General features: G+C 72.3%; 112 protein-coding genes and 5 tRNA genes (1 of these 117 only partly in view). 64 read left to right on the top strand and 53 right to left on the bottom strand.

The annotated features are described in order from the left end of the window. On the bottom strand, positions 1-934 hold the 5' portion of the coding sequence (locus BCL65_RS15520; protein WP_106269418.1) for a chorismate-binding protein. Its footprint begins 212 nt before the window's first position; 934 of the gene's 1,146 nt are visible here — the first part of the coding sequence; its start codon is at positions 932-934; its stop codon lies off the left edge, out of view. A gap of 115 nt (positions 935-1,049) precedes the next feature. Here BCL65_RS15520 and BCL65_RS15515 point away from each other — a divergent pair. The 6 genes from BCL65_RS15515 (at position 1,050) to BCL65_RS15490 (ending at position 1,945) form a co-directional block, all read left to right on the top strand. Beyond that, positions 1,050-1,122: transfer RNA gene (locus BCL65_RS15515), tRNA-Gly, on the top strand. Between the two features lie 58 nt (positions 1,123-1,180). Continuing rightward, positions 1,181-1,251: transfer RNA gene (locus BCL65_RS15510), tRNA-Cys, on the top strand. Position 1,252: 1 nt separating this feature from the next. Then, positions 1,253-1,327: transfer RNA gene (locus BCL65_RS15505), tRNA-Val, on the top strand. Between the two features lie 71 nt (positions 1,328-1,398). Further along, positions 1,399-1,677 carry a DUF2277 domain-containing protein gene (locus tag BCL65_RS15500; protein WP_106269417.1) on the top strand — a complete coding sequence of 93 codons (279 nt, stop codon included), beginning with the start codon at positions 1,399-1,401 and terminating at the stop codon, positions 1,675-1,677. 116 nt (positions 1,678-1,793) lie between these two features. Next, positions 1,794-1,869, top strand: a tRNA-Gly gene (locus BCL65_RS15495). A gap of 1 nt (position 1,870) precedes the next feature. Further along, positions 1,871-1,945 (top strand) — tRNA-Val (locus BCL65_RS15490). Positions 1,946-1,952: 7 nt separating this feature from the next. Here BCL65_RS15490 and BCL65_RS15485 read toward each other — a convergent pair. Continuing rightward, the gene (locus BCL65_RS15485; protein ID WP_106269416.1) at positions 1,953-2,462 is read right to left on the bottom strand and encodes a DUF421 domain-containing protein; all 510 of its coding nucleotides are present in this window, start codon (positions 2,460-2,462) and stop codon (positions 1,953-1,955) included. A gap of 89 nt (positions 2,463-2,551) precedes the next feature. Between BCL65_RS15485 and BCL65_RS15480 the strand changes: the two genes are divergently transcribed. Both BCL65_RS15480 and BCL65_RS15475 read left to right on the top strand, forming a co-directional pair. Next, a complete protein-coding gene (locus BCL65_RS15480; protein ID WP_243401100.1) occupies positions 2,552-3,307 on the top strand; it encodes an HNH endonuclease family protein in 756 nt (251 codons plus the stop codon). A gap of 10 nt (positions 3,308-3,317) precedes the next feature. Beyond that, on the top strand, positions 3,318-3,611 hold the full coding sequence (locus tag BCL65_RS15475) for a hypothetical protein (RefSeq protein WP_308701017.1): 294 nt from the start codon (positions 3,318-3,320) through the stop codon (positions 3,609-3,611). A 7-nt stretch (positions 3,612-3,618) separates the two neighbouring features. Here the strand turns inward: BCL65_RS15475 and BCL65_RS15470 are convergent, their stop codons facing one another. Continuing rightward, positions 3,619-3,852 carry a hypothetical protein gene (locus BCL65_RS15470; RefSeq protein WP_106269414.1) on the bottom strand — a complete coding sequence of 78 codons (234 nt, stop codon included), beginning with the start codon at positions 3,850-3,852 and terminating at the stop codon, positions 3,619-3,621. Between the two features lie 141 nt (positions 3,853-3,993). Here BCL65_RS15470 and BCL65_RS18055 point away from each other — a divergent pair, with 141 nt between their 5' ends. Then, the gene (locus BCL65_RS18055; protein WP_165800044.1) at positions 3,994-5,682 is read left to right on the top strand and encodes a hypothetical protein; all 1,689 of its coding nucleotides are present in this window, start codon (positions 3,994-3,996) and stop codon (positions 5,680-5,682) included. Positions 5,683-5,707: 25 nt separating this feature from the next. Here the strand turns inward: BCL65_RS18055 and zapE are convergent, their stop codons facing one another. Beyond that, positions 5,708-6,817, bottom strand: a complete 1,110-nt coding sequence (gene zapE, locus BCL65_RS15460) for a cell division protein ZapE (protein ID WP_374956686.1) — start codon at positions 6,815-6,817, stop codon at positions 5,708-5,710. Between the two features lie 35 nt (positions 6,818-6,852). Here zapE and BCL65_RS15455 point away from each other — a divergent pair, with 35 nt between their 5' ends. Then, the gene (locus tag BCL65_RS15455) at positions 6,853-7,629 is read left to right on the top strand and encodes a dihydrofolate reductase family protein (RefSeq protein WP_106269412.1); all 777 of its coding nucleotides are present in this window, start codon (positions 6,853-6,855) and stop codon (positions 7,627-7,629) included. Between the two features lie 9 nt (positions 7,630-7,638). Then, entirely contained in the window at positions 7,639-8,130 is a 492-nt protein-coding gene (locus BCL65_RS15450; RefSeq protein WP_106269411.1) for a hypothetical protein, read from the top strand. Between the two features lie 29 nt (positions 8,131-8,159). On the opposite strand, the gene BCL65_RS15445 is transcribed toward BCL65_RS15450, so the two are convergent. The 4 genes from BCL65_RS15445 to gndA are packed head-to-tail and all read right to left on the bottom strand — an operon-like array spanning position 8,160 to position 12,985. Continuing rightward, on the bottom strand, positions 8,160-8,900 hold the full coding sequence (locus BCL65_RS15445) for an aspartate/glutamate racemase family protein (RefSeq protein ID WP_243401101.1): 741 nt from the start codon (positions 8,898-8,900) through the stop codon (positions 8,160-8,162). Beyond that, a complete protein-coding gene (locus BCL65_RS15440) occupies positions 8,897-10,195 on the bottom strand; it encodes a carboxylate--amine ligase (RefSeq protein WP_106269410.1) in 1,299 nt (432 codons plus the stop codon). The genes BCL65_RS15445 and BCL65_RS15440 overlap by 4 nt, the downstream gene beginning before the upstream one ends. Beyond that, complete coding sequence (locus tag BCL65_RS15435) at positions 10,192-11,529, bottom strand: carboxylate--amine ligase (RefSeq protein WP_106269409.1); 1,338 nt, start codon at positions 11,527-11,529, stop codon at positions 10,192-10,194. The genes BCL65_RS15440 and BCL65_RS15435 overlap by 4 nt, the downstream gene beginning before the upstream one ends. A 7-nt stretch (positions 11,530-11,536) precedes the next feature. Beyond that, positions 11,537-12,985 carry an NADP-dependent phosphogluconate dehydrogenase gene (gene gndA / locus BCL65_RS15430; RefSeq protein ID WP_106269408.1) on the bottom strand — a complete coding sequence of 483 codons (1,449 nt, stop codon included), beginning with the start codon at positions 12,983-12,985 and terminating at the stop codon, positions 11,537-11,539. Between the two features lie 142 nt (positions 12,986-13,127). On the opposite strand from gndA, the gene BCL65_RS15425 reads away from it, so the two are divergent. The 5 genes from BCL65_RS15425 (at position 13,128) to BCL65_RS15405 (ending at position 19,361) form a co-directional block, all read left to right on the top strand. Next, positions 13,128-13,709, top strand: a complete 582-nt coding sequence (locus tag BCL65_RS15425; protein WP_106269407.1) for a DUF3000 domain-containing protein — start codon at positions 13,128-13,130, stop codon at positions 13,707-13,709. Next, positions 13,706-14,941: an HRDC domain-containing protein gene (locus BCL65_RS15420; RefSeq protein WP_106269406.1), complete on the top strand. Its 1,236-nt coding sequence runs from the start codon at positions 13,706-13,708 to the stop codon at positions 14,939-14,941. The genes BCL65_RS15425 and BCL65_RS15420 overlap by 4 nt, the downstream gene beginning before the upstream one ends. 206 nt (positions 14,942-15,147) lie before the next feature. Beyond that, complete coding sequence (locus tag BCL65_RS15415; protein WP_106269405.1) at positions 15,148-16,419, top strand: thiolase family protein; 1,272 nt, start codon at positions 15,148-15,150, stop codon at positions 16,417-16,419. Positions 16,420-16,424: 5 nt separating this feature from the next. After that, positions 16,425-18,578 (top strand): 3-hydroxyacyl-CoA dehydrogenase NAD-binding domain-containing protein, encoded by a 2,154-nt coding sequence (locus BCL65_RS15410; protein ID WP_106269404.1) that lies wholly within the window; start codon positions 16,425-16,427, stop codon positions 18,576-18,578. Positions 18,579-18,731: 153 nt separating this feature from the next. After that, positions 18,732-19,361, top strand: coding sequence for an MSMEG_1061 family FMN-dependent PPOX-type flavoprotein (locus tag BCL65_RS15405; protein WP_106269403.1), 630 nt, complete (start codon positions 18,732-18,734; stop codon positions 19,359-19,361). Positions 19,362-19,374: 13 nt separating this feature from the next. On the opposite strand, the gene BCL65_RS15400 is transcribed toward BCL65_RS15405, so the two are convergent. After that, complete coding sequence (locus BCL65_RS15400; RefSeq protein ID WP_106269402.1) at positions 19,375-20,034, bottom strand: HAD family hydrolase; 660 nt, start codon at positions 20,032-20,034, stop codon at positions 19,375-19,377. A gap of 241 nt (positions 20,035-20,275) precedes the next feature. On the opposite strand from BCL65_RS15400, the gene BCL65_RS15390 reads away from it, so the two are divergent. Next, positions 20,276-20,971, top strand: coding sequence for a DUF4287 domain-containing protein (locus BCL65_RS15390; protein ID WP_106269400.1), 696 nt, complete (start codon positions 20,276-20,278; stop codon positions 20,969-20,971). Here BCL65_RS15390 and BCL65_RS15385 read toward each other — a convergent pair. After that, the gene (locus BCL65_RS15385; protein WP_106269399.1) at positions 20,958-21,824 is read right to left on the bottom strand and encodes an SGNH/GDSL hydrolase family protein; all 867 of its coding nucleotides are present in this window, start codon (positions 21,822-21,824) and stop codon (positions 20,958-20,960) included. The genes BCL65_RS15390 and BCL65_RS15385 overlap by 14 nt on opposite strands. Before the next feature lie 119 nt (positions 21,825-21,943). Between BCL65_RS15385 and BCL65_RS15380 the strand changes: the two genes are divergently transcribed. Further along, positions 21,944-23,044: a carboxylate-amine ligase gene (locus tag BCL65_RS15380; RefSeq protein WP_106269398.1), complete on the top strand. Its 1,101-nt coding sequence runs from the start codon at positions 21,944-21,946 to the stop codon at positions 23,042-23,044. Here BCL65_RS15380 and BCL65_RS15375 read toward each other — a convergent pair. The 6 genes from BCL65_RS15375 to dxs form a co-directional block, all read right to left on the bottom strand. Beyond that, the gene (locus tag BCL65_RS15375) at positions 23,031-24,239 is read right to left on the bottom strand and encodes an SseB family protein (protein WP_106269397.1); all 1,209 of its coding nucleotides are present in this window, start codon (positions 24,237-24,239) and stop codon (positions 23,031-23,033) included. The two genes, BCL65_RS15380 and BCL65_RS15375, sit on opposite strands and share 14 nt — an antisense overlap. Positions 24,240-24,324: 85 nt before the next feature. After that, the gene (locus BCL65_RS15370) at positions 24,325-24,579 is read right to left on the bottom strand and encodes a hypothetical protein (protein WP_125206560.1); all 255 of its coding nucleotides are present in this window, start codon (positions 24,577-24,579) and stop codon (positions 24,325-24,327) included. A 115-nt stretch (positions 24,580-24,694) separates the two neighbouring features. Further along, the gene (locus tag BCL65_RS15365; protein WP_106269395.1) at positions 24,695-25,078 is read right to left on the bottom strand and encodes a hypothetical protein; all 384 of its coding nucleotides are present in this window, start codon (positions 25,076-25,078) and stop codon (positions 24,695-24,697) included. Beyond that, positions 25,075-26,385: a putative T7SS-secreted protein gene (locus tag BCL65_RS15360; RefSeq protein WP_125206561.1), complete on the bottom strand. Its 1,311-nt coding sequence runs from the start codon at positions 26,383-26,385 to the stop codon at positions 25,075-25,077. The genes BCL65_RS15365 and BCL65_RS15360 overlap by 4 nt, the downstream gene beginning before the upstream one ends. A gap of 41 nt (positions 26,386-26,426) precedes the next feature. Beyond that, a complete protein-coding gene (locus tag BCL65_RS15355) occupies positions 26,427-26,717 on the bottom strand; it encodes a hypothetical protein (RefSeq protein ID WP_207767747.1) in 291 nt (96 codons plus the stop codon). 137 nt (positions 26,718-26,854) lie between these two features. Continuing rightward, positions 26,855-28,744 carry a 1-deoxy-D-xylulose-5-phosphate synthase gene (gene dxs, locus BCL65_RS15350; protein ID WP_106269393.1) on the bottom strand — a complete coding sequence of 630 codons (1,890 nt, stop codon included), beginning with the start codon at positions 28,742-28,744 and terminating at the stop codon, positions 26,855-26,857. An 83-nt stretch (positions 28,745-28,827) separates the two neighbouring features. Between dxs and BCL65_RS15345 the strand changes: the two genes are divergently transcribed. The 6 genes from BCL65_RS15345 to BCL65_RS15320 all read left to right on the top strand — a co-directional run bounded on the left by BCL65_RS15345 (position 28,828) and on the right by BCL65_RS15320 (position 34,136). After that, positions 28,828-30,285, top strand: a complete 1,458-nt coding sequence (locus BCL65_RS15345) for a GMP reductase (protein ID WP_106269392.1) — start codon at positions 28,828-28,830, stop codon at positions 30,283-30,285. Positions 30,286-30,289: 4 nt separating this feature from the next. Beyond that, a complete protein-coding gene (locus BCL65_RS15340) occupies positions 30,290-30,982 on the top strand; it encodes an NUDIX hydrolase (RefSeq protein ID WP_106269391.1) in 693 nt (230 codons plus the stop codon). Positions 30,983-30,992: 10 nt separating this feature from the next. Continuing rightward, positions 30,993-31,895 (top strand): aminoglycoside phosphotransferase family protein, encoded by a 903-nt coding sequence (locus tag BCL65_RS15335; RefSeq protein ID WP_106269431.1) that lies wholly within the window; start codon positions 30,993-30,995, stop codon positions 31,893-31,895. A 17-nt stretch (positions 31,896-31,912) separates the two neighbouring features. Next, positions 31,913-32,344 carry a DUF1801 domain-containing protein gene (locus tag BCL65_RS15330; protein ID WP_106269390.1) on the top strand — a complete coding sequence of 144 codons (432 nt, stop codon included), beginning with the start codon at positions 31,913-31,915 and terminating at the stop codon, positions 32,342-32,344. Between the two features lie 68 nt (positions 32,345-32,412). Continuing rightward, positions 32,413-32,787 (top strand): PadR family transcriptional regulator, encoded by a 375-nt coding sequence (locus tag BCL65_RS15325; protein ID WP_106269389.1) that lies wholly within the window; start codon positions 32,413-32,415, stop codon positions 32,785-32,787. Further along, complete coding sequence (locus BCL65_RS15320) at positions 32,787-34,136, top strand: permease prefix domain 1-containing protein (protein ID WP_106269388.1); 1,350 nt, start codon at positions 32,787-32,789, stop codon at positions 34,134-34,136. Before BCL65_RS15325 ends, BCL65_RS15320 begins: the two co-directional genes overlap by 1 nt. Here the strand turns inward: BCL65_RS15320 and BCL65_RS15315 are convergent. Further along, the gene (locus tag BCL65_RS15315; protein WP_106269387.1) at positions 34,129-34,779 is read right to left on the bottom strand and encodes a TetR/AcrR family transcriptional regulator; all 651 of its coding nucleotides are present in this window, start codon (positions 34,777-34,779) and stop codon (positions 34,129-34,131) included. The two genes, BCL65_RS15320 and BCL65_RS15315, sit on opposite strands and share 8 nt — an antisense overlap. 81 nt (positions 34,780-34,860) lie before the next feature. Here BCL65_RS15315 and BCL65_RS15310 point away from each other — a divergent pair, with 81 nt between their 5' ends. The 3 genes from BCL65_RS15310 to BCL65_RS15300 all read left to right on the top strand — a co-directional run bounded on the left by BCL65_RS15310 (position 34,861) and on the right by BCL65_RS15300 (position 37,734). Then, complete coding sequence (locus tag BCL65_RS15310; protein ID WP_165800045.1) at positions 34,861-35,766, top strand: alpha/beta fold hydrolase; 906 nt, start codon at positions 34,861-34,863, stop codon at positions 35,764-35,766. A gap of 144 nt (positions 35,767-35,910) precedes the next feature. Next, complete coding sequence (locus tag BCL65_RS15305; RefSeq protein WP_106269386.1) at positions 35,911-36,819, top strand: sugar phosphate isomerase/epimerase family protein; 909 nt, start codon at positions 35,911-35,913, stop codon at positions 36,817-36,819. Between the two features lie 129 nt (positions 36,820-36,948). Next, positions 36,949-37,734 (top strand): DUF899 family protein, encoded by a 786-nt coding sequence (locus BCL65_RS15300; RefSeq protein WP_106269385.1) that lies wholly within the window; start codon positions 36,949-36,951, stop codon positions 37,732-37,734. Positions 37,735-37,806: 72 nt separating this feature from the next. Here BCL65_RS15300 and acnA read toward each other — a convergent pair whose 3' ends face one another. After that, the gene (gene acnA, locus BCL65_RS15295; RefSeq protein ID WP_106269384.1) at positions 37,807-40,578 is read right to left on the bottom strand and encodes an aconitate hydratase AcnA; all 2,772 of its coding nucleotides are present in this window, start codon (positions 40,576-40,578) and stop codon (positions 37,807-37,809) included. A gap of 236 nt (positions 40,579-40,814) precedes the next feature. On the opposite strand from acnA, the gene BCL65_RS15290 reads away from it, so the two are divergent. Then, entirely contained in the window at positions 40,815-41,477 is a 663-nt protein-coding gene (locus tag BCL65_RS15290) for a DUF5701 family protein (protein ID WP_106269383.1), read from the top strand. A gap of 9 nt (positions 41,478-41,486) precedes the next feature. On the opposite strand, the gene BCL65_RS15285 is transcribed toward BCL65_RS15290, so the two are convergent. Genes BCL65_RS15285 through BCL65_RS15275 form a run of 3 tightly spaced genes read right to left on the bottom strand, consistent with a single transcriptional unit; the run spans position 41,487 to position 45,247 of the window. Then, positions 41,487-41,912 (bottom strand): hypothetical protein, encoded by a 426-nt coding sequence (locus BCL65_RS15285; protein WP_125206563.1) that lies wholly within the window; start codon positions 41,910-41,912, stop codon positions 41,487-41,489. Positions 41,913-41,935: 23 nt separating this feature from the next. Continuing rightward, positions 41,936-43,231, bottom strand: coding sequence for a class I SAM-dependent RNA methyltransferase (locus BCL65_RS15280; protein WP_106269381.1), 1,296 nt, complete (start codon positions 43,229-43,231; stop codon positions 41,936-41,938). Positions 43,232-43,249: 18 nt separating this feature from the next. Continuing rightward, the gene (locus tag BCL65_RS15275) at positions 43,250-45,247 is read right to left on the bottom strand and encodes an APC family permease (protein ID WP_106269380.1); all 1,998 of its coding nucleotides are present in this window, start codon (positions 45,245-45,247) and stop codon (positions 43,250-43,252) included. A gap of 93 nt (positions 45,248-45,340) precedes the next feature. Between BCL65_RS15275 and BCL65_RS15270 the strand changes: the two genes are divergently transcribed. Both BCL65_RS15270 and BCL65_RS15265 read left to right on the top strand, forming a co-directional pair. Beyond that, positions 45,341-46,000 carry a potassium channel family protein gene (locus BCL65_RS15270; protein ID WP_106269429.1) on the top strand — a complete coding sequence of 220 codons (660 nt, stop codon included), beginning with the start codon at positions 45,341-45,343 and terminating at the stop codon, positions 45,998-46,000. After that, complete coding sequence (locus BCL65_RS15265; protein WP_106269379.1) at positions 46,000-46,674, top strand: potassium channel family protein; 675 nt, start codon at positions 46,000-46,002, stop codon at positions 46,672-46,674. The genes BCL65_RS15270 and BCL65_RS15265 overlap by 1 nt, the downstream gene beginning before the upstream one ends. Before the next feature lie 10 nt (positions 46,675-46,684). Here BCL65_RS15265 and BCL65_RS15260 read toward each other — a convergent pair whose 3' ends face one another. The 4 genes from BCL65_RS15260 to dut form a co-directional block, all read right to left on the bottom strand. Further along, entirely contained in the window at positions 46,685-47,461 is a 777-nt protein-coding gene (locus tag BCL65_RS15260; protein ID WP_243401102.1) for a DUF3159 domain-containing protein, read from the bottom strand. Continuing rightward, a complete protein-coding gene (locus BCL65_RS15255) occupies positions 47,458-47,826 on the bottom strand; it encodes an OB-fold nucleic acid binding domain-containing protein (protein WP_106269378.1) in 369 nt (122 codons plus the stop codon). The genes BCL65_RS15260 and BCL65_RS15255 overlap by 4 nt, the downstream gene beginning before the upstream one ends. Before the next feature lie 10 nt (positions 47,827-47,836). Further along, entirely contained in the window at positions 47,837-48,589 is a 753-nt protein-coding gene (locus BCL65_RS15250; RefSeq protein ID WP_106269377.1) for a DUF3710 domain-containing protein, read from the bottom strand. Between the two features lie 92 nt (positions 48,590-48,681). Then, a complete protein-coding gene (gene dut, locus BCL65_RS15245) occupies positions 48,682-49,167 on the bottom strand; it encodes a dUTP diphosphatase (protein WP_106269376.1) in 486 nt (161 codons plus the stop codon). Positions 49,168-49,210: 43 nt separating this feature from the next. Here dut and BCL65_RS15240 point away from each other — a divergent pair, with 43 nt between their 5' ends. After that, the gene (locus BCL65_RS15240; protein WP_106269375.1) at positions 49,211-49,708 is read left to right on the top strand and encodes a DUF3093 domain-containing protein; all 498 of its coding nucleotides are present in this window, start codon (positions 49,211-49,213) and stop codon (positions 49,706-49,708) included. A gap of 79 nt (positions 49,709-49,787) precedes the next feature. Here the strand turns inward: BCL65_RS15240 and BCL65_RS15235 are convergent, their stop codons facing one another. The 3 genes from BCL65_RS15235 to BCL65_RS15225 all read right to left on the bottom strand — a co-directional run bounded on the left by BCL65_RS15235 (position 49,788) and on the right by BCL65_RS15225 (position 51,872). After that, positions 49,788-50,087 (bottom strand): DUF4193 domain-containing protein, encoded by a 300-nt coding sequence (locus tag BCL65_RS15235; RefSeq protein WP_106269374.1) that lies wholly within the window; start codon positions 50,085-50,087, stop codon positions 49,788-49,790. A 238-nt stretch (positions 50,088-50,325) separates the two neighbouring features. Beyond that, positions 50,326-51,243, bottom strand: coding sequence for an inositol monophosphatase family protein (locus BCL65_RS15230; RefSeq protein ID WP_106269373.1), 918 nt, complete (start codon positions 51,241-51,243; stop codon positions 50,326-50,328). Beyond that, positions 51,198-51,872 (bottom strand): trimeric intracellular cation channel family protein, encoded by a 675-nt coding sequence (locus BCL65_RS15225; RefSeq protein WP_106269372.1) that lies wholly within the window; start codon positions 51,870-51,872, stop codon positions 51,198-51,200. Before BCL65_RS15225 ends, BCL65_RS15230 begins: the two co-directional genes overlap by 46 nt. A gap of 130 nt (positions 51,873-52,002) precedes the next feature. Here BCL65_RS15225 and sepH point away from each other — a divergent pair, with 130 nt between their 5' ends. Then, positions 52,003-53,238 (top strand): septation protein SepH, encoded by a 1,236-nt coding sequence (sepH, locus tag BCL65_RS15220; protein ID WP_106269371.1) that lies wholly within the window; start codon positions 52,003-52,005, stop codon positions 53,236-53,238. Positions 53,239-53,247: 9 nt separating this feature from the next. On the opposite strand, the gene BCL65_RS15215 is transcribed toward sepH, so the two are convergent. From BCL65_RS15215 to BCL65_RS15200, 4 genes are all read right to left on the bottom strand, one after another. Further along, the gene (locus BCL65_RS15215; RefSeq protein WP_106269369.1) at positions 53,248-53,892 is read right to left on the bottom strand and encodes a thymidine kinase; all 645 of its coding nucleotides are present in this window, start codon (positions 53,890-53,892) and stop codon (positions 53,248-53,250) included. Between the two features lie 32 nt (positions 53,893-53,924). After that, positions 53,925-55,133: an alkaline phosphatase family protein gene (locus tag BCL65_RS15210; RefSeq protein ID WP_106269367.1), complete on the bottom strand. Its 1,209-nt coding sequence runs from the start codon at positions 55,131-55,133 to the stop codon at positions 53,925-53,927. Continuing rightward, a complete protein-coding gene (locus BCL65_RS15205) occupies positions 55,130-55,729 on the bottom strand; it encodes a DUF5998 family protein (RefSeq protein WP_106269366.1) in 600 nt (199 codons plus the stop codon). The genes BCL65_RS15210 and BCL65_RS15205 overlap by 4 nt, the downstream gene beginning before the upstream one ends. Positions 55,730-55,806: 77 nt before the next feature. Beyond that, positions 55,807-58,527 carry a GNAT family N-acetyltransferase gene (locus BCL65_RS15200; RefSeq protein ID WP_106269364.1) on the bottom strand — a complete coding sequence of 907 codons (2,721 nt, stop codon included), beginning with the start codon at positions 58,525-58,527 and terminating at the stop codon, positions 55,807-55,809. 159 nt (positions 58,528-58,686) lie between these two features. Between BCL65_RS15200 and BCL65_RS15195 the strand changes: the two genes are divergently transcribed. Continuing rightward, positions 58,687-59,199: a hypothetical protein gene (locus tag BCL65_RS15195; RefSeq protein ID WP_106269363.1), complete on the top strand. Its 513-nt coding sequence runs from the start codon at positions 58,687-58,689 to the stop codon at positions 59,197-59,199. Positions 59,200-59,387: 188 nt separating this feature from the next. Continuing rightward, positions 59,388-61,877: a DNA gyrase/topoisomerase IV subunit A gene (locus BCL65_RS15190; RefSeq protein WP_106269361.1), complete on the top strand. Its 2,490-nt coding sequence runs from the start codon at positions 59,388-59,390 to the stop codon at positions 61,875-61,877. A 110-nt stretch (positions 61,878-61,987) separates the two neighbouring features. On the opposite strand, the gene BCL65_RS15185 is transcribed toward BCL65_RS15190, so the two are convergent. After that, positions 61,988-62,710: an alpha/beta fold hydrolase gene (locus BCL65_RS15185; protein ID WP_106269360.1), complete on the bottom strand. Its 723-nt coding sequence runs from the start codon at positions 62,708-62,710 to the stop codon at positions 61,988-61,990. A gap of 51 nt (positions 62,711-62,761) precedes the next feature. On the opposite strand from BCL65_RS15185, the gene BCL65_RS15180 reads away from it, so the two are divergent. The 5 genes from BCL65_RS15180 (at position 62,762) to BCL65_RS15160 (ending at position 65,244) form a co-directional block, all read left to right on the top strand. Beyond that, positions 62,762-63,475 (top strand): SAM-dependent methyltransferase, encoded by a 714-nt coding sequence (locus BCL65_RS15180; RefSeq protein ID WP_106269358.1) that lies wholly within the window; start codon positions 62,762-62,764, stop codon positions 63,473-63,475. A 70-nt stretch (positions 63,476-63,545) separates the two neighbouring features. Next, on the top strand, positions 63,546-63,968 hold the full coding sequence (locus BCL65_RS15175) for a GNAT family N-acetyltransferase (RefSeq protein WP_106269357.1): 423 nt from the start codon (positions 63,546-63,548) through the stop codon (positions 63,966-63,968). A 57-nt stretch (positions 63,969-64,025) separates the two neighbouring features. After that, positions 64,026-64,484 carry a hypothetical protein gene (locus BCL65_RS15170; protein ID WP_106269355.1) on the top strand — a complete coding sequence of 153 codons (459 nt, stop codon included), beginning with the start codon at positions 64,026-64,028 and terminating at the stop codon, positions 64,482-64,484. Then, a complete protein-coding gene (locus BCL65_RS15165) occupies positions 64,481-64,939 on the top strand; it encodes a hypothetical protein (protein WP_106269354.1) in 459 nt (152 codons plus the stop codon). The genes BCL65_RS15170 and BCL65_RS15165 overlap by 4 nt, the downstream gene beginning before the upstream one ends. After that, positions 64,936-65,244 (top strand): winged helix-turn-helix domain-containing protein, encoded by a 309-nt coding sequence (locus BCL65_RS15160; RefSeq protein WP_106269353.1) that lies wholly within the window; start codon positions 64,936-64,938, stop codon positions 65,242-65,244. Before BCL65_RS15165 ends, BCL65_RS15160 begins: the two co-directional genes overlap by 4 nt. A gap of 31 nt (positions 65,245-65,275) precedes the next feature. Here the strand turns inward: BCL65_RS15160 and BCL65_RS15155 are convergent, their stop codons facing one another. The 3 genes from BCL65_RS15155 to BCL65_RS15145 are packed head-to-tail and all read right to left on the bottom strand — an operon-like array spanning position 65,276 to position 67,898. Beyond that, entirely contained in the window at positions 65,276-66,022 is a 747-nt protein-coding gene (locus BCL65_RS15155) for an SUMF1/EgtB/PvdO family nonheme iron enzyme (RefSeq protein ID WP_106269427.1), read from the bottom strand. 29 nt (positions 66,023-66,051) lie between these two features. Beyond that, positions 66,052-66,756 (bottom strand): lysoplasmalogenase family protein, encoded by a 705-nt coding sequence (locus BCL65_RS15150; protein WP_106269351.1) that lies wholly within the window; start codon positions 66,754-66,756, stop codon positions 66,052-66,054. A 17-nt stretch (positions 66,757-66,773) separates the two neighbouring features. Continuing rightward, on the bottom strand, positions 66,774-67,898 hold the full coding sequence (locus BCL65_RS15145; protein WP_106269350.1) for a GNAT family N-acetyltransferase: 1,125 nt from the start codon (positions 67,896-67,898) through the stop codon (positions 66,774-66,776). A gap of 69 nt (positions 67,899-67,967) precedes the next feature. On the opposite strand from BCL65_RS15145, the gene metH reads away from it, so the two are divergent. From metH to arfB, 10 genes are all read left to right on the top strand, one after another. Continuing rightward, complete coding sequence (metH, locus tag BCL65_RS15140; RefSeq protein WP_106269348.1) at positions 67,968-71,591, top strand: methionine synthase; 3,624 nt, start codon at positions 67,968-67,970, stop codon at positions 71,589-71,591. A gap of 145 nt (positions 71,592-71,736) precedes the next feature. Then, on the top strand, positions 71,737-72,918 hold the full coding sequence (locus BCL65_RS15135; RefSeq protein ID WP_106269347.1) for a DUF262 domain-containing protein: 1,182 nt from the start codon (positions 71,737-71,739) through the stop codon (positions 72,916-72,918). Next, positions 72,915-74,051, top strand: a complete 1,137-nt coding sequence (locus tag BCL65_RS15130; protein ID WP_106269345.1) for an AAA family ATPase — start codon at positions 72,915-72,917, stop codon at positions 74,049-74,051. Before BCL65_RS15135 ends, BCL65_RS15130 begins: the two co-directional genes overlap by 4 nt. 51 nt (positions 74,052-74,102) lie before the next feature. After that, a complete protein-coding gene (locus BCL65_RS17840; protein ID WP_125206564.1) occupies positions 74,103-75,020 on the top strand; it encodes a hypothetical protein in 918 nt (305 codons plus the stop codon). A 120-nt stretch (positions 75,021-75,140) separates the two neighbouring features. Next, a complete protein-coding gene (locus tag BCL65_RS15125; RefSeq protein ID WP_308701016.1) occupies positions 75,141-75,596 on the top strand; it encodes an ATP-binding cassette domain-containing protein in 456 nt (151 codons plus the stop codon). Continuing rightward, positions 75,593-76,417, top strand: a complete 825-nt coding sequence (gene phnE, locus BCL65_RS15120; protein ID WP_106269344.1) for a phosphonate ABC transporter, permease protein PhnE — start codon at positions 75,593-75,595, stop codon at positions 76,415-76,417. Before BCL65_RS15125 ends, phnE (BCL65_RS15120) begins: the two co-directional genes overlap by 4 nt. Continuing rightward, positions 76,414-77,244 (top strand): phosphonate ABC transporter, permease protein PhnE, encoded by an 831-nt coding sequence (gene phnE, locus BCL65_RS15115; protein WP_106269342.1) that lies wholly within the window; start codon positions 76,414-76,416, stop codon positions 77,242-77,244. The genes phnE (BCL65_RS15120) and phnE (BCL65_RS15115) overlap by 4 nt, the downstream gene beginning before the upstream one ends. Position 77,245: 1 nt before the next feature. After that, the gene (locus BCL65_RS15110; protein ID WP_243401105.1) at positions 77,246-78,106 is read left to right on the top strand and encodes a MurR/RpiR family transcriptional regulator; all 861 of its coding nucleotides are present in this window, start codon (positions 77,246-77,248) and stop codon (positions 78,104-78,106) included. Between the two features lie 29 nt (positions 78,107-78,135). Next, positions 78,136-79,593 (top strand): ATP-binding protein, encoded by a 1,458-nt coding sequence (locus BCL65_RS15105; RefSeq protein ID WP_106269339.1) that lies wholly within the window; start codon positions 78,136-78,138, stop codon positions 79,591-79,593. Positions 79,594-79,643: 50 nt separating this feature from the next. Next, positions 79,644-80,090 carry an alternative ribosome rescue aminoacyl-tRNA hydrolase ArfB gene (gene arfB, locus BCL65_RS15100; RefSeq protein WP_106269426.1) on the top strand — a complete coding sequence of 149 codons (447 nt, stop codon included), beginning with the start codon at positions 79,644-79,646 and terminating at the stop codon, positions 80,088-80,090. A gap of 12 nt (positions 80,091-80,102) precedes the next feature. Here the strand turns inward: arfB and BCL65_RS15095 are convergent, their stop codons facing one another. The 4 genes from BCL65_RS15095 to BCL65_RS15085 are packed head-to-tail and all read right to left on the bottom strand — an operon-like array spanning position 80,103 to position 81,522. Further along, complete coding sequence (locus BCL65_RS15095) at positions 80,103-80,444, bottom strand: type II toxin-antitoxin system PemK/MazF family toxin (protein WP_279340831.1); 342 nt, start codon at positions 80,442-80,444, stop codon at positions 80,103-80,105. After that, on the bottom strand, positions 80,441-80,689 hold the full coding sequence (locus BCL65_RS15090; RefSeq protein ID WP_106269336.1) for a ribbon-helix-helix protein, CopG family: 249 nt from the start codon (positions 80,687-80,689) through the stop codon (positions 80,441-80,443). The genes BCL65_RS15095 and BCL65_RS15090 overlap by 4 nt, the downstream gene beginning before the upstream one ends. A gap of 49 nt (positions 80,690-80,738) precedes the next feature. Next, the gene (locus BCL65_RS18375) at positions 80,739-80,873 is read right to left on the bottom strand and encodes a hypothetical protein (protein WP_258176972.1); all 135 of its coding nucleotides are present in this window, start codon (positions 80,871-80,873) and stop codon (positions 80,739-80,741) included. After that, on the bottom strand, positions 80,866-81,522 hold the full coding sequence (locus BCL65_RS15085) for a DsbA family oxidoreductase (RefSeq protein ID WP_106269334.1): 657 nt from the start codon (positions 81,520-81,522) through the stop codon (positions 80,866-80,868). The genes BCL65_RS18375 and BCL65_RS15085 overlap by 8 nt, the downstream gene beginning before the upstream one ends. 111 nt (positions 81,523-81,633) lie before the next feature. Here BCL65_RS15085 and BCL65_RS15080 point away from each other — a divergent pair, with 111 nt between their 5' ends. Next, on the top strand, positions 81,634-82,269 hold the full coding sequence (locus BCL65_RS15080; protein ID WP_106269333.1) for a dihydrofolate reductase family protein: 636 nt from the start codon (positions 81,634-81,636) through the stop codon (positions 82,267-82,269). A 30-nt stretch (positions 82,270-82,299) separates the two neighbouring features. Here BCL65_RS15080 and BCL65_RS15075 read toward each other — a convergent pair whose 3' ends face one another. The 3 genes from BCL65_RS15075 to BCL65_RS15065 form a co-directional block, all read right to left on the bottom strand. Further along, a complete protein-coding gene (locus BCL65_RS15075) occupies positions 82,300-82,905 on the bottom strand; it encodes a DUF6580 family putative transport protein (RefSeq protein ID WP_243401106.1) in 606 nt (201 codons plus the stop codon). After that, the gene (locus BCL65_RS15070) at positions 82,902-83,324 is read right to left on the bottom strand and encodes a DUF4430 domain-containing protein (protein WP_106269331.1); all 423 of its coding nucleotides are present in this window, start codon (positions 83,322-83,324) and stop codon (positions 82,902-82,904) included. Before BCL65_RS15070 ends, BCL65_RS15075 begins: the two co-directional genes overlap by 4 nt. Positions 83,325-83,398: 74 nt before the next feature. Beyond that, a complete protein-coding gene (locus BCL65_RS15065) occupies positions 83,399-85,528 on the bottom strand; it encodes a DNA gyrase/topoisomerase IV subunit B (RefSeq protein WP_106269424.1) in 2,130 nt (709 codons plus the stop codon). 145 nt (positions 85,529-85,673) lie between these two features. Between BCL65_RS15065 and BCL65_RS15060 the strand changes: the two genes are divergently transcribed. Then, positions 85,674-85,904, top strand: coding sequence for a DUF7455 domain-containing protein (locus tag BCL65_RS15060; protein WP_106269330.1), 231 nt, complete (start codon positions 85,674-85,676; stop codon positions 85,902-85,904). A 138-nt stretch (positions 85,905-86,042) separates the two neighbouring features. Further along, positions 86,043-87,494, top strand: a complete 1,452-nt coding sequence (locus tag BCL65_RS15055; protein ID WP_106269329.1) for an FAD-binding oxidoreductase — start codon at positions 86,043-86,045, stop codon at positions 87,492-87,494. A 78-nt stretch (positions 87,495-87,572) separates the two neighbouring features. Here BCL65_RS15055 and BCL65_RS15050 read toward each other — a convergent pair whose 3' ends face one another. From BCL65_RS15050 to BCL65_RS15040, 3 genes are all read right to left on the bottom strand, one after another. After that, positions 87,573-89,177: an RNA polymerase sigma factor gene (locus BCL65_RS15050; protein ID WP_106269328.1), complete on the bottom strand. Its 1,605-nt coding sequence runs from the start codon at positions 89,175-89,177 to the stop codon at positions 87,573-87,575. 218 nt (positions 89,178-89,395) lie between these two features. Next, positions 89,396-89,755 carry a universal stress protein gene (locus tag BCL65_RS15045; RefSeq protein WP_106269326.1) on the bottom strand — a complete coding sequence of 120 codons (360 nt, stop codon included), beginning with the start codon at positions 89,753-89,755 and terminating at the stop codon, positions 89,396-89,398. 47 nt (positions 89,756-89,802) lie between these two features. Further along, positions 89,803-90,951, bottom strand: a complete 1,149-nt coding sequence (locus BCL65_RS15040) for a DUF4192 domain-containing protein (protein ID WP_106269325.1) — start codon at positions 90,949-90,951, stop codon at positions 89,803-89,805. Positions 90,952-91,048: 97 nt separating this feature from the next. Between BCL65_RS15040 and BCL65_RS15035 the strand changes: the two genes are divergently transcribed. After that, entirely contained in the window at positions 91,049-91,597 is a 549-nt protein-coding gene (locus BCL65_RS15035; RefSeq protein WP_125206565.1) for a hypothetical protein, read from the top strand. A gap of 36 nt (positions 91,598-91,633) precedes the next feature. Next, positions 91,634-92,740: a polyprenyl synthetase family protein gene (locus BCL65_RS15030; protein ID WP_106269323.1), complete on the top strand. Its 1,107-nt coding sequence runs from the start codon at positions 91,634-91,636 to the stop codon at positions 92,738-92,740. 8 nt (positions 92,741-92,748) lie between these two features. On the opposite strand, the gene BCL65_RS15025 is transcribed toward BCL65_RS15030, so the two are convergent. After that, positions 92,749-93,132 (bottom strand): Rv2175c family DNA-binding protein, encoded by a 384-nt coding sequence (locus BCL65_RS15025; RefSeq protein ID WP_243401107.1) that lies wholly within the window; start codon positions 93,130-93,132, stop codon positions 92,749-92,751. A 64-nt stretch (positions 93,133-93,196) separates the two neighbouring features. Here BCL65_RS15025 and pknB point away from each other — a divergent pair, with 64 nt between their 5' ends. Beyond that, positions 93,197-95,212: a Stk1 family PASTA domain-containing Ser/Thr kinase gene (pknB, locus tag BCL65_RS15020; protein ID WP_106269322.1), complete on the top strand. Its 2,016-nt coding sequence runs from the start codon at positions 93,197-93,199 to the stop codon at positions 95,210-95,212. Here pknB and BCL65_RS15015 read toward each other — a convergent pair. The 3 genes from BCL65_RS15015 to BCL65_RS15005 all read right to left on the bottom strand — a co-directional run bounded on the left by BCL65_RS15015 (position 95,199) and on the right by BCL65_RS15005 (position 98,693). After that, positions 95,199-96,563: a class II 3-deoxy-7-phosphoheptulonate synthase gene (locus BCL65_RS15015; RefSeq protein ID WP_106269321.1), complete on the bottom strand. Its 1,365-nt coding sequence runs from the start codon at positions 96,561-96,563 to the stop codon at positions 95,199-95,201. The two genes, pknB and BCL65_RS15015, sit on opposite strands and share 14 nt — an antisense overlap. Positions 96,564-96,577: 14 nt before the next feature. Further along, positions 96,578-97,804 carry a pyrophosphate--fructose-6-phosphate 1-phosphotransferase gene (locus BCL65_RS15010; RefSeq protein ID WP_106269320.1) on the bottom strand — a complete coding sequence of 409 codons (1,227 nt, stop codon included), beginning with the start codon at positions 97,802-97,804 and terminating at the stop codon, positions 96,578-96,580. A gap of 76 nt (positions 97,805-97,880) precedes the next feature. Beyond that, complete coding sequence (locus BCL65_RS15005; protein WP_106269319.1) at positions 97,881-98,693, bottom strand: lysophospholipid acyltransferase family protein; 813 nt, start codon at positions 98,691-98,693, stop codon at positions 97,881-97,883. A 42-nt stretch (positions 98,694-98,735) separates the two neighbouring features. On the opposite strand from BCL65_RS15005, the gene BCL65_RS15000 reads away from it, so the two are divergent. Beyond that, complete coding sequence (locus BCL65_RS15000) at positions 98,736-99,257, top strand: hypothetical protein (RefSeq protein ID WP_106269318.1); 522 nt, start codon at positions 98,736-98,738, stop codon at positions 99,255-99,257. A 27-nt stretch (positions 99,258-99,284) separates the two neighbouring features. Here the strand turns inward: BCL65_RS15000 and BCL65_RS14995 are convergent, their stop codons facing one another. Further along, a complete protein-coding gene (locus BCL65_RS14995; RefSeq protein ID WP_106269422.1) occupies positions 99,285-100,229 on the bottom strand; it encodes an ROK family glucokinase in 945 nt (314 codons plus the stop codon). Between the two features lie 212 nt (positions 100,230-100,441). Here BCL65_RS14995 and BCL65_RS14990 point away from each other — a divergent pair, with 212 nt between their 5' ends. From BCL65_RS14990 to BCL65_RS14980, 3 genes are read left to right on the top strand one after another with little or no spacing between them, the layout of a single operon-like run. Next, complete coding sequence (locus BCL65_RS14990; RefSeq protein WP_106269317.1) at positions 100,442-102,250, top strand: AMP-dependent synthetase/ligase; 1,809 nt, start codon at positions 100,442-100,444, stop codon at positions 102,248-102,250. A 35-nt stretch (positions 102,251-102,285) separates the two neighbouring features. Further along, complete coding sequence (locus tag BCL65_RS14985) at positions 102,286-104,046, top strand: DEDD exonuclease domain-containing protein (protein ID WP_106269316.1); 1,761 nt, start codon at positions 102,286-102,288, stop codon at positions 104,044-104,046. After that, positions 104,040-104,321 (top strand): Lrp/AsnC family transcriptional regulator, encoded by a 282-nt coding sequence (locus BCL65_RS14980; protein WP_106269315.1) that lies wholly within the window; start codon positions 104,040-104,042, stop codon positions 104,319-104,321. Before BCL65_RS14985 ends, BCL65_RS14980 begins: the two co-directional genes overlap by 7 nt. A 66-nt stretch (positions 104,322-104,387) precedes the next feature. Here the strand turns inward: BCL65_RS14980 and trpD are convergent, their stop codons facing one another. Both trpD and BCL65_RS14970 read right to left on the bottom strand, forming a co-directional pair. Beyond that, positions 104,388-105,452, bottom strand: coding sequence for an anthranilate phosphoribosyltransferase (trpD, locus tag BCL65_RS14975; protein WP_106269421.1), 1,065 nt, complete (start codon positions 105,450-105,452; stop codon positions 104,388-104,390). 58 nt (positions 105,453-105,510) lie between these two features. Beyond that, entirely contained in the window at positions 105,511-105,900 is a 390-nt protein-coding gene (locus BCL65_RS14970) for a response regulator transcription factor (protein WP_106269314.1), read from the bottom strand. Between the two features lie 202 nt (positions 105,901-106,102). Between BCL65_RS14970 and ctaE the strand changes: the two genes are divergently transcribed. The 5 genes from ctaE to BCL65_RS14945 all read left to right on the top strand — a co-directional run. Next, positions 106,103-106,756 (top strand): aa3-type cytochrome oxidase subunit III, encoded by a 654-nt coding sequence (gene ctaE / locus BCL65_RS14965; protein WP_106269313.1) that lies wholly within the window; start codon positions 106,103-106,105, stop codon positions 106,754-106,756. 70 nt (positions 106,757-106,826) lie between these two features. After that, complete coding sequence (qcrC, locus tag BCL65_RS14960) at positions 106,827-107,609, top strand: cytochrome bc1 complex diheme cytochrome c subunit (protein ID WP_106269312.1); 783 nt, start codon at positions 106,827-106,829, stop codon at positions 107,607-107,609. Further along, positions 107,606-108,652, top strand: coding sequence for a cytochrome bc1 complex Rieske iron-sulfur subunit (gene qcrA, locus BCL65_RS14955; protein ID WP_243401108.1), 1,047 nt, complete (start codon positions 107,606-107,608; stop codon positions 108,650-108,652). The genes qcrC and qcrA overlap by 4 nt, the downstream gene beginning before the upstream one ends. Beyond that, entirely contained in the window at positions 108,649-110,355 is a 1,707-nt protein-coding gene (gene qcrB / locus BCL65_RS14950; RefSeq protein WP_106269310.1) for a cytochrome bc1 complex cytochrome b subunit, read from the top strand. The genes qcrA and qcrB overlap by 4 nt, the downstream gene beginning before the upstream one ends. Positions 110,356-110,521: 166 nt before the next feature. Further along, positions 110,522-110,979, top strand: a 458-nt coding sequence (locus BCL65_RS14945; protein WP_106269309.1) for a superoxide dismutase, incomplete at its 3' end; no start/stop codon positions are given.

Here is a 110,979-nt window from a genome sequence, read left to right as displayed (position 1 = left end):
CGGCGCGGTCGCCGTCCACCCAGCCCACCGCGCCGCAGTAAGGGCCCCGCGGAGCCGTCTCCAGCTCCTCGATGATCCGCAGCGCGGAGGACTTGGGCGCCCCGGAGACGGACCCGGGAGGGAACGTCGCGCGCAGCACCCGGCTCCACCGGTCCGGCGCCTCGGCGATCTCGGGTGCCAGAGCACCACGGACCCGCGAGACGAGATGCACGAGGCCGGGATGCTCCTCGACGCCCAGCAGGTCGGTGACGGTCACGGTCCCGGGCGAGCACACCTGCTGCAGGTCGTTGCGGACCAGGTCGGTGATCATCACGTTCTCGGCCCGGTCCTTGTCCGTGAGCCCGTCCGCCGTCCGCGCGGTGCCCTTGATGGGCCCGGAGGCGAGCACCCCGGCGTCGAGGGACAGGTACAGCTCGGGCGAGGCCGAGACCACCCACACCGGGTCGACGCCGGAGCTCGCCGGCACGTGGACGGCCGCACCGTACGGTGCAGGGTTCCCGGCGACGAGGCGGGCCGCGAGGGCTGCCGCGTCGGGCTCGAGCGACGTGGCGCCGTCGGGCACCACGGGAAGGGGCGCCCCCAGCACCCGGCAGACGTTGACCTGGTAGACGGTCCCGTCACGGACGTGGTCGCGGACGCGCTGCACGGCCTCCTGGTAGGCGTCCCGGTCGAGCGAGCTGCGCCAGCTCGACGGGTCCGGGCCTCGCCACGGAGCGTCCCGCAGCGCGCCGGCGGCGGGCGCGACATCGTCGGACACCTGGGCGAACCGCCAGGCCCGGGCCCGCCCACCGCGCCCGAAGGCCTCGAAGTCGACAACCACGAACCACGGGCCGGGCTCCGCGAGGCGCTGCGGGTCCTGCTGGAGGTCGACGCACTCGACGACGTCGGTGGCGCGACGGCCGGCGAAGGAGGCCCAGGAGGTCGGTGCGTGCACGCTGCGAACGCTATGCCAGGCGCGCCCCGCCGGGCGATTGGACGGATTCGGGCTGGGTCAACTAGTGTTTCCCTCGCGCCGGAACGCCGGGGAGAGATCCCCACTGACCGGTCGTGCGGATGTAGCTCAGTTGGTAGAGCACCACCTTGCCAAGGTGGATGTCGCGGGTCCGAGTCCCGTCATCCGCTCGGAGGCCCACTCCCTGCCTCCTCGGCGACGAGGTAGCGGGAGAGCACGCTTTCTCATGGTGGGTTGGCCGAGAGGCGAGGCAGCGGCCTGCAAAGCCGTATACACGGGTTCGAATCCCGTACCCACCTCGGGCGATTGGCGCAGCGGTAGCGCGCTTCCCTGACACGGAAGAGGTCACTGGTTCGATCCCAGTATCGCCCACCACCCACGAAGGCCCGGACCGAACGGTCCGGGCCTTCGTGCATCCCCGGCCCGGCCGGCGTAGCGTCACGAGCATGTGCCGGAACATCACCACGCTGCGCGGCCTCGAGCCGCCGGCCACGCCCGAGGAGATCGAGGCGGCGGCCGCCCAGTTCGTCCGCAAGGTGACGGGCGTGGCGTCGGACGCCGCCCCCGCCTCGCGAGAGCCCTGCGAGGCCGCCGCAGCCGAGATCGCTGAGATCGTCACCCGCCTGCTCGGCGAGCTGCCCGCGCGCCGGCAACCACCGCCGACCGTCCCGCCCCTGCGCCGTCCCGAGGTCCAGGCACGCATCGCGGCGCGCAGCTCCGCCTGACGCTGCCGAGGCGCAGGTCACACCGCCGGCGATTGGACCAGCACCCGGAAGTTCCAGTAATGTTCCTCAGGCGCCGGAACACCGGGGAGCAATCCCTGGAGCACGTGTCCGGCCGTGCGGATGTAGCTCAGTTGGTAGAGCACCACCTTGCCAAGGTGGATGTCGCGGGTCCGAGTCCCGTCATCCGCTCCACGGGCGATTGGCGCAGCGGGAGCGCGCTTCCCTGACACGGAAGAGGTCACTGGTTCGATCCCAGTATCGCCCACCAGCACGTCTCAATCACGCTCCAGCGGCTCGATCGCTGCAGCGTCGCCCAGCTTCGACGCGGGCACGACGGACAGCGAACCGTCACTCTCCAGCACCACTGCCGCGAGGACGTCGTAGCCCCCGAACCCTGCCCGGCGGACGGACTGCGCCAGCTCTGCCTGCGTCAGACGCGCCCTGCGCAGGGCGTCGAGATCGGGCACCCCGTCCCGGAGCACCACCAGCGCGCCGGACGTCACGACACCGGCGACCTTCGGGCGCCGGCTGACGATCCACGAGACCACCAGCTGCAGTCCCGCGAGGAGGGCCAGCGCCGTGACACCCTCGGCCCACGAGACGTCCGCGTTGAGCAGCACCGTCGCCAGCGTCGAACCGAGCGCGATGGTCACCACGAAGTCGAAGGCGTTGAGCTTGGACAGCGTCCGCTTGCCCGTGACGCGCAGCAGCACGACGAGGGCCGCATAGGCGCCGGCGCCGACCGCGAGGACGCGCCAGATGGCATCGAGGTCGTCGAACCACATGCCTCCTGCCTAACAGGGATGGACTCTCGTCGCCTCCGGCCGGCCTCCGGTCTGCCAGAATGCGGACGAACCTCACGAAGGAGTCGTCCGTGACCCGCTCGCCCTCGGACCGCCCGGCCCGCACCCGCCGTCGCTGGGTGCGGCTGGCGGTCGTCGCCGTCGTCCTCCTCGTCGCCGGGGGCCTCACCCTCGAGGACCTCGCCCGGAGCAGCGCCGACCCGTTCTCCTCGCTCCTCGCCGGAGTCACCACCCGGGAGGCGACACCCGGCACCGCGCTCGCCGCCGTCGCCGACCTCGAGGTCAAGGGGCGAGCACCGAAGACCGGCTACGACCGCGACGAGTTCGGCCCGGCGTGGGCCGACGTCGACCGCAACGGGTGCGACACCCGCAACGACATCCTCGCGCGCGACCTGGTCGCGGTGACGTACGAGGCCGGCACGCACGAGTGCATCGTGCTCACCGGCGAGCTCGCGGACCCCTACACGGGCGGCTCGATCGACTTCCGGCGGGGACGGACGACGTCGACGGCCGTCCAGATCGACCACGTCGTCGCCCTCTCGGACGCCTGGCAGAAGGGCGCCCAGACCCTGGACGCGGAGATACGGCGCGAGCTGGCAAACGACCCGCTGAACCTGCTCGCCGTCGACGGCCCCACCAACGGCGCGAAGGGCGACGGTGACACGGCGACGTGGCTGCCCCCGGACTCGTCGTACCGCTGCGAGTACGTCGCGCGCCAGGTGGCCGTCAAGGCGCGCTACGAGCTGTGGGTCACCGCGGCGGAGCAGGAAGCCATGCAACGCGTGCTGGCGAGCTGCCCGGACGAGCAGCTGCCCGCCGCCGGGTAGGCTCGTCGCCGTGGAATCCGACCGCAGCGCCGAGAGCCCGTCGGCCGTCTCCGCCGTCATGCACCGCGCCAAGGTCCGCGCTCGCGCCTCCCACGTGACGGTCGGTCAGGCGCGCCACCACGACGACGGCACGGTGGAGATCGACTGCTCGTGCGGCATGGTGCTGTGCAACGGCCCGCAGTGGTCGTTGGACGAGCACATCCGCCTGCACCGGGCCGAGGCGCGCTACCTGGCCGTCAGTGCGGTGGCCCCGGCGGGCATGCCGCGACTGATCGACGTCGGCACGGACCGCCGACCGCGCTGAGGTCTCCTCAGAGCTCGTCGGGGTCGTCCCACGAGTGGCCGCTCGAGGCGTCCTCGTGCAGGTGTCGCTCCGCCTGCGACAGCGAGTGCGGCGCCTTGGTCGCGTCGCCCCCCAGCCGCGGGTCGCCGTGCGGTTCCGTGAGCGACCGGCGTCGGGGCGCGATCCGTGCCTGCGACGCGATCGACTCGTCAAGGAGGTGCCGGGCCCGGTCCGGGCGGCCCTCCCCCTGGTCTGTGCTCATGCCTCTGGTCTACCAGCGCGCGGATCGATTCGCTTGTGCTTGGCACACTATTTCCAGCGTCGGTGCAGGCCCGTCACCACATCGACACAACGGCACCGGCTGGTACCGCGGGGTGCCGCGGACAGGGCTATGGTGTCGGGCGTGACCGCAGGCGATCCGACCGACCAGGCAGCGTTCGCCCCCGGCACCCGCGCACCGCAGCCACGGACCACGGAGCGCTGGCCGGGGCCCCGGCCGTTCGTCTGGGCGCCTCGTGCGCACACCGTCGAGGTGGTCCTCCCCCGTGCCGACGGACCCGCGGAGCGCCGCCCGATGCGCCTCGTGGGCGCGCACGAGCCCGGCTACTGGCGCGCCGACGACCAGCTGGCGCTCGGGTCCGACTACGCCTTCTCGATCGACGGCGGGCCGGCGTTGCCGGACCCGTGCAGCACCCTCCTGCCGCACGGGCTGCACGGCGCGAGCCGGGTGCTGGACGAGGACTTCGCATGGCACGACGACGGCTGGCGCGGCGTCGACCTGCGGCGCGGGGTGCTGCTGCACCTCGACGTCGCGACCGTCACGGCCGAGGGGACGCTCGACGCCGCAGCGAAGCTGTTGCCCACTGTCGCGGCCCTCGGCGTCGACGGTGTCGAGCTGTCGCCGGTCGCCGCCTTCGACCCCGAGGACGGCCCCGAGGCAGGGGTCCGGCTCTTCGCCGTGCACGAGCCCTACGGTGGCGCCGGCGCGCTCCAGCGGTTCGTCGACGCCGCGCACGGCGCCGGGCTGGCCGTGGTCCTCGACCTGCCGCACCGCTGGTCGGTCGCGGACACGCTCGACCTGCACGCCTTCGGCCCCTACGCGGCCGGTGCCCGGATCGGGCCCCGCGACGGCTCGTCGTCCGACCGCGACACACCCCGCCTCAACCTGGACGGCTCCGGGAGCCGGGGCGCACGCGACTTCCTGGTCGCCGACGCCCGGCGCTGGCTCGAGGTCTACCACGTCGACGGCCTGCTCCTGGACGTCGAGGCCCTCGTCGACCGCTCCGCCGTGCCCTTCCTCACCGAGCTCGCCGACGCCGTCCAGGCCGTCGGCGCGCGGTCCGGCCGACCACGCACGCTGCTCATGGACGGCCCCGGGCGCAGCGACCGCCTGACGACGATCATCCGGCGGATCTTGTCGGGCGAGCACGGGCCGGCGCCCGTGGCAGCGCTGCGCGACCTCGCCGACGCGACCTTTCCTCCGGGTCCCACGTCCGCCCGGGCGCCGTCGACCTTCCGCCGCGCCCACCGCGCTGCCGCACGGTCCGCCTCCGTGCTGGTCGGCGACCTCACCCGGCTGCCGGCCGCCGCACGAGCCGTGCCCTGGTCGGGCGTGCACGGCGCGGACCCCGGCGCAGGCTCCGGGACGACGGCCGCCACCGACGTCGCCGACCAGGCCGCGCTGCTCGCGTTCGCGACCCTCGCCGGCACCGGCGTCGTCCTCGACACCGAGCACGTGCCCGTGCAACGCCAGGAACCCGCCGACCAGCAGCTCATCGACTGGGCCCGCCGACTGCTGGCGCTGCGATCCTCCTCGCTGGCCGACGTCGCCGAGCAGGTCCGGCCGAGCACCGCGCCGGGCGTTCTCGTCGTGCGACGGGGCCGCAGCGCACTCGTCCTCGTCACGGCGCACGCGCCCGTGGAGATCGTTCTCGATGAGCACCTCGCGGACGGCGGGCAGCCCTGGCGGGTCGCCGCGTCGTGGGACCCCGCCGGGACCCACCTGCTCGCCGGCATCCTGCAGGTCCCCGGCCGCACCGCCGTCGTCCTGCGGGCCGGCCCGGAACCTGGCGGCACCGACCGGCGCGGCTGACCGCGCCGGACGCAGCCTGACCGGCTCACGAGTCGGTCAGGCTGCGGCCCTCCTGCGCCAGCGCGCCGAGGCGCGACAAGGCGCGGAAGTACTTCTTGCGGTAACCGCCCTGCAGCATCTCCGGCGTGAACAACGTCCGCTGCGCGGCCCCGTCGACGCCCGCCAGCAGCACCGGCACGTCCCGGTCGTACAGGCGGTCGACGAGCACCACGAGCCGCAGAGCGACCTCCTGACGAGTGACCGGCCGCACGCCGGTCAGCGCCACGAGCTCCACCCCGTCCAGCAGCGCGCCGTACCGGCTGGGATGCACGGTGGCCAGGTGCGCGAGCAGGTCCTCGAAGTCGTCCAGCACCGCACCCGGCTGCGCCCGGACGGCGGCCCGCACCGCCGCGTCGGGCAGCGGCTCGGCATCGGTGACCACCGCGCGGTGCCGGTAGTCCTCGCCGTCGACCCGGAGCACCTCGAAGCGACCCGCGAGCGCCTGGATCTCCCGCAGGAAGTCCTCGGCGGCGAACCGGCCCTCCCCCAGGGCGTCGGGGAGGGTGTTGGACGTCGCGGCCAGTGCCACACCGCGGTCGGCGAGCTCACGCAGCAGGCGGGACATCAGCACGGTGTCACCCGGGTCGTCGAGCTCGAACTCGTCGATGCAGACGAGCCGGCGCGTGGCGAGCGCGTCGACGGTGGGCAGGAACCCGAGCGCCCCGACCAGGTTGGTGTACTCCACGAACGTGCCGTAGGCCGCGCTGCCCTCGCCCGCCGCCTCGGTGACGGCGTGCGCCAGGGACGTCAGCAGGTGGGTCTTGCCGACCCCGAAACCACCGTCCATGTACACGGCCGGCGCCGGCCGTCGTCGGCCCAGCAGAGCCCGCAGGCCGCTGGGCGGCGGAGCGGCGATCTCGGCGGCGACCTCCTCCAGCCGCGCGGGCGTGACGCCCTGGCTGGGGTGCTCGGGGTTCGCCCGGTACGTCGCGAAACGCGCGTCGTCGAAGTGCCGCGGCGGGACCAGGTCCGCCAGGAGACGCTCCGGGGACACGGTCGGGCGCACCGACACCAGGGAGCCGGGCTGCGCACCGGTCGCCGGGGACGGGGCACGGGAAGCGGCTCGGGAGGCCGAGGACGGGACTGGAGTCACGATCCTCCAGCGTAGGTGCGCGACGTAGGCTGGCCGCTGTGAGTTCTGACACGCCGCCCCTGCGCCTGCTCGTGCCGGACGTGGAGGAGCTGCCGCCCGATCCTCGCGAGGAGCGGCTGGCAGCGCTGTACGCGCTGCCGGCGCACACGCACGTGCGGGTCAACATGGTCGCCAGCGTGGACGGCGGCGCCTGGGGCGACGACGGACGCTCGGGCTCCGTGAACGACGCCGCGGACTGGCGGGTGTTCCGCGTCCTGCGCGCGCTGGCCGACGTCGTCCTCGTGGGAGCCGGCACCGCACGGACCGAGTCCTACACGGCGCTCGAACGCCCCCGCGGGCTGGAGCACCACTCCGCCCGTCCGCTCGAGCTCGCCCTGGTCACGCGCAGCGGCCGCGTCCCCGCCCGCACGCTGGACGGACCGCGCCTGCCCTGGGTCGTCACCGGCACGGCGGGCGCCGCGACGGCGTCCGCCGCGGTCGGGGAGGACCGCCTCGTCGTCGTGCCGGAGGTCGGTGGCGCGATCGACCTGGAGGCCGGTGTCGTCGCGCTCGCCGCGCGCGGGCTGGGCCGGGTGCTGTGCGAGGGCGGCCCGCACCTGCTCGGGTCGATGCTCGAGGCCGGCCTGGTCGACGAGCTGTGCGTCACCACCACCCCGCGGCTCGTCGGGGCCGGTCCCGGCCGCATCGTCGGCGGGCCGGCCGACGAGCCCCGACCGGCCCGGCTCGCCCGGCTCCTCGCCGCGCCGTCGGGCACGCTGCTGGCGAGCTGGGACCTGCGGCATCGTGCGGAGGCACCGGTGCCGACGGTGCCGTAGGTTGCTGCCATGCCTGACGCACCCTGGACCGTCGTGGTCCTCACCGAAGACGCGCTGACCTCGGCCGACGTCCAGCACATCACCTCCCTGCACCCCGACGAGGAGGTCGCCTACCGCGTGCTCGTCCCCGCGGACACGGAGCACAACGTCGTGGCGTCCGTCCTGGACCACCTCGGCATGCTCGAGCTGCGCGCGGCCTGGGACGACGTGGTCGGGCGGGAGCCCGACCCCCGGGAGGCCACGTCGACGGCGTCGGAGCAGGTCGTCGAGTCCGTGGAGCTGCTGCGCTCGACCGGTGCGACGGCGCAGGGCGAGGTCACCGAGGACGACCCGCTGCCGAGCCTGCGGGCGGCGGTCGAGGCCGGAGCGCAGGAGGTCGTCGTCGTGACCTACCCGCACGCCGTCGAGGACACGTTCCACACCGACTGGGCGTCGAAGGCCCGCGAGACCCTCCAGGTGCCGGTGCTCCACCTCTACGCGGGCACCTCCGAGCTGGGCTGACCGCCATCGGGTCAGCGCACCTGGTGGGGTCAGCGCACCTGGTGGCCGGCGCGGATGATCGTCGCCCGCACGAGCTCGTCCATGGAGTCCAGGAACGGCGGCTCGTCGAGCAGGCCGTGGTCGACCGCCGCGACCGACAGCTCGGTGCATCCGAGGACGACGACGCCGGCACCGCGCGCGACCAGCCCCGCCGCGACGGCGCGCAGCTCGTCCGGGTCGGCGGGGCGTCCCGCCTTCACCTGGTCGTAGATGACGGTGCTGACCCGCGCCTGGTCGTCCGCGTCCGGCGTGACGACCTCGATGCCGTGCGCGGCGAACGCGTCGTCGTAGACCCCGGAGGCCACCGTCCCGGCCGTGGCCAGCAGGCCGACCTTCGTCAGGCCGGGCGCACGCCGCCGGGCGGCCGCCACCGTGACGTCCACGATGGAGACGAACGGCACGGTGATCGCGTCGAGCACCTGCTGGGTGAAGTAGTGCGCGGTGTTGCACGGCATCACCAGGAAGCTCACGCCGAACCGTTCGAGTCGGCGGGCGTCGCGCGCCAGGACGGGTCCGGGGTCGAGCGTCGAACGCCCGACGACGAAGTCCGTGCGGTCCGGCACCGTGGCATGGTTCAGGACCACCATGTCCACGTGCTCCTGGTCGCGCTCCGCCGCGGTGAGCTGGACCACGCGCTGCAGGAAGTACGCCGTGGCGAGCGGCCCGACGCCGCCGATCACTCCGACCGGCGGCGCCTGGTCCACGTCGTCCGGGAGGTGCCCCTCCGTCACGCCGTGCCCTTCCACGCCAGGCGTCGCGCCTCGGCCAGCGGGTAGTGGCGGGCGTACTTGCGCCACTGGTTCAGCTGGGCGATGCACAGGTAGGCGATGCGGCGCGGGTCGGTCTCGGCCCGGTACCACAGCGGGTTGCTCGACCGGCCGCGCCACGCGAGCCGCCGCGCCTCGGCCCGCACCTCGGGGTCGAGCACGTACCGCCGCAGCAGCCGCCCCGGCAGCACCGTGTAGAGGCTGCGCGCCTCGAGCTCGCCCGTGGCCGAGAGCGGCACGTCCGCCCCGAGCACGGCTCGCGGGTCGGGGTCGAGCCCGCGCAGGTGCTCGTGGACCGAGAACTTCACCGCGTGCGCCCCGGCGGCGGCGATGTAGAAGTTCGACCGGCCCAGGCGGGGGTTGAGCTCGAAGAACACGTACCGCCCGTCGCGCGGGTCGTACTTCAGGTCGAAGTTGGCGAACCCCGTCCAGCCGACGTGCTCCAGCAGCCGCGTGGCCTGCTCGACGACCTCGGGCTGGACCTGGGTGATGATCCCGGCCGGGTTGCCGAGCGCCCCGGGGGTGTGCTCCTCGAGCAGCACGTGCCCGAACGCCGAGAAGCGCACCTTGCCGTTGGCGTCGGAGTAGCAGGTGAGGATCCGCATCCCCGAGTCGTCACCGGGGATGTAGTCCTGGATGACGAACGAGCCCACGTAGCCGGCCGTGCGCACGCGAGCGAGGAGGTCGACCAGCTCGGCGCGGGACTCGACGAGGAAGACCTTCTTCTTCCCCGCGAACTCGACATCGTGGTACGCGGCCGTGCTGGCCGCCTTGGCGATGACCGGGAAGGTCAGACCCGACGTGTCGGGCTCGCCGCCGTCGGGAGCGTCCCGCCCCTCGATCTTGTGCACGACCGTGGTGGGGTGGGCGATGCCGAGCTCGGCGCACAGCTCGCCGAAGCCTTCCTTGTCGGTGAGCCGCAGCAGCAGCTCCTCCCCGACGTACGGGACCGTGTACCGGTCCTCCAGGCGGTCGCGGTTCTCCACCAGGGTGCGCACGAGCCAGTCCGCGGAGCCCATCACGACCAGGTCGGCGTCGCGGTGCTCGTCGGCGATCGCGCGCAGGCGCGCGACGATCGCGTCCGGGTCGTCGATACGCGGCTCGGCGACGTGGTGCAGGATCCGCGAGTGCCGCACCAGGCCCGTGGACATGCCCGAGACCACGACCGGCTTGACGCCGTAGGCCTCGTGGAAGGTCCGGGCGAGCGAGTACGCCCCGATGTCGCCACCCAGGACGACGGGCTGCAGCCGACGGTTCATCGGTTCCTCCGCCCACCGGCGGGACGCGCGGCGGCCGCCTGCTGCGCGGCCGCATAGTTGGCCTTCAGCGCGCTCATCGGGTAGTACCGCCGGTACTTGCGCACGTGGTTGACCAGCGCCGTGAGGATGTACAGCCGACGCCGCGGGCTGGCGTCGGCCGCGTACCGCAGCGGGTGCACGGAGCGCCCCGTCCGCATCAGGCCCACCACGCGTGCGCGCAACCCGTCGTCCAGCACGTAGCGGCGCAGCATCCGGTGGGGCACGACGGCGTAGAGCACCTCGTGCTGAGCGGTCACGCGCTCGCGCTGCTGACGGCGGATCACGTCGTCCACCAGCACCTCGGTGGGGTTCTGCCCGCCCGCGGTGACGTAGTAGTTGTTCCGACCGATGCGCGGGTTCTGCTCGAAGAACTTGAAGACGCCGTCACGAGGGTCGAGCTTGACGTCGAAGTTCGCGAACCCGCGCCACCCGGTGTGCTCGCAGATCCGCTGCGCGGCGTCGAGGATCTCGTCGATCGGCTCGACGATCATCGCCGACGGGTTCCCGCGCGCCGCCGGAGTCCGCTCCTCCAGCAGCACCTGGGCGGAGCAGCGCAGCGTGACCCGCCCCGACGTGTCGGAGTAGGTGGTGACGGACCGCATCTGCGTGTCGTCCCCCGGGATCATCTCCTGGACCAGGAAGCGCCCGCGGAAACCCGCTCCGCGCAGCGCGGTCCAGAGCTCCTCGAGCTCACCGGGCGAGGCGATCTCGTAGATCTTCTTCTTCCCCGCGAACCGCGCGTCGTGGTAGTCGGCGCTGGAGGCGGGCTTGGCGATCACCGGGTAGGCGAAGTCGACGGGCGCGGGCCGCCACCCGTCGTCGGCGGCCGTGGCGAAGTCCTGGATCACGGTGGCGGGCGTCGGGATGCCGAGCTCGGCGCACACGGCCGAGAACTCCGCCTTGTCGCAGATCCGGTCGATGAGGTCGACGTCGGCGTAGGGCAGGACGTACCCGGCGGTCTCGAGCACCGCACGGTGGTGCGCGAGGATCCGCACCACCCAGTCCATGTTGGACTGCAGCAGCAGCGGCTCGCGGTGGCCGGCGGCGCGCCGGTCGGTCGCCACGCGCTCGAGCGTCGACACGATCTCGTCCGGCGCGGTGCCGGACAGCACCGTGTCGATGAGCTGCGAGTGCGCGATGGGGCCCGGCTCGGCGAACGCGACCACCGTGGTGCGCAGCCCGAACTGCTCGTGGAAGGAACGGGTCAGGCCGTACACGCCGATGTCCGACCCGACGATCACGGGATGGAACCCGGGGCCTGCGGCGGCCCCGGATTCCGCGAGGGAGCTGGTCACGAGGGTGTCAGGCCTCCTGCTCGGTGCGGTCGGCCGACCACTGCGTGTGGAACGTGCCGTCCCGGTCGGTACGCCGGTAGGTGTGCGCGCCGAAGAAGTCGCGCTGCGCCTGGATGAGGGCCGCCGGCAGGCGCTCGGCCCGCACGCCGTCGTAGTACGCCAGCGAGGAGCTGAACGCGGGCGTCGGCACGCCGTTCTGCGCGGCGCCGGCGACGACGCGACGCCAGGCGGCGAGGCCGTTGCCGACCGCGTCCGTGAAGTACTCGTCGGCGAGCAGCAGCGGGAGGTTCGCGTCACGCTCGTAGGCCTCGGTGATCCGGTTCAGGAACCGGGCGCGGATGATGCAGCCGCCGCGCCAGATGCGGGCCATGGCGCCACGGTCGATGTCCCAGCCGTTCTCCGCCGACGCCGCCGCGATCTGGTCGAACCCCTGGGAGTAGGCGACGACCTTGGAGGCGTAGAGGGCCAGGCGCACGTCCTCCACGAAGCGGGCGCGGGACGCGTCGTCCGTGCCGACCTCCCAGGCCTGGGTGTGGGCGGGCAGCGCGGCACGGCCGGCCTCGCGCTGCGGCACCGAGCCGGACAGGGCGCGGGCGAACGTCGCCTCGGCGATACCCGTGATGGGCACACCCAGGTCCAGACCGTTCTGCACGGTCCAGCGGCCGGTGCCCTTCTGCTCGGCCTGGTCGAGGACGATGTCGACGAACGCCGAGCCGGTCTCGGCGTCGACGTGCTGCAGCACGTCGGCCGTGATCTCGATGAGGAACGACTCGAGGTCGCCGGTGTTCCACTCGGCGAAGATCTGGCCGATCTCGGCCGCCGAGGCGCCCAGGCCCTGCTTGAGCAGGTCGTAGGCCTCGGCGATGAGCTGCATGTCGGCGTACTCGATGCCGTTGTGCACCATCTTGACGAAGTGGCCGGCGCCGTTCGGCCCCACGTAGGTGCAGCACGGCGTGCCGTCGACCTTCGCGGAGATCGCCTCGAGGATCGGCCCGAGCGACTCGTAGGACTCACGGGTGCCGCCGGGCATGATGGACGGGCCGAGCAGCGCACCCTCCTCGCCGCCCGAGACGCCGGTGCCGACGAAGTGCAGGCCGCGGGCGCTGAGCGCCTCCTCGCGGCGGATGGTGTCCGGGAAGTGCGCGTTGCCGGCGTCGACGACGATGTCGCCCTCCTCCAGCAGCGGCAGCAGCTCGTCGATGACGGCGTCGGTCGCGGCACCCGCCTTGACCATGATGACGACCTTGCGCGGCCGCTCGAGCGAGGCGACGAAGTCGGCCATGGTCTCCGACGGCACGAAGTCGCCCTCGTGGCCCGCCTCCTCGACCAGGGACCGGGTCTTGCCGTAGCTGCGGTTGTGCACGGCCACGGTGTAGCCGTGGCGGGCGAAGTTGCGCGCGAGGTTGCGACCCATCACCGCGAGTCCGGTGACGCCGATCTGGGCACGTGCTGTCATCGATTCCTGCTTCCTCGGGAAGATCGTGTCCGGGCGTCTCGTGGTGCACGCCCGGGAGGCCGCGACCAGCCTAGTCGTCCCTGTGACGCGACACGCCCACGTGCCGGGATCCGGACACCGCCGCTCGTCGTACGGTGGTCGGGTGAGCGGAACCCGGCATGACGTGCCCGAACGCTTCGCTGCCGCCCTCGAGTCGTTGCGCGGGCGGCGGCTGCGGCCGGAGGTCCGGCTGGTCGAGGTCCCGGGCCCCCAGCGGGTGGCTCCGTACGCCCTGGCGCTGGAGGGCGAGGTGATCGTCGACGACGAGGAGATCGCCACCGGCCGGTTCGTCGGCCTGCACGACCCGGACGGCCAGGAGGCCTGGCGCGGCGACTTCCGTGTGGTGACGCTCGTGCGCACCCGTCTCGAGGCCGAGCTCGCCACCGAGGAGATGCTCGGCGACGTGGCCTGGACGTGGGTCACCGAGAACCTCCAGGACGCCGGCGTGGGCGCCGTCGCGGCGGGCGGCACCGTGACCCGGGTGCTGTCGCAGAGCTACGGCGCGCTCGCCGCCACCCCCGCCGCCGTGGATCTCGAGATCCGTGCGTCGTGGACGCCCACGGACACCGACCTCGGCGCGCACCTCGAGGTCTGGGCCGACCTGATGTCCACGGCCGGTGGGCTCCCTCCCCGGCCGGACGGCGTGACGGCCCTGGACGTCCGGCGCCGTACCGTAGGCCCATGAGCGCTGCCCTCCCCGCCGATGCCGCCGACGACGTCGAGATCGCCCCGCTGACCGAGCCGGCCGACGGCGTCGGGCGGGTCGTGGACACCCCGGCGGCGCTCGAGCGGGTGGTCGCGGCCTTCGCGGCGGGTTCCGGGCCGGTCGCCGCGGACGCGGAGCGGGCCTCGGGCTACCGGTACGGTCAGGCGACGTACCTGGTCCAGGTCCGGCGAGAAGGTGCCGGCACCGCATTGATCGACCCGGTCCCGCTGCCGGACCTGTCCGCGCTGAACGACGCGGTCGGGGGCACGGAGTGGGTGCTGCACGCCGCCTCTCAGGACCTGCCCGGTCTCGCCGAGCACGGCCTACGACCGGCGCGGATCTTCGACACCGAGCTCGCCGCGCGCCTGCTCGGGATGCCGCGGGTCGGCCTCGCCGCGGTGGTGGCGGACACCCTCGGCCTGGGCCTGGCCAAGGAGCACTCGGCCGTGGACTGGTCGACACGGCCGCTGCCGGAGGACTGGCTGCGCTACGCCGCGCTGGACGTCGAGGTGCTCGTCGAGGTCCGCGACGTGCTCGCGGCCCGGCTGGAGGAGGCGGGCAAGGCCGGCTGGGCGGCCGAGGAGTTCGAGCACGTCCGCACCATGCCGCCCCCGGCGCCGCGCGTGGACCCCTGGCGCCGCACGTCGGGAACCCACACGCTCACGGGCCGTCGGCGTCTCGCCGTCGTCCGCAGCCTCTGGGAGGCGCGCGAGGCCAACGCCCGGCAGCGCGACGTCTCCCCCGGGCGCGTGCTGCCCGACCGCGCGATCATCGCGGCGGCCAAGGCCCTGCCCCGCACCGTGCCGCAGCTCGTCGCGCTGCCGGAGTTCGCGACCAAGGGTGCCCGACGGCGGGCACCAGCCTGGCAGCAGGCGATCGACGCCGCGCTGGCCCTCGACGCGGCGGACCTGCCCTCGACGCGCGGTCCGCGCACCGATGCGCCGCCACCGCCACGCGCCTGGGGCGACCGAGACCCGGTCGCAGCGCGCCGTCTCAGCGCGGCACGCGAGATCGTGTCGCAGCTCTCGGAGGAGCTGTCGGTCCCGGCGGAGAACCTCCTGCAGCCGGACGCGCTGCGCCGTGTCTGCTGGACGCCGCCGGAGCCGGCCGGTCCGACCGAGATCGCGGAGTTCCTGCGAGACCGCCAGGCCCGCGAGTGGCAGATCGGGCTGCTGGCCGAGCGCCTGGCGCAGGCCTTCGCCTCCGTCTGACCCGGCTGCGCGCGACTTTCCGGCTCCCCCGGCTCTCCACGGCTCTCCACGACACCGCCCAGCACTGATACTGCGTATCAGATGGTCTATGCTGTTCCCGGTACTCGCGGTAGCGTGTACCCGAGCCCCGGGGCGACCCCCCGAGGTCCCGAGCGACGATGCTCCCGGCACCGTCGGAACCGACCACCGCAACGGACGGAGCTGCCATGACCGTGGCCCCCCAGGCCCCCGGCACCACCCGCGACCCCGCGCGACGCGCCCTGCGCGACGTCGTCTTCGTCGAGGGCGTGCGCACCCCCTTCGGCAAGGCCAGGGCCGACGGCCTCCTCGCGGAGACCCGAGCCGACGACCTCGTCGTCAAGGCGCTGCGCGAGCTGCTGCGCCGCCACCCCGAGCTCCCCGTCGAGCGCATCGACGAGGTGGCGATCGCGGCGACGACCCAGCAGGGCGACCAGGGCCTCACCCTCGGCCGGACGGTCGGCCTCCTCGCCGGCCTGCCGCACTCCGTGCCCGGCTACGCCATCGACCGCATGTGTGCCGGTGCCATGACCGCGGTGACCGCCACGGCGTCGAGCATCGCCGTCGGGGCGTCCGACGTCGTCGTCGCCGGCGGGGTGGAGCACATGGGCCGCCACCCCATGGGCCTCGACGCCGACCCCAACCCGCGGTTCCTCTCCGAGAAGCTGGTCGACCCGGAGGCCCTCAACATGGGCGTCACGGCAGAGAACCTGCACGACAAGTTCCCGCACCTGACCAAGGAGCGCGCGGACGCGTACGCGGTCGGCACCCAGGCCAAGTACGCCAAGGCGGTGGCGAACGGCGACATCGGGCCGGAGATCGTCCCGATCGCCGCACGGTCGGCCGAGCGCGGCTGGGGCCTGGCCACCGCCGACGAGCTCCCCCGCCCCGAGACCACGATGGAGGGCATCGCGGACCTCAAGACGCCGTTCCGCCCCGGTGGACGCGTCACACCGGCCACCTCCTCGCCGCTCACCGACGGCGCCACCGTGTCGCTGCTCGCCGCCGGCGAGACCGCCGACGAGCTCGGGCTGCCGGCGGCCATGCGCCTCGTCTCCTACGCGTTCGCGGGCGTCCCGGCCGAGATCATGGGCTACGGCCCGGTGCCGGCCACCGACAAGGCGCTCGCCCAGGCCGGTCTCACCATCGACGACATCGGCCTGTTCGAGATCAACGAGGCCTTCGCCGTGCAGGTGCTGAGCTTCCTGGACCACTACGGGATCGCCGACGACGACGAGCGCGTCAACCGCTACGGCGGCGCCATCGCCGTGGGCCACCCGCTGGCCAGCTCGGGCGTCCGGCTGATGACACAGCTCGCCCGGCAGTTCGCCCAGCACCCGGAGGTCCGCTACGGCATCACCACGATGTGCGTCGGGCTCGGACAGGGCGGCACCGTCGTCTGGGAGAACCCGCACCACGCCGACTACTCGGGCCACGTCCCGGCCACCACGGAGGTCTGACCACGATGACCGAGAACACCACCGAGACCACGAGCCTGGCGCCGCAGGGCCGCACCGAGCGCGTCACCCACTCCCTCGTCCGTGACGTCGCGCTGCCCGGCGGCGCCGGCACGCTCGCGCTCGTCACCCTCGACAACGGACTCGACCACACCAAGCCCAACACCCTCGGGCCCGACGGCCTCGCCGAGCTCACCGCGGCGCTGACGGCGCTGCAGCAGCGCGCCGCCGCCGGCGAGATCGTGGCCGTGGGCGTCACCGGCAAGCCGTACTTCCTCGCGGCGGGCGCCGACCTGCTCGGCGTGGGAGCCGTCACGTCGCGCGAGCAGGCGCTCGAGCTCGGCCGCTCCGGGCACGCCGCCTACGAGCTGCTCCACACGATGGGCGTGCCCACGTTCGCGTTCGTCAACGGGCTCGCGCTCGGCGGCGGCCTCGAGGTGGCCCTGAACTGCGACTACCGCACCGTGGCCTCCGACGCCGCCGCGCTCGGCCTGCCCGAGACCGGCCTCGGTCTCGTCCCCGGCTGGGGCGGCGCCTACCTCGTGCCGCGGCTCGTCGGTATCGAGAAGGCCGTCGACGTGCTGCTCTCCCGCCCGGCGGCGAACAAGCCGTTCAAGCCGGCCGAGGCGCTGAAGATCGGCCTCGTGGACGAGCTGTTCGACGCCGCGGACTTCCTCGAGCGCTCGATCGACTGGGCCGCCCGCGTGCTCCGCGGCGAGGTGACGCCTCCGCGGCGCGAGCTCGACCCGCAGCCCGTGTGGGACGCCGTCGTGCAGGGCACCCGCGAGCGCCTCGACGCGCTCGTCGCCGGGTCCCGGCCCGCTCCGTACCGCGCGCTCGAGCTGCTCGCCGGGGCCCGGAACGCGTCGCGCGCCGCGGCCTTCGAGGCCGAGGACGAGGCGCTGGCCGACCTGATCATGACCGACGAGATGCGGGCGAGCGTCTACGCGTTCCAGCTCACGTCCGCCGGCAAGAAGCCGGTCGGCGCGCCCGACAGGAAGCTCGCCCGACCGGTCACCCGCGTCGGCATCGTGGGCGCCGGGCTGATGGCCGCCCAGATCGCGCTGCTCGTCTCGCAGCGGCTCGGCGTCCCGGTCGTCATGCGCGACCTCGACGAGGAGCGTGTCGCCAAGGGCCTCGGGTTCGTCCGCAGCACCGTCGACAAGCTGGTCTCCCGTGGCCGGATGACGCCCGAGGTCGCCGACCGGATCGCGGCGAGCGTCACCGGCACCACCGACATCACCGACTTCGCGTCCTGCGACGTCGTCGTCGAGGCCGTCACCGAGGTCATGGGCCTGAAAAAGAAGGTGTTCGCCGAGCTCGAGGACGTCGTGGGCGAGGACACCGTCCTGGCCACGAACACCTCCGCGCTGTCGATCACCGAGATGGCCTCCGACCTGCGCCACCCGGAGCGCGTGGTCGGCATCCACTTCTTCAACCCGGTGGCCCAGATGCCCCTGGTCGAGGTCGTGAACGCCGAGCGGACCTCCGACGAGGCCCTCGCCACCGCGTTCGCCATCACCAAGAAGCTCCGCAAGACGGCAGTGCTGGTCAAGGACCGCCCCGGGTTCGTGGTGAACCGTCTGCTCGTGCTCGTCATGGGCAAGGTCGTCGAGGCGGTGGAGAACGGCACGTCGGTCGAGGCCGCCGATGCCGCGCTCGCCCCGCTCGGCTTCCCGATGCCGACGTTCGAGCTCTTCGACCTGGTGGGTCCGGCCGTCGGGCTGCACGTGCTCACCTCGCTCCGCGAGGACCTCGGCGAGCGGTTCCCGCGCTCGGCGGGCCTGGAGAAGCTCGTCGCGGACGGCACGCGGGTGGTGCTCGACGCCCCGGCGCCGGGGCTGCACAAGCCCGTCGACCCGGCGATCCAGGCGGTGTTCGGCGAGGCCCTCGAGGCGGGTGCGCCGGGCCGCTCGGGCACGCCCGTGCTGGACGCCGCCGGGGTCCTCGACTCCGTGCTGACGGCCCTGACGGTCGAGATCGGTCACATGCTCGACGAGCAGGTCGTGGCCGACCCGTCCCAGATCGACCTGTGCATGATCCTCGGGGCCGGGTGGGGCTTCCACACCGGCGGCATCACGCCGTACCTCGACCGCACGGGCTACAGCGAGCGGGTCCTCGGGCGGCGGATCCTGCCCGACGGCGTCGCCAACGTCGCCTGACACCTGACGTCCACACCTCCTCGCCCGGGGAGCACGCACGGTGGCCGGTCCCCACGTCGGGGGCCGGCCACCGCTGTCTGCGCCGCCCGACGCCGTTGCCGCGGCTCGGAGCGTCCCGCCTCTCTCACGACCGGTGGGACTACGCTGGCCGGCGTGAGCAGCCACGGAGGAACTCCTGTCACGACCGTCGCCGAGCTCGAGCAGCTGGTGGGATCACCCCTGCCCCGCGTGCGCGACAAGGTGGACGATCGGCTGCGGGAGGACCACCGGCGCTGGCTCGCGGAGAGCCCGCTGTGCTTCGTCGCCACCGCCGGCGCCGACGGCCGTGCCGACGTCTCCCCCAAGGGTGACCCCGCCGGCTTCGTGCACGTGCTGGACGACGTCACCATCGCCGTCCCGGACCGGCCCGGCAACAAGCGCGTCGACGGGTTTCGCAACGTGCTCGTCAACCCGGAGGTCGCCCTGATCTTCGTGGTGCCCGGCCGCGGCGACACGTTGCGCGTCAACGGCACCGCACGTCTCCTGCGCGACGTGCCCTACGCGGAGCAGATGCAGGTCAAGGGAAACGTGCCGTCACTGGTCCTGGAGGTGAGCGTCCGCGAGGTGTTCATGCACTGCGCCAAGGCGTTCCTGCGCTCGCGCACGTGGGACCCGGAGTCGTGGGCCCCGGACGCCGTCCCGCGCCGGGCCGTGCTGGCGCACCGGCTCGAGGCGCCCGACGTGCCGCTGTCCACGCTCGACGAGCACTACGGTCCGGCCTACGCCGAGCGTCTGTACGGCTGACAGTCCGGCGTTCTCAACGGCGGTGCGCCGGCGAGGCCGCGAGCGCCACGACGTCGCGCGTGGTCCCGGCGACCACGTCCGGACGCGCACCGCCGGACCACGCCCGGCCGTGGGACACCCACCCGGTGCGGGTGCCGGCGGCGCGGCCCACCGCGACGTCGGCGTGGGCGGCGTCGCCGATCATCCAGACGTCGCGCCGGTCGACGTCAGCCATCCCCAGCCGCTCGAGGGCGATCTCGACGAGCCGTGGGTCGGGCTTGGCCACGCCCTCCTCCTCCGAGACGACGATCGCGTCGACGTGCCGCTCGACGTCGCAACGGGCGATCTTGCCGCGCTGCTGGGCGGAGTTGCCGTTGGTGACCACGCCGACGGCGTGCCCGGCGCCGCTCAGCACGTCGAGCGTGTCGAGGACGCCGGCGTACGCCTGGACATGGTCGCGGATCCCGGCACGGAACAGCTCGATGGTCCCCGGCACGTCGTCGGGCAGACCGAGCCGGTCGATGACGACCCGGGCGAGGTCCGCCTTGCGGGAGAAACCGCCGTCGTCGGCAGCGATGATCGCGGCGAGGTCCGCGTCGGTGCCCCCGTGGCCGGCCACGGCCTCGCCGGCCCAGGCGGCGAAGGCGGCGTCGCGGTTCACGAGCGTGTTGTCGAGGTCGAACAGCCAGATCACGCCCGTACGTTACCGGCCGAGGGCCTGACACGGTCCGGTGGCCCGGAGTATGGTCGAGGTGGGCGGCGCGTCCCGCCCCACCTCCGGACCGGCGCTCGCGCCGTCGGGACCACCGTGCGCGGCACGGTGGTGGAGGCAAAGGGGACCTCGAGTGCTCGACGCGTCGGCCAGGACATCCGTGTTCCGGTGCGACACCGCGAGCGCGAGCCGCAGGTGGCGCACCTCGAGCACAGGAGTCCTCATGACCTCCCACGAGTCGTTCAAGCGCCAGGTCCGCGAGCGCATGGCCCGCACCGGAGAGCGCTACGCCGCCGCGCGCCGCTCCCTGCTGCCGGACAACCCGCCGTCGGGCGCCGCGCCCGGCTGGGTGAGCCGGCCGGAGACGTCCGACGCGACGATCAAGGAGAACACCGGCCACGGCTGGGACGAGTGGGTCTCGATCGTCGACGACGGTCCGGGCCGCTCCGCCGGGCACACCGAGATCGCGGCCTGGGTGGCCGCGCACCACGACGTCTCCGGCTGGTGGGCGCAGACCGTCACCGTCGGGTACGAGCGGATCACCGGTATCCGGTTGCCCGGCCAGATGCCCGACGGCACGTTCACCGTCAGCCGGTCCAAGGTGCTGGGACTGGACCACGACACGGCGCACGCCCTGCTGCTGGACGACGCGGACCGTGCTGCTCTCGTGCCGGGGCTAAGTCTCTCGCCCCGCTCCCGGCCGGGCGTCAAGCGTCCCCGCTTCGCCGTCGCCGAGACCGGCGCGCTCGACCCGGCCGAGCACGGCGTGCTCATGGTGTCCACGGACCCGGTGGGCGGGCGCACCCGGATGACCCTCACCCACGAACGGCTGGCGTCTCCCGCGGCGGCGGAGCACTGGCGCGGGTTCTGGGGCGAGTGGCTCACCGCGCTGGCGGGCTCCGAGGTCACCGCCCGCTGAGGTCGGTGCGCGCCCGGCCCTCCGGCCGCTCGTGGCCCGGGCCGGGCGGCGTGCCGTCCTCCTCGCCGAGCGCGCGGAGCACCGACGGCACGAGCGCCTTCGCGGTGCGCCGGTAGCCGAGCGCGCTCGGGTGGAAGCGATCGAGGCTGAACGCCTCGTCGGGATGGTCGACGAAGAACGGCCCTACGACCTCCGCGAGCGAGACGGGATACGCACCCGCCGCCCGCGCCGCCACGGCCTGCGCGGCGGCGAGCTGTCGCGAGGCGCGTGCGCCGAGGGCACGCAGCGGCTGGGGCACCGGGCGCAGCGCACCCAGGTCGGGGCACGTGCCCACGACGACGACGCAGCCGAGGGCGTGCAACCTGTCGACCGCCTCGACGAGGTGGCTCACCGACACCGGCACCGGCACCCGGTGGGTGACGTCGTTGCCACCCACCACGACGACGGCGACGTCCGGCCGGTAGGCGGGGTCCAGGGCGTCGAGCTGGGCGGCCAGGGCGGACGACTCGGACCCGACGACGGCGCCGACCCGCAGCCGCACCGGGCGGTGCAGGCGCTTCGCCAGGCCACGGGCGATCCGCGCCCCGAGGGTGTCCTTCCGACGTTCGGCGCCGAGGCCGGCGGCGACCGAGTCCCCGAGGACCAGCAGGTCGAGCGGCGGGCCGCCGTACTTCTTGCGCCAGACGCGGTCGGCGTCCAGCGCCTCCTCGCCGAGCGCCTTGCCGATGCGGCGCCGGGCCAGCGCCGCCTGCCTGCGGAGCAGCTCGGCGGCCGCGACGACCGCCAAGGCGGCGCCGACGGACGCGGCCAGGGCCGTGGCGAGCACCGGGACCATGATCGGAGGACGAGCCATACCTTCGTTCAAGCAGACCGGCCTGAACTGGTGGTGGCCGCGCGGTGACGTGTCGGCGTCGGTCCCGCGTCGCGGCGCGTCGGCGGGCGACGACGTCGCAGCCGCACCATGATGCCTCCATGACGGAGCCGCGCACGATGGGTGTCGAGGAAGAGTTCCTGCTGGTGGGACCGGACGGGTCGCCGGTGGCGAAGGCGCAGGAGGCGCTCGCCGCCTCCGGGAACGACAACCGCGAGGGCGGGACCGGCGCGCTGGAGCCGGAGTTCATGGAGGAGCAGCTCGAGACGGCCACGCACCCGCACGCGTCCTTGACGGCCCTGGCGGCGGAGATCCGTGCCGGCCGCGCGCGGGCGCAGGACGCGGCCGACCGAGTCGACGCCCGGGCCGTCGCGCTGGCCACCTCTCCCATCGCGTTCACCGGGACCACGGTGTCGAAGCTGCGGTACCAGCAGGCACGTCGGGTGTTCGGCATGACGGCGCGCGAACAGCTCACGAGCGGGTGCCACGTGCACGTCGCGGTCGCGGACGACGCCGAGGGTGTCGCCGTGATCGACCGGATCGGGCCGTGGTTGCCCACGGTGATGGCGCTGAGCACCAACTCCCCGTTCTGGCAGGGCGAGGACACCGACTACGCGAGCTTCCGCTCCCAGGTCTGGACCCGGTGGCCGACGGCGGGGCCGACCCGCCGTTTCGGCACGCCGCAGGCCTACCACGCCGCGATCGAGGCACTCGTCGCCACGGACACCGTCCTGGACCAGAACATGGTCTTCTTCGACGCCCGCCTCTCACCGCGCTACCCGACGGTCGAGGTGCGCGTGATGGACGTCTGCCTCGACCCGGACACGGCGACCCTGATCGCGGCGCTCGTGCGAGGCCTGGTCGAGACGGCGGCGCGCGAGGCCGCCGACGGGCACGAGGCGCCGGACCACGGCGTCGAGCTGCTGCGGACCGCGGCCTGGCGCGCCGGCCGGTCGGGCCTGGCGGGCGACCTCGTCTCCCCGCTGACCTGGCGACCGGCGCCGGCGCACGACGTCGTCGGTCAGCTCGTGGCCCACGTGCGTGACGCACTGGTCGACACCGACGACCTGCGGGTGGTCACGGACCTGCTCGGCAGGCTGTGGTCCACGGGCGGCGGCGCCGCCCAGCAACGAGCGTGGTTCGCCCAGACCGGCGACCTGCACGGCATCGTCGAGCGGGCGCTGAAGGTCACCCACTCGTGAGGTCTGCACCGTCCTCGACGACCCACGCCGTCGCGAAGACCACGTTGTCCGCCAGCAGGGTGATGGCCTCGCGGGCGTCGACGTGCGGAGTGGAGAACGCGAGCTGCACGACGCCGCGCCCGCCCGGCGCGGCGAGCCAGTAGTCCAGCACCAGCATGTCGAGGTCGTCGCCGCCCACGTCGGAAGCGCCGCGCTCCACGTGCGCGTGCCGCACGAACGGCCCCGCCGGCATCTCGGAACCGACCAGGGTGTCCCGCTCGGTCAGCGTCGGCCGGATCCAGTCGGCGACCCGCACCAGGTGCGGCTGCCCGCCGGTCTCGGGCCCCAGGTCGTGCCAGTACAGCACCAGGCTGAGCGCCAGGGCGGCGTCATCCGTGCGCTGCAGGAGAAACGCCAGCAGCCGTCCGCCCGCCGACGACGCCCGCTCCCCCGCGCGCTCCAACCATTCGCGCATGTCGCGGCGCAGCCGGGAGCCGCGGTCCCCGAGCACCGTCGTCTGCTGCTTGACGAGCCGCCGCACCTGCTGCCGGCGACGCTCGTCGTCGTCCAGCTCGATGACCGCCCACTGGCGCGGCAGGTTGAGGTCGAAGCCCACGGCCCGCGCGCGGGCGATCGCGTCCGCGTCGTCCGGCGTCAGCTCAGGGAGCGGGACGACAGCGCCCTCGACCTCGTCGGTCGGCGTGGTGTCGTCCTCGGCCACCGGCGACGTGTCACCGGCGTCGGGGAGGTCGCCGGCGACCCAGGCGACGTCGTCGTCCCCCGGTTGCGGCGCGAGCACCAGCAGCACGTCCTCGGGCGTGGCCACCATCGGGTGCGGTCCCGCGGGATCGAACGCCACCCGCTCGATCGCCTCGGCGTGCTGGACGAGGAACGGGACGAGCGTGGTCCCCCTGCGCAGCGCGAACTCCCGGTCCGGCGCGTGCGGGGTGAGGTAGGCCGCGAGCGTCTGCGCCGACGAGAACAGGCACAGCTCGTACGGCCGTGCCGAACCCTCCGGCGCCTCGAAGACCCGGTTCTGCGTCTCGCCGTCCGCGGGCCGCAGGATCGGCACGACGACGACGTCGTGGCGCAAGGCCTGCCCGATCGCCGGCACGTCCTGCGCCTCCAGCGCCGCCGCCAGCCGCTCGGAACCTACCTCCGGCAGCGCGGCCACGGGGATGGGCTCACGGTCCGCGCTGCTCGTCTCGTCGTTCATTCCTCGATCATCCTTCATCGCAGGCACATCGTTCGGGACCGCACCAGACGCTGTCGAACGCGACGGGCACCGGGCTGTCCGGGCGTCACACCGATGCCACCTCACGAACGATGCGCACGTCGAGGTGTCCCGCGATGACATCCGCAGCACTCGCGTCGCCACCGATGCGCCGGTCCAGGGCGCGCTGCCCCACGTCGGGGTCCACCTCCCCGAGGATCTCCGCGTAGAGACCATCAGGCGTCTCGAACCCACGGAACACGGCGAACCACTGTCTCGGCTCGGCAACGGTTGCGAAGACCACCATGCCTTCGCTCGTCCGCCCGCCACGCACCTCGAGCACGCCAGCATCGGGGTGGACCAAGTACCACCGTGCACCCAGCTCCACCGCGCCCACCGGAGCATCAGCCGGTCGGCGTGCACGCCTATTCCACGGATTCACCGTGGCGTCCCACATCTCACTCCTCGGCCCCGCCGCCGTCCGGGCGCCGGGGGCCCTCGACGAACGCGGCAAACTCCTCGGCCGATTCGCGATCGTCGAAGAACTCGACATCCAGATACCCGCGGACGAATCCCGTCGGCCTGTGACGTGACGTGACCTCCTCGACAACCGCGCCCTCGCGAACCTCGGCGATCGCACTGGCGCCTCCTGCATAGTCGCCGACGAACCAACGCCGGGAGGAACCCTGCGTCGCAGCAACGCTGCCGATCTCGAATTCGTCAGCAGGCACGCTCGACTCGACCTCCAGCACGCCCAGCTCGGGATGAAAGATCGTCATGCGCACGGGTCGCGGGACGTCCTGAACCGCGGTGCCGCGCCGCTTCTTCGCGAGCCAGCTCATCGGACCGCCATCACGATGTCGTCGAGCCGTTCCACTGCCCCGGTGCGCGACCAGTCGATGACGTACTCGGGCGCCCCGCCAGGAAAGCCGTCCATCGGCAGCGCATGCCGGACGTCCTCGACGTGACTCACGTCATTGAGTCGACCAACGATCAGGTCCGTCATATCGTTCGTCCCGTACTTGCCACCGCTGGGCATGCCGAGCGTGCTCCGTTGGTCGTGAAGGACGCGCGGATCCACGGGCGACCAGGACTTGCCGTACCACTGTGACGAGCCACCATAAAGCCGGAAGACCTCGTCGCCCACCTGCGGCCGCACGACAGGGCGCAACCACTGTCCCGCGGACTCGACCAACGCGGACGGGTCGTTGCGGAGGAGGCGCAGGGCATCACGTGGCTTGAAAGCCGTGGCGGCCGCTTTGGCGGCGGACTTCGCCGTCCCGGTTGTCGCGTCGCGCAGGAGCACCCGAGTCGTCACGAGCCTCCCGATCGCCTTCGCAGCACCGCCGAGGCCGATGCACGACAGCGCGGCCCCCGCGATCGAGATGACGGCCTCGGTCCAGGACCGCTCGCCCGTCGACGCCAGCGCGATGTTGCCGATGGCGTTCACGATGGCTGCGACTGCCGCGACGATCAGCAGCACCCCGGCGAGCGCCTGCCCGATCACCGGGATCCAGGCGACCGCAAGAGCCAGCACACCAGCGATCGTCGACACCCAGCCGGCGATGTCGGTGATGGCGGCGACGAGGTCAGCGCCCCAGTCGTCCCACCAACCGTCCTTCAGCCCGTCGTGCTGGGTGATGTCCTCGATGTCGCCGATCGCTCGTTCGGCGGCGCGGTCGCGCATGTCCACGGCGGTGTCGATGTCGGAGCGTGCGGCCGCCACCGTGCCGTGGGCCGCGTCGGCGTCGCCGCCGAACTGCGCGGCCAGCCGTTCCCACTGCGACCGCTCGGACTCGTCCTGTGCGCCGTCGGCGAGGTCGACGTAGTAGCGCTGGCGCCCGGAGGCGTCCTCGGCGTCCGCGGCCGCCGCCCGAGCCCGCTCCAGCGCCGTGGCCGAGTCGTCCTGAGCCGCGCTCAGCACGCCCGCGTAGTCGACCAGGGCCCGCCCGGTCGCGGCATACCGTGCGTGCGCCTTCTGGATGTCCGCGACGGTCTCTTCCTTGCGCTCCATCAGCGCGTCCAACGCCTCGGAGATCATCCCGCCGGACTCGAGCCGACTCATCCGCTGCGCGGCGCGGTCGATCGAGTCCGCGACCTCGAGGTAGTCGTTCCCGCCGGCGAGCACCATGACGGCGTCGCCCGGCACCGGGTCGCTCGACAGACCGACGGGGCTCCAGTCGGTGGGCCTCACTCCCCGCCCTCCTCGAGCGCGCGCGCCAGCTCCGAGTCCGCGTCGGTGAACGTCGTCGCCACGGTGGACGCCGCGTCCGCGAGCGCCACCAGGTTCTCGGTCATCTTGGCTCGCTTGTCGTCCCAGTTGTGCGCGAAGGAGCGGACGGCCTCGGCGAGGCCGTCGTGCCCTACCGACTCGGCGAGCCCATCGCTGCGGGTGTTCGCGTTCTCGAACTCGTCCGCCACGGTCGTCAACGACTCGCCCAGCTCCGTCACCGCAGCGACGTCCATCCGCAGATCACTCATGCCAACCCTCCGAGATCCGGTCGACCGCAGCGTATCCGCCGTCCACGACAGGCGCGGTGGGCAGGACTCCCCAGCTCCGAGCAGCGCGGTCCCGGACGGCCAGCCCCGACGCCGGCTCGTCCGGTCGTCCGGCCCGCTCAGTCCTGCGCGAGCGCCGCCAGCGCGTCGCGCACCACGTCCTCGGCGCGCAGCCGCTGCGCCGTGACGATCTGGTCCCGGCTGGCGTGGTCGAGGAACTCGACGGGCAGACCGCGGTGCACGAACGGGGTGCGCACGCCCTGCTCGGCGGCGCGCTGGGCGAGCATCGCGCCGACACCGCCGTCGACCACGCCGTCCTCGACGGTGACGACCAGGTCGTGCTCGCCCGCCATCTTGACCAGGCGCTCGGGGACCGGCAGGACCCAGGTCGGCGCGACGATGTCCACCTCGAGCCCGTGCGCGGCGAGCGACTCCCCCGCAGCGAGCGCCGAACCCACCATCGAGCCGACCCCGACGACGAGCACCTTGCGCCCGGCCGGCGCCTCGCCGCCCGGGGTGTGGCGCGCGACGACGTCGACGCCCTCGAGCTCCTCGAGCGCCTCGATCGGCTCGCCGAGCGCACCCTTGGGGTACCGCACGACGGTCGGGGCGTCGTCGACGTCGACGGCGGTGCGCAGCGCCGTGCGCAGCGTCGCCTCGTCGCGAGGTGCGGCGAGGCGCAGCCCGGGCACGATCCGGAGCATCGCCATGTCCCACATGCCGTTGTGGCTCGCGCCGTCGTCACCGGTGATCCCGGCTCGGTCGAGGACGAACGTCACGCCCGCCTTGTGCAGCGCGGCGTCCATGAGCACCTGGTCGAAGGCGCGGTTGAGGAAGGTGGCGTAGACCGCGACGACGGGGTGCAGCCCGCCGAACGCCATGCCCGCGGCGGAGGTGACGGCGTGCTGCTCGGCGATACCGACGTCGAACGTCCGCTCGGGGAACTCCTCGGCGAAGGGGGCGAGGCCGACGGGGTGCAGCATCGCGGCCGTGAGGCACACGACGTCGGACCGGCGCCGGCCGATCGCGACGATCTCGTCGGCGAAGACCTGGGTCCATCCGAACCGGGACGGGGCGACCGGCAGGCCGGTCTCGGGGTGGATCTTGCCGACGGCGTGGAAGCGATCGGCGACGTCCTCCTCGGCCGGGGTGTAGCCACGACCCTTCTCGGTCATGACGTGCACGATCACCGGCCCGCCGAACGCCTTGGCCCGGCGCAGCGCGGCCTCCGTGGCCGCGGTGTCGTGCCCGTCGACGGGACCGATGTACTTCAGGCCCAGGTCCTCGAACATGCCCTGCGGCGCGACGACGTCCTTGAGGCCCTTCTTCAGGCCGTGCAGCCAGTCGTAGGCGAACCGGCCGGGCGCACCCGTGCGGTGCAGGGTGCGCTTGCCCCAGCCGAGGAACGCTTCGTACCCCCGGGTGACGCGCAACGTGTCCAGGTGGTTGGCGACGCCGCCGATGGTCGGCGAGTAGGAGCGGCCGTTGTCGTTGACGACGATGACGAGGCGGCGGTCGGCGTCCGCGGCGATGTTGTTGATCGCCTCCCACGCCATGCCACCCGTGAGCGCGCCGTCCCCGATGACGGCGACGACGTGGCGGTCGTCGCGCCGCGCCACCGTGTTGGCCTTCGCGATGCCGTCGGCCCACGACAGCGCGGTCGAGGCGTGCGAGTTCTCCACGACGTCGTGCTCGGACTCGGCGCGGCTCGGGTAGCCGGACAGCCCGTCGCGCTTGCGCAGCCCGGTGAAGTCCTGGCGGCCGGTGAGCAGCTTGTGCACGTAGGACTGGTGGCCGGTGTCGAAGACGAACGTGTCGCGCGGCGAGGCGAAGGCCCGGTGCATCGCGATCGTCAGCTCCACCACACCGAGGTTCGGGCCGAGGTGCCCGCCCGTGCGCGAGACGTTCTCGACCAGGAAGTCGCGGATCTCGACCGCGAGCCGCCGGGTCTGCGCCGGAGTCAGGCGGCGCACGTCCTCGGGTGACGTGATCGTGCTCAGCAGCCCCATGCGTTCCTCCCACTGGTCATCCGGACACTCTATCGCCGCGACGGTGAGGTTCTTGTGTGCGGTGCGGGCGGTAGATTCGCAGGGTGCGCTTCCTCGACGGCCAACGGCCCACCACCGACCTGACCTACGGCGACGTCTTCATGGTCCCGTCGCGCTCCGACGTGACGAGCCGGTTCGACGTCGACCTGTCCACCGACGACGGCACGGGGACCACCATCCCGATCGTGGTCGCCAACATGACGGCCGTGTCCGGGCGCCGCATGTCCGAGACCGTCGCCCGGCGCGGCGGGGTCGCGATCCTGCCGCAGGACGTGCCCGTCGAGGTGGTGGCGGACGTCGTGGCGGACACCAAGTCCAAGGACCCGGTGATCGAGACGCCGGTCACCGTGTCCCCCACCGAGACCGTGGCGGCGGTCCTGAGCCTGCTCGGCAAGCGGTCGCACGGTGCCGCCGTGGTGGTCGACGAAGGCCGCCCGGTGGGCGTCGTCACCGAGGCCGACTGCCTCGCCGTCGACCGGTTCGCCCAGGTGGGCGCCGTCGCGTCCGACGGCTTGGTGACGCTCGACGCCGCCCAGGTGGAGGCCGAAGGACTCGAGGCGACGTTCGAGCGCCTGCACGCCGCGAAGGTGCGTCTCGCGCCGGTCGTGCGGGACGGCGTCCTGGTGGGCGTACTGACCCGCAAGGGGGCGGTCCGCTCCACGGTCTACTCCCCCGCGCTCGACGCGCAGGGACGCCTGCGGGTCGGTGCCGCCGTCGGCATCAACGGCGACGTCGCGGCCAAGACGCGTGAGGTGCTCGCCGCAGGCGTCGACGTGCTCGTCGTGGACACGGCGCACGGCCACCAGGACAAGATGCTGGCCGCGCTGCGCGAGGTCGCCGCGGTGCGGTCGGACTTCCCGCACGTCCCGGTGGTGGCCGGCAACGTCGTCACGGCCGACGGCGTGCGCGACCTCGTCGAGGCCGGCGCCGACATCCTCAAGGTCGGTGTGGGCCCGGGCGCGATGTGCACCACCCGCATGCAGACCGCCGTCGGCCGCCCGCAGTTCTCCGCGGTCCTGGAGTGCGCCACCGCCGCGCGCGAGCTCGGCAAGCACGTGTGGGCCGACGGCGGGGTGCGGCACCCGCGTGACGTCGCCCTGGCGCTGGCCGCGGGCGCCTCGCAGGTGATGATCGGCTCCTGGTTCGCCGGGACGTACGAGTCGCCCGGCGACCTCCACGAGGACGGCTCCGGGCGGCAGTACAAGGAATCGTTCGGGATGGCCTCGGCGCGCGCCGTCGCCGCCCGCACCGCGGGTGCGGGTACGGCGTTCGGGCGGGCCCGCAAGGCCTTGTACGAGGAGGGCATCTCGACCGGCAAGATGTATCTCGACCCGGCCCGCCCCGGCGTGGAGGACCTGCTCGACGAGATCACGTCGGGGCTGCGCTCGAGCTGCACGTACGCCGGCGCCCGCACGCTGGCCGAGTTCGCCGAGCGTGCCGTGGTGGGCGTGCAGTCGGCCGCCGGTTACGCCGAGGGCATGCCCCTGGCCACCTCCTGGTGACCTCGTGAGCGCACCCGCAGCGCGCGACCAGCTCGCGGCGCTGGCCGACGCCGGCACCTTCGCGGGCCCCTGGCGCCATGCCCGCGGGGAGATCGACCTGTCGGCCGCCCGGCCCGCTGCGGTGCTGGTGCTGTTCGGCGTGCTCGACGCCCTCGCGGCGGAGCACGACGCGCAGGCTCTCGCCGTGCACCGGGACCTCGACGTGCTCCTGCTGGCACGCGCGGCCACGCTGCGCTCCCACGCCGGGCAGGTCGCGTTCCCGGGCGGCCGGGTCGAGCCCGACGAGGGCGTCGTCGAGGCGGCCCTGCGCGAGGCCACCGAGGAGACCGGGGTGGACACCGCCGGCGTCGAGGTGCTCGGCACCCTGGAGTCCCTCCCGATGCCCGTCAGCAACCACGTGGTCACTCCGGTGCTCGCGTGGTGGACGCGCCAGTCCGCCGTCGGCGTCGTCGACCCGGCCGAATCGGCGCACGTCTTCCGCGCCCCGGTGGCCGACCTGCTGGACGCCTCGAACCGGGTGACCACCGTGCTGCGCCGCGGAGGACGGGAGTGGCGCGGCCCGGGGTTCCTGGTGGACGACGGCGACGCGGAGCACCTCGTCTGGGGGTTCACCGCCGGCATCCTGGACGCCCTGTTCGACCACCTCGGCTGGACCGAGGACTGGGACCGTGCCCGCGAGCTGGACCTCGACGCGTGAGCGACCAGCGATGAAGGCAGACCTGGACGTCACCGTCGACCTGGTGCGCGGCCTGCTCGCCGAGCAGCACCCGGACCTGGCGGACCGGACGCTGCGCGTCGTGGCCAACGGCTGGGACAACGTCATGCTGCGGCTCGGGGACGACCTGGCCGTCCGCGTGCCCTGCCGGGAGGTCGCCGCGCACCTCGTGGAGCACGAGCAGCAGTGGCTGCCGGTGCTGGCTCCGCGGCTGCCGGTCGTGGTGCCCGTCGCCGTCCGGGTCGGCCGCCCGAGCCCCGCCCTGGACTACCCCTGGTCGTGGTCCGTGGTGCCGTGGACCGCCGGCGTGCGCGCGGCGGACGTCCCGGTCGGACGGCGTCGCCGGATCGCCCGACCGCTCGCCGCCTTCCACCGCGCGCTCCATGTCCCCGCGCCGTCGGACGCGCCGGTCAACCCCTTCCGCAACGCTCCGCTGCCCACCCGCGGAACGGCCCTGCGTGGCCGCGTCGAGCGCGGCGTGGTGCCCGACGGCGAGAAGGTCCTCGCGCTGTGGGCCCGCCTGGTCGACGCACCGCCCTGGGGCGACCCGCCGGTGTGGATCCACGGCGACCCGCACCCGGGCAACCTCGTGCTGACCGACGCCGGCACGGGCGGCGAGCGGGACGCGCTGGCCGCCGTCGTCGACTTCGGCGACATGACCTCCGGCGACCCCGCCACGGACCTGGCCGCCGGATGGCTCGTGCTCGACGCCGAGGGCCGCGCGGCCTACCGCGACGCGCTGGCGGACCGCTACCCGCAGGACGACCCCGTGTGGCTCCGTGCCCGCGGCTGGGCGCTGAACATGTCGACGTCGATGCTCGAGTCCGGTCCGGAGAACGCGTGGGTGCGCCGCATGGGCGAGGAGTCGCTGGCCCGGGTGCTCGACGACACCTGACCGGCCAGACTGGTCCCATGACCGGACCAGAGGTACCGCAGGACGTCCGCGAGCTCGTCGACGCCGTCGAGCACCCGGTCCGGCGCCGAGACGCCGAGACGCTGCTGGGCCTCATGTCCCGGGCGACCGGGGAGGCTCCGTACCGGGAGGGCAGCATCGTCGGGTTCGGGCGCTACCGCTACGAGTACGCCTCGGGCCGGTCCGGCGACGCCGCGGCCGCGGGTTTCGCCCCGCGCAAGGCACGCACGGTGATCTACCTCATGGACGGCATCGAGGCGCACAGCGAGGAGCTCGGGCGCCTGGGTCCGCACCAGCACGGCGTGGGGTGCCTCTACCTCAAGGACCTCGAGCAGGTCGACCTGGCGGTGCTGGAGCGCATCGTGGCGACCTGCTACCGCACCCTGACGGCCGGCACGTACGGCCTGCGCGCCCGGGAGGGCGGAGCCTGACGCGTCGCCGCTTGCCATCCCTAGATCTGCGAGGGTTTAATACCTAGCAGATCGAGGGATGGAGCCCCATGCACATCGACAAGGACCTCGTCGCGGCCTCCGCGACACCGCTCGTGCTCGGCATCCTCGCCGAGGGCGAGTCCTACGGGTACGCGATCGCCAAGCGCGTCGCCGACCTCTCCGGCGGCCACATGGAGTGGACGGACGGGATGCTCTACCCCCTGCTGCACCGCCTGGAGCGCAACGGTCTGATCGAGGCGAGCTGGGGCCGCTCCCCCGCGGGACGCCGGCGCAAGCACTACGCCATCACCCTGGCAGGCCGCGAGGCGCTGGCCGAACGACGAGCACAGTGGGAGGTCGTCAGCGCCGCGCTGACCCAGGCGTGGGAGGCGGTGGCCCGCCCGGTGCCGAGCGGCCCCGCCGCGGCCGGAGGGCTCGCCTGATGGACACCGCCACCAGCCTCGAGACCCAGATCGCCCGCTGGCGCGACTACGTCCACCGGCACCGCGCCATCGCCCCGGCCGACGTGGACGAGATGGAGGACCACCTGCGCGAGCGGGTCGCCGACCTCACGGCCACCGGCCTCGACGACGACGAGGCGTTCCTGGTCGCCGTCAAGCGCCTGGGCCGCCTGGACTCCGTCTCCCGCGAGTTCGCCCGCGAGCACTCCGAGCGGCTGTGGAAGCAGCTCGTGCTCGTGCCCGACGGCCCCGACGGCGACGGCTCGCCGGCCGCACGCCGCGAGCTCGCCGTCGTGCTGGCGCTGGCCGTCGGCGCCGGGGTGGCCGTCAAGCTCGGCGCGACCTTCTGGGACGAGACGGTCCTGCTGCGCAACGTCGGTCTCCTCGTGGCACCGTTCCTGGCCGGCTACCTCGCCTGGAAGCGGCGCCTCACCGGACGCACGCTCGGCGCGCTGGGCGCGGCGTTCGTCGCGCTCGGCGTCGTGCTGAACGCCTACCCGTTCGACCCGGCCGGCTCGACGGCCGCTCTGGCGGCTGTCCACGCACCGGTCGTGCTCTGGGCGCTGGTCGGGTTGGCGTACGCGGGCGGCGGGTGGCGGTCCGCCGACCGCCGCATGGACTTCGTCCGCTTCACCGGCGAGCTCGCCGTCTACCTGGTGCTCATCGCGCTGGGCAGCGCGGTGCTCGTCGGCCTGACCTTCGGCCTCCTGGGCCTGGTCGGCGTGGACCTCGAACCCGTGCTGGAGCGATGGCTGATGCCGTTCGGCGTGCCCGGCGCGCTGCTGGTCGCGGCCTGGCTGGTCGAGGCCAAGCAGGAGGTCGTCGAGAACATCGCGCCCGTGCTGACCCGTGTGTTCACCCCGCTGACCACCGTGATGCTGGTGGTGTCGTTCGGGGTCCTCGTCTCGGCCGGCGGACTGACCACCGTCGACCGCGAGCTGCTCATCCTCCTCGACGCGGTGCTCGTCCTCGTGCTCGCGCTGCTCCTGTACTCCATCTCGGCGCGGGACCCGCTGGCGCGACCCGGCCTGTTCGACGGGCTGCAGCTCGCCATGGTGGTGGCAGCCCTCGCCGTGGACGCCGTGGCCCTGACCGCCATGCTCACCCGGATCGCGGAGTTCGGCGCGAGCCCGAACAAGGTCGCCGCCCTGGGCCTCAACCTGCTCCTGGCGGTGCACCTCGTCCGCTCGGGCTGGCTCACCCTGGGATTCTGCCGTCGACGGCGCGGGTTCGCCGCGCTGGAACGCTGGCATACGAGCTACCTGCCGGTCTACGCGGTCTGGGCCGCCGTCGTCGTGGTGGTGTTCCCGCCCGTCTTCGGCTTCAGCTGAGCACGGCGGGGTCAGCCCCGCGCGCGACGAGGGTCGCGCGGATCGCCCGGTGCGCCCGGAGGTACACGCCGTCGTCGCCCAGGAGCAGCGACCGGTCGTTCGCCGCACCGAGCAGGGCGTCGATCTCGAAGGCCACCTGCGCAGGTTCGGCGTCCGGGACGAGCTGTCCGGCGTCCACGGCGCGCTCGACCTGATGGCTCAGGTAGCCGTCCCACTGCGCCTGCACGGCCACCACGGCGTCGCGCACGGGACCGGCCTCCCGCCCGTCGAGCTCCACCTCGGCGGCGCGGAAGAAGCAGCCACCGGTGAAGACGCGCGACCGCGAGTAGGCCGTCCAGGCCTCCACGAGCGCCCACAGCCGGGCGACGCCTGCCTCGGCCGCTCGGGCGGGGGCGATCACCTCCTCGACGAACGTCGTGCGGGCATGGTCGATCACCGCGAGCTGCAGTCCTTCCTTGGAGCCGAACAGCCCGGCGATGCCGCTCTTGTTGACCGGCGCGGCGGTCGCCAAGGAACCGAAGGTCAGGCCGCCCAGGCCTTCGACGGAGGCGACCTGCACGGCATGGTCGAGAACGGCACGCCGGGAGCGGTCGCCCCGCGCCCGGCGCCCGTCGGTCGGCGGGGCCTCAACGTTCGACGTCATGGGAATGATTGTACGACCGTTCGTTCAGTGTTACCGTGCGAACGGTCGTACTTTTACTTGCCGCGCCACCTGGAGGCACCCGTGCCGATCGTCCCGCCCCCCGTCCGCACCGGCTTCCGGCTGCTCGGCACGGTGGCCCCACCGCTCGCCACCGCGCTCGGTGTGCGCGCCATGCGCCGCGTCGGGCCACCGGCGCGCGTCCGCCCGGTGGACGCCGAGGTCCACGACGCCGCCCGGCGCGGAAGCCTGGACATCGACGGCGAACGTGTCGCCACCTACGCCTGGGGAGACGCGGCCGCTCCCCCGGTCCTGCTGGTCCACGGATGGCAGCTGCGCGCCTCCCGGCTCGCCCGACTGGTCGAGGCCTTCCTCGCGGCCGGGCTCCGACCCGTGGCGTTCGACGGCGTCGCGCACGGCGACTCCACGGGACGCCGCACCCAGGCGGTCCAGCACGCCCGGGTGCTGCGCGCCGTCCAGGAGCAGGCCGGTCACGCCCTCGCCGTCGTCGGCCACTCGCTCGGCGCGATGGCCGCCGGCCTGGCGCTGCGCGACGGCCTGGCCGCCGACCGGCTCGTCGCCATCGCCGCGCCGACCGGGTTCGAGTCCGTCATCGGCTCGTTCGTGCGCCAGTCCGGGATCCCACCACGCCTCCACGACCGGCTCGCCGAGCGGGCGGCGCGCGTGATGTTCCCCGACGTCGGCGCACCGCGCACCGAGCTCGACCTGACCCGCCACCCGGTCCCGCCCGGCGTCCCCACCCTGTTCGTGCAGAGCACCACCGACTCGATGAACGACCCGGACAACGCCCGACGACTCCACGCAGCACACCCCGGCAGCGAGATGCTCGTCGCGCCAGGGCTGGGCCACAACCGCGTCCTGGACGACCCGGAGGTCCTCCGCGCCGTCGTCGACCACGTCACCGCGACCCGTCCGACGGGCGCCGGGCCCGTGGCGTCACCTGCCTGGACACGCTCCCGCACACTCTAAAGATGTGATCGCCTACGCATCTTTTGGTTGACACCTGGCAGAAGTGCTCTTAGTGTCGCAGGCGTGCTGTGGCGCGCGTCACCGCCGCCCGCACCGCACCGCCAACGCCGGCGGTACGTCGCACGCGCGAAAGGGAAGACGACGATGTCGAAGAACCCCCCTGCCCGACGCAGGCTCCGCACGGCCGCCGCCACGGCCACCGGGCTTGCGCTCGCCCTCTCAGCAGCGGGCAGCGCTGCCGCGGCCCCGCCGGAGGACGCGGGACGCACGGTGCCGGCCAGCAAGATCTCCATCCAGATGTTCAGCCTGATCCCGTGGGTCGCCGAGGACGGGCTCGACTCGGTGCTCGGCGAGCTGGCCGACATGGGCTACCGGAACATCGAGCCGTTCGGCGGCAACTTCTCCGGGTACACCGCCGAGGAGTTCCGCGCGCTGGTCAAGAAGCACGGCCTGAAGGTCTCGGCGGCGCACAACAGCACCAACGAGGCCACGTGGGACCAGACCCTGGCCTACTCCAAGACCATCGGCCAGCACTACGTCGGCTCGGGCGGCTTCGCGTCCCCGGGCATCGGCAGCTACGAGGACACCCTCGCCACCGCCGCGACGCTGAACCGGCTCGGCGAGGCCGCGTCGAAGCAGGGGCTGCACAAGATCTTCGGCCACAACCACCAGCAGGAGTTCACCACCGTCTACACCGACCCCGCCACGGGCGAGGAGAAGTCGGCGTGGGAGATCATCGCCGACAACACGGACCCGCGGTACGTCACCTTCGAGGTCGACGTCCTGTGGGCGTACGACGCCGGCGTCGACGTCGTCGAGCTCCTCGAGGAGTACGGCGACCGCATCGAGCTCCTGCACGTCAAGGACGGGTTCCTCAACGGCGACGCCCGAGCCACCTTCGCGGACGTCGGTGAGGGCGAGATCGACTGGGAGCCGATCCTCGAGGCAGCCCACGGCCACGTGAAGTACTACACGGTCGAGTACGACTTCGCGCCGGACGGGCGGGAGTTCGCCCAGGACAGCTTCGAGTACCTCGACAACCTCACCTACTGACCTCTCGACGGGCCGCGGCGTCGCCGCGGCCCGTCGGCGTCGTCGAACGGACACGCGATGTGCGGCGGCCGATGACTTCCGGCCCGCCGCGACGTCTCCCCTCCACGGAAGCCCCACGAGGAGGAGACCATGACCACCACCGATCAGAGCGAGCCTGTCCAGGCCGGGCACGCCGTGCCGCCCGTCGTCGACCACGACACCTGGCAGGCCGCCCGCGCCGAGCTGCTCGACCGCGAGAAGGCCCACACCCGCGAGGGCGACGCGATCGCCGCCGCCCGCCGTCGGCTCCCCATGACGGAGGTGGACGCCACGGCACCTCTGATGGGACCGGACGGACCCACCACGCTCGTGGAGCTGTTCGGAGACCGCGAGGAGCTCGTCGTCTACAAGCACATGTGGCACGCGGGGCAGGGCATCGCGGGGCAGTGCGCGGGGTGCACGCTGACCTACTGGGCGACGCAGGAGCCCGCCTACCTGACCGCCCGCGGCGTGTCGTTCGCGGTCTTCGCCCAGGCTCCCTACGACGAGCTCGAGCCGTTCGTCGAGTTCATGGGCTACCCCCGCCACTGGTACTCGGTGGCCGACGTCGACGACGAGATCGTCGCCGGCGACGAGTTCGGCCAGTGGACGTCCTGGCTCCGCCAGGGCGACCGCGTCTTCCTCACCGGCACGCTCACCGGCCGGGGAGCGGAGGCGACCATGCCCACGCTCGCGCTGCTCGACCTGACCGTGCGAGGACGGAGGGAGACGTGGCAGGACTCCCCCGCCGGCTGGCCGGAGGGCGGGCAGCCCGGCTGGTTCTGGATGTCGGACGAGCACTACCGTGGCACCAGCTGGACCGGCGGCAGGCCCACCGTCCAGTGGACCCGCCCCGGCGCCCTCCCGGGAACCGGCACCCACGCGCACGCGCACTGATATCGACCACGGCGCCCCGCCGCTTCTCGAGGGAGCGACGGGGCGCCGTGGTCGGTGCGGTGCGCCGTCGGCTCAGCCGTTGACGAGGTCGCGCAGGACGTACTGCAGGATCCCGCCGTTGCGGTAGTAGTCCGCCTCGCCCGGGGTGTCGATGCGCACGACGGCGTCGAACTCGACGGTCGAGCCGTCGCTCTTCGTCGCGGTCACGGCGACGGTCTCCGGCGTCGTGCCCTCGTTGAGCGCCGTGACGCCGGCGATGTCGAACGTCTCGGTGCCGTCCAGGCCGAGCGACTGCACGGACTCCCCGGCGGGGAACTGCAGGGGCAGGACTCCCATGCCGATGAGGTTCGACCGGTGGATCCGCTCGAAGGACTCGGTGATGACCGCCTTGACGCCGAGCAGCGCGGTGCCCTTGGCCGCCCAGTCCCGCGAGGAACCGGAGCCGTACTCCTTGCCGCCCAGCACCACCAGCGGGGTGCCCTGCGCGGCGTAGTCCTGGGCCGCGTCGTAGATGGTGTCCTGCTCACCCTTGACGAAGTTGTAGGTGAAGCCGCCCTCCACGCCGTCCAGGAGCTGGTTCTTCAGCCGGATGTTCGCGAACGTGCCGCGGATCATCACCTCGTGGTTGCCACGGCGCGAGCCGTAGGAGTTGAAGTCACGGCGTCCCACCCCGTGCTCGGCGAGGTACTTGCCCGCCGGGCTGTCGGCCTTGATCGCGCCGGCCGGCGAGATGTGGTCGGTGGTGACGGAGTCGCCCAGCTTGGCGAGGACGCGGGCACCGGCGATGTCCTCGACCGGCTCCGGCGTGGCACCCATGCCCTCGAAGTACGGGGGCTTGCGCACGTACGTCGACTCGGTGTCCCACGAGAACGTGTCGCCCTCGGGGGTGTCCAGCGCACGCCAGCGGTCGTCGCCGGCGAACACGTCGGCGTAGTCCTTGGTGAACATGTCACGGGAGATCGACGAGGCGATGGTCTCCTCGACCTCCGCCGCCGTGGGCCAGATGTCGCGCAGGAAGATCGGCTTGCCGTCCTCGTCGCGGCCCAGCGGGTCGGCGTCGAAGTCGAACTCCATGGTGCCGGCCAGGGCGTAGGCGATGACCAGGGGCGGCGAGGCCAGGTAGTTCATCTTGACGTCCGGGTTGATCCGGCCCTCGAAGTTGCGGTTGCCAGACAGCACGGAGACGACGGCGAGGTCGTGCTCCTGGACCGCCTCGGAGATCTTCTCGTCCAGCGGGCCGGAGTTGCCGATGCAGGTGGCGCAGCCGTAGCCGACCAGGTGGAAGCCGAGCTTCTCCAGGTACGGCCACATGCCGGCCTTCTCGTAGTAGTTGGTCACGACCTGCGAGCCCGGGGCCATCGACGTCTTGACCCACGGCTTGGCCTCGAGGCCGGCCTCGACGGCCTTCTTGGCCAGCAGTGCCGCGGCGAGCATGACCGACGGGTTCGACGTGTTGGTGCAGCTCGTGATCGAGGCGATCGCGACGGCACCGTGGAAGAGGTCGAACTGCTTGCCCTCGGAGTCGGTGACGGGGACCGTGCGACGCACCTGGTCGTGGGTCGACGGGGAGTCGGAGGCCGGGAAGGACTCCTTCTCGGCCTCGTCCACCGAGTCGATGACGTCCGCCGCGTAGTTCGGCAGGTCACGGGCGAACGCGGACTTCGCGTTCGACAGCTCGATGCGGTCCTGCGGACGCTTCGGGCCGGCGATCGAGGGGACCACCGTGGACAGGTCCAGCTCCATGTACTCGGAGAACGTGGGCTCGACGTAGTCGGACGACGTCGGGTCGAGCCACAGGCCCTGCTCCTTGGCGTACGCCTCCACGAGCGCGAGCTGCTCCTCGGACCGGCCGGTGAGGCGCAGGTAGTCGACGGTGACCCCGTCGATCGGGAAGATCGCGGCGGTCGAGCCGAACTCGGGCGACATGTTGCCGATGGTGGCGCGGTTCGCGAGCGGCACCTGACCGACGCCGGAGCCGTAGAACTCGACGAACTTGCCGACCACACCGTGCTGGCGCAGCATCTGCGTGATCGTCAGCACGACGTCGGTGGCGGTGACGCCGGCCGGGATCTCGCCGGTCAGCTTGAAGCCGACCACGCGCGGGATGAGCATCGACACGGGCTGGCCCAGCATCGCGGCCTCGGCCTCGATGCCGCCGACGCCCCAGCCGAGCACGCCCAGACCGTTCACCATCGTGGTGTGCGAGTCGGTGCCGACGCAGGTGTCGGGGTAGGCGCGGAGCACCGGCGCCCCCCCGTTCACGGAGACCTCGCGCGTCATGACCGTGCGCGCCAGGTACTCGATGTTGACCTGGTGGACGATGCCCGTGCCGGGCGGGACGACCTTGAAGTCGTCGAACGCCGTCTGGCCCCAGCGCAGGAACTGGTAGCGCTCGTGGTTGCGCTCGTACTCGAACTCGACGTTGCGCTCGAACGCGTCGGCGCGGCCCGCGACGTCGATCTGCACCGAGTGGTCGATGACCATCTCGGCGGGCGCCAGCGGGTTGATGCGGGTGGGGTCTCCGCCGAGCTCCGCGACGGCCTCGCGCATGGTGGCGAGGTCGACGACGCAGGGCACGCCGGTGAAGTCCTGCATGATCACGCGCGCCGGCGTGAACTGGATCTCCGTGCTCGGCTGCGCGTCCGGGTCCCACCCGGCGAGCGCGCGCACGTGATCGGCGGTGATGTTCGCGCCGTCCTCGGTCCGCAGGAGATTCTCGGCGAGGATCTTCAGCGCGTACGGGAGGCGCTCGAGCCCCTCGACGGCCGACAGCCGGAAGATCTCGTACGAGCTCCCTGCGACGTCCAGGGTTCCCTTCGATCCGAATGTGTCCACGCTGCTCACTGCGGCTCCTTCTAGGGGCTGTCCGGCGCGGGCACCGAGCTGGCACGTGACAGCGGTTCCGACGCCGAGGTTTCCGGGGGCTCCACCCAGCGTACGCAGAGGTCGCCGGGCTGGACCCAGCATAACCCATATATCTTGACGTCAAGATACTTAGGGAGGCCTCACCCCCGACCGTCGCCGGGAACACCGGCGCCACCACGGACGTTGAACCTCGGCCCCCACCTGGAAGGACGCCCGTGCCCGCTCACCTCCCCGCGCTGACCACCCAGGCCGACCGCCTCGCCGCCCTCGGTCTCCTGCCCGACGACGGCCCTCTCGACGCCGCGGCGCTGCGGTCGGCAGCAGCCCACCTCGCCACCCACGCCCCCGACGGCTCGCTGCTCGTGGTCCACCCGCGCCACCTGCGCCCCTCGACCCTCGCCCCGCACCTGACCCGGAGCGTCCGGACCCGCTCCGGCACGGTCGACCGCGAGGGGTTCGTGGTGGTCGACATGGCGGACGCCGACGAGTTCGCCCCCACCGGGCTGGAGGAGCCCCTGGCCGACGTGTACGCCGTCGTCGGCCCCGACCGCGGCGAGGACCTGGCGAACTGGTCACCGGCCGAGGCCGCGCCGGAGCTCGAGCGGCGCGGGCGCAGCCCTCTCACCCTCGCCGAAGGCCTGCACTGGGTGCTGCAGGCGCCCGACGCGCTGGAGCGCAACCGCTGCTTCATGACCATCGGGTCCAGGCTGCGGAAGGCCGACGGGACGTTCGACACCCGGACCCCGGCGCTCTGGATCTCCAACGGCACCGGACGCGACGGGTCGCAGCGTCGCGGCGCCGCGAAGGTGGGCTGGTGCTGGTGGGGGAACCGCCACACGTGGCTCGGCTTCGCCTCGGCGGTGTCGCGGGTGGCCTGAGGCCACCGGTCAGCCCCGGCCGGCCAGCTCCAGCTCCACCTCGAGCGCGCCGGGGTCGACACCCGCCGGAAGTGCCACGACGTGCGTGGTGTAGACCAGGTCCGCGGTGCAGGGCCCCTCGTCGTCCGTCTCGAGGCGGACCGTCACCAGGTCGCCCTCAGCCGTGACCGAGGTCGGCGTCCACGGGCACGACGAGCTGCCGGCCGCGTAGACGGCGAGCCGGCCGTCCTCGCCCAGGACCCAGCCGGGCGCGGAGTCCCCCGCGGGCTCCGCACCGGCCGGTCCGCCCTGGTAGCTGTGCAGCACGAGGTCCTCACTCCGGGGGTCCTCGTGCTGGCGCACGAGCAGCGCCGTCAGCACCGCCGCGCCCACCACGACCGCGACGACCGCCAGACGCAGCGGCAGCCAGCGGCGCACCGGACCTCGTTCCTGCATGGTCCGACGGTACCGAGGTCCGCTCAGCGGTCCAGGACGGCGACCGCCTCCACGTGGTGCGTGTGGGGGAAGAGGTCGAACGCCCGCAGGCCGGTCAGCGTGTACCCGCGCTCGCCCAGGAGGCCGATGTCGCGGGCGAGCGCGGCCGGGTCGCAGGCCACGTAGACGATCCGGCGCGGCTCACGGTCGGCCATGGCGTCCACGACGGCGCGGCCGGCGCCGGCGCGCGGCGGGTCCAGCACCACGACGTCGGCCGCCGGCACGGGGGCGGCGTCGGCGCCGGCACGACCCGTGAGCACCCGGTCCACGGCGCCGAGGCGCAGGTCCACCCGATCGAGCCCGTGGACGTTGCGCCGGGCGTCCTTGACCGCCTGCTCGTCACCCTCGACGGCCACCACGTGCCCGCCGTCGCCGACGGCGGCGGCGAGCGGCAGCGTGAACAGCCCGGCGCCGGAGTACAGGTCGAGCACCGTGGCGCCGGAGACGTCGCCGACGGCGTCCAGGACGGCTCCGCCCAGCACGGCGGGAGCCTCCCGGTGCACCTGCCAGAACCCGTCGGCGGCCACGCGGTACCGGTGCTCGGCTCCGCTGACCTCCACCGTCTCGGTGACGGCACGGCGAGCGTTGGGGCGGAAGTCGGGCCGCCCGCGACGCCACGGCGTGCCGTCCACGAGCAGGAGGGCGTCGGTGCCACCCGCCGGGGCGACGAGCTCGAGGCGCTGACCCGGCCGCCACCGCCGGGTGAACACCCCCTCGGACTTCGCCAGCGCCAGCACCTCCGGCGTCGCGAGCGGCATGACGTCCAGCGGGACGACGTCGTGCGACCGGAACCGGCGCATCCCGGCCCGCCCGGCAGCGTCCGTCACGAGCTCGACGCGCGTGCGGTAGCCGAGCCCCCCGCGCTCGTCGTCTCCGGGAGCCGCCTCGACCGTCACGTCGGTCTCGAGCCCGGCGAGCCGCTGGAGCTGCTCGGCGACGACCGCCTCCTTCCAGCGTCGCTGCGCGGGCAGTGCGACGTGGGACAGCTCGGCGCCACCCACACCGCCCGGGCCGGCCGCCGGCCAGGCCGGCTCGACGCGGTCGGACGACGGCTCGAGGACCTCGACGGCGTCGGCGCGCCAGAACTTCTTGCCGCCCTCGGTCACACGGGCGCGGACCGTCTCACCGGGCAGGGAGTGACGCACGAAGACGACACGCCCTTCGTGGCGGGCGACGCAGTGGCCGCCGTGGGCGACGGGACCGATCTCGAGCTCGAGCTCGAGGCCGACCTCCGGGTCGGCGGGGCGGGAGCGGGTGGCAGAGCGGCGGGGACGGGTCACGGCCCCATTGTCCCCCGCTCAGAGCGGACGACGACCCTCGACTTCGTCACCCTCGAGCCCGGTGTACCCCGCCGAGGACGACAGCTGCCACGGCACGGAGGCGACGACCACGCCCGGGGTGAACAGCAGGCGCCCCTTGAGCCGCAGCGCGGACTGGTTGTGCAGCAGGTGCTCCCACCAGTGCCCGACGACGTACTCGGGGATGTAGACGACCACCAGGTCGCGCGGGGACTCGCTGCGCAACGAGCGGACGTAGTGCAGCACCGGGCGGGTGATCTCGCGGTACGGGGAGTCGAGCACCCGCAGCGGGACCGGCAGGTCGAGCGCCTCCCACTGCCGGCGCAGGTCGGTGATCTCGTCCTGGTCGACACCCACGGTGACGGCCTCGAGCATCGACGGCCGCGAGGCGCGGGCGTACGCCAGGGCGCGCATGGTCGGCTTGTGCACCCGGGAGACGAGGACGACGGCGTGGACCCGGCTCGGCAGCGCACGCGCACCGGAGATGTCGTCGAGCGCGAGCTCCGACCGGACTCGCATGTAGTGCCGGTGGATGCCCCGCATGATGAGGAACAGCACGCCCATGGCCACGACGGTGATCCACGCCCCGTGCGTGAACTTCGTGACCAGGACGATGACGAGCACGGCCGACGTCAGGACGAACCCGGTACCGTTCAGCACCCGCGACCACTTCATGCGGCCCCGGACCTTCGGGTTCGGCTCCTTGCGCAGCTCGCGCGTCCAGTGCCGCAGCATGCCCAGCTGGGCCAGGGTGAACGACACGAAGACGCCGACGATGTAGAGCTGGATGAGGGCCGTCACCTCGGCGTCGAACGCCACGACCAGCACGCCCGCCGCCACGGCGAGCGTGACGATGCCGTTCGAGAAGGCCATGCGGTCGCCGCGGGTGTGGAGCTGGCGCGGCAGGTAGCCGTCCTTGGCCAGCAACGAGCCGAGCACGGGAAACCCGTGGAAGGCCGTGTTGGCGGCCAGCAGCAGCACGAGCGCGGTGACGCCGATGACGACGGCCGCCACGGCCGAGAACCCGCCGAACACCGTCTCGGCGAGCTGTGCCAGGACGGGGTGCTGCTCGTACTCGTCGCCGACGGGAGCGCCGTCGCGCGTGAGCTGGGTGGCCGGGTCCTCCACGAACTTGACGCCCGTCGCCTGGGCGAGGAACAGGATCGTCATGAGCATGACGGCGGAGATGGCGCCGAGCAGCGCGAGCGTCGTCGCGGCGTTGCGCCGCTTGGGCCGCTGGAAGGCCGGGACGTCGCTGGTGATCGACTCGACCCCGGTGAGCGCGACGGCACCCGAGGCGAACGCTCGCGCCACCAGGAAGGCACCGGCCACGCCCAGCAGGCCCTGCTCGAACCCGGCGGCGGGCACCAGCTCGAGGTCGGCGCTGGCCGCCTGCGGCATCTCGCCGGAGAAGAACGCCACGGCCCCGACGACCGCGAGGATGCCGAGCGCCGCCATGAAGCAGTAGATCACCACGACGAACACCCAGGCCGACTCGCGCACGCCGCGCAGGTTCACCACGGTCAGCGCCGCCACGAGCACCACCGCCACGAGCGGCTCGTAGCCGCGGGCCGCCGGCAGGAGCACCACGAGGTACTGCGACGCCGCGGACAGCGACACCGCGACCGTGAGCACGTAGTCCAGCATGAGCGCCGAGGCCACGCCGATGCCCGCCGTCGGCCCGAGGTTGGTGGTCGCGACCTCGTAGTCACCGCCACCGGAGGGATACGCACGCACGATCTGGCGGTAGGAGGCGACCACCACGAGGAGCACGACCACGACGACGGCACCCACCCACGGCGCGAACGCCGTGGCCGCGATGCCGGCGACCGCGAGCATCAGCAGGATCTCGTCCGGGGCGTACGCCATGGACGACAGGGCGTCCGAGGCGAAGACCGGCAGGGCGACCCGTTTGGGCAGCAAGGAGCGCTTCGAGCTCTCGCTGCGCAGGGGTCGCCCTACGAGCAGCCGCTTGGCGGCATCTGCGATGTCCGACACGGTGACTCATGCTATGCCTGTCGGCGCGTCCCGGCGCAGGTCGGCGCACAGGCGCTCGGAGGTATAGCGTTCCGTGGTGTGCACTTCGTGATCATGGGATGCGGCCGCGTGGGCTCCTCGCTCGCGCAGGCGATCGAGTCGCGCGGCCACTCGGTGGCCGTCATCGACCAGAACCCCGAGGCCTTCCGACGCCTCGGCTCGGACTTCTCCGGGCACAAGGTGACGGGCGTCGGGTTCGACCGCGAGACCCTGTCCCAGGCGGGGATCGAGGACACCTACGGGTTCGCCGCCGTCTCCGACGGCGACAACTCGAACGTGCTGGCCGCACGGGTCGCTCGCGAGACCTACGGCGTCGAGCACGTCGTCGCCCGGATCTACGACCCGCACCGGGCCGAGATCTACCAGCGGCTCGGGATCCCCACGGTGGCCACGGTGCGGTGGACCGCCGACCAGGTGATGCGCCGCATGCTCCCGCTCGGCGCCACCGACGAGTACCGCGACCCGTCCGGCACCGTCCGCCTGGTGCAGGTGGACTACCACCCCGGCTGGCTCGGGCTGTCCGTGCGCCGCATCGAGGCGACCACCGGCGCGCGGGTCGCCTTCCTCACCCGGTACGCCGAGGGCCAGATCGTGGCGGCCGACACGCTGCTGCAGGAGAACGACGTGCTGCACGTGCTGATGCGCGCCGACGACGCGCCCCGCGTCGAACGGCTGCTCACCCACACCCCGGGGCCCGAGGAGGAGCAGGACTGATGCGGGTCGTCATCGCCGGAGCAGGTTCCGTGGGCCGGTCCATCGCCTCCGAGCTCCTCGCCAACGACCACGAGGTCGTGCTCATCGACAAGAACCCGTCGGCCATGCGGGTGTCCCAGGTCCCCGACGCGGACTGGCTGCTCGCCGACGCGTGCGAGACGTCGTCCCTGGACGGCGCCGACGTGTCGTCCGCCGACGTCGTCGTGGGGGCGACGGGCGACGACAAGGTCAACCTCGTCTTCTCGCTGCTGAGCAAGACCGAGTTCGCGGTGCCCCGCACCGTCGCGCGCGTCAACAACCCCCGCAACGAGTGGATGTTCGACGAGTCCTGGGGCGTCGACGTGGCGGTGTCCACGCCGCGCATCATGACCGCCATGGTCGAGGAGGCCGTGTCGGTGGGCGACCTGGTGCGGATCTTCACGTTCCACCAGTCAGGTGCCGACATCTTCGAGGTCACGCTGCCCCCGGAGTCGCCCCTGGTCGGCCTTCGTGTCAGCGACGTCACCTGGCCGGCCGACACGGTCCTGGCCTGCATCGTCCGCGGCACCCAGCCGTTCAGCCCCACGGCCGACGACGCGCTCGAGCCCGGGGACGAGCTCATGTTCGTCACGGGGCAGGAGGCTGAGCCGGCCGTGCTGCAGCAGCTCGTCGTCGACGGCCCCGAGCTCGGCTGACCAGCCCGGCTCAGTCGACGGTCTGGCCGGCCTTCGCGTGGGCACCCCGCACGACGACCCAGGTCAACCAGAGCACGAGCCCCCACAGAGGAACGCCCAGGACCAGGTGCATCGTGCCGAGCCAGCCGACGTCGCCGGTCAGGTACAGCGGCACCTTGACCGCCAGGCGGATCGCGAAGAGCCCCACCCAGAACCAGCTCGCGATCGTGTAGCGACGCACCAGGTCCGGGTCCGAGCGCCAGTCCGCCAGCGCGGCGAACGGGCTCCGCTCGGGCTGGTCGTCCGCCGACGCCGAGTCCTCCGCGGAGGACTCGACCCGGCGCGCCGGGTCGGAGAAGCCCGCCCGGATCGCCTCGACGAACAGACCCACCAACGGCCACCGCACCACGATCGACACGATGAAGGCCAGCAGGTAGGCGGCGTTGGTCCACAGTCCCCAGACGTAGAAGTCCTGGGCCTCGCCGGAACGCCAGGCCCAGAACACGCCGACGGCGATCCCGAGGATGCCGCCGAGCGCCTGGGTCACCGGCGTGCGCTGCACGAGCCTCGCGACGACGGCCACCAGCGCGGCCGCGGCCGACGCCACCAGCGACGGGGTCAGGTCCTCGGTGATGACGAAGACCACCACGAAAACGAGACCCGGGAGCACCGCCTCGACGACGCCGCGCACCCCGCCGACCGCCTCGCCGAACGAGAAGGTGTCAGCCGTCAGAGAGCGCATCCCGCGGGCCGGTGGCGTCTGCTGCGGGCTGTGGTCGTCCACGTGCTCCTCGTCCGTCGAGCTCATTCGCCGGCCCGCGCACGCAGCTCGTACCGGGGGTTGTACATCGTCCGGCGGCCCTCGCGGACCGTCACCATGCCGTCGACCCGCAGCCGCCGCCCGGGCTGGATGCCGGCGATCTCGCGCCGCCCCAGCCACACGAGGTGCAGGGTGCCCGAGCCGTCGTACAGCTCGGCCTCCACCGTGGGCACCTTCTCCCGCGGACGCAGCACCACCGAGCGCAGGACGCCGGCCGCGGAGGAGCGCTCGCGAGGCGTCAGGTCGTCGAGCGGCCGGCACCCCGTGACGAGCGCGGCGGCGGTGCGCTCCTCGTCGGCCGCGACGTCGTCGGCCGAGGCGAAGGCGGACCGGACCTTGCTGCGCAGGGACATGTCGGGGCCCTCAGCGGATCTCGGTGATCTCCGGCCCGCGCGTCAGCGGGTCGAAGGAGGGGGTCTCAGGGGTCGCGTCCGCCGGGGCGTCCGCGCCCTCGGCGCCGGCGGCGTCCTTGCGAGCCTGCTGGGGCAGGGTCAGCGTCAGCAGGTCGCGGGGCGGGCGCGGGCTGGCGTCGCGGACGACGACGATGTTCGCGAACACGGACTCCAGCGGCTTGGCGGCCTCCGGGTCGACGGCGGCGCGGCCGGAGAGGACGCCCCGCAGGAACCACCGCGGACCGTCGTGGCCGATGAACCGCGCGGGTCGGACGGCCTGCTTGCCCTCGGGCGTCTTGGCGGGGATGCGCGCCATGAGCTCACGGCCGAACGTGCCGGGGACGTCGTCGACCGTGCCGCCCTGCTTCGTGAGGGAAGCGCCGATCTCCTCGCGCACCTCGTCCCAGATGCCACCCGTCTTGGGTGCGGCGAACGCCTGGACCTGGAGCACCGAGCCCTGCAGGGTGGCCGCTACTCCGGTGACCTTCTGGGACTTCTTGTCGACCTCCATGCGCAGCTGCAGACCGGGCAGGACGGGCAGCCACACGGCTCCGAGATCGACGCGCGGCCCCATGGCGGTGACCTGCGACGAGTCGTAGGGGCCCCGCCCGGACGGACCCGTGGGTTCGTCGACCGCGGGCGCTCGGTCCGGGGCAGGGGTCGCCTCGTCCGCGGCCGCGGACTCCGTCGCCTTCGTCGACGCCTTGCGCCGGAACAGACCCACCAGGGATCTCCTTGTCTCGTCGATTCCGACGGCGCACCGCCGTCCTGTACTCCAGGTTAGACCGCCGGTGGCACCGGTCGGGAACCCGCTGGTCAGGCCGTCGACACCCCGCCGCTCGAGCCGAAACCGCCGGAGCCACGGTGCGAGCCGGGCAGGTGGTCGGCCACCAGGAACTGGGCGTGCTCCACCCGCTGGATCACGAGCTGGGCGATCCTGTCGCCCCGGCTCAGGCGGAACGTCCTGTGCGGATCGGTGTTGGCCAGCACGACCTTGATCTCGCCCCGGTAGCCGGCGTCCACCGTGCCGGGCGCGTTGACCACCGTGATGCCGTGCTTGGCAGCCAGTCCCGACCGAGGATGGACGAAGGCGGCGAAGCCCTCGGGCAGCGCGATCGCCAGCCCGGTCGGCACGACCTCACGCTGCAGCGGGCCGAGCTCGACGTCCTTGATCGTGACCAGGTCCGCGCCCGCGTCCCCCGGGTGGGCGTACGCCGGTACGGAGACGGCGTCGTCCAGGAGGGTGACGAGCACGTCGAGCGTGCTCGGGTCGGTCACCGTGGGGCTCGCGTTCTCAGGCACCCGGGCAGCCTAGCCGACACCTGGGGCCTGCGATGATGGGGCCATGGACGACACGACCGCCCGAGCCTCCGACACCTCGGGACCGGCCCAGGAACCCGCGTTCCACGAGCGGCTGCTGCCCGGTCCGGGAGCGTGGGTCGCGGCCCTCGGGCTCGGCGTCATCGTGGCCGTCGTGGTCCTGCCGCTCGCCCCGCTCGTGGCGCCGGGCGCCGGCGTCGTCGTCGCGGCAGGGGTCGTCGCGACGCTCGTCGCCACCGCCCCGGTGGTCGAGGTCTCCGGCGGCGAGCTCAGGGCCGGCAGCGCGCACGTGCCCGTGGCCCTCCTCGGTACCGTCACCCCCGTCTTCAGCGCCGAGGAGATGCGGGTGCAGCTGGGGCCCGAGCTCGACGCCCGCGCCTACGTGTGCCTGCGGAGCTGGGCGCGCACCGGACTGCGCGTCGAGCTCGACGACCCCCGGGACCCGACGCCCTACTGGCTCGTCTCCAGCCGCCGTCCGGACGACCTCGCGGCCGCGCTGACCGAGGCGAGGGGCACCGACTGAGCCCGAGGACGACGAAGGCCGTCATGTCGAGGACATGACGGCCTGGGTGTCGGGGACCCCGCCCGCGGTCTGGTGACCGTCAGGCGGCGCACTCCGTGCAGATCATCCGGCCCTTCTTCTCGTAGGCCAGCTGGCTGCGGTGGTGCACGAGGAAGCAGCTCGAGCACGTGAACTCGTCGGCCTGACGGGGCAGGACGCGCACCGCGAGCTCTTCACCGGACAGATCGGCGCCCGGAAGTTCGAACCCTTCCGCAGCCTCCGTCTCGTCCTCGTCGACGACACCCGACGACTTGTCGGAACGACGGGCCTGGAGCTCCTGGATGGAGTCCTGCTCGTTGTCCTCTTCGTTCTTGCGGGGTGCGTCGTAGTCGGTTGCCATCTGTGTTGTCACACTCCGTGGTTCGGTGGCGGTACGCGCTGATAATGCGTGGCGGACGGGTTTTGTTCCCGCTCGGCCCCCGGATTCTGCACCATCCTCAGCGGCCACGCGACATGTCGGGCTGTCGCGCCGGTCACATCGGGCCTGACCAGCGCAAACAGTAGGCGTTCCGGCAGAGGAACACCACCCGATCTCGCCGCCTCGCTCCCTGTCGGCCGAGGCAACGAACGGTGGGTGCCTACCGTGCCTTCGCGGACTCGCTCCGCGCTCCGCCCTCGGCCTGGTCGGCGCCGGCGGACTCGAGCAGCGCCACCAGCTCGGCGTGCCGCGGTGGCGCGCCGGCGACGGTCATCAGCTGCGTCGCCGGGGCGCCGCGCAGCCCGGTCAGCGCGGCGCCCGCCTCCGTGGCGACCAGTCCGCCGGCGGCGACGTCCCACGGGTTGAGTCCTCGTTCGTAGTACAGGTCGATCGCCCCCTCGGCCAGGAGGCACAGGTCGATGGCCGCCGAGCCCAGCCTGCGGATGTCGCGCACCCGCGGCAGGACGTGCGTCAGGACCCGGGCCTGGACCGCCCTCCGCTCGGCGGCGTACCCGAACCCGGTGCCGACCAACGACGTCGCCAGGGAGTCGGCCTCGCGCACGTGGAGCTCCCGCCCGTCCCGGTCGGCGCCCTGGCCGTGCCCGGCCGTCCACGTCACCCCGTCCACCACCGAGTGCACGGCACCGGCCAGGACGGTCCACCGCTCGGGGTCCGGCTCACCGGCCACCACGGCCACCGACACCGCGTACGAGGCCACGCCGTACAGGTAGTTGACCGTGCCGTCGATCGGGTCGATCACCCAGGTGAGCCCGCTGGTGCCGGCGACGTCGTCGCCCTCCTCCCCGAGGATGCCGTCGTCCGGGCGGCGGACGGCGAGGCGGCGCCGGAGCAGGTCCTCGGAGGCGCGGTCCATGTCCGTGACCGGGTCGACGTCGCTCGACTTGGTCGCGGCGACCTCGACGAGGGCGGGGCGGCCACCGCGCACCATCGCCCCGGCCTCGAGCGAGAGCGATCGGGCGAGGGAGCGCAGCTCGGCGATCTCGGCGGCGGACGGAAGGCCAGGAAGTGAGGTCACGCGTCCATCTTGCCCGACTCCCTGCCCCAGCGGCCGGTCCATCCACCACCGACGTGCGGCACCACCCAGCCGAGCGCCAGGGAGAGCAGCCGGAAGCCGAGGACGAGCACCACGACGCACAGCGCGGACCACCACGTCCACCAACCGGTCTCCCACAGGACGACGACGGTCGCGGCACCCAGGATCGCGGGCACCGCGTAGAGCTGGCGATCGGCGAAGATCAGGGGCACCTCCCCGACGAGCATGTCGCGCAGCACGCCACCGCCGACACCGGTGAGCACCCCCACCACGAGCGACGCGAGCAGCCCGGCGTCCAGGTCGAGCGCCTTCGAGGTGCCCTGCACGACGAAGAGCGACAGGGCCGCCGCGTCGAGGACGATCACCGAGCGCCGCAGCCGCGTGAGGCCGGGGTGCAGCACGAACGTGGCGAGGCCCGCGGCCAGAGCGGCGACGACCAGCTTCCAGCTCGAGATGCCGACCGGTGGGGTGTCGCCGATCAGCACGTCGCGCAGGATCCCGCCGCCGAGCCCGCAGACCCACGCCAGCACCAGGACGCCGAACAGGTCGAACCGTTTGCGGACCGCCGCGAGGCCGCCGGAGACGGCCGAGACGAACACCGCCACGACCTCCAGGACGTTGACTCCGGCCACCAGGTTCTCCACGCCCGTCATCCTCCCAGCGTCACGGCCACGGGCAACCGAGATTCGGCGGCACACCGACGCGCCTGCGCGGGACGGGCACTCCCGGGTGGCACTCTCGAACGAGCAGGCCCGCCAAGCCGGGCGGGCGTGAGGAGGAACCATGGCCGAGCTCGAGCTCGTGACGCTGCACGAGGACGCCGAGCGCCTGGTCCTGCGCGGCCCGGACGGCGTCGAGCACACCTTGACGATCACCGAGGCGCTGCGGGCCGCCGTGCGGCGCGACCGGCCGCGCACGGAGGCGCTCCAGGCGGAGTCCGCGGCGACGCTGCGCCCGCGGGAGGTGCAGGCACGACTGCGCGCCGGCGCGACCGCGGAGGAGCTCGCGGCCGCCTCCGGGCTGCCGCTGGAGCACGTCCGGCGCTACGAGTGGCCCGTCATCACGGAGCGGGACCACGTGATCACCCAGGTGCGCAACCACCACGTCGACCCCGAGGGCAAGATCGACCTCGGTGACCTCGCGGACGCCCGGCTCGCAGCACGAGGCGTGCCGGTGGAGGACGCGGTGTGGACCGCCCGGCGCGAGGGCAACGCCCCGTGGCGGGTGGAGGTGCGCTTCACGGCGGGCGAGCGCGAGCGCGCCGCCCGCTGGTCCTTCGACCCGAAGGGTCGCGTGGTCGTCGCCCTCGACGACGAGGCGCGCTGGCTCGGTCAGCCGGACGACCCGGTCTCCCCGGAGGTGCTGAGCGTGCCGGGCGTCGTCGACCGACGGCGTCCCGCTCCCCCGTCGGACGCCGCTGCGGACGCCACCGCGCTGCTGCTCGACGACCTCGCCGGTCGCCGGGGCCAGCGCCCGCCGCAAAGGCCGCGACGCCCCGAGCCCGGCCCGCAGGACCAGGAGCTCCCCCTGGACCTGGGCGCGACGGACCGTCCGGACGACGGCGCGAGCATCGTCGACCTCGGCGCCCGCCGGGACGCTCAGCGCGCGTCCCAGACCGACGACCCCGAGCCGGCCACCGGCGAGGGGCGCGAGGCCGGGACCCGCGCACCGGATGCGCACGACGCCGAGGAGGCGGACGCACCGTCGACCCGGCCGACCGGCCCCGCCGCCTCGCCCGAGCCGGAACCGGTGGCCGCGAGCCCCTCCGAGCGCCCGCCGTCGGGCACGGACGAGACGCCGCCCGTGCCGCCTGGTCCGCCCGGGCCGTCTGGACCGGGGTCGGAACACGCCCCCGTGCCGCAGCCGGCAGCCCCTCAGCCGGCGGCACCCTCGGCCGTGGTCGGCGAGGTGGCGGCACCGGCCAAGGCCAAGCCCGGGCGTCGGCCCGTGCGCAAGGGCCGCGCGCAGGTGCCGAGCTGGGACGAGATCGTGTTCGGCGGCGCGCGCCCGTCGTCCTGACGCGACGCGTCAGCGGACGTCGAGGAGCGCGCCCTCGGACGGAGCGAGCCGGCGCGCGGTGCCGGCCGTCATCCGCCGCATGTGGTGACGGCGGCACAGCACCTCGTAGGCGACCTCGCCGCCGGCGTCGACGTCACCCACCACGACCTGGTCGCCCTCGACGACCATGACGCCGTCCACGGTGCGCGCGTTGTGCGTGGCACGGGCCCCGCACCAGCACAGCGACTGCACCTGCAGCACCTCCACCCGGTCGGCGAGCTCGACCAGGCGCGCGGACCCGGGGAACAGCCGCGTACGGAAGTCGGCGGTGATGCCGAACGCGAAGACGTCCATCTCGACCTCGTCGACCAGGCGGGCGAGCTGCTCGACCTGCTCCGGGGAGTAGAACTGCGCCTCGTCGCACACCAGGTAGTCGACCACGTGGCCGTGCTGGCGCTCCGTGGCGATCACCTGCCAGAAGTCGGTGTCCTCGGTGACCTCACGGGCGTCCACCTCGAGCCCCAGGCGGGAGGACAGACGGGCGACCCCGGCGCGGTCGTTGCGCGTGAAGATGAACCCGCGACGACCACGGGCGCGGTGGTTGTGGTCCGTCTGCAGGGCCAGCGTCGACTTGCCGCTGTCCATGGTCCCGGAGAAGAAGACGAGCTCGGCCATGTCCAGATCCTGTCCGTGGGCGTGGGCGTGGGTCAGTAGGAGACGAGCAGCGGGACGGTCATCTCGGCGGGCGTCAGCGAGCCGTGGACGCCGGGCATCCGGCGCGCGCCCTCGGGGTGCAGCCGGGAGTCGACGATCGTGGCGTTCCCGCGGGTGGCGACGACGACGTCCCCGAGGGCGGGCAGCACGTGGTCGGCGACCGGGCCGAACCAGCCCGCGTCGATCGCCGTGTCCCGCAGCACCACGAGAGCGTCGTCGCCCAGCACGCCGGCCCATCGCTCGGCCACGGCGGCCGGCTCGGCGCCGGGCGTGACGTAGACGTGGGTCGCCCGCGGCTCGCCGCCGAGGAGTGCGACGTCCCGGTCGAGGGCGGGCTCCGCCGCGACGTCGTGCTGGCGCGCCATGTCGGTCGCGACCTGTCCGTGGTCGGCCGTGACCAGCACGAGCGTGCCCGCGGGGACGCTCGCCACGAGGCGGCGGAGCTCGGCGTCGGTGGATTCCAGCGCGTCCCCCCACTGCCACGAGTCGGGGCCGTGCTTGTGGCCGACGGAGTCGACCTCGGCCTGGTACAGGTACACCAGACCGTCGTCGCGCAGCGCGCGGAGAGTGGCGTCGACGCGGTCGGAGAACTTTTCGGCGACGACGTAGCGCGGTCCGCGCAGCGCGGCCCGCGTCATCCCGGACGCCTGGAACTTGGCCGGGCCGGGCGCCACGACGCTCACGCCGGCGCCCAGCGCCTCGAAGACGGTGGGCTCACGCTGGAGGTCGGCCGGGTCGGTGCCCAGGGGCGCGGAGGTCTTGGTGCCGGGCCGGTAGGGGTCGGACTGCTCCGTCCACGACACCATCGTCGCCAGTCCCCCGGTGGCCGGGTTGCGCTGGGTGTAGCCGACCAGGCCGGTGCGGCCGGGCGACGTCCCGGTGCCGAGCGTCGCGAGGGCGGCCGCCGTCGTCGAGGGAAAGCTCGTCAGCAGCGAACGCGCGTCGGGCAGGAGCCGGCGCAGGAACGGCGCATGGCCGCCCCGCTCGGCGAGGTTGTGCATGCCGAGGCCGTCGACGACCACGACGACGACGCGGCGCGCTCCGGGCAGGCCGAACGCGGCGGCGCAGTCGGTCGACCGCAGGCCGGTGCTGGTGGTCAGGTCGACGCCGAGCGCGCCTGCCGCGGCGGGCAGCACGGCGGCCAGGGAGTCGCTGCCGTACGACGGCGCGACGAGCTCGTCGGGCAGCGTGACCGGCGTCATCGGGCGGCGCGTCCGCCCACCCCGGTGGCGGCCGAGAGCTCGCGGGCGAACGCCGCGGCACGCCGGACGGCGTCCCGGCCCTCGGCGGCGTCGGAGACGCGCACGACGATGTCGTCGGGCGTGATCTGCCCGGTGTACCCGTGGTCGGCGTCGCAGCTGGGGTCCGGGCACTGCGCCGGTTCGAGGTCGAGGCGGGAGACGGCACCCCAGCCGACGGCGAGCGTCAGCTCTGCGGCGCTGTCGCCGGGGCGGTGGTCCGCGGGCTCGGCGACCACGTGGGTCAGCGCGACCGACCGCACCTCGCCGAGCGGTACCGCCTCGGTAGTGGCGGCGGCGGACGACGGGTTGGCGGCGTCACCCTCGTGGTCGTCCACGTGCGCGGCGACCAGGCGCGTCGGCGTCAGCACGAGCACGGTCAGGTGGCGGCGCACCTGGCTGTCGAAGGTCGTCTCGGCCTGGACGAGGTGCGCGAGGACCGGCTCGTCGGCGATCGCGACGTCGATGACGTCGTTGACCAGGTCCGGGTAGTACCCGGCCCGGAACACGTGGGCGGTCAGGTCGTCACGAAGGTTCTTGCGAGTGGTCGCGGAAGGCACCCGCCCATCTTCCCACTTCCGAGCACCCGGCGGCACCGGCCTGTGGACAGCGCCGCCTCGGGCCCGCCGCGTCCCGCTCAGCCCGGCAGGGCGCGCCGCAGGGCGTCGGCCCGGCGGCCGGCGGGCCGCAGCCGCACGGTCGCGTGGAGCACGGACGCGCCCTGCTCGGCCACCACCACCGGGTACAGCTCCAGGGCGGCGAGCTCGGGCAGGTCGTCCGCCATGACGGAGACGCGGGCGAGCACGTCCTCGAGCGCGTCGACGTCGGCCGGCGGCGCTCCCCCGTAGCCGTAGAGCCGGGGCGCGGCGCGCACCGTGCTGACCAGTGCCGAGACGTCCACGTCCGTCAGCGGCGGGATCCCGTGCGCGACGTCGTCGAGCAGGTCGACGGCGTCGCCCGCCAGGCCGAAGGACACCATCGGCCCGAACAGCGGGTCCTCGGCCGAGCGGACCACGCAGGCGACGCCGGGCGGGGCCATGGACTGCACCTCGAGCTCCGGGGCCTCGTCGCCCAGGACCGCCTGCGCGACGGCCTGCAGGCGGGCGACGTCCGCGCGCAGGTCGTCCGCGTCGCCGATGTCGAGACGCACTCCCCCGAGGTCGTTGCGGTGCCGCAGCGCCGGTGCGGCGCTCTTGAGCGCGACCGGCCAGCCGAGCTCGTCCGCCGCGGCGACCGCCTCGTCGGCCGTGCGGACGGGCACCGAGCGCCACAGGCGGATCCCGTAGCAGCCCAGCAGCTCGGCCGCCTCGGTCGCGTCCAGGTCACGGGCGTCGGACTCCGCGGCCCAGCGCTCGACGAGCCGACGTGCCCGGCGGGCGTCCACGCCGTCGGGCGCCACGTAGTGCCCGCGCTCCTCGACGCGCGCGGCCGTGTGCTCGACGACCTTGCCGAGCGCGACGACGGCGTCCTCCGGGGTGGAGAAGGCCGGGATGCGCACGGTGCGGCCGTCGGGTGCCTCCGCGGCGAGCTCGTCCGGCATGCCGTGCAGCCCCAGCATGGAGGCCACCGTGGTGCGACCCGTGCGCGCGGCCGCCTCGGCCACGGCCCGGGCGATCGCGCCGGTGCGGGGCTGGACCACGGGCACGTCCACGACGACGACGGCGTCGCACGCGCCCGGCGCGTAGAGCGCGTCGACCGTCTGGGCGATCTGCTCCTCGCGGGCGTGCGGCCGCAGGAAGTCGCTGGAGGCGGCGACGGTGAGCCCCGCCGACGCCGCGGCCTCCGCGACGAGGGCCGCGAGCGCCGCCGACGACGCGAGGATCCCCACGCGGCTCCCGGCGGGCAGCGGCTGGTGGGCCAGCACCTGGGCGATGTCCATGAGCTGGTGGGTGTTGGCGGCCTGGATGACGCCGGACTGGCGCAGCAGCTCGTCGAGCAGGCGGCGCGGTGCGTGCGTCGCGCGCACGGCGTGCCCGGGCGGGACCACCTGGCCGGACCGGCCCGCCGTCGCGACCACGACCGGCTTGACGGCGGACAGCCGCCTGGCGATCCGCGAGAACTTGCGCGGGTTGCCGATGGACTCCAGGTACAGGCACACGACCTCGGTGGCGTCGTCGTCCTGCCAGTACTGCATGAGGTCGTTGCCGGAGACGTCGGCGCGGTGCCCGGCCGACACCAGGGAGGACACGCCGAGGCCGCGCCGCTCGAGGGTGGCGGTCAGGGTGACGGCGGCCGCCGCGGACTGGCAGAACAGCCCGACGACGCCGGGGCGGGGCGGGTGCAGCGCGAGGCTGGCGCGCAGGGCGGCACCCGGCGTGGTGGTGAGCACCCCGTAGGAGACGGGGCCGACGACGCGCATGCCGGCGGCGTGGGCGACGCGCAGCAGCTCACGGCGGCGTTCCATGCCGTCGGTGCCCACCTCGGCGTAGCCGCCGGACAGGACGACGACGCCGCGCGCGCCGGTCGCTGCGAGCCGCCGCACCGTCTCGACGGCCTCGTCGGGGCCGACGGCCAGCAGCGCGAGGTCCACCTGCCCGACGGCGTCCCACCCGGTCGCGTGCGCGACGCCCTCGGGTACGTCGCCGGGCGGGTCGAGGACGACGAGCTCGGAGTCGCCGGGGTCGTTCTGGTGCGCGTCCAGGATCCGGCGGGCGAGCAGCGCCTCCGGGGTGCCGTCGTCGTGCCCCTGCTCCCCGCGGCCCGGCCCGACGAGCAGCAAGCGCCGAGCGGAGAGCAGCCCGGCCATGGAGCGCGCCTCGGCGCGGTGCTCCCGGTCGGCCATGACGGCGCGCGAGCGTTCGGTGGGGTCCAGGTCGATGCCCACCGTGACGATGCCGTCGTCGAGGTGCTGGCTGATCTCGTAGCCGGCGTCGCGGAAGACGCCCAGCATGGAGGCGTTCTGCGGCAGGACCTCCGCGGTGAAGCGCCGCACGCCGCGCTCGCGTGCGGCGGCGGCGACGTGCTCCAGCAGCACCGAGGCCAGGCCCTTGCCCTGCACGGAGTCGGCGATGTTGAACGCGACCTCCGCCTCGCCGTCGGTGATGACGTCGAACCGGGCGACACCGAGGACGTCCTCGCGCTCGGCGCCGTCCTCGTCCGTGCCGGGCCGGACCGCCACCAGGGCGACCCGGTCCTGGTGGTCGAGGGTGACGAGGCGGGCCAGCTCGCGGTCCGTCAGCCGCTTGATCGGCGCGAAGAAGCGGAAGTACGCGGACCGCTCCGACTGCCCCTCCTGGAAGCGCTGGATCGCGTCGGCGTCATCGGTGCGGATGGGTCGCACGTGCATCGTGGTCCCGTCGCGGAGCACGACGTCGGCCTCCCACTCGACCGGGTAGGGCGCTGGGCGCTGATCGTCCATCCGAGCAGGCTATCCGGTGGGTGAGCGGGGCACCGGACAAACCCGCACGTCACGGCTGTGCCGGGAAACTCACAGGTGGACGGCAGCCACGGTCCAGGCGGGTGCAGCACGGTGGGCTCAGCGGCGCGGCACCGGGCCGGGCCGGGAGGGAGAAGCACCATGCGCAGGTGGATCGTGCGGGCGGTGGCCGTGGCGGGAGCGTTCGGGCTGGTGTCGTTCGGGGCCGGGGCGGCGGCAGCCGCGGTGACGCTGCCCGAGTACGGGCGAGCCGTCGTGGCCGACGAGGATCGGGAGGTCACGCTGGCCGACCTGGTGCGGCTCGACGCGTTCGACGCGCCGGCCGTGGGTGGTTCCGGGGGGCTCGCGGACGGCGAGGTCCCCGGCGAGATCATCGACCTGGCGGCGGCTGCTCGCGTCATCGGCGTCTCTCGGGCGCAGCTCGACGTCGCGCTGGCGCGCGAGGGAGCGACGCTCGCCGGCGTGGCCGCGCGGCACGGGGTGGCGTCCGAGCACCTGGTGGACGCTCTCGTCGCGGACGCGGCCCGGCGGCTGGACCAGGCCGTGCTGGCCGGCGGGGTCACCGTGGTCGAAGTGGCGGAGCGGCGGAGCGCCCTGGCGGACGTCGTGCGCGACGCCGTCGAGGCGGACCGTTCGGTGCGCATGGCCGTGTAACGGCCGATCGCCGTGGGACCTACCACCGACGACGCCGCCAGGCTCGGAAGGACGCCTCCGGCCCGCCTGCACCGCCCTCCCGCGCACTGGCGCTACGCTTCCCTCGAACGTCCGTACGGGGCCGGTGTGCCGCCGTCGGGCGTACCAGGAGCCGAGCAGCACGAGCAGTCACCAGGGAGCCGCACCGCATGGCGCGCAAGAAGGCCGCACCCGTCGCCGACGAACCGTTCGACGAGAAGATCGTCGACATCGACGTCGCCGCAGAGATGGAGACGTCGTTCCTCGAGTACGCGTACTCCGTGATCTACTCGCGTGCGCTCCCGGACGCTCGCGACGGCCTCAAGCCGGTGCAACGCCGCATCCTCTACATGATGTCGGACATGGGGCTGCGCCCCGACCGCTCCTACGTCAAGTCCTCGCGCGTGGTCGGCGAGGTCATGGGCAAGCTCCACCCGCACGGCGACGCCGCGATCTACGACGCGCTCGTGCGCCTGGCGCAGAGCTTCTCGCTGCGGCTGCCGCTCGTCGACGGCCACGGCAACTTCGGGTCGCTCGACGACGGCCCCGCCGCCCCTCGGTACACCGAGGCCCGGCTCGCCGCGCCGTCGATGGCGATGACCGCCGGGCTGGACGAGGACGTCGTCGACTTCATCCCGAACTACGACAACAAGCTCACCCAGCCCGAGGTGCTCCCCTCGGCCGTGCCGAACCTCCTGGTCAACGGGGCGTCCGGGATCGCGGTGGGCATGGCCACCAACATGCCGCCGCACAACCTCGTCGAGGTCGTCGCGGCCGGCCAGCACCTCCTGGCGAACCCCGAGGCCACGCTCGAGGACGTCATGCGGTACATCCCCGGGCCGGACCTGCCCACGGGCGGCAAGATCGTCGGGCTCGAGGGTGTCCGGGACGCCTACCGCACCGGGCGCGGCTCGTTCCGCACTCGCTCGACGGCGCGCATCGAGAACGTCACGCCGCGCCGCAAGGGCATCGTCGTCACCGAGCTGCCGTACACGGTAGGCCCGGAGAAGGTCATCGAGAAGATCGCTGACGGCGTCAAGAACAAGAAGATCCAGGGCGTCACCAACGTCCAGGACCTCACGGACCGCTCCCACGGCATGCGGCTCGTCATCGAGGTCAAGACCGGGTTCGATCCCGAGGCCGTGCTCGAGCAGCTCTACCGGACGACGCCGCTGGAGGACTCGTTCGGGATCAACAACGTCTCGCTCGTCGACGGTCAGCCCCGCACCCTCGGCCTGCTCGACCTGCTGCGCGTGTGGGTCGAGCACCGCATCGACGTGGTGCGCCGCCGCTCCACGTTCCGCCTGGGCAAGCGCAAGGACCGCCTGCACCTCGTCGAGGGACTGCTGGTCGCGATCCTCGACATCGACGAGGTCATCCAGGTCATCCGGACCTCCGACGACGCCGCCACCGCCCGCGAACGCCTGCAGTCCGTGTTCGACCTGTCCGAGGCGCAGGCCTCGTACATCCTCGACCTGCAGCTGCGCCGCCTGACCAAGTTCTCGCGGATCGAGCTGGAGTCCGAGAAGTCCGAGCTCGAGAAGGAGATCGCCGCGCTCGAGGAGATCCTCGGCGACGAGGCCAAGCTGCGTCGCGTCGTCTCGGACGAGATGGGCGACGTCGCCTCCACCTACGGCACCCCCCGCCGGACCGTGCTGCTCGACTCCGCCGGCGGAACGGCGGCGTCGGCCGCCGCCACGCCGGCCGCGCGTGGGCGCAAGGCGCCCGCGATCGACCTGGAGATCAAGGACTCCCCCACGCGCGTGCTGCTGTCTGCGACCGGTCTACTAGCCCGGACCTCGGGCGAGGGCGCGGAGGCCCCGGTCGAGCGTGCCGGACGGCGCCACGCGCACGACGCGCTGCTCGGTGACGTCGAGGCGTCGACCCGCGCCGAGATCGGGCTGGTGACCAGCGCTGGCCGGCTGCACAAGATCTCGGTGCTGGAGCTGCCCGCACTGCCTGCCACCGACGGTCCTCCGTCGTTGTCCGGTGGGGTCCCCGTGCGCGAGATGGTCACGCTGGACCCGGGCGAGGAGGCGCTGGCCGTCGTGTCGCTGACCGACGACGCCCCGACGCTCGCCCTGGGCACCCGTCAGGGCGTCGTCAAGCGGGTCGCCGGCGGCGATGCGCCGCGCAACGGCGACGTCTGGGACGTCATCTCCCTCAAGGACGGCGACGCCGTGGTCGGCGCCGCGCCCGCGGCGGACGACGACGAGCTCGTGTTCGTCGCCTCCGACGCGAGCCTGCTGCACTTCGACGCCTCGGCCGTCCGGCCGCAGGGACGTTCCGCCGCCGGCATGGCCGGCATCCGGCTCGCCGCCGGCCAGCGCGTCGTGTTCTTCGGGGTCGCCCGGGCCGCCACCCGCGACCTGCACACCGTCGTGACCGTCGCCGGGGCCGCCGACGCCCTGCCGGGCACCGGAGCCGCCTCGGCCAAGGTCACCCCGTACGAGCTCTACCCCGGCAAGGGCCGTGCGACGGGCGGTGTCCGTGCGCACCGGTTCCTCAAGGGCGAGGACTCCCTCGTCATGGCCTGGGTCGGCGAGGGACCGGCGCGGGCCGTCGGCTCGGGCGGTCAGCCCGCCGAGCTGCCCGAGGAGACCGTGCGCCGTGACGGGTCCGGCACGCCGTTGTCAGGTCCGGTTGCCGCGATCGGCTGACCTTCGATCAGCGATGGTCGGCCTGCACCGGTCCATGTCCACCCTCCAGGTTCGCGACGTCCCGGACGACGTCACGAAGGTCCTCAAGGAGCGTGCCGCGGTGACGGTGGTCAGCGCGAGACGGCCGCGGCGATGGCCTCCCCCAGCTCGACCGGGCGCGTGAACATCGGCCAGTGGCCGGTGGGCAGGTCGACGATCTCGTAGTCGTGCATCGCCGCCAGCTCGGCGGTGTAGGGCGACCCTGCACCCATGAAGTGCCGGTACATCGAGCTGGGGCTGTCGAAGCCTTCGAACGCCTCGCTGGCGATGACGGTCGTCGGCACCTCGTAGCGCCGCTCGTCGCTCAGGACGACGGGATCGGACGCCACCCGGGCCGGCGTCGGGATCGCGACGGCCCGGAACCGCTCCCGCAGGTCGTCGTCGAGTCCCACCAGGTCCGGTTCGTCGAACACCGACCAGTCGGGCAGCGGGATCTCGCCGTCCACCACGGGCAGCTCGTCGTTGATGACGCTCCCGTGCCCCATCGGCACGGCGTCCACGTAGACGTTGCGGGCGATGCGTCCGGGGCGGCGGTCAGCGACCGCGTGGACAACTGCTGCGCCACCGGAGTGGCCCACCAGCACCACCGCGGCGTCGGCGGGCAACGCGTCGACCGCCGCGACGACGGCGTCGACGTGGTCCTCCAGGGTGATGCCGGACCGGTCCTCGTCGACCGAGCCCATACCGGGCAGCGTGACCGGGTGGACGGTGTGCCCCGCGGCCACGATCGGCGGGGTGACGGCGTCCCAGGCGGACGCGTTCAGCCAGAATCCGGGTACCAGGATGATGTCCATGCCCCTGAGCGTAGGTGTGGCCTCTGACACAGGCACCGCTATCGTGAGCGCATGCGCGTCGGCACGCTGGATCAGCTCCTCGACCTGCTCGACGGCGTCGTCGCCGCTCACGAGCGCGGCGACCGCACCTCCCGCTCGGCGGAGCCGTTCTGGCAACGGATGCTGACCACACCCGGTCATCCGCTGGCCACGACCCTGCCGGACGAGACGCTCGTCGACTGGCACGGACGGGGCCTGCTCGGGGAGCTCCGCGGCGCCCGCGTCCTCGACGTCGGCTGCGGCAACGGACGCAACGCCGCGTGGCTCGCCTCGCAGGGCGCGCACGTCGTCGGCATCGACATCGCGACCGGCCTCCTGGACGCCTCGCGGCCCGGCATGCCGGACGGCGTCACGCTGGCGTCCGTCGACGTGCTCCGCGAAGAGCTGCCCGCCGGGCCCTTCGATCTCGTCTACGACTCCGGGTGCTTCCACCACCTCGCGCCGCACCGTCGGCTGACCTACCTGCAGCGGGTGCTGCCGCTCCTCGCCGAGGGCGGCCGCTACGGCATCGTCACCTTCGCCCAGGAGCGCCAGCCGAGCATCGGCGACACGGAGATCCTCACCACCGGCGACACGGCGGGCGGCACCTCGTTCACCCTGGAGGATCTCGCGTCGATCTTCGGTGACGACCTGCATCTGCTGGAGTCGCGAGCCGTGCGGGAGGACCGCGCCGACGCCTTCGGCGCCGGATTCCTCAACGCGGCACTCTTCCGACGCGAGCACTGACGGGAGCCTGCCTCGTGCCACATCGTGAGAGTGACGCGACCTCCTGGCACGCGGATGCTTGGATCGCTCCGTGTCCGACGACGAGTTCTCCGCCGACCCGGCCCGCCTCGACCACGCTCGTGTGCACGAGCTGCTGAGCGAGCACGCCTACTGGGCGACCGGCCGCACCCGGGAGGCGCAGGACGCCGCGATCGCGGCGTCGCGCAACTACGGGATCTACACGGCGGCGGGCGAGCAGATCGCCTACGCCCGCGCGGTGACCGACGGCGTGACCTTCGCCTGGCTGGCGGACGTGATCGTCGACCCCGCCCACCGCGGTCGCGGGCTGGGCACGCGGATCGTCGACGGCGCCCTGGCGGATCTCGACACGCTCGGCCTCAAGCGCGTCCTGCTCAAGGCTTCCCCGGAGGCCCGTGCCGTCTACCTCAGCGCGGGGTTCACCGAGCTCGACGAGCCGGACACGTGGCTCCAGCGGCGGTCTCCGTCAGCCTGAGCGGGCTGGCGCCCATGACCACTTGCTGGTCTGGAAAGTAGTTTCTATGCTGACAGGGTGTCCCGATCCACACCCGAGTCCGACGACGCCGGTCAGCTGCTTGCCGCAGCTGGACGCGTCACGCTCGACGGCCGAGACGACCGTCTCCGGCACAGCGCGGTCCTGTGGGCGGCGGGTCTCGGCATGGCCGCCATCGCACTCGTCGGGCCTCTCACTGGCGGCCGATCGTGGTTCCTCGTCGCGCTCGCCGGCGCCTTGGTCCTCACCCTCGTGCTGATCGCACTGACCGCCTACCTCTCCACCAGCCGGTCGACGACGATCCCTCGCGGAACGAGAACGATCACGCGCAACACGGTGGTCCTCGGCGTGCCCGTGGTCGTCCTCGGGGACCATCTGGTGGACGCCGCCGGCGGGGGCAGCCTGGCGCACGTTCTCCTGGTGTGCGCCGTTCTCGCGCCGTACGCCACGGGGGCCCTGCTGATCGCCTTCCGACCGACACCGAGGAGCGACCGATGATCGCACCGCGCCCCTCCCCGGACGAGGCCGCCGCTTCGCTGGAACGCGCCACCCCACGCCCGTTGAGCAGGACCCGCGACCACTGGGTCCACGGCTGGACGGTGGCGGCGCTCGCGCTGGCTGTGGGAGCCCTGACGGGTGTGGTCCTCGGCACCTGGGGCACGACCTGGCAGTGGCGAGGAGCCGCGAACATCGGGGCGCAGGGCGCCTTTCTCGCCTTGCTGGTGACGACGGTGGTCTGGCGCGACCGGGCGTCGAGAACGCGACCTCGACGTGCCCTCAGGACGGCGATGTTCGGGACGGTCACCACGGGTGTGCTCGCCCTCGGCGTGGCCACCCCGGTCTACCTTGCCGGCCTGCCGTCCCCCGCTCCCTGGGTGACGCTGGGGCTCGCCGCTGTCGTCGCGACGCCGGGCCTCGTGGCCGGCGCGATGATCGTCCGAGGAGCGCGGTGAAGCACCCGCGGCACCAGCTCGAGGAGTCCTTGAACTCGCCGGTCCGGTTCAGCATCGTCGCCGCGCTCAACACCGTGGACGAGGCGGAGTTCGCGGTGGTCCGTGACGCCGTCGAGGTCTCCGACTCCGTGCTGTCCAAGCACGTGGCCACCCTGGAGCGCGGCCGGCTCGTGGCGGTCCGCAAGGGGCACGTCGGCAAGAGGCCGCGCACCTGGCTCCGGCTGACCAAGGACGGCCGTCGAACCTTCGCCGCGCACGTCGCCGCGCTGCGCGCGATCGCCGACGGCGCAGGTGGGCCGGCCTGACGAGATGCCGCGCCGCCGTCGTCCCGTCGGGTCAGGGCCGCAACGGTGTCCAGCCGAACGGCACAGGCCCGCGGATCACCGCGCGGTCGAGATCGGCCCGGTGGGACCAGCCCTGGCCCGCCCGGTCGCCCGGACTCCCGGCGAGGCCGCGGGCCACCCGGAAACCCACGTCGTCCAGTCGTGCTCCGGGCATGCTGCCGCGACGGACCGAGGCACGGACGCTCCAGTGCCGGTCTGCCCATCCGCCGCCCCGCAGGCTCCGGTAGTCGGCGTACCGGGCGGTGTCGGCGTAGTCCCAGCACCACTCCCAGACGTTGCCGAGCATGTCGAACAGTCCGAAGGCGTTCGGCTGCTTGAGCCCCACCGGCTGCGCCCCGTCGACGTGATCCGCAGCGGTCCATGCGACGTCCGCCAGCGGGCCGTAGGTCGGGCCGTCGGTGCCGGCTCGGCAGGCCCACTCCCACTCGGCCTCGGTCGGCAGGCGGAACCCGTCGGCAGCCACGTCCCAGACGACCGAGGACCCTTCGATCGCGTACGGCTCCGTCAGCCCTTCCTCGGGCGAGGCGTCGTTGCACCAGGCGACCGCGTCGCGCCACGAGATGGAGTGCACCGGCATGTCACCACGAGCCCCCTCCGGCGCCGTGGTCCCGCGCACCTGCGCGTACTGCGCCCACGTGACCGGGCTGCGCGCGAGCTCGAACCCGGCGAGCTCGACGTCGCGGGTCGTGCCGGTCCGTGCGTCGCGCAGCGTGATCGTGCCGGCGGGCACGTCCACCAGGTGTGATCGAAGGGCCGCCATACCTGTCGCTACACCACGGCCCGTGCGGTCGTCTGCCGCGCTACGACACCGGCGACGAGCAGCACCTGGCCCAGCACGTAGGTCGCCATGATCCAGAAGCCGGAGAGCGACGGCACGGCGTCCGAGAACTCGCCGAGCGCGATCATCGCGTCGGAGAAGAGGAACAGCAGTCCGCCGAGCCAGGCCAGGCGGTGCACGCCGGTGGCCAGCACGGCCATCGTGGTCAGGCAGAGCGCGTAGACGACGACGGCGACCGCCAGCACGCCGGGGGCGCCCGGCAGGCACAGGGTCAGCAGGGTGACGGCCAGGAACACGTACACGGCGGCCGCCGCAGGATGCAACGCCAGCACGGACTCACGCCACGACGGCCAGAAGGCGGCCACGTAGACGACCTGGGCGCAGAGGAACGCGCCGACCATCGCCAGGTACGCCGCGTCGCCGGTGAACCCGTCCGGCAGGGTGTCACCCACCCAGGAGAAGCCGAGTGCGACGAGGGTCAGGCGGACCATGCGCGTCCGGGGTGTCGCCGTCGTGCACCAGAGCGTGGCCGCGAGCGCCGGCATGAGGAACCACTGCGTGGTCTCGGCCACCACGCCGGCGTCGAGGAGCTGCGCCACCAGGTGGGCAGCGGTGAGCGTGGCGAGGAGACCGGCCGCGACGCGCGCGGAGCGCGTGGCCAGCAGCGGGTGTTCGGGCCGGTCGGCAGTGGTCATCAGCCGGATCGTAGCGGCTACAGCTCGATGGAGAGCATGCGCGATCCGTGCGTGAACTCGTACCCGAGGCCGGCGTACATCCCGTGCGCGCCGGACGGGTTGGCGGTGTCGACGTCCAGGCACGCGAACTCCATGCCGTCCGCGGCCATGGCGCGCATCCCGGCCGCGAGCGCCGCCACGGCGGCCTTGCGTCCTCGGTAGGCACGCCGGGTGCCGAGCAGCGCGGTGTACCCGAAGGAGTAGCCGCGCACGGCGAAGTCCTCGTCGAACCGGTCCGCCATCTGGTAGCCGACGACGAGCGGCTCACCCGCTCGCAGGGAGGCCGCAGTCTCGGCGTCGGTGTCGGCGTCCGCGAGCAGGGCGTCGACGTCGGGTGCGTCGTCGAGCACGAGAAAGGACCAGGCCGGCACGAACGCCGAGCGCGACGAGGTCCACTGCTCCGCCGTCTGCGGTTCGCTGCCCCAGTGGTCCCGGAACGCGTCGTTGTGGGCCAGCCGTGCGGCGTCGTCGAGCTCCGGGGCGAACGGCACGAGCCGCAGCGATCCGTCGAGCGTGACGTCGGGCAGCGGCGCGGCGACGAGGTCGCGCAGGTCGCGGCGCAGGTCGGAGTAGAAGCGGCGCGGCGTGAAGCCGGCGCGTTCGTAGAGCCGCGCCTTCGACGCCGGGCCGTCGTCCTCGGCCATCACGGCCAGGCGCGCCGGAAGGTCCTTGCCCGACGCCGCGAGCACCTGTCGGCCCCGGGCGACCTGCCAGGCGAAGAGCTCGCGCCCGATCCCCTGGCCGCGCACCTGCGGATGCACCCCGCCGAAGAGGAAGGCGCGCACGGTGCGGGTGTCGCCAGGCATCGACTCGACCGTCCCGTAGGCCCGGAGCCGGCCCTCGCCGTCGACGCCGACGAGGGAGTCGGTGTCGAACCGCCGCCAGGGCGCCTCGAACAGCTCGGTGATCTCCTCGATCGACTCCCGGTAGGGCTCGTCGTCCGTCTCCGCGATGGTGTTGCGCAGCGCCAGCAGGGCCGGGGCGTCGTCCGGCACGGCCGGCCGCCAGGTGAGCGAACCAGCAGTGATGGACGGCAGCGACGCCGGTGCGGCGGCGCGTTCCGCGATCGGTGCGAGGCCAGTGCTCGAGTCGACGGTCGTCATGGCCCGAGCGTAGGTCTCACCAGGCGTCCGCCGCACCGTGATTTCTGCCGTCCCGGCTACGCTGAGCCGGTGACCTCGACGCTCGACCTCTCCGCCGCCGACGCCCGCTCCGACGCCCTGCGGGAGGCGCTGCGCACCCGCGTGGTGGTGGCCGACGGCGCCATGGGCACCATGATCCAGGCGGCCGACCCGTCCATGGAGGACTACCAGCAGCACGAGGGCTGCAACGAGATCCTCAACGTGACGCGCCCGGACATCATCAACGCGGTGCACGACGCCTACCTGGAGGTGGGCGTCGACGCGATCGAGACGAACACGTTCGGTGCGAACTGGTCGAACCTGTCGGACTACGGCATCGACGACCGGATCCGCGAGCTCGCTCGTGCCGGGGCCGCCCTGGCCCGCGAGCGCGCCGACGCCTTCGCCACGCCGGACCACCCGCGCTGGGTGCTGGGGTCCATGGGGCCGGGCACCAAGCTGCCGTCGCTGGGTCACACCACGTACGACCACCTGCGCACCACGTTCGCCGAGCAGGCCGCCGGGCTCCTCGAGGGCGGCGCGGACGCCCTGCTGGTCGAGACCAGCCAGGACCTGCTGCAGACCAAGGCCGCGGTGACGGCGTGCCACGACGCGATGCGTCCGGTCGCCGAGGGCGGCGTCGGTCGCTCTGTGCCCGTGATCGCCTCCGTGACCGTCGAGACCACCGGCACCATGCTCATGGGTTCGGAGATCGGCGCGGCGCTGACCGCGCTGCAGGCCATCGGCGTCGACGCGATCGGCCTGAACTGCGCCACCGGTCCCGAGCAGATGAGCGAGCACCTGCGCCACCTCGCTCGGCACGCCGACGTCCCCGTGACGTGCATGCCGAACGCCGGGCTGCCCGAGCTCGGTCCCGACGGCGCCGTCTACCCGCTCTCGCCCGAGGAGCTGGCGGCAGCACACACGCAGTTCGTCGACGAGTTCTCCCTCGGCCTGGTCGGGGGCTGCTGCGGCACGACGCCGGAGCACCTGCGCCAGGTGGTCGAGGCGGTGCGCGGACGCGCGCTGCGGCCGCGCGAGGTGGAGCGGGAGAACGGCGTCGCCTCCCTGTACTCGCACACCGACCTGTCTCAGGACGCCTCGTACCTGGCGATCGGTGAGCGGACCAACGCGAACGGGTCCAAGGCGTTCCGCGAGGCGATGCTGGAGTCCCGGTGGGACGACGTCGTCGACATCGCCCGCGCCCAGACCCGCGACGGCGCGCACCTGCTGGACGTCTGCGTCGACTACGTGGGGCGCGACGGCGTCGCGGACGTCCGGGAGGTCGTCTCCCGGTTGGCCTCGGCCTCCACCCTGCCGCTGGTGATCGACTCCACCGAGCCGGAGGTGATCCGCGCCGGGCTGGAGCTCGTGGGCGGGCGCGCCGTGGTGAACTCGGTGAACTTCGAGGACGGCGACGGGCCCGGGTCGCGGTTCCAGCGCGTCATGCCGGCCGTCATGGAGCACGGGGCCGCCGTCATCGCCCTGACCATCGACGAGGAGGGTCAGGCGCGCACCGCGGACAAGAAGGTCGCCATCGCGTCCCGGCTCATCGACACGCTCGTGGACGACTGGGGCATGCGGGTTGACGACATCATCGTCGACACCCTCACCTTCCCCATCGCGACCGGCCAGGAGGAGACCCGCCGCGACGCCATCGAGACGATCGAGGCGATCCGCGAGCTCACCCGCCGCTACCCCACCGTGCACACCACGCTGGGCGTGTCGAACGTGTCGTTCGGCCTCAACCCGGCCGCCCGCACGGTGCTCAACTCGGTGTTCCTCCACGAGGCCGTGCAGGCCGGGCTGGACTCCGCCATCGTGCACGCCGCGAAGATCCTGCCGCGCACCGCGATCCCCGACGAGCAGTGGGAGGCCGCGGAGAACCTCGTGTGGGACCGGCGGGTCTACGACGACGAGGGCAACCTCACGCACGACCCGCTGTCCCACCTGCTGGAGACGTTCTCAGGCGTGGACTCCGCGGCGCTGCGCGACCAGCGCGCCGCGGAGCTCGAGGCGCTGCCGGTGGGCGAGCGCCTCGAACGCCGGATCATCGACGGCGCCCGCAAGGGCCTCGAGGGCGACCTCGAGACGGCCCTGGCCGACGGCATGAAGGCCCTCGACATCGTCAACACCCACCTCCTGGGCGGCATGAAGGTGGTCGGCGAGCTGTTCGGCTCCGGGCAGATGCAGCTGCCGTTCGTGCTGCAGTCCGCCGAGGTGATGAAGGCCGCCGTGGCGCTGCTCGAGCCGCACATGGAGAAGGTCGAGGGCGCCGACGAGCAGACCAAGGGCACGATCGTGCTGGCCACCGTCCGCGGCGACGTGCACGACATCGGCAAGAACCTCGTGGACATCATCCTGACCAATAACGGCTTCACCGTGGTCAACATCGGCATCAAGCAGCCGATCTCCGCGATGATCGAGGCCGCCGAGGAGCACGACGCCGACGTCATCGGCATGTCCGGGCTGCTGGTGAAGTCGACCGTGGTGATGAAGGAGAACCTCGCCGAGCTGGAGTCGCGCGGGCTCGCGCAGAAGTGGCCGATCCTGCTCGGTGGCGCGGCCCTGACGCGGACTTTTGTCGAGGACGACCTCGCCTCGCAGTTCCCCGGCGTCGTGCGGTACGCCCGCGACGCGTTCGAAGGTCTGCGGCTCATGGAGCCGCTCGTGGCCGTGGCTCGCGGGGCGTCGGTCGACGACGTCGGTCTGCCCGCGCTGCGCAAGCGCCGGCACAACGTCGTCAAGGTGACCGAGACCGCGCCCGAGGACCTGCCGGCGCGCTCCGACGTCGCCGACGACAACCCCGTCCCCGCTCCCCCGTTCTGGGGCACGCGCGTGGTCAAGGGCATCCAGCTCGCCGACTACGCCGCATACCTCGACGAGCGCGCGACGTTCATGGGGCAGTGGGGGCTGAAGCCGGGCCGCGGCGAGGATGGTGCCTCCTACGAGGAGCTCGTCGAGACCGAGGGGCGTCCGCGCCTGGCCGAGTGGATGTCGACCATCCGACGGGACCAGGTCATGGACCCCACCGTGGTGTACGGGTACTTCCCCGTGTGGTCCGAGGGCGACGACATCGTGGTCGCCCACCACGGGCCCGGCATGACCGGGCCGTCCGGCGAGATCGGGGCGCCCGACGGCGGTTCTGGCGGCCCCGTGGGGACCGAGCGGTTGCGCTTCACCTTCCCCCGCCAGAAGCGCGACCGGCACCTGTGCCTGGCCGACTTCGTGCGGCCGAAGTCGTGGGTCGAGGAGACGGGGCAGTTCGACGTGCTGCCGATCCAGCTCGCGACCGTCGGTGAGCCGGTCTCGGCGTACACGGCGAAGCTGTTCGAGGCGAACAAGTACCGCGAGTACATGGAGCTGCACGGGCTGTCCGTCCAGCTCACCGAGGCGCTGGCGGAGTTCTGGCACGCGCGCGTGCGGTCCGAGCTCGGGTTCGCCGACGAGGACCCGGAGAACGTCGAAGGCATGTTCAAGCTGGAGTACCGCGGTGCGCGGATGTCGCTCGGCTACCCGGCATGCCCGGACATGGAAGACCGGCGGAAGGTCGTCGAGCTGCTCCGGCCCGAGCGGGTCGGAGTGACGCTGAGCGACGAGCTGCAGCTGCACCCCGAGCAGTCGACGGACGCGTTCGTGCTGCATCATCCTGAGGCGAAGTACTTCTCGGTCTAGTCCGCTTCACGCTGCCATGCGCGTTGAACCCACACGGTCAAGCCACACTCGGTACGCTGGCGGAGCCAGTACATGCGGCGTCCGCGTACGGAGCTAACTTGCCGCCAGGGCCTCAGGCGGCTAGGGCAACCACTAGGGGAACTACATGCAGAATCGAAATATCGAAGATCTTCCTGTCGAATACGACTCCCTCGGCCATAGCACCGGCGTTGAGGCCGAAGAAGACGACCCGAACAACGAGACAATTGACGAACCCTTCGACCCGGCGAAAATCGACGTAGTAACACGCACACCGACTGTAAGTCTACTACTTGCTCGGCTCCGCCGCGGGGTCCTTGATTTGACACCTGACTTTCAACGCCGAGCCGGAATCTGGACCGACGTCGCTCAGAGTAGGCTCATTGAGTCACTACTACTAAGGATTCCACTACCGACGCTATACGCGGCCGAGAGCGGTGAGGATAGCTGGGTGGTGGTCGATGGGATCCAGCGACTGACTACTATCGCGCGTTTTGTGCAACCCGACCTCATCCGCAAGGACTACCCAAACCTCGAAACACTGCGCCTTACTGGCCTAGAGTATCTGGGCCAGTACGAGGGGGCAACATATAGCGACCTGCCAGGCAACCTGCAGACCCGCATTGACGAGGCCGAACTCCTCGTACACCTAATTCGTGCCGGAACGCCCGAGCCAGTAAAGTTCAACATCTTTGCCCGAATAAACACAGGTGGCTTGCCACTGACTGCCCAGGAGTTGCGACACGCCCTAATACCTGGGCCCGCTAGACAACTGCTCGCAGAACTTTCTCGGTCTGCAGAGTTTCTACACGCAACTGACGGGAGCATCCGAACGACACGCATGGCGGATCGCGAGATGGTACTGCGATTCCTTGCGTTCTTGATGCTTGACCCAGACGAACACTATCGAGGAGACCTTGACGGGTTCCTTCGTGATGCAATGGAATTGATCAACCATACAACAGTCGAGCATCATGAGAAGCTCGGTGACAGTTTCCGACGCTCGATGAACGCAGCCGCACGCATCTTTGAGACAAACGCGTTTCGCAAGCTAAACAACTGGGAACCGAACCGCAGACTTCCAATCAACAAGGCTCTCTTCGAGACGATATCCGTGAACTTAGCCCGGCTGTCCCAGAAGAACCTTGACCTCCTCACTTCAAATCGAGAAGAAGTAGATATGCGGTTCCGAGAGCTTCTTCAAGACGAGGATTTCTACAACGCAATATCAGTTGGGACAGGAAGCGTCGAGAAAGTTCGCGAGCGCTTCAAGGCAATCGACAACTTGTTTAACGAGATGACATCATGATCAACGCCATAGAACTTACGAACTTCAAAGCCTTCTCGCACAGCAAGATCGCCTTGAAGCCGCTCACGCTTCTAACTGGGCTAAACTCTTCCGGAAAAAGCACAGTACTGCAGGCCTTCGGCCTGCTTCAGCAAGCTCTTGATCGGCTCCCCGAGAACTTCTCCCCCGGCAGGTACTCCGACAGAGTACCTCTCAACGGCGAGTACGTGGAACTGGGCACTGGCCGAGACGTCCTTCATGAAGGCCACACATCAAAACCGCCAACTATCGAGATACTCACACACTTCCAAGGCGGAAAGCGTGCCGGAATTTTGGCCGAATACGTCGCGGCAAGCGACGCGCTTCCTTTCACTCTGATCGGAGCTTCCAATGATGGCGTGGAAAGTCTCGACTTCACTGTTCCGGACCACGTGTTCCAGTACCTCAGAGCTGATAGAGTTAACCCATCGACGACTTATCCGAGATCTTACCGAGCGGCCACGGAACAACATTTTCTCGGCACACGCGGTGAATACACTGGTGACTATCTCCGCGAGCATCAGGATGACTTGATATTGCACGGACCCCGGCTTCATCCGCATGGTCAATCGAACCGACTTCTCGCGCAAGTGGATGCCTGGCTGGGTGAGATATGCCCTGGGGTTCAAATTTCTGCCGAGGCCATCGACAATACCGACTTGGTCAGGCTGGGTTTTCGCAATTCATCTCCCGGTGCGGCGGTTAGCCTCGCTCGTCGCCCAACGAACGTCGGCTTTGGCCTCGCATATTCCTTGCCAATTATCGTGTCTCTGCTGGCAGCTCGAAGCGGAGCGCTTCTGCTACTTGAGAATCCAGAAGCCCACTTGCACCCTCGCGGCCAGTCGGCAATGGCTCGCCTCGCATGCGCCGCAGCTGCGACGGGGACGCAGGTACTTATAGAGACACATAGTGATCACGTTTTAAACGGCGTCCGTCTCGCAGTAAAGAATCGGCACCTCGCGGCGAGTTCTACGCAGCTGCACTATTTTCAGCCTGGAGACGGTGGTGCAATTTCAATCACCAGCCCTGAGATCGGTGAGGATGGAATGATCTCGGCATGGCCAGAAGGATTCTTTGACGAGTGGGACTATTCGATCGAAAGCCTCCTGGAGTAATCTCCGCAATTTTGTGATACAGCTATGCGACCGCACGTTTGGAGGCATCTCGTGCAGATTATTGCTTTTCACAATGAACTGGCGATGAACGACGATCGTGATCCCACTGACGCAGACGTAGCCGTCGGCGAGGTTTGTCGAGCCGTACGTGAAGTTTCGAAGCGGAGGCCAGGGCTAGTAGTCGTTGCTCCGTCGATACTCGAACACGATGTTGCAAGGAACTACAAGTTCCGAGATTGGTTGCGCAAGCCCAAGAACCGGGACCTGGGACGCTGGCTGCTAACCCGTGCCAATAGGGCTCCGATTAGTAGGCCTGTTTCTTCGGATGAGTCAGGGGTCGAGTACGTCTGTAGAGGCAAGGTCGCTGCTGGTCTCGGGGCGGCACATATTTATGATGGAATTGCTTTCTCACTCGACGATAGGGGAGAATGGGCAAGTTCGGCGGTCCCGATTCATCGTAGCCGGCTCGTTGAACGGGATGTCGGTGAGATCGATGTCGTCGAGGACCGTGTCACGGTCCGCAACCTGTCTCGCGTCACTCATCTCTCACCCCATCTGGATTGGATAGCGAAGTTTGGACTATCTGATGTCACTACTGGACATCAGGTTTGGAATAGTCGCGACGAGTTCTATCCGTACCTCCGCTTCCTGCCTGGAGTAGAGGGACAATTGATTTCCCTCGAACGCTCATGGGTCGAGCCGGTCGCAAAACAACTTTATCTGATCAATCGTGCTGCAATCGAATGGGATCCGGAAGAGCGACCAGCTCCGCTCTGGTTATCCAAAGTAACACCTGAACATGAGGTCAGACGTCGGAGCGGAATCTTTGACTTCCTCGACGTTGACCAACGAGTTCACACCTTCGATCTGCACTCTCGCTTTACGCCCGGCCCGGGACGCGTCTATTTTAGGCTCGCAGCGGACGAGCGCAAGATTGTAGTTGCACACGTTGGCAGGAAATTGATCTAGCCGCGGTACCTGCGATCGGATAGTCCGGCGCGAACCTGAACGCTGGGTTTGAAGACCTCGGCGAGCCGAGCGTACTCTGATGCGTCGTATGCAGGGGGGCTGTTCGTCGCGATAGTCGTTGTGTCCCACGGCCTTGGGCGCGGGCTCCTCGGCATACCGACCGCCCACGACCGCGACGTCGCCCTCGCGGCCCTGGACATGGTCGGCATGCTCGACAAGGTCTGGACGCGCGCCGGGTCCCTGTCCGGCGGGCAGCAGCAGCGCGTCGCCATCGCGCGGGCGCTGTCCCAGGAGCCGAGCATCATGCTCGCCGACGAACCCGTCGCCAGCCTCGACCCGCCCACCGCGCACGCCGTGATGGGGGAGCTGGAGCGCATCAACGCCGACCACCACCTCACCGTGCTGGTCAACCTGCACCTCATGGACCTCGCCCGGCAGTACACGCGCCGCATGATCGGCCTGCGCGGCGGTGAGGTCGTCTACGACGGCCCCGCCGCCGAGGCCACCGAGGCCGACTTCGAGCAGATCTACGGCCGCCGCATCCGCCCGCAGGACCGCCTCGGGGACCGCACATGACCCCCGGCACGACGGCGGTACCCGCCACCCGCTTCGAGCTCCCGCCGCGGCCGCGCATCTGGCCGCGCCGCACGGCGATCGTCAGCGCCCTCGCGGCGTTCACCGTGGCGACCTGCCTGCCCGCGATCGGCGGCGTCGAGATCGACCTGGGCGCCATCGCCCAGAACTGGCGCCGCGGCGCCGCCAACCTCTCCGCGCTGCTGCAGCCGAACTGGGCGTTCGTCCCGCGCACCATCCAGCCGATGCTGGAGACGCTGCAGATGGCGTTCGTCGGCGCCGCGATCGCCGCGGCGCTGTCGGTGCCGCTCACCCTCTGGGCCGCGCGCCCCACCAACCCGCACACCCCGACCCGCATGGCGGTGCGGGCCGTGATCAACGTGATCCGCGCCGTGCCCGACCTCGTCTGGGCGACCATCCTCGTCGCCATGGTCGGCGTCGGCGCGCTGCCCGGCCTGCTCACGCTCGTGCTGTTCGACGTCGGGATCGTCGTCAAGCTCGTCTCCGAGGCCATCGACTCCGCCGACCACCCGTACCTCGGGGCGGCCCGCGCCGGCGGCGCCACCCAGCACCAGATGAACCGCGGCCTCGGCCTGCCCCAGAACCTCCCGCTCTTCGCCAACCAGTGGCTCTACGCGCTCGAGCTGAACGTCCGCATCTCGGCGATCCTCGGCATCGTCGGCGCGGGCGGCATCGGCCGGCTCCTCGACGAACGGTTCGGCTTCTTCGCCTACGGCGACGTCTCGGTGATCATCCTCGAGATCCTCGTCGTGGTGCTGATCATCGAAGCCGCGTCCCACCTGCTGCGCCGGAGGCTCGCATGAGCGACACGCTGGAGAACCGGACCCGCACGACGACGAGCCCCGCCGTCGTCCTGCCCCCGCGCCCGTCGCGCCTCGCGCAGACCGTCGCGACCGCCGTCGTCGGCCTCGTGCTCCTCGTGTCCGTCACCACCCTCGACGTCGAGTGGGCCGAGCTGCGCGGCCTGCCCGCCGCCGTCGGGGAGTACGGCGTGCTGATGTTCGCCGATCCGGACTGGTCGCGCCTGCCGCGCGCCCTGTTCGAGATGTGGCGCTCGATCTCCATGGCCTGGCTGGGCGCTCTGCTCTGCGTGGTCGTGTCGATCCCGCTCGGCATGCTCGCCGCCGACGGCGTCGGCCCGGCCTGGCTGCGCCTGGCCCTGCGCGGTGTCTTCGCTGTCATCCGCGCCGTGCCCGAGGTGATCATCGCGCTCGTCCTGCTCACCGTCACCGGGCTGACGCCGTTCACCGGAGCGCTGGCGCTGGGCATCGCCGGGATCGGCACCCAGGGCAAGTGGACCTACGAGACGATCGAGACCCTGCGCGACGGCGCCGCGGACGCCGTGCGCGCGGCCGGCGGCGGACGCACCGCCGTGATCCGCTGGGCGCTGTGGCCGGCCGCGCTGCCCGCGCTGCTGTCGTTCGCGCTCTACCGGTTCGAGATCAACATCCGCATGTCCGCCGTGCTCGGCATCGTCGGCGCGGGCGGCATCGGCAGCATGCTGGCGAACTACACGAACTATCGTGCCTGGGACACCGTCGGCATGCTGCTGATCGTCGTGGTCGTCACCACGATGGTCGTCGACGCCGTCTCGGGCGCGCTGCGCCGCCGCATCATGGAAGGGCCCTGACGTGACCTGGACCGGATCCACCGATGCTCCCCCGACGGCGCGCATCAGCGCTTTGCTGCCCTTGATGCACCCCGGCGAGCGCCGCGTCGCCGAGGCCGTCGCCGCCGACCTCGGTGCCGCCGTCGAACGCTCCGCTCAGCAGGTGGCCGACGACGTCGGCGTGGGCCGCGCGACCGTCGTCCGCGCCGCGCAGACCCTCGGCTACGAGGGCTACCCGCAGCTACGTGTCGCCGCGGCCCGCGAGCTCGCACTGCGCACGACGGCGGACGCCCCGGCCGACGGCACCATGCTCGGTGTGCTGCGCGAGTCCGTCGCCCGATTCGCCGCCCGCCTCGGCCACACCGTCTCGGGCCTCACGGAGCAGGTGCTGCAGGAGTTCGTCGCCGCGCTCGACGACGCCGGGCGCGTGCTCGTCGTCGCGAACGGGCTGTCCTCGCCGCTCGGCCTCGACCTCGTGCTGCGCCTGACGTCGGCGGGCCGGCCCGCCGAGCTGCTCCAGGACGCGCTCGCGCAACGGATCGCCGCCCGCCAGCTCGGCCCCGACGCCGTCTGCCTCGTCGTCTCCGGTTCCGGCACCAACGACGCGACGCTCGCCGTCATGCGCGCGGCCCACGACGGCGGCACCCCGGTCCTGGCGATCACCTCGTTCGCACAGTCCCCCGTCGCCCAGCTCGCCGACACGGTGCTCGTCGTCCCGCCGGTCAACGACTCGTTCCGCGACGAGCTCGTGCACACGTCCCGCGCCGCGCTGATGCTGGTGACCGAGGCGCTCGTCGAGGCGCTCGTCGCCCGGCGTGGCGACCGTGGCCGCGACGCCCGGGCCGTCGCGCTGGACGAGCTCGGCTCGACGATCCAGGAGTAGCGTGACATACATGGCTGTATGATACGTCCATGACTGTTCACCCTCCGGCTCCCTTCTACGGCCGCTCCGACGTCGTCAGCGCCTTGACGAAGCATCTCGATGCTGTGCGAAACCACGGGCAAGGGCGCATCGTCGCGGTCCGCGGCCGGCGTCAGGTGGGGAAGTCCACGGCGATCGAGACCTTCGTGCGCGGTACCGACGTGCCCTACGTCTTCGCGGCAGGGACGCTTGGCGCACCGACGCGCACGCAGGTCGCCGAAGCGACCGAGGCGCTCACGTCGTCGGCCCGGCCGCTTTCCGGCGTCGAGATGGTCCAGGGCCTCTCCCTGAACACGTGGCGCGACTGGTTCCGCGCCGTCGAGGTCGCAGCGCGTCAGGGACCCGTCGTCGTCGTGCTCGACGAGTTCCCCTGGGCCGTCGCCGCCGATCCGTCCCTTGAAGGCACTCTCCAGAACCTCTGGGACCAGACGCTCGAGGCGCTGCCGGTCCTGCTCGTCCTCGTCGGCTCCGACGTCGCGATGATGGACCGGCTCGCCGAGTACGGCCGAGCGCTGTTCGGGCGCCTGCGGCCTCTCGTCGTCGACCCCCTCAACCCGGCCGAGATCGCCCAGGCGCTCCCTCACGCCACCCCGGCCGAGGTCTTCGACGCCACGCTGGTCACGGGCGGCTATCCGCGCCTCGTGACCGACCTCGCACGGTCCGGAGGCAACGTGTCGCGCTACGTCGCCGACTCCTTCGCCGACCTCTACAGCCCGCTCGTCTCGACCGCCCGGTTCACGTTGGACGCAGAGTTTCCGGACTCCCCCGCTGCTGCGCGGGTCCTGGCGGCGATCGGCGCCGACGAGACCACCACGCCGCGGTTCAACGACCTGATACCCGCCGGCCTCGAGGACTCCGAGGTCACGCGCTACCAGACCAGCACCACCCGGGCCCTCCGTGTCCTGGCCGACGAGAAGCGTCTGGTCGTCAAGGAGACGCCGGCCTGGTCATCCTCGACCGGGCGCCTGCGTCGCTACCGCGTCACCGACCCCTACCTGCGGTTCTGGTTCCGCTACGTCGAACGCAGCCTCGAGCTCATCTCCCGCGGACGGGCCGACCACGCCTTCGCGCGGTTCGAGCGCGACTGGTCCTCCTGGCGTGGCCGCAGCGTCGAACCCCTCGTCCGCGAGTCGGTCGCGCGTCTCGCCCCGGACGACGCCACGCTGGAGAGCATCGAGGACGTCCGGGCCTGGTGGACCCGCGACGGGCAGACGGAGGTCGACCTCGTCGGCGTGTCCCGCGAGCGCTCCGTACTGCTCGGGACCATCAAGTGGCGCCCCGGCGGTGAGATCTCCCGACGCGAGATCACGCACCTGCGCGGCGTGATCGGCACGGTGCCGCGCAGCGGCGACGCCCTGATCGCCGCCATCAGCCCCGAAGGGCTGCCGGTCGACGGCGCCGACCTCACCTTCAGCGCGGCAGACCTGCTCAGTGCGTGGCGTGCCTGACGACGACAATCCGCGTGACCCGCCACCCGATCCGGCGGCACCATGGGGGCATGCCCTCACCGACCCGCTCCGGACTCGCCGTCAGTTCGTCGTTGACGATCCCGCGGGCCGAGCTGACCGAACGCTTCTCGCGGTCGTCCGGCCCCGGCGGGCAGGGTGTCAACACGACCGACTCGCGGGTGGAGCTGTCCTGGGACGTCGGGCGCTCGGCGGTGCTGAGCGACGTCCAGCGCGAGCGGATCCTCGCCCGGACGGGTCACCGACTGGTCGACGGCGTCCTGACGGTGACAGCGTCCGAGCACCGCGAGCAACGGCGCAACCGGGAGGCCGCGGCGCACCGCCTGGCGGCACTGGTCGCCGACGCCGTCGCCCCGCCCGGCCCCCGGCGTCGCGCCACCCGGCGCACCCGCGGGTCCCAGGAACGACGCCTGACCGCCAAGAAGCAGCGCTCCACGACGAAGCGCCTCCGCTCGTCCCGGCCGCCGCGCGACGACTGACCACATCGTCGGTTACAGGTCAACGACGCGACGTAGCCCGGCATCGACGGCCCGGATCAGGTTGTCGGGCAGCACCGCACCCGTCGGATCGACGACGCTCCGGTCGACCGTCGTCGGCTGCGAGACGTTCACCACCGAGTCCTTCGGCAGCCCCGCGGCGACTGCTGGCACGAACACGTTGCCGGGATGGCGCGCCAACGCCGTGTTCGATGTCATGGGGAGCACGACGACCGTCGCGATCAGCGACGCGTTGTACTGGTCGGACTGAACGACGACGACGGGTCTCCTCTTGGCCGGAGCACTTCCCTGCGGCTCACCGAAGTCGATCCAGCACACTTCGCCGCGCCGGATCACCAATCGTCCGTGCCCTCGACCAGTCGGACGTTGGCCGCCTGCCGCCACTCAGCGGCTTCATCACCAGGCTGCCCGACATCGTCGATCGCGGCATCGATCTGCCTCGTCAGATCGGCTTCGCTCAACTCGTCCGCGTAGCGCTCCGCGGCACGTCGGTAGAACTCCGACCGTGTCATGCCGTGTCGACGCGCAACATCGTCGAAGCGTCCCGCTGCGTGGTCCGGGAGACTGATCGCCGTCTTCATGACACCAGGGTATAACTTCTTCTACTCCGCAGCGATGCTCCCAGAGCCATCAGCGAGCGCCGTCGTCGTCCTCAGGCGTGGGGTGCCCGGATGCCGGGACCGCGCACACGCCCGTCACCGGGTCGCACGCCGCGGCGTCGTCGGCCGCGACGAACGTCAGCGGCTGCACGTCCGGCTCAGGCATCGACGTGCTCCCACGCCTGGACGATCGCCTGGCCGTAGGCCTCCGTGGGCACGGCCCCGGGGATGCCGATGCGGCGCCCGAGCACGGTGAACGGCACGCCGCGAGCGCCCAGGGCGAGCGCCTCCTCGTGCTCGGCACGCACGGCGTCGGCGTAGCGGTCGGTGGCGAGGACGTCGCGGATCTCGGCCTCGGGGATCCCGAGGCCGGTGCCGAGCCGGACCAGGGCCTCCGGCTCGAACGCCCCGTCCGCCCCGCCGAAGAGCGCGGCCTGCATCGCCGTCATGTACTGCCAGCCGACACCGTGCTCGTTGCCGAGGTGCACCAGCCGCAGCAGGTCCAGGGTGTTCTGGACGGGATGGTTCGGTGCGTAGGGCAGGCCTTCGGCGCGAGCGAGATCGGCGACCTGCGCCTCCATCTGCTCGGCCTGCTCGAAGGGCAACCCCTTCTTGGCGGACAGGTAGTCGACGACGGGCGTCGGCTCCGCCGGGAAGTCGGGGTCGAGCTGGAAGGTGCGGATCCGCACGTCGATGCGGTCGGCGTGCGGGGAGTCCTTGATCGCGGCCTCGAGGCGCGCGTCGCCGATGTAGCACCACGGGCACAGGACGTCGGACCAGACCTCGATCTGGAGACGGGTGTCAGGAGAAGTCACGGTCCGTACAACTCGCGTGCCGGCGGATCATTCCGGGCGATGAGTTCCGCGGCCCGTTCCGGTCTGCCCACCACGACCGACCGCACACTCGTCAGCACACCTGGAGGAACCATGGGCCTCGTCCACGTCGAGCTCTTCACCACCCTGGACCTCGTCGGGCAGGCGCCCGGAGGGCCGGACGAGGACCCGGAGGGCGGCTTCCCGTTCGGCGGCTGGCAGGCGCCCCTGCTCGACGACGTCATGGGCCGGCAGGTCACGACGGCGTACGAGGGCACGGACGCGCTGCTGCTCGGCCGCAAGACCTACGACATCTTCGCGGCCTACTGGCCGCATCAGGAGGGCGGCCAGGACGACGACATCGCCACGCTCTTCAACCGCGTCCCCAAGTACGTCGCCTCGCGCGGCGAACCGGACCTGTCGTGGGCGGGATCGACGCAGCTCGGCCCCGACCTCGCGGCCGCCGTGCGCGAGGTCCGCAGCCGGCACGAGCACGTCGCCGTGGTGGGCAGCCTCGACCTGGTGCAGTCGCTCCTGCACGAGAAGCTCGTCGACCGGCTCGATCTGTGGGTCTACCCGATCGTGCTCGGCGTGGGCAAGAAGGTGTTCGACGGCGGCGCGGTGCCGACGAACTTCACCCTCCTCGCACCACCCGAGGCCGGGCCGAAGGGTGCCGTGCACCTGCGCTACGGGCTCGCCGAGGGCGTGCCCGGCACGGGCGACATGGCCGCACCGGACCGCAACGGCTGACCGGCCCCACGGACCGGTGGCCGGGAGCCGTCAGGCGCGGCCCGCCACCGTCCCGAGCGAGTGCACCCGCTCGAGGCGCTCGACCAGTGCGACGACGGCCGCCGCGACCGGCAGCAGCACCAGGTTGCCCAGCAGCATCGGGCGCAGGAACGGCAGCCCGGCCACGTAGCTGGCCACCAGCCCGTCGAGCCCGGCGGGGTAGAAGGTGCCACGACCCTGCAGCCAGACACCGAAGTTGGTCCACAGGTAGAAGCCGATCGAGCTCCCGGCGCCGAACGCCACGGCGGCGAGGAACCGGCGTCCGCCCGTGGCGCGACGCGTCCACCAGGCGGCCACGCCGATGGCGGCCCACGCCGACCAGGTGAAGACCAGGATCGCCGAGTTGCTGAGGACGACGTCGCTGACGGCCACGACGACCAGCGGCGCCAGCATCGCGAGACGATGACGCAGCAGCCCGGCGGCGGCGAACGCCGCGAAGGTCGACAGCTCGAGGTTCGGCGGGGCGCCGAGGTCGTCCTTGACGAGCCGCCACACGATCGCCGCGACGACGAGCAGCGTGGCGACGGCGGGACGCCACCAGCGCTCGGCGAGGTCGCGCCGGCTCAGGTCGGGCATCGCCTCGGGTGCGGGGCTCACTCGATCTCCTCGAGCTTCCACTGGAGCTGCTGACCGTCCTCGGTCTCGAGCGAACCGGCACCGACCTGTGCCATCTCGCCGTCGACGTACAGGGCCCAGAACTCGGTGTCCGACTCCGCGGCGTGACCACGGATCGCGGTGACGTAGGCCATCTCGCCCTCGCCGCTCACCACGGCCTCGGGGTCCGCCGCGACGAGGAGCTCGAGCGCGGTCTTGCCGTCCTCACCCGCGTAGGAGAGCTCGGTGACCTCTTCCGCGGCGGCGTCGTCGGCAGGCTCGGCCTCGCCCGAGGCGGCTACGCTCGCCTCCGGCGTCGCCTCGTCCTCTCCGGAGCACCCGGCGACCAGGCCGACGGAGAGCACTCCGGCGGCGGTCGCGGCGAGCAGGCGGGACGACGTCTTGCGCATCAGGGTCTTCACGCGCAAAGCCTATCCGCCACGACCGGCCCGGCGCGGCACCGGCCGCGATCCGGACACCGGCCGGGCCGGACGCCTCAGGCGTCGATCTGGGAGCGATCGAGGGCGTGCGCGCCGGCGACGATGAACTCCTTGCGAGGCGCGACGTCGGATCCCATGAGCAGCTCGAAGACGCGCTCGGCGGCCTCGGCGTGCTCGACGGTCACCCGGCGCAGCGTCCGGTGGCGCGGGTCCATCGTGGTCTCGGCGAGCTGGTCGGCGTCCATCTCGCCCAGACCCTTGTACCGCTGGATGTCGTCCTTGTAGCGGCGGCCGGCCTTGTCGAGCTTCCGCAGGGTCGCGTTGAGCTCGGCCTCGGAGTACGTGTACAGGTACTCGTTCTTGCGGCGGCCCGAGCCGAGCACCTCGATCCGGTGCAGCGGCGGGACGGCGGCGAACACGCGTCCCTCGGCGAGCAGCGGCCGCATGTAGCGGTAGAAGAGGGTGAGGAGCAGCGTGCGGATGTGGGCGCCGTCGACGTCCGCGTCCGTCATGAGCACGATCTTGCCGTAGCGCGCCGCCTCCAGGTCGAAGGACCGCCCGGAGCCCGCGCCGATCACCTGGATGATCGCGGCGCACTCGACGTTGCGCAGCATGTCTGAGATCGACGCCTTCTGGACGTTGAGGATCTTGCCGCGGATGGGCAGCAGCGCCTGGAAGTCGCTGGACCGTGCCAGCTTGGCCGTGCCCAGCGCGCTGTCGCCCTCGACGATGAAGAGCTCGGAACGCTCGACGTCGTCGCTGCGGCAGTCGGCCAGCTTGGCGGGCAGCGACGAGGACTCCAGCGCGTTCTTGCGCCGGGAGATCTCCTTCTGCTTGCGGGCCGTGACCCGCGCCCGCATCTCCGCGACGACCTTCTCCATCAGCAACGACGCCTGGGCCTTCTCGTCGCGCTTCGTGGAGGTCATGAGCGCCTTGAGCTCGTTCTCGACGACCCGGGAGACGATCTGGCGCACCGGTGCCGTGCCGAGGACCTCCTTGGTCTGGCCCTCGAACTGCGGTTCGGCGAGCCGCACCGTCACCACCGCCGTCAGGCCGGCCAGCACGTCGTCCTTCTCGATCCGCTCCGAGGAACCGTCCCTCGTCGAGACCTTGAGCCGGCGCGCGTTCGCCTCGACCTGCTTGCGGACCGTCTTGAGCAGCCCCTGCTCGAAGCCGGTGCGGTGCGAGCCGCCCTTCGGCGTGGCGATGATGTTGACGAAGGTGCGCAGCTCCGTCTCGTAGCCCGCACCCCACCGCAGCGCGACGTCGACCTCGCAGTCGCGCTTGACCTCCTGCGGCGACATGTGGCCCCGGTCGTCCAGCACGGGGACCGTCTCGGTGAACGAGCCCGAGCCCTTCAGCTGCCACGTCGACGTGACCGGGGTGTCCGGCGCGAGGAACTCGACGAAGTCCACGGCACCGCCGGAGTGCTGGAAGACCTCCTCGTGCGGGCCATCCTCACCCGGCGTACCAGGCAGGCCGCGCTCGTCACGGACCAGGATCTCCAGGCCCGGCACGAGGAACGTGGTCTGCCGCGCCCGCGTCACGAGCTCGTCATAGGCGAAGACCGCGGACTTGGGGAAGATCTGCCGGTCCGCCCAGTAGCGCACCCGGGTGCCGGTGGCCTTGCGCGGCGCCTTGCCGACCACGGGCAGCTCGCTGTGGTCGACGAACGGCTCGAACGGGGCGTCCGGCGTCGGGCCCGTGGCCGGGTCGTCGAACAGCCCGGGCTCGCCCCGGTGGAAGGTCATCCGGTAGGTCTTCCCGGACCGGTCCACCTCGACGTCCAGCCGGGAGGAGAGGGCGTTGACGACCGAGGCGCCGACCCCGTGGAGACCGCCCGACGCCGTGTACGAGCCGCCGCCGAACTTGCCGCCCGCGTGCAGCTTGGTGAAGACCACCTCGACGCCCGACAGTCCCGTCTTGCTCTCCCGGTCCACCGGGATGCCGCGGCCGTCGTCCTCCACCGTCACCGAGGTGTCGGCGTGCAGCACGATGCGGATCTTCGTGGCATGACCCCCGAGCGCCTCGTCCACGGAGTTGTCGATGATCTCCCACAGGCAGTGCATCAGGCCGCGGGAGTCGGTCGACCCGATGTACATACCGGGGCGCTTGCGGACCGCCTCGAGGCCCTCGAGGACGGAGAGGTGTCGTGCGGTGTACCCGGACTCGGAGGTGGCTGTCACGCGCACGAGAGTAGTCCAGGATGCCGACACGCCCGCGCAGGCTCTCCGCCGTCGTCCCCCGCGTGTGACCCACGCCGTGATCGCCGGGAGCGAACCAGGGCCCTCGCACGGGAACAACGCGGGTCCCAGATGGTTTGATGGTGTCGTGAGCACAACGACCGAAGAGACGACCGAGCCGCTGACCGCCGCCGACCGCTGCGACCGCTGCGGCGCCCAGGCCTACGTGCGTGTCGTGCTGCCCGTCGGAGAGCTCCTCTTCTGCGGACACCACGCGCGCGCGCACGCCGACGCCTACCAGTCCGTCGCCGAGCACATCCAGGACGAGACCGACCGCCTGCACGCCGAGCACGGCTCCGGCGCCCGAAACGCCGGCTGACGCCCACCGGCACCGCCGACGAGCCCCGCACCACCACCGTGGTGCGGGGCTCGCGTGCGTGCGGGGCTCGTGCGGGCGGGACTCGTGCGGGCGCGGGACCGGATGTCGCGAACCGTGCCGGCGCGCCTCCCTCCACCCATGACCGTCGAACCCGCCTTGCCCGTCGCGTCCCCGACCCGCACCGTGGTCGGGCCGGCACCTGCCGGTGCCGTCTCCCGGCTCGCGACCGCGCTCGCCATGACGCTCGACGGCGAGGTCCGCACGCCCGGCCGGGCCGGATACGCCGAGGCGCTCCCCGGGTTCGACCTCGCCGTGGCCCAACGGCCCGCCCTCGTGGTGCAGGCCGCGACGGCTGACGACGTCGCCCGCACCGTGCGAGGTGCCGCCGCGCACCAGCTGGGCGTCGGGGTGCGGGCCACGGGGCACGGAGCGCCCGCCACCGGCCCACGGGACGTCCTGCTCGACACGTCGCGCCTGGACCGCCTCGAGATCGACCCGCAGGCCCGGACCGCCACCGTGGGCGCCGGCGTCACCTGGCAGGCGGTGCTCGACGCCGGTGCCCCCCACGGTCTCGGTGGCCTCTGCGGATCGTCCCCGCACGTCGGCGTCGTCGGCTACACGCTGGGAGGCGGGCTCGGCCCGCTGGCGCGGACCTTCGGCTTCGCCGCCGACCACGTCCGGTCGCTCGACGTCGTCACGCCTGCGGGCGAGGCTCTCACCGCGACACCGACGCGCCACCCCGAGCTCTTCTGGGCCCTGCGCGGCGGGGGCGGCGCGTTCGGCGTCGTCACCGCGATGACCTTCAGCCTGTTCCCGCTGCGCACGGTCCGGGCCGGCGCCCTCTGGTTCGACGTGACGGACGCCGCGGCGGTGCTGCACCGCTGGCGCGAGCTGACGACCGACCTGCCGGACGAGGTCTCGACGTCCGTGGCCCGGCTCAACCTGCCACCGTTGCCCGATCTGCCCGCACCGCTCCGGGGACGGGCGGTCCTCACCGTGCGCTACGCCCGCCACGGCGGGGGGCCCGACACGCTCGTCGACGATCTGCGCACCGTCGCCGCTCCCCTGCTCGACACCGTGGGCGACCTGCCCTACGCACGGCTCGGCAAGATCCACGCGGACCCGCAGGACCCGCTGCCCGTCGTCGAGCGGGGCCGGACGCTCACCACGCTCCCGGCCGCGGCGGTCGATGCCCTGCTGGACGCGGTGCCGGCGGGCTCCCCCGTGCTCATGGCCGAGCTCCGCCTCCTCGGTGGCGCCGTCGCCAGACCTCCGGCGGTCCCGAACGCCGTCGGCGGGCGCGACGCGGCCTACTCGCTCTTCGTCGTCGCGCTCGGTGGCCCCGACCGGCCGGCCGAAGCAGAGCGCGGCGTCCGCCAGGTCGACGCCGCGCTGGCCCCGTGGTCCACGGGCGGCAGCCTGCTCAACTTCGCCGGCAAGCGGGAGCCGGCCTCCTCCGCCCGGGTGCGCACGGCGTACGGCGCGCAGACGTACGACCGGCTCCTGCGGCTGCGGCGGCGGAGCGATCCCCGCGGTGTGCTCGACCCGTCGGCCCGCTGGTCGGCGGCCGGTCGCCGGTCCGCGGGCTGAGGTCTCCGGGAACGGCAGAGCCCCGGTGCCGGACATCCGGCACCGGGGCTCTCGCGACCAGCGTTCGCTGCGGACCTGTCAGTCGAGGTAGTCGCGCAGGACCTGCGAGCGCGACGGGTGACGCAGCTTCGACATCGTCTTGGACTCGATCTGCCGGATGCGCTCGCGCGTCACGCCGTAGACCTTGCCGATCTCGTCGAGCGTCTTCGGCTGGCCGTCCTGCAGGCCGAACCGCATGGACACGACCCCGGCCTCGCGCTCCGAGAGCGTGTCGAGGACCTGGTGCAGCTGCTCCTGCAGGAGCGTGAACGACACCGCGTCGGACGGCACCACGGCCTCGGAGTCCTCGATGAGGTCGCCGAACTCGCTGTCGCCGTCCTCACCCAGCGGGGTGTGCAGCGAGATGGGCTCACGGCCGTACTTCTGGACCTCGACGACCTTCTCGGGGGTCATGTCGAGCTCCTTGGCGAGCTCCTCCGGGAGCGGCTCGCGCCCGAGGTCCTGGAGCATCTGACGCTGCACGCGGGCCAGCTTGTTGATGACCTCGACCATGTGCACCGGGATACGGATGGTGCGGGCCTGGTCGGCCATCGCGCGGGTGATCGCCTGACGGATCCACCAGGTGGCGTACGTCGAGAACTTGTAGCCCTTGGTGTAGTCGAACTTCTCGACCGCGCGGATGAGACCGAGGTTGCCCTCCTGGATGAGGTCCAGGAACAGCATGCCGCGACCCGTGTAGCGCTTGGCCAGCGACACGACGAGACGCAGGTTGGCCTCGAGCAGGTGGTTCTTGGCACGGCGGCCGTCGTGGGCGATCCACTTCAGGTCGCGCCACATGCGGCGCTCGTCGGCGTCGGCCTTCGCGCGGTCGAAGTCCGCGAAGTCGTTGTTCAGGCGCTCCTCGGCGAACAGGCCGGCCTCGATCCGCTTGGCGAGATCGACCTCCTGCTCGGCGTTCAGCAGGGCGACCTTGCCGATCTGCTTGAGGTAGTCCTTCACCGGGTCGGCCGTGGCGCCCGCGGTGACGACCTGCTGCGCCGGCTGGTCGTCGTCGTCGGTGTCCGAGACGACGAACCCCCCGCGCTCGTCCTCCTTCTTGCGGCCGTTGCGGGGCAGCGCCGTGATCCGCTCGGGGGCCTGCTCCGGCTCGTCGTCGTCCTCGACCGGGACGCCGTCGGGCTCGGGCGCGGGCTTGTGCGCCTTGGCCGCGGCCTTGCGGCTGGTCTTCGGCGCCGGAGCCTTCTTGGCGGCGGTCTTCCTCGCGGGGCTCTTCGCCGCGGCGGACTCGTCGTCCGTGCCCTCCGGCTCGGGGGCCGACGCCGCAGCCGACTCGGCGGACCCCGCGGAGGCGGACCGCGTCGCGGTGGTCTTCCTGCTCTTCGACGCGGGGGCCTTGGCCCGGGCCTCGGTCTTCGTCGCGGAGCTGCTGGTGGAGGCAGCGGCCACCTTGGTGGCGGCGGGCACGCCGATCTCGACGCCGGCGGTCGCGAAGGCACGCAGCACCGCCTTCAGGCGCTTGGGGTCACCCACAGCGGCGGTCTCGCAGGCGGTGCGGAAGCTCTCCGCATCGACGCGACCGTTCGCGGTCCCGTGAGCGAGCAGCTCCTGGAGGGCAGAGTTTTCAAACTCTCGGGGCAGCGGGAGGTTCTGCGCAGTGGACGCCACAAACCGACCTTTCGGCATTCGAGGGGACGGTGGACCGCTGTGTCAGCCGGGGACGAGGGCCTCGCGGCTCGAGCGGATACCTATATTGTACCGGCGACACCTGGTCCTCCGCGGAGAATGCGGTGCTCACGCCGTGTCCCGGGTCACCGTTTCGTGCCCGGACGAGGGAAGATGTCAGGTGAACACCGGATGACCGACCGCCTATTCCCTCGTCCGACGAGGGAGCGCGCGGCCCGTCAGGGCTTCACGGCGAGGACGGGGCAGGGTGCCTCGAGGAGGATCCGCTGGGCACCGGACCCGAGGATGAGCTTGCCCACGGGACTGCGCCGTCGCAGGCCGATGACGATGAGATCGCCGTCCTCCTCGGCCGCGGTGCGCACCAGGTCCTCGGCGAGGTCGCCGGTGCCGGCCACGATCCGGTGCTCGATGCCGGCGTTCGACAGCCGCGTACCGAGCGCCTCGAGCTCCTCGGCCGCCCCGGCCGCCCCGGAGGTCACGACCAGGAGACCCACCTCACGTTGCCGCGCCTCCGAGACCGCGGTGACGAGCGCTTCCTTGCCCTCGGGCGTTCCCAGATGTCCCACGACGATCGCCATGGTGGCACGCTACCGGACACGGTGGGCCACACACCTCCCGCGCGGATTCACCCGCCGGACGCGGCACGGACCCAACCGGGCGGGAGGGCCGCCGCGACGACGCAGTGCAGGAGCTGTGCCAGGCGGTACGAGGGGTCGGCCTCGAGCGCCTCGGTGACCCGGTAGGAGGCCCGCGGACCGTCGCCCGCCCACCAGGCGAGAAACGCCAGGAGCGTCAGGGCCGGGGCACGCAGTCGTCGGGGCACCTGGGCGTCGACCTGTTCCAGCACCGCCCGCGCCCGAGCGACGAGGTCCGGGTCGGGCGCCACCGCGTCCGACGGGTCGACGACCCGGCCGAGGACCTTGCCCGTCGCGTCGTCGATCTGGACGGGGTCGGTGGCCCGTGTGGTCTCGCGCGCCGCCTCCTCTCCCCCGGGGACCAGCGTGAGCAGGGCGACGTCCCGCACGACCCGGTCCGCGAGCGCCGCGCCCACCCGCCCGACGAGTGCGGCCGGCAACGGCGCCGGCACCTCGTCCGCGGCGGCGTCGGCACCCACCTCGACCCGCCGCAGGGCCTCCCGCCAGGCGTCCAGCGCGTCGTCGCGCCAGCGCCTCGTGGCCGCGCCCTCCTGCGCTCGCCCGCGGGCGATCTCGCTGCGTCGGGCGGCACGGCCGGCGAGGTTGCGCGTCTCCTCCGCGGCGCGTGGGATCCGGTACGCCGCGTCGGCGGACTCCGCCACGACATGTCCCGCCAGGACGTAGGCCGCCCCGATCTCACCGCTCTCGAGGGCGGCGAGCGGATGGCCGGGCTCCGGGCAGCACGTGGGGTCCTCGCACCCCAGGCCCCGGTACCCGTCGGGGGTCACGAGCCAGCCGTCGGTCTCGACGACCGGGTCGAGGGCTCGGCGGACGTCCTCCACGACGTCGGCCGCGGCGGCGGCTCCCCCGGCCGTGTAGAGCACGAGGGCGCAGTACGTCGGCCGTGTCCCGGCGACGGCACGCGCGAGGGCCGCGAGGCCGTCGGCCGCCCCGGCGCCACGCAGCTCGTCGATCCCGACCCGGGCGACGAGCCCGGGCCGGCCGCGCTCGGCCGTGCACGCGATCACGATGCTCTCCGCGGGCCGGAACCCGAGCCGGTACGGGATGGCCGCCAGCACGTCGTGGGGCGAGCGCAGCGGGATGGTCGAGGGTTCGGGGAGGTCGAGGCTCGTCGTCATGCCGTCGATGAGAACGCAGCCCGGGCTCACGGAGAGGCCCCGGGGGCGGCGCCGGGGACCGGACGGGCTGGGGGTGGGCACCCGCTACCGTGATCCCGTGCCCACGACCCGCCACCACCGCGTCCCGCGCCGCACGGCCTGTGCCGTGCTGGCGCTCTGCGTGATCACGGTGAGCGGCTGCGACGCCGGCCCCGCCGGCAGGGCCGCACCGACCGACGCCACCGCGGCGGCCACCGGCACGGGACCGGAGGGCGCTCCCACGGCGCTGCCGTCCTTCGACCCGGGGACCGCCGTCGGCGGGTACGCTCCCGGCTTCCCGACCGACCTGCTCGGTGCTCCCGAGGGCTCCACGGTGCTCGCCAGCTCGGCGACGCCCGCGGAGGGCGACCTCGTGGACGTCTCGCTCAACCTCTCCACAGAGCTCAGCACGCAGGAGGTCGTCGACCGCTACGCCGAGCGGCTGGGCGAGGCCGGCTTCGACGAGTCCGAGGACGTCGACGTCTCCGCCCTCACCGTGCAGACCGCCTACACGCGGACCAAGGGCAAGAAGAAGCCGCGCGTCGAGACCGTCCTCATCGGCGTCCTCGACGAGTCGGACCGGCGCCTGGTCTCGCTGTCGGGCAGCGTCCGCGCGCAGGACGCCTGACCCGTCACCCGCCGCCGCACGCATAGGCTGGGCGCCATGCCTGCCGCTTCCGCACTGGTCGACCTCGAGAACCTCCGCCACGACGTCGACGACGCCCTGGACCGCCACCTGACGAGGCTGCGCGACGAGGTCGCCGCCACCGGACCCGGCACGACGGCGCTGACCGACCAGGTCTCCACGCTCCTGGCCGGCGGCAAGCGGCTCCGAGCAGCCTTCTGCTACTGGTCGTTCCGAGCGCACGGCGGAGCGTCCAGCGGCGCCGCGCGGGACGCCGTCGTCCGCATCGGTGCCGCCCTCGAGCTCTTCCAGGCCGCGGCGCTGCTCCACGACGACGTCATGGACGCCTCCGACACCCGACGCGGCCGCCCGACGGCGCACCGGGTGTTCGAGGCCCGCCACCGCGAGCGGCAGTGGTCAGGCGACGCGGACCGCTTCGGGACCGCCGCCGCGATCCTGCTCGGCGACCTCTGCCTGGTGGCCTGCCACCGCGAGGCCGGAGCCGCGCTCGACGCGCTGCCCACCGACGTCGGCCGGGCGGCACGCGACATGCTCGACGCGATGACCAGCGAGGTCGTGGTGGGCCAGTACCTGGACGTGCTCGTGCAGGCCGAGGCCTGGGGGCTGGACCCGACGGCCGACGAGGACCGCGCCCGGCTCGTGCTGCGGGCCAAGTCCGCCCGCTACTCGGTCGAGCGCCCGCTCACGCTCGGCGCGGTCCTCGCCGGCGCGTCGCCCGACCGGGTCGCGGCGATCAGCGCCGCGGGGCTGCCGCTCGGGGAGGCGTTCCAGCTGCGCGACGACCTGCTCGGCGTGTTCGGCGACCCGGAGGTCACGGGCAAGCCGGCCGGCGACGACCTGCGCGAGGGCAAGCGCACGGTGCTCGTCGCCCGCACGCTGGCTGCCGGCGACGACGACGCCCGCCTCCTGGTGACCAAGCACCTGGGTGACGCGCGTCTCACGGACGACGACGTCGCGGCGCTGCGGGCCGCGATCACCGGCTCGGGGGCCGTGGCCGGCGTCGAGGCGCTCATCGACGAGCTGGCGGCCCAGGGGCTGTCGGCGCTCGCCACGGCGGACCTCGACGCGCACGGCCGGGAGGTGCTCACCGGGCTGGCGCACGCCGCCGTCGACCGCGCCGCCTGAGCCCGCCGTCAGGCCAGCGCCTGCGCCAGGCGCCGGACCTGGGCGCGACGCCCGGAGCGGAGCGCCTCGACGGGTGAGGCGCCGAGGGTGTCCTCCGCGGTGAAGAGCCAGCGCAGCGCCTCGGCGTCGGAGAACCCGGCGTCGGAGAGCAGGATGACGGTGCCGCGCAACGTCTCGAGCACCTCCGGCTCGCCCTCGGCACCGGTGACGACGAAGGCCGCCGGCACCTGGAACGTCGTGCGCTCACCGCGCTTGACCCCGATGACGTGCCGGGAGGCCACCAGCCCGCGGGCGCGGCTCGGCTCGACGCCGAGCGCCTCCGCCAGATCGGGCAACGTCAGCCAGTCGCCGACGAGGTCGTCCAGGGGCAGGTCCTGCGGTGCATCGCTCACGGCGTCAGCGTAGCCCGGCCGCGCCTGCGCGCCGAGCGGCGTCGGCCCAAATACACTCTCTGGCGTGGCCAGCACGACGACCGATCCCCTCCTCGGCCGCCTGGTCGACGGGCGGTACGAGATCGTCGCGCGCGTCGCCCGCGGTGGCATGGCCACCGTCTACCGGGCACGGGACCGCCGTCTCGGGCGCGAGGTCGCGCTCAAGGTCATGCACGCCCACCTCGCCGAGGGGGTCGACGGCGCCAGCTTCGTCTCGCGGTTCCGGCGGGAGGCGCGGGCGTCCGCGCGCCTGTCCCACCCCGGCGTCGTCGCCGTGTTCGACCAGGGCGTCGACGGCGACACCAGCTACCTGACCATGGAGTACGTGCCGGGCACGAACCTGCGCGGCGAGCTGCAGGCGGGTCCGCTCACGGTCGACCGGGCCCTGGACGTCGCGGAGCAGGTGCTCGCCGCCCTGTCCTCGGCCCACCGCGTCGGGCTGGTGCACCGGGACGTCAAGCCGGAGAACGTCCTCATCGGCGACGACGGCGCGGTCAAGGTCGCCGACTTCGGCCTCGCCCGTGCCGTGACCGAGGTCACCTCGACGGCCACCGGCACCATCCTGGGCACGGTCGCCTACCTGGCGCCCGAGGTGATCACGTCCGGCGGGTGCACGCCCTCGACGGACGTCTACGCCGTCGGGGTGCTGCTGCACGAGATGCTGACCGGCGCACTCCCCTACCCCGGCGAGCCGCCGATCCAGGTGGCCTTCCACCACGTCCACGAGGACTTCCCGCCGCCGTCCGACCGGGTCGACTGGCTCCCGGCCGAGATCGACGAGCTGGTGGCGGCCTTCACCGCGCGGGACGCGGGCCGGCGCCCGACCCATGCCGGTGCGGCGCTCGCCGCCGTGCTCGGGCTGCGCGCCGTGCTCGACGACGACGTCCTCCAGCGGTCCGCGGACCGGCCGTCCGTGCCCCTCGGACCCGACGGACCCGACGGGCCGGACGGGTCGGGACCTGTCCGGCCCGAGCTCGACGACATCCCCGACGGCTCTCCGGCGGACGGCGTCGACGAGATCCCCACCGGGTTCTTCGCGGAGGTCTCCGCGCCGGGCCACGACACCGAGCACGTCGTCACGTCTCCCACCACGGCCCTGACGGGCGGGACCGCGCCGGACGACGGCGGTACCGCCCGGCCGCGCCGCCGTCGTCGGGCCGTGCTCGCCGGGGTGCTCGCGCTCGTCCTCCTGCTGGGCGGCGGCTCCTTCGGGACGTGGTGGTGGTTTGCCGACGGCCCCGGCGCCTGGACGACCGTGCCGGCCGACGTGGCCGGCCTCCCCGAGGAGGACGCCCTGGCCCTGCTGGCCGCCGACGGCCTCGACGCGAGCACCACCGAGGCCCACGACGACGCCGTGCCCGCCGGGGACGTCGTGTCCACCGAACCCGCCCCCGGCGAGCGCGTGCGCAAGGACGGCACGGTCGCGCTGACCGTGTCGCTCGGCGTGCTCATGCTGGCGGTGCCCGACGACCTCGTGGGCGCCCCGCAGGCCGAGGCCACCTCCGCGCTGCGCGAGGCCGGGTTCGACGTCGGCCCGGCCCGCCCGGAGCACGACGACGCCGCGCCCGAGGGTGAGGTGCTCGGCGTCTCGGTCCCCGAGGACTCCGAGCAGCCGCACGACACCACCGTGCGCCTGACCGTCTCGGACGGCCCGGCGCCCGTCCGCGTGCCGCAGGTGGTGGGCCGCAGCAAGGACGGCGCGGCGTCGGACCTCGACGCCGCCGGGCTCGAGGTCGAGTACGCCGACCCCGAGCCGTCGACCGACGTCGAGGAGGGCCGGGTCCTGAGCCAGGACCCGGAGCAGGGCACGACGGCGCGGCGCACCGACACGGTGACGCTGACGCTGTCCTCGGGGCCGCCGGACGCCGAGGTGCCCGACGTCGTGGGCATGTCGAGCGACGAGGCCACCGCCGCGCTGGAGGAGGCAGGGTTCGAGGTGGACGTCAACCGCTACCTGGGCGGGCTGCTCGACACGGTCAGGTTCCAGGACGTCGACGGCACCGCCCCGGTGGGAACCACCGTGACGCTCACCGTCTGGTGAGCATCTCCGCGACCTGGAAGGCCGTCTCCAGCGACTGCTGGTGGTTGAGCCGGGGGTCGACGAGCGTCTCGTAGCGCTCGGCCAGCCCGGCGTCGGAGATCTCCTCACTCCCGCCGAGCACCTCGGTGACGTCGTCGCCGGTGAGCTCCATGTGCAGGCCCCCCGGCACGGTCCCCAGGCTGCGGTGCACCTCGAAGAACCCGGTGACCTCGTCCAGGACGTCCGTGAACCGGCGCGTCTTGTAGCCCGACTCCGAGGTGATCGTGTTGCCATGCATCGGGTCGGTGACCCAGGTGACCGCGACGCCTGCGGCGGTCACCTTCTCCACGACGTCCGGCAGCACGTCGCGGACCTTGCCCGCACCCATCCGGGTGATGAAGGTCAGGCGCCCCTCGGTGTTCTCCGGGTTGAGGCGACGGGCGAGGGCGATCGCGTCGTCGGGGCTCGTCGTCGGGCCGAGCTTGACGCCGATCGGGTTCGCCAGCCGGGAGAGGAACTCGACGTGGGCACCGTCGAGCTGCCGGGTGCGCTCACCGATCCACAGGAAGTGCGCGCTCGAGCCGTACGGCTTCCCGGTGCGGGCGTCGACCCGGGTCAGCGCTCGCTCGTAGTCGAGGACGAGCGCCTCGTGGCTCACGAAGAACTCGACCGTGCGCAGCGCGTCGAAGTCGGCGCCGCAGGCGTCCATGAAGCGGATCGCCCGGTCGATCTCGGTGGCCGTCCGTTCGTAACGGGCGTAGGCGGGGTTCTGCATGAACCCCCGGTTCCACTCGTGCACGCGCCGCAGGTCCGCGTAGCCGCCCTGCGTGAATCCCCGCACCACGTTCGCGGTCGCCGCCGAGATCCGGTACGCCTGCTCCAGGCGCGCCGGGTCGGGGATCCGCGACTCCGGGGTGAAGGCGTGGCCGTTGATCATGTCGCCCCGGTAGCAGGGCAGCGTGACGCCGTCGCGCGTCTCCTCGTCCGACGAACGCGGCTTGGCGTACTGGCCGGCGAGACGCCCCATCTTGACGACGGGCGTGCTGGCACCGTGCGTCAGCACGACCGCCATCTGCAGGATCGTGCGGACCTTGTTGCGGATGCGGGTGGCGTTCGCGTCGGCGAACGTCTCCGCGCAGTCCCCGCCCTGCAGGAGGAACGCCTCGCCGCGCCCGGCGGCGGCGAGACGTTCCGTCAGCGTGTCCGCCTCGGCGGGCACCACGAGCGGCGCCGCGACCGACAGCCTCGCCACGACCGCGGCGAGCCTGTCAGGGTCGGGCCAGACCGGCTGCTGCCGCGCCTCGAGGCCGCGGAACCGGTCGAGGCCGTCCGGGTCGGTCCCCGGCGCGACGGTGTCGACGGCGGTGCTCATGGTGCCCGACCGCCTCAGTGCTCGGCCGGCTGGGCCGGGACCAGGGACTGACCGATGCCGGCCAGCAGCTCGCCGAACCACTCGGTGTGCACGTCGAACGCCTTGCCGCCGGCGATGCGGGGGAACTCGATGGCCTTGAGCCGGTCGCCGTCCTCCTCGTCGTGGCCGATGACGCCGGCCTCGCCGCGCAGGGCGCACTCGACGGCCAGGTCGGTCATCGACTTGATGAGGCGCAGGTCCTCGGCGTTCGCAGCCGCGGCGCGCGAGTAGTAGCCGGACTTCTGGACCATGACCTTCTCCGCACCGAGCTTCTCCGCGAACTGCTTCGCGAACCACTGGCCCGGGTTGATCGTGTCCAGCTTGACGTGGCCGAACGGGTCGCGCTGGACCTCCTCGCCCGCCGCCTCGAGCTGCGCGACGATCTCGTGCATGCCCGCACCCTCCGAGAGGAAGATGTTGACGTTGCCCTGGGTGTCCATGAGGGAGCGGAGCCGCTCCGACTCTGCCTCCAGGTCCAGCGCCAGCTCCGGCAGGAACACCGCGTGGACGTCCCAGCGCTCGCGGGTGAGGCCAAGGGCCGGGGCGAACTCCTGCGCGTCCAGCCACTTGCGGTACTCCGCGGCCGCGGCGGCGGTGAGCCATCCGCAGTGCCGCCCCATGACCTCGTGGACGATGAGCATGCGCGGCCCGGAGCGGTGCTCGCCGATGACGTTCGCGGCGAAGCCGGCAGCCTCCTCGGCCGCGGTCCACGCGCCGAGCGACTGCTTGATCGGCACCACGTCGTTGTCGATGGTCTTGGGCAGCCCCACGACGGTGAGGTCGTAGCTGTTCTCCGCCAGGTACGCGGCGAGGTCGGCCGCGGTGGTGTTCGTGTCGTCGCCACCGATGGTGTGCAGCACGTCCACGCCGTCGGCCTGGAGCTGCTCCGCGGCGACGTGCAGCGGGTCCTGCCCCTCCGCCACGAGACCGCGCTTGACGCAGTCGGCCGCGTTGGTGAGCTTCACGCGCGAGTTGCCGATCGGCGAACCACCGAAGCGGTGCAGGACTCCGGCCTGCTGACGGGCCTCCGGCCCGATCTCGATCTTCGTGCCGGTGAGCAGGCCGTGGTAGCCGTACTGGTAGGCGATGATCTCGATCGACGGGTCGAGCTCGGTGTAACGCTCGATGAGGCCACCGACCGCGGACGACAGGCACGGTGCGAAACCACCGGCGGTCAGGAGGGCCACACGACGGACCGACATGAGGGGGCTACCTCTCGATGGGGGATGAAGAACGCTCCCCATCCTATGAGCCCCCGGGCGCGGCCGTGACGGCGTCTCAGCCGGTGGGGTCCTCGGTCTCCTTCGCCGCCGGGGCGGCCGGCCCGGTCGCGTCCGTCGGCTCGTCGGCCACGAACGTCTCCGGCTCCGCGGCCGGGCGCGCCGCTCCCGGCGTGGGGTCCACGGGCAGCCCCTGGGCGAGACGCACCTTCGCCGTGGCCGCGTAGACGTCCACGTACTCCTGCTCGCTCAGGCGCAGGATCGCGTACATGATCTCGTCGGCGACCGCACGCAGCACGAAGCGGTCGGACTCCATCCCCCGGTACCTGCTGAAGTCGAGCGGCTCGCCGAACACGACGCCGATCGGCCGCGGCTTGGGCACCACGCGGCCGAGCGGCTGCGCGACGTCGGTGCCGACCATCGCCACCGGCACCACCGGTGAACCCGACTCGAGCGCGAGCCGCGCCACACCGGTCTTGCCGCGGTAGAGCCGGCCGTCCGGGCTCCGGGTGCCCTCGGGATAGATCCCGAAGAGCTCGCCCTCGTCCAGGACGCGCATGCCCGTGCGCAGCGCGGCCTCGCTCGCCTTGCCGCCGGACCTGTCCACCGGGATCGTCCCGACGCCGCGCATGAAGCCGGCCACCAGCCGCCCCTTGAGGCCTCGCCCGGTGAAGTAGTCGGACTTCCCGAGGAACTTGACCTGGCGCTCCAGCACGATGGGCAGCACGAACGAGTCGATGACGGCCAGGTGGTTGCTCGCCAGGATCGCGCCTCCGGCGTCCGGCACGTGCTCCACGCCCTTGGTCCACGGACGGAAGGCCAGCCGCAGCCACGGCCCGACCAGCACGTGCTTCATGATCCAGTAGAACAACGGTCCTCCTCGCGGCGTCACCGACGACAATAGAGTGGTCCCATGGCCTCACCGAACCGGGACGCGGAACCGGACGACCTGCCGGACGCCGACGTCGACGCCCGTTGGTCCGACATCGTCGCACGTCTCGAAGACGTCGAGCAGTCCGGCCACACCGTGGAGGCCGCCCGGCAGCCCGACGCGCAGCCCGACGCGCAGAGCGGCGCGGAGCCCGCGGACAGCGACGCCGCCGCCACCCCGGCGCGCCCCAGCGGGCCCCGTGACTGGCCGACGACGCCGGAGGTCGAGGCGCTCGAGGAGGCCCAGGACCACTTCGTGCCGCCCGACCCGGAGCCGGTCGCGCACCGGGAACCGCTGCTCACGCTCGCCTGGACGGTGGCCGTCGCGGTGCCGGTGCTGACGGTGCTCGGCGTCATCGTCACCGCACTGCTGCCCGACCTGTCGGTGCCGGCCTGGGTCGGGCCGGCCGGCGGAGGGTCGTTCGTCGCCGCGATCGCGGTCCTCGTCTGGCGCATGCCGCACCGGCGCGACCCGGACGACCACGACCCCGGGGCCGTCGTCTGAGCGGAGCGGGGCACGCGCCCGGCCAGGTCAGCGCCGCGCCAGGTCGGCGGCGCCGATGATGCCGGCCTCGTTGCCCTGCTGAGCGAGCTCGATCTGCGCCACCGGACGGTGCCCGAGCGCCGAGAGCTGCGCCTCGTACGCCTTGCGCACCGGCGCGAGCAGCAGGTCGCCCGCCGCACCGACGCCACCGCCGAGGACGATCAGCTCCGGGTCGAGCAGGGCAGCGACCGACGCCGACCCCTCGCCGACCCACCGGCCCAGCGTGGCGAGCAGCTCGATCGACAGCTCGTCGCCGTCCTGCGCCGCCTGCGTGATCTGCGGACCGGTGATGCCGTCGGGGTCCCCGCCGGCCAGCTCCACGAGCCGACGGGCGCGCTCCGGCGTCGCCGTCGCCGCCTGGCGTGCGTCCCGCACGAGCGCGGTGCCCGAGGCGTACTGCTCCCAGCACCCCTCGTGCCCGCAGCCGCAGTAGTGCCCGCCGGGGACCACACGCATGTGCCCGACCTCGGCCGCCACACCCCACTTGCCCCGGACCAGCTCCCGGTCGACGACGATAGCGCCGCCGAGGCCGGTGCCGATCGTCAGCAGCAGCATGTCGGACGCCTCGCGGGCCGCCCCGAACCGGAACTCCGCCCAGCCGGCGGCGTTCGCGTCGTTCTCGACCACGACCGGCACGTCGAGGTCGACCAGCTCGGAGACCTTCTGCGCCAGCGGGTACTCGCGCCAGGCGATGTTCGGGGCGAACAGCACCGAGCTGCGGTCAGGGCTGACGAAGCCGGCGGCGGCGAGCCCGATCGCCCCGATCTCGTGCTCCTTGGCCAGCTCCGTGCACGCGTCGGCGATCGCGCGGTCCATGCTCGCGACGTCGTCGGCGGCGGTGTCCCGCCGGACCTTGGCCAGGATGCGACCGGCCTCGTCCACGACCCCGACGGCGATCTTCGTTCCGCCGATGTCGACTCCGATGGCGTGCATGCGTCTGACCTCACGTTCGATCTCGGGGACGTCGGACGGGGGGTTCCGCCGCACCGACACGGGTCGGCACGCCCGAGCGCGCCGGGGACAAGACTACCGACCGCGGACCGCCGTGGGCGTACCGTCCACCAGATGGTGCGCGAGGGTGTCCGACCAGCCTGTGCGACCCGGTATCGTGACCGCCACGGACGAGCCCTGCCACTGGAGTCAGCATGGACGAGATCATCACCCCGCAGCTCGTGGAGCTGCCCCCGACGTCGAACCTCAACGACCTCCTCACCAGGAGGGTCGCGGACGACCCGGACGCCACGATCGTCGAACGCCCCGCCGGCGACGGCTGGGAGAGCCTGAGCAGCGCCGCGTTCGACGCCCAGGTCGTGGCCGTGGCCAAGGGGCTCGTCGCCAAGGGCGTGCAGCCCGGCGACCCGGTGGGGATCATGTCGCACACCCGCTACGAGTGGACGCTCCTCGACTTCGCCGCGTGGGCCGCCGGTGCCGTCCCCGTCCCGGTGTACGAGACCTCGTCGCCCGAGCAGGTCGAGTGGATCGTCACCGACGCCGGCGTCACGGTGCTCGTCGCCGAGAACGCCGAGCTGGCGGCCGTGGTCCACGGGATCCAGGGCTCGGCGCCGACGCTGCGCGAGGTCCTCTCGATCGACGACGGCGCCGTCGCCGAGCTGACCGCGGCCGGCGCGGACGTCGACGACGCCGAGATCACCCGGCGTCGCGGCCTCGCGGGTCTGGACGACGTCGCCACCATCATCTACACCTCGGGAACCACCGGCCGACCGAAGGGCGCGGAGCTGACCCACGGCAACTTCGCCTCGCTGGCGACCAACGCCGTCGCCGCGGTGCCGGAGGTCTTCGCCGCCGGGGGGCGCACGCTGCTGTTCCTGCCGCTGGCGCACGTGTTCGCGCGCTTCATCGAGATCCTCGCGATCGCCGGCGGCAGCACGCTGGGGCACTGGGCGGACGTCAAGACCGTCACCACCGGCCTGGGCACCTTCAAGCCCACGTTCGTGCTCGCCGTCCCCCGCGTGTTCGAGAAGGTCTACAACTCGGCGGAGCAGAAGGCGGCCGCTGGCGGCAAGCTGAAGATCTTCCAGTGGGCCACGGCTACCGCCATCGAGTGGTCGCGGGCCCAGGACACGGGTGGCGCCTCCTTCTGGTTGAACCTTCAGCACAAGGTCGCCGGCAGGCTCGTCTACGGCAAGCTGCTGCACGCGCTGGGCGGGCAAGCGCGGTACGCCGTCTCGGGCGGCGGGCCGCTCGGTGAACGGCTCGGTCACTTCTTCCGCGGCATCGGGCTGACCATCCTCGAGGGGTACGGCCTGACCGAGACCACCGCGCCGACCAGCGTCAACCGCCCCGCCGCCAACCGCATCGGGACCGTCGGGACACAGCTTCCCGGGTGCGGCGTCAAGATCGCGGACGACGGCGAGATCCTCCTCCGGGGCATCCACGTCTTCCGCGGCTACCACGGCAACGCCGAGGCGACCGCCGAGGCGTTCGACGGCGAGTGGTTCCGCACGGGCGACCTCGGCGCGCTCGACGACGACGGGTTCCTGTCCATCACGGGTCGCAAGAAGGAGATCATCGTGACGGCGGGCGGCAAGAACGTCGCCCCCGCCGCTCTCGAGGACCGGATCAGGGCCCACGCCCTGGTCAGCCAGTGCGTCGTGGTGGGCGACAACCGCCCCTTCATCGGGGCGCTCATCTCGCTCGACCCCGAGGGCCTGCCCGGTTGGCTCAAGATGCACGACAAGCCGGAGATGACCGTCGAGCAGGCCCGCACGGACGCCGACGTCCTGGCCGCGCTCGACACCGCCGTCACCCGCGCCAACCAGGCCGTCTCGCGCGCCGAGTCGATCCGCAAGTTCTCCCTGCTGCCCGAGGACCTCACCGTCGAGAACGGCTACCTGACGCCGTCCCTCAAGGTGAAGCGGTCCGTCGTGATGGCGGACTTCTCCGCCGACGTCGACGCCCTCTACGTGGACGACCGGGACCAGTCCCCGGCCTGACACGGCTGTCGGTGGCGGGGACTAGCGTCCCCGCCATGTCGATCGCACCAGCGCCGCAGCCTCCGGCGACGGCCGTCCAGCCCTCGTTCGCCGACATCGGCACACCGCTGCGGGACGTGACGTTCGTGGTCGTGGACCTGGAGACCACCGGCAGCAGGGCGAACGACGCGGGGATCACGGAGATCGGCGCCGTCAAGGTCCGGGGCGGCGAGGTGCTCGGCGAGTTCCAGTCGCTGGTGAACCCCGGTCGGCCGGTCCCGGCGTTCGTGGCCCGGCTGACCGGGATCACGACGGCGATGGTCTCGACCGCCCCCGGCATCGAGCTGGTGCTGCCGGGCTTCCTCGAGTTCGCCCACGGCTGCGTGCTGGTGGCCCACAACGCACCGTTCGACATCGGGTTCCTGCGGGCGGCGTGCGCCGACCTGGACTACGCGTGGCCCGGCTTCGACGTCGTGGATACGCTGCCCCTCGCCCGCCGGGTCGTCCCTCGTGACGAGGCGCCCAACCACAAGCTGGCCACGCTCGCGCGGCTCTTCCGGGCACAGACCTCCCCCGACCACCGGGCCCTCGCCGACGCCCGCGCCACGGTCGACGTCCTGCACGCCCTGCTCGAGCGCCTCGCACCGCTCGGCGTGACGCACCTCGAGGACCTCGCCACCGCAGCGGACCCTGTCCCTGCCGACGTCCGGCGCAAGTCGACCCTGGCCGACGAGCTGCCCAGCGCACCCGGCGTGTACCTCTTCCGGGGACCGGACGAGGAGGTGCTCTACGTGGGCACCTCGACCAACATCCGCAAGCGCGTGCGCTCCTACTTCACGGCCGCGGAGAAGCGGCGCCGGATCACCGAGATGGTCCGGATCGCCCATGCCGTGACCCCGGTCGTCTGCGCGACACCGCTCGAGGCTCAGGTCCGCGAGCTGCGCCTCATCACGGAGCACGCGCCGCGGTACAACCGACGCTCCAAGCACCCGGAGCGCCAGACGTGGGTGCGCCTGACCGACGAGCCCTACCCGCGGCTGTCGGTGGTGCCCGAGGTCCGGGGCGACGTCCCGCACATCGGACCCTTCACCTCGCGCCGGACGGCGACCGCGGCCGTGGAGGCGATGCACGACGCCATCGCGCTGCGCCAGTGCACCCAGCGCCTGCCGGCGGTCGCGCGCTCGCCCCGCAGCCCGTGCGCCCTTGCCGGTCTCGGCCGCTGCTCCGCACCGTGCACCGCCACCACCGGTCCGGACACCGGGTACCGGGCGCTGGTCGAGCAGGCCCGCACCGCGCTGACGGGAGACCCGAGTGCCGTCGTCCGAGCCCTCGCTGAACGGGTGGCGCGGCTCGCCGGGCAGGAACGCTTCGAGGAAGCCGGCCAGGTGACGGCCCGGCTGCGGGCGTTCGTCCGCGCGGCCGCCCGGACGCAACGCATGGACCCGTTGAGCCGGTGCGCCGAGCTCGTCGCGGCGCGCCCGACGGCGGCAGGCGGCTGGGAGATCGTCGTCGTCCGGCACGCACGGCTCGCCGGCACCGCGGTGACCGGGCCGCGCGAGGACCCGCTGCCGGTCGTGGACGCCCTGCGGGCGACGGCCGAGGTCGTCGAACCCGCCCAGCCGCCGGCTCCTGCCTGCCACCCGGAGGAGGCAGCCCTCGTCCTGGACTGGCTGGACCAGCCGCACGTACGTCTCGTGCACGTCTCCGGGCCCTGGACGTGCCCCGTTCGCTCGGCGCTGGCGCACGCCGACCTCGACGACGTGTCGGCGTCGGTCGCGCTGGCCCTCGGCGGCGCGGATACGATGGCGGCATGCTGACCGCGATCGTCCTCATCGACACCGTCCCGGACCGTATCCCCGAGGTCGCCACCCAGGTCACGAACCTGGACGGGGTGAGCGAGGTCTACTCGGTCACCGGCAAGGCCGACCTGGTGGCGATGGTGCGGGTCGACGAGCACGACGACCTCGCGACCGTCATCGCCGACGGCATCAGCAAGGTGGACGGCGTGCTCCGCACCGAGACGCTCATCGCGTTCCGGGCGTACTCCAACGTGGAGCTCGAGCAGGCGTTCGCGCTCGGGCTGGACGACTGACCGTCGCCGGCTGACGGCGGCGGCGAGACCGAGTCTCACGCCCGGTCGGGGACCCGCCAGGCTTCGTCAGGCCTGGGTCGCCGCCACCCACCGCTCGACGACGTCGGCGGCACCCCCGTCGTCGATGCTGCGCGCGGCGTGCTCGACGCCGGCCGCCAGCCGCTGGGCGAGCGTGCCGTCCGCCGTCCCCGGCAGCGTGCCGTCGGCCACGAGGGCGGCCGCCGCGTTGAGCAGGACCGTCTGGCGGACGGGACCCTGATCGGTCCCCGTGAAGACCTCCCGCGCCACCTGGGCGTTGTGGACGGCGTCCGCGCCGCGCAGGTCCGCGATCTCCAGACGGTCCAGACCGAGCTCCGCCGCCGCGTCGAAACGCTGCTCCGAGACCTCGCCGTCGCGCACCTCCCAGACCGAGGCACCGCCGGTGGCGGCGAGCTCGTCGAGCCCGTCGTCACCGCGGAAGACCAGGGCGCTGGTGCCGCGCTCCGCGAAGACGCCGGCCATCAGCGGCGCCATCCGGGCGTCGGCACAGCCGACGGCGGTCGCACGCGGCTGGGCCGGGTTCGTCAGGGGACCGAGGAAGTTGAAGGCCGTGGCGATCCCCAGGTCCCTCCGCGCGGTCGCCGCGTGGCGCATCGAGGGGTGGAACATCCCGGCGAAGCAGAAGGTGATGCCGACGTCGTGCGCGATCGCGGCGACACGTTCGGCGGGCTGGTTGAGCCGCACCCCGAGGGCCTCGAGGACGTCCGCCGATCCGGACGACGACGAGGCCGCGCGGTTGCCGTGCTTGACCACGCGGACACCGGTCCCGGCGACGACCACGGCCGCCATCGTGGAGATGTTGACCGTGTGGTGCCGGTCACCGCCCGTGCCGACCAGGTCGACCGCCGGACCGGCGACCTCGATCCGGATCGCGTGCGCCAGCATGGCGTCCGCGAGGCCGGCGAGCTCCGCCGCCGTCTCCCCCTTGGCCCGGAGCCCGACCAGGAACCCGGCCAGGCGGGTCGGGGGGACCTCGCCCGACATCACCTGGTCCATGGCCCACGCCGTCTGCTCGGCGGTGAGGTCGGCGCCGGCGACGAGCTCGGTGAGCACGCCGGGCCAGGTCAGGTCGGTCGGGACGTTCGTCGGCACGGTGGTCACTTTCGGCGGGAGGTCAGGGGTCAGGAGCTGGTGGGCCGGGACGGAGGTTTCAGGCGGCCTGCGACAACGTCTCCGCCACCGCGCGCTGCACCGCGAAGGCGTCGAGCGGTCGCGGCACCACGGAGTCGGCGAGGGACCATGATGCCAGCCAGGCGTCCTGCGCCCGTCCGGTGAGGACGAGCACTGGCGGGCAGGCGTACACCTCGTTCTTGAGCTGCCGGCACAGCCCCATCCCGCCGGCCTTGTCCGCCTCGCCGTCGAGGATCAGCAGGTCGAACCGGCGGCCGTCGGCCGCGGCGAGGAGCCTGTCGCGGGTGGCGACCTCCGTCCAGGCGATCTCGGCGGCGCCCGCACCGAGGCGGGGTCCGACGGCGAGCCGCACCTGTTCGCGCACGGTGGCGTCGTCGCTGTACAGCAGGACACGGGGGCCGGTCGTCATCGAGCATCCCTTCGCAGACGTTTGGTGGCATCGTGGCACAGGTGCGTCACCTCGGTCAGCGATGGTGCGTGGTCTTTTCGTGGCAGTCTCGCTCGATCCGTCACGAACAGCGCCTCAGACGGCATGATTCTGCAGATTCCGTAAACCTGATCTCCACCATCCGCACCCCCCGGGTCCTCGAACCCGCCTCACGTCAGCCATAATGGCTGATGTGTCGACTGCAACGGCTGCTGCCCCCCACGCCCATCAGCACGTGACCGTCAACCGACCGAACACCGTCTCGGTCGGGACGATCGTGTGGCTGGCCAGCGAGCTCATGTTCTTCGCCGGCCTGTTCGCCATGTACTTCACCGTCCGCTCCGTGCTGCCGGAGGCGGAGTGGAATGCCGAGGCGGCGCACGTCTCGCTGGTCTTCCCGCTGATCAACACCTGCGTCCTCGTCGCCTCCTCGATCACCTGCCAGGCCGGCGTGCTGGCCGCGGAGCGCTTCCAGCCGGTCCGCACCGGTTCGCTGCTCCAGGTGAGCAGGTGGGGCATGAACGAGTGGATGACGCTGACGTTCCTCATGGGCGCGTTCTTCGTCTCCGGCCAGATCTTCGAGTACGCCGAGCTCGTCCACGAGGGCCTGACGATCTCGTCCAGCGCCTACGGGTCGGTCTTCTACCTGGCGACCGGGTTCCACGGCCTGCACGTGGTCGGCGGCCTGATCGCCTTCCTGTTCCTGCTGGGGCGCTCGTTCCGCGCCAAGCGGTTCACGCACCACGAGGTCACCACGGGGCTCGTGGTGTCCTACTACTGGCACTTCGTCGACGTCGTGTGGATCGCGCTGTTCCTGGTGATCTACATCCTGAAGTGATCTCCGGGCGGCACTCCCGTCGCCCCGCTCCTGACCCTGCACCACCCACCTGCGAGACGAGGACATTTTCGTGAAGGCACTCGCCGCCCGCCGGCACCACCGGGCCGCTCCGGTCGTGCTGCTGCTGCTGGCGCTGCTGGTCACGGGCGGCGTGTACGCCGTCCTGGCGCCGAGTCCGGCCACCGCCGAGACCGCCAGCACTGCGACCGACGTGGAGGAGGGCCAGCGGCTCTTCCAGGCCAACTGCGCCACGTGCCACGGTCCGAACGCCGAGGGCACCCCGGAAGCCCCGTCGCTCGTCGGCGTGGGTGCCGCGGCGGTCGACTTCCAGGTCTCCACCGGCCGCATGCCCATGCAGATGAGCGGACCGCAGGCTGCCCAGAAGCCGCCCCAGATGAACGAGGAGCAGACCGCCCAGCTCGCGGCGTACGTCGCCTCGCTCGGTGCCGGTCCGGCGATCCCCACGGAGGAGCAGGTCGACGCCGAGCTCGGGGACTCCGCCAACGGTGCCCTGCTGTTCCGCACCAACTGCGCGATGTGCCACAACGCCGTCGGCGCCGGCGGTGCACTGTCCGAGGGCAAGTGGGCTCCGCCGCTGGACGAGGTCTCGGAGCAGAACATCTATCAGGCGATGCTGACCGGCCCGCAGTCGATGCCGGTCTTCAACGACGCCAACATCACCCCTGACGAGAAGCGCGACGTGATCGCGTACCTCGTCGAGCAGCGTGACGGATCAGCCGGAGGCCTGACCCTCGGGTCGCTCGGCCCCGTCAGCGAAGGCCTCTGGGCATGGGTCGTCGGCCTCGGGCTGATGATCGGTGCTGCTGTGTGGATCGGAGCGAAGTCCTCGTGAGCGACAACCAGAACACCCCCGGCCAGGACGTCGCGGCCCGGGACACCGCGGCCCACCCCGAGCGGTTCGAGGACCCGGGTGTCCCGGCCCACCGGTCGCGCCTGACCGACGTCGACCCGCAGGCGGCCAAGCGCAACGAGCGCCTCATCGCGCTGATCTTCGGGATCTCGTGCGTGGGCGCCATCGCCAGCGTCGTCGTCTACTTCGCGGTCCGGCCCGACGGCACCACCGCCGGGACCCGCCTGTCGACGGCCCTCCTGGGCGTCACCATGGCGATCTCCCTGCTCGGCATCGGCATCGCCGCGATCCACTGGGCCAAGTCGCTCATGAGCGACCACGAGCACGTGGACGAGCGCCACACGCTCGCGAGCTCGCCGGAGGTACGTCAGGTCGCCGTGCAGCACCTGGCCGACGGCGTCGAGGACTCCGGCATCGCGCGCCGCGGCGTCCTCAAGGGTGCCGCGGTCTCCGCGCTCGCCCTGTTCCCCCTCACGTTCGCCGTGCCGCTGATCTCCAGCGTCGGCGGCGACTGGAACGTCTCGAAGTTCCGCCACACCCTCTGGGAGCGCAACAAGCGCCTCGCGTACGACCCGACCGGTCGTCCGATCAGGGCCGCCGACCTGACCGTGGGCTCTGCGGCCCACGTCATCCCGGAGGCCTCCCAGGAGGAGATGCAGTCGCACGAGTGGATCACGGAGAAGGCCAAGGCCGTGGTGCTCCTGGTGCGTCTCAACCCGGAGGACCTCCGGTCCGACCAGTCGCCCGAGGGCGAGACCTGGTCGTACGACGGCATCGTCGCGTACTCGAAGATCTGCACCCACGTCGGGTGCCCCGTGGCGCTCTACGAGCAGCAGACGCACCACCTGCTCTGCCCGTGCCACCAGTCGACCTTCGACATGGCCGACGGCGCCAAGGTCGTCTTCGGTCCTGCGAACCGTCCCCTGCCCCAGCTGCCCATCACCGTCGACGACGAGGGCTATCTCGTGGCACAGGACGACTTCGCCGAGCCCATCGGCCCGAGCTACTGGGAGCGCCTGAAGTGAGCACCGACACCAGCCCCTCCACCGCTGACACGCCGACGACCCCCGCCGGCAAGGCGGCCGACTACCTGGACCAGCGCACCTCCGTCGGAGGCGCGGTCAAGGAGTTCGCCCGCAAGGTCTTCCCCGACCACTGGTCCTTCATGCTCGGCGAGATGGCGCTCTTCTCGTTCGTCGTGCTGCTGCTGACCGGCGTGTTCCTGACCATGTTCTTCGATCCGTCGATGGCCCTGATCGAGTACCACGGCGCCGGTCCCGAGGCGATGCAGGGCCAGCTGATGTCCGTGGCCTTCGCCTCGACGCTGGACCTGTCCTTCGAGGTCCGTGGCGGGCTGCTCATGCGGCAGATCCACCACTGGGCGGCCCTGGTCTTCATGGCCTCGATCGTGGTCCACATGATGCGCGTCTTCTTCACCGGCGCCTTCCGCAAGCCGCGCGAGATCAACTGGCTCGTCGGCACGGTCCTCATGATCCTCGGCCTGGCTGCCGGGTTCTCCGGCTACTCGCTCCCCGACGACGTCCTGTCCGGCAACGGCCTGCGGATCACGGACGGCGTGGTGAAGTCGCTGCCGGTCATCGGCTCGTACCTGTCGTACTTCATCTTCGGTGGCGAGTTCCCCGGCGAGCACATCATCCCGCGCCTCTTCACGGTGCACATCCTGCTCGTGCCGGCGCTGATCCTCGCGCTGATCGGCGTCCACCTGTTCCTCATGGTGCTGCACAAGCACACGCAGTACCCCGGTGGCGGCCGCACGCACAAGAACGTCGTGGGCTACCCGCTCTTCCCGGTGTACATCGCCAAGATGGGCGGCAACTTCTTCATCGTCTTCGGCATCCTGGCGCTCATGGGTGCGACGATGAGCATCAACAACGTGTGGAACTACGGTCCTTATGACCCGTCGCCGGTCGGCGCAGGCGCACAGCCGGACTGGTACATGCTCTTCCTCGAGGGATCGCTCCGGCTGATGCCAGGGGCCGGGACCGAGTGGGTCATCTTCGGGTACACGTTGCCGCTGAACGTCCTGATCCCGGCGGTCGTCGTCCCTGGCCTGCTGTTCACGTTCCTGTTCGTCTACCCGTTCCTCGAGGCGCGGGTCACCGGCGACAAGCGCGAGCACCACGTGCTCGACCGGCCTCGCAACGTGCCGGTGCGCACGGGGCTGGGTGTGGCCTTCCTGACCGCGTTCATCATCCTGGCGCTCGCCGGCTCGAACGACCTCATCGCCACCCACTTCGGGATGTCGATCAACCAGATCACGTGGGCGTTCCGGATCCTGTTCTTCGTCGGTCCGGTCCTGGGCTTCTGGATCACCAAGCGGATCTGCCTCGGGCTGCAGCGCAAGGACCGCGAGCTGGTCCTGCACGGTCACGAGACGGGTCGGATCGTCCGGTTCGCCAACGGTGAGTACATCGAGGTGCACCGCCCCCTGGACGAGCAGGAGCGGTGGCTGCGCGTCAACTACGACGCCTACAAGCCCCTCGAGATCGAGCCCGCGACGGACGCCCGTGGCGTCAAGCGGCCCGGCTACAAGAAGGACAAGCGCTGGCAGAAGCTGTCGCGGTTCTTCTACGAGGACCGGGTCGAGCCCGTCACGCCCGCCGAGCTCGCCGCCGCGCACTCGCACGGCGAGCACGACGAGATCGAGTCCGCCCAGCACTCCCCCGAGCTGGTCTCGGGGGCCGAGAACGCCGAGCGGGAGCACTGAGTCTCCTGAGCGGATAGTCGACAGACCCGCGCATCTTCGTCCGCCGCGGCGGGCAAGATGCGCGGGTCTCTGTCTATCCTGCACCGGCGGGTACGTCCGCCGGATCGGCGCCGCACCGTCGCGCACCCACGCGGTGCGCGAACCCGACAACGGAAGGTACAAGAGCATGGCTGTCTACACGCTGCCGGATCTGCCCTACGACTACAGCGCGCTCGAGCCGCACATCAGCGGCAAGATCATGGAGCTGCACCACGACAAGCACCACGCCACCTACGTCGCGGGCGCGAACACCGCGCTGGAGAAGCTGGCCGAGGCCCGCGAGTCCGGCGACCTGGGCGCGGTCAACCTGCACGAGAAGAACCTCGCGTTCCACCTCGGCGGGCACACCAACCACACCGTGTTCTGGCACAACCTGTCCCCCGAGGGCGGCGGCGAGCCCGACGGCGAGCTGGCCGAGGCGATCAAGGACCAGTTCGGCTCCTTCGCCGCGTTCCAGGCCCACTTCGCCGCGACCGCCACCGGCATCCAGGGCTCCGGCTGGGCCGTGCTCGGCTGGGACTCGATCGGCCAGCGCCTGGCCATCTTCCAGCTGTTCGACCAGCAGGCCAACGTCCCGGTCGGCAT

Source organism: Isoptericola halotolerans (assembly GCF_003003075.1).
GTDB classification, from domain to species: Bacteria; Actinomycetota; Actinomycetes; order Actinomycetales; family Cellulomonadaceae; genus Isoptericola; species Isoptericola halotolerans_A.
Note: the sequence above shows the minus strand (reverse complement) of the source record. Positions and strands in the feature narration are given on the sequence as shown.

What these genes read in the sequence shown, in the direction of transcription:
- BCL65_RS15015 (WP_106269321.1), bottom strand. Translation starts at nt 96,563, where the DNA reads ATGAGCACCGCCGTCGACACCGTCGCGCCGGGGACCGACCCGGACGGC.
- BCL65_RS15410 (WP_106269404.1), top strand. Translation starts at nt 16,425, where the DNA reads ATGACCGAGAACACCACCGAGACCACGAGCCTGGCGCCGCAGGGCCGC.
- BCL65_RS15355 (WP_207767747.1), bottom strand. Translation starts at nt 26,717, where the DNA reads ATGAGTGATCTGCGGATGGACGTCGCTGCGGTGACGGAGCTGGGCGAG.
- sepH (WP_106269371.1), top strand. Translation starts at nt 52,003, where the DNA reads ATGGCCGAGCTCGAGCTCGTGACGCTGCACGAGGACGCCGAGCGCCTG.
- BCL65_RS15255 (WP_106269378.1), bottom strand. Translation starts at nt 47,826, where the DNA reads ATGTCCCTGCGCAGCAAGGTCCGGTCCGCCTTCGCCTCGGCCGACGAC.
- BCL65_RS15335 (WP_106269431.1), top strand. Translation starts at nt 30,993, where the DNA reads ATGAAGGCAGACCTGGACGTCACCGTCGACCTGGTGCGCGGCCTGCTC.
- BCL65_RS15330 (WP_106269390.1), top strand. Translation starts at nt 31,913, where the DNA reads ATGACCGGACCAGAGGTACCGCAGGACGTCCGCGAGCTCGTCGACGCC.
- BCL65_RS15090 (WP_106269336.1), bottom strand. Translation starts at nt 80,689, where the DNA reads ATGAAGACGGCGATCAGTCTCCCGGACCACGCAGCGGGACGCTTCGAC.
- BCL65_RS15305 (WP_106269386.1), top strand. Translation starts at nt 35,911, where the DNA reads ATGTCGAAGAACCCCCCTGCCCGACGCAGGCTCCGCACGGCCGCCGCC.
- BCL65_RS15365 (WP_106269395.1), bottom strand. Translation starts at nt 25,078, where the DNA reads ATGAGCTGGCTCGCGAAGAAGCGGCGCGGCACCGCGGTTCAGGACGTC.
- BCL65_RS15190 (WP_106269361.1), top strand. Translation starts at nt 59,388, where the DNA reads ATGGCGCGCAAGAAGGCCGCACCCGTCGCCGACGAACCGTTCGACGAG.
- phnE (WP_106269342.1), top strand. Translation starts at nt 76,414, where the DNA reads ATGAGCGACACGCTGGAGAACCGGACCCGCACGACGACGAGCCCCGCC.
- BCL65_RS15380 (WP_106269398.1), top strand. Translation starts at nt 21,944, where the DNA reads ATGACGGAGCCGCGCACGATGGGTGTCGAGGAAGAGTTCCTGCTGGTG.
- BCL65_RS15215 (WP_106269369.1), bottom strand. Translation starts at nt 53,892, where the DNA reads ATGGCCGAGCTCGTCTTCTTCTCCGGGACCATGGACAGCGGCAAGTCG.
- phnE (WP_106269344.1), top strand. Translation starts at nt 75,593, where the DNA reads ATGACCCCCGGCACGACGGCGGTACCCGCCACCCGCTTCGAGCTCCCG.
- BCL65_RS15320 (WP_106269388.1), top strand. Translation starts at nt 32,787, where the DNA reads ATGGACACCGCCACCAGCCTCGAGACCCAGATCGCCCGCTGGCGCGAC.
- BCL65_RS15500 (WP_106269417.1), top strand. Translation starts at nt 1,399, where the DNA reads ATGTGCCGGAACATCACCACGCTGCGCGGCCTCGAGCCGCCGGCCACG.
- BCL65_RS15130 (WP_106269345.1), top strand. Translation starts at nt 72,915, where the DNA reads ATGATCAACGCCATAGAACTTACGAACTTCAAAGCCTTCTCGCACAGC.
- BCL65_RS15040 (WP_106269325.1), bottom strand. Translation starts at nt 90,951, where the DNA reads ATGACGACGAGCCTCGACCTCCCCGAACCCTCGACCATCCCGCTGCGC.
- BCL65_RS14995 (WP_106269422.1), bottom strand. Translation starts at nt 100,229, where the DNA reads ATGCACGCCATCGGAGTCGACATCGGCGGAACGAAGATCGCCGTCGGG.
- BCL65_RS15150 (WP_106269351.1), bottom strand. Translation starts at nt 66,756, where the DNA reads ATGACCACTGCCGACCGGCCCGAACACCCGCTGCTGGCCACGCGCTCC.
- BCL65_RS15235 (WP_106269374.1), bottom strand. Translation starts at nt 50,087, where the DNA reads ATGGCAACCGACTACGACGCACCCCGCAAGAACGAAGAGGACAACGAG.
- BCL65_RS15470 (WP_106269414.1), bottom strand. Translation starts at nt 3,852, where the DNA reads ATGAGCACAGACCAGGGGGAGGGCCGCCCGGACCGGGCCCGGCACCTC.
- BCL65_RS15105 (WP_106269339.1), top strand. Translation starts at nt 78,136, where the DNA reads ATGACTGTTCACCCTCCGGCTCCCTTCTACGGCCGCTCCGACGTCGTC.
- BCL65_RS15135 (WP_106269347.1), top strand. Translation starts at nt 71,737, where the DNA reads ATGCAGAATCGAAATATCGAAGATCTTCCTGTCGAATACGACTCCCTC.
- BCL65_RS15390 (WP_106269400.1), top strand. Translation starts at nt 20,276, where the DNA reads ATGACCTCCCACGAGTCGTTCAAGCGCCAGGTCCGCGAGCGCATGGCC.
- BCL65_RS15000 (WP_106269318.1), top strand. Translation starts at nt 98,736, where the DNA reads ATGGCCTCACCGAACCGGGACGCGGAACCGGACGACCTGCCGGACGCC.
- BCL65_RS15450 (WP_106269411.1), top strand. Translation starts at nt 7,639, where the DNA reads ATGCCTGACGCACCCTGGACCGTCGTGGTCCTCACCGAAGACGCGCTG.
- BCL65_RS15185 (WP_106269360.1), bottom strand. Translation starts at nt 62,710, where the DNA reads ATGGACATCATCCTGGTACCCGGATTCTGGCTGAACGCGTCCGCCTGG.
- BCL65_RS15375 (WP_106269397.1), bottom strand. Translation starts at nt 24,239, where the DNA reads ATGAACGACGAGACGAGCAGCGCGGACCGTGAGCCCATCCCCGTGGCC.
- ctaE (WP_106269313.1), top strand. Translation starts at nt 106,103, where the DNA reads ATGGCTGATGTGTCGACTGCAACGGCTGCTGCCCCCCACGCCCATCAG.
- BCL65_RS15225 (WP_106269372.1), bottom strand. Translation starts at nt 51,872, where the DNA reads ATGACGGGCGTGGAGAACCTGGTGGCCGGAGTCAACGTCCTGGAGGTC.
- BCL65_RS15300 (WP_106269385.1), top strand. Translation starts at nt 36,949, where the DNA reads ATGACCACCACCGATCAGAGCGAGCCTGTCCAGGCCGGGCACGCCGTG.
- BCL65_RS15165 (WP_106269354.1), top strand. Translation starts at nt 64,481, where the DNA reads ATGATCGCACCGCGCCCCTCCCCGGACGAGGCCGCCGCTTCGCTGGAA.
- gndA (WP_106269408.1), bottom strand. Translation starts at nt 12,985, where the DNA reads ATGACAGCACGTGCCCAGATCGGCGTCACCGGACTCGCGGTGATGGGT.
- BCL65_RS15030 (WP_106269323.1), top strand. Translation starts at nt 91,634, where the DNA reads ATGCCTGCCGCTTCCGCACTGGTCGACCTCGAGAACCTCCGCCACGAC.
- BCL65_RS15010 (WP_106269320.1), bottom strand. Translation starts at nt 97,804, where the DNA reads ATGTCGGTCCGTCGTGTGGCCCTCCTGACCGCCGGTGGTTTCGCACCG.
- BCL65_RS14980 (WP_106269315.1), top strand. Translation starts at nt 104,040, where the DNA reads ATGCTGACCGCGATCGTCCTCATCGACACCGTCCCGGACCGTATCCCC.
- BCL65_RS15230 (WP_106269373.1), bottom strand. Translation starts at nt 51,243, where the DNA reads ATGGACCGGCCGCTGGGGCAGGGAGTCGGGCAAGATGGACGCGTGACC.
- BCL65_RS15440 (WP_106269410.1), bottom strand. Translation starts at nt 10,195, where the DNA reads ATGAACCGTCGGCTGCAGCCCGTCGTCCTGGGTGGCGACATCGGGGCG.
- BCL65_RS15045 (WP_106269326.1), bottom strand. Translation starts at nt 89,755, where the DNA reads ATGGCGATCGTCGTGGGACATCTGGGAACGCCCGAGGGCAAGGAAGCG.
- BCL65_RS15210 (WP_106269367.1), bottom strand. Translation starts at nt 55,133, where the DNA reads ATGACGCCGGTCACGCTGCCCGACGAGCTCGTCGCGCCGTCGTACGGC.
- BCL65_RS15055 (WP_106269329.1), top strand. Translation starts at nt 86,043, where the DNA reads ATGACCGTCGAACCCGCCTTGCCCGTCGCGTCCCCGACCCGCACCGTG.
- dxs (WP_106269393.1), bottom strand. Translation starts at nt 28,744, where the DNA reads ATGGGGCTGCTGAGCACGATCACGTCACCCGAGGACGTGCGCCGCCTG.
- BCL65_RS15285 (WP_125206563.1), bottom strand. Translation starts at nt 41,912, where the DNA reads ATGCAGGAACGAGGTCCGGTGCGCCGCTGGCTGCCGCTGCGTCTGGCG.
- BCL65_RS15145 (WP_106269350.1), bottom strand. Translation starts at nt 67,898, where the DNA reads ATGACGACCGTCGACTCGAGCACTGGCCTCGCACCGATCGCGGAACGC.
- BCL65_RS15180 (WP_106269358.1), top strand. Translation starts at nt 62,762, where the DNA reads ATGCGCGTCGGCACGCTGGATCAGCTCCTCGACCTGCTCGACGGCGTC.
- BCL65_RS15325 (WP_106269389.1), top strand. Translation starts at nt 32,413, where the DNA reads ATGCACATCGACAAGGACCTCGTCGCGGCCTCCGCGACACCGCTCGTG.
- arfB (WP_106269426.1), top strand. Translation starts at nt 79,644, where the DNA reads ATGCCCTCACCGACCCGCTCCGGACTCGCCGTCAGTTCGTCGTTGACG.
- BCL65_RS15420 (WP_106269406.1), top strand. Translation starts at nt 13,706, where the DNA reads ATGAGCGCTGCCCTCCCCGCCGATGCCGCCGACGACGTCGAGATCGCC.
- BCL65_RS15385 (WP_106269399.1), bottom strand. Translation starts at nt 21,824, where the DNA reads ATGGCTCGTCCTCCGATCATGGTCCCGGTGCTCGCCACGGCCCTGGCC.
- BCL65_RS14990 (WP_106269317.1), top strand. Translation starts at nt 100,442, where the DNA reads ATGGACGAGATCATCACCCCGCAGCTCGTGGAGCTGCCCCCGACGTCG.
- BCL65_RS15080 (WP_106269333.1), top strand. Translation starts at nt 81,634, where the DNA reads ATGGGCCTCGTCCACGTCGAGCTCTTCACCACCCTGGACCTCGTCGGG.
- BCL65_RS15195 (WP_106269363.1), top strand. Translation starts at nt 58,687, where the DNA reads ATGCGCAGGTGGATCGTGCGGGCGGTGGCCGTGGCGGGAGCGTTCGGG.
- BCL65_RS15200 (WP_106269364.1), bottom strand. Translation starts at nt 58,527, where the DNA reads ATGGACGATCAGCGCCCAGCGCCCTACCCGGTCGAGTGGGAGGCCGAC.
- BCL65_RS15050 (WP_106269328.1), bottom strand. Translation starts at nt 89,177, where the DNA reads ATGCCGAAAGGTCGGTTTGTGGCGTCCACTGCGCAGAACCTCCCGCTG.
- BCL65_RS14970 (WP_106269314.1), bottom strand. Translation starts at nt 105,900, where the DNA reads ATGACGACCGGCCCCCGTGTCCTGCTGTACAGCGACGACGCCACCGTG.
- BCL65_RS18375 (WP_258176972.1), bottom strand. Translation starts at nt 80,873, where the DNA reads ATGCCTGAGCCGGACGTGCAGCCGCTGACGTTCGTCGCGGCCGACGAC.
- BCL65_RS15415 (WP_106269405.1), top strand. Translation starts at nt 15,148, where the DNA reads ATGACCGTGGCCCCCCAGGCCCCCGGCACCACCCGCGACCCCGCGCGA.
- BCL65_RS15485 (WP_106269416.1), bottom strand. Translation starts at nt 2,462, where the DNA reads ATGTGGTTCGACGACCTCGATGCCATCTGGCGCGTCCTCGCGGTCGGC.
- BCL65_RS15265 (WP_106269379.1), top strand. Translation starts at nt 46,000, where the DNA reads ATGCGGGTCGTCATCGCCGGAGCAGGTTCCGTGGGCCGGTCCATCGCC.
- BCL65_RS15260 (WP_243401102.1), bottom strand. Translation starts at nt 47,461, where the DNA reads ATGAGCTCGACGGACGAGGAGCACGTGGACGACCACAGCCCGCAGCAG.
- BCL65_RS15315 (WP_106269387.1), bottom strand. Translation starts at nt 34,779, where the DNA reads ATGACGTCGAACGTTGAGGCCCCGCCGACCGACGGGCGCCGGGCGCGG.
- BCL65_RS15270 (WP_106269429.1), top strand. Translation starts at nt 45,341, where the DNA reads ATGGGATGCGGCCGCGTGGGCTCCTCGCTCGCGCAGGCGATCGAGTCG.
- BCL65_RS15240 (WP_106269375.1), top strand. Translation starts at nt 49,211, where the DNA reads ATGGACGACACGACCGCCCGAGCCTCCGACACCTCGGGACCGGCCCAG.
- BCL65_RS14985 (WP_106269316.1), top strand. Translation starts at nt 102,286, where the DNA reads ATGTCGATCGCACCAGCGCCGCAGCCTCCGGCGACGGCCGTCCAGCCC.